Here is a 115,343-nt window from a genome sequence, read left to right on the forward strand (position 1 = left end):
AACCACATCTTTGTGGTGGCGCGTGGACTCTTTCCTCAAGCCGTTCGCGAACCGTTGCACAAAAGCCCCGTCGATGCCGTAGTCGCGCATCCATTCGAAATGCCGCAGCACGGTAGTCCGGTTGTATGAGCTGAAAACGTAAGCGGTTTCACCGTCCGCATGTTTGAAGCCGGTGGGAAAGCGTTCCGATGCAGTGGCTTCCGACATGTCCGGCCAGAGATCCACGGTGACATTCCCCGGTGCGAAGGGTTTTGACGTATTGCGCGCCCAGTGCGTCCAGCCGAGACCCGCACCATCATCGGGACAGTTGAACCAACCCTGGTAGCCTGTCATGACCTTGCCCCGGAGGGTGGTGGTATCCACACCCCGTATGTTCTCCCCGCGAAATGGAACCAGGGGATCCCTGTTTTTCCCTTCCACAGGCTCAGGGGGCGTCGCGGCTGCTGCCTGCTGCGTATCGTGCTGCTCGGGTTGGGTCGGCTCCTTTGTAAGCCCGGCAACCAGAGCGACGGACAAAAGACACACTACCAGGATTGTTATGTGGTTTCTCTGCATTGTAATCGTTGTGCTTGCCCCTAAGGGAGCCTGAGGGCCGGGATCCAAACGCTGCGCGTCCTTAATTGCCAAACCTCCCCATTGTTTTCCACCTGCCCGCGAACGGGAAGTCCCCAAAGCGATGACATAGGAGAAGCAGGGTCGTGGCTCTGATCCGAATGGCACTCGGATTCCCCAGGCAGGGACGGTCTTTGTCGTTTGCCATCTCCGCTTCGCTCCGGTTCCAAGCCGTTCATATCTCGCAGCGGTTCCCACAGGCAGGGACGGTCTTTGCCGTTGGCCATCTCCGCTTCGCTCCGGTTCCGAGCCGTCCAGATCTCGCAGCGCTCTTCACGGAAAAGAACCGATGGGATCACCAGGCCCTGAGATATGGACGTTTTGGAAAAACGTCCCTGCCTGGGCGCGTTCAACAGGCAGGGACGGTCTCTCCGAGTCGTCCATATCTCGCAGCGCTCTTCACGGAAAAGAACCGATGGGATGGATCAGGCCGTCAGATATGGACGTTTTGGAAAAACGTCCCTGCCTGGGCGCGTTCAAACGGCATTCCCTGGGTCAGCCTCCCTTGTCGTCGATTTGGGGACTAGGTATGCCAGGCGGCTCCTGATATCTATTGTTCAATTCCCCACCATCGGATGCAACCGATGCCAACCCGTCCGGGAAGGAAACCCAAGACACATGAAGTTGCCACGCAAAGCAGGAGGAGACCGCATCGCTGCGGAAAAGGGCTTCACCCTTGTCGAGTTGCTGATCGTCATCGCGATCATTGCTGTCCTTGCCGTCCTTTCATTCTTGGGTGCGTCGAAATTCAAGTCCAAGGCAAGAGGAGTCACCTGCGCATCGAATCTCCGGCAGATCGGAACGGCGATGCTTGCATATGCGGCGGATAACAACGGCCAGTTGCCACCGCTCGAGGACAGGACCGGCTCCGGCGATAGCCTCAAGGGAATCTGGCCGGTCATTGTCTCGGACAACGGCTATCTGGAAAAAGTGACCAACAAGAATGGACAAGTCGGCACCGGTGCCGGCGTGTGGGCGTGCCCGGATTGCACGATTGTCCAGAGAAATTACAACGGTTACGGCGCGGCCGAGGGAACCGTCCTGAAAGTCAAGAAAGGCTCGGTGCCCGGCTCCAGTTCCCCCCGCATCGCCAGCATCCCCAACCCATCCAGAACTTGGCTGGTAGGGGATGCCGCCAACCAAGCCAACAACCTCAAAAGCGGCTGGTATGCGATCTGGGCAAATCCCGCCCAGTGGAGTAACTCACATACCCCGGCCGCAAGACACGGAGGCAAGGTAAATGTCGTCATGGTGGACGGCCACCTAGAGAGCCTTACGATGACCGAGCTGCGCGCAAAGGACTACACGATGCGCAACTGACCTTCGGGTCGGTTCACCGCCTATCGCAGCAGGAATCGCCTCCTTCCGAACCGCAGTTCCCAGCGTCCCGCTTCCAACCGCAAGCCCATGGGACTGCTCTGTTTCCTATTAAAAGGATTACTGATGACGGGGAGTTACACAGGGTTCATTCCCAATCCGGGCGCAGAAACGTGCCATCTTCAAAGGCTCGGATTTGCTGGCCGCAGACTGCGAAATTTCCAGGGCTGAACCCGGCAAGAGCTAGTGTCGCAGATCGTCCCCAAAGTGATGACACGGATCACGGCTCCGTGACCTCGGCGCGGATGAACTGCCTCTCTACATCGCCAGCCTCACCCCCGCCCGCCGCGAAAAATCCGCCGCTTGAATCATGTCAAGGAGGCAGAGTTTCCTTCGCTTACAGCAAAGCAATAAATCCTGCGCTCTGTTTAGAGCGCCCAACTCCCCAAAAGTAAAAGAACTTTTGAGAAATAGTTAATGCCCTCGGTTGAATTTGAAAAGCCGTTGGCCCCATGGAATCTTCACATCGGCTGATGCGATAGCTTGCTAGATCAGTTCGAAATTACCCTCAGTCGTAGGAAGTTCTTTTCCGGCGTTCCTGGCGAAAACGCGTAGGATATGGTTCCTGAATCGTTCACGTATGAATCGCCTGTAACCTCAGACCAGTCATCCGTTTCGCCGAGGTCGGTGGACTCCTGAATTGCGTAGGTTAGCCCGCTGGTGCCTGCGGCTTTGGTGAAGCTGAGGCTGCTAGCAGTGAAGGTGCCGATTGTCGGGTTACTGACCGTCGGGTCCTCTCCAGCGATGGCGTATTCCAGCAGGTTGCTGATGCCGTCTTTGTCGAAGTCCTGATTGGGTCCTTGCTTGACTCGGGGAACCGTCGCCCCACCGGCGAAGGGTTGGTTGATCCACGAGGAGAAGCCCGGGCTGCCGGTGATCCATTTCGCGGTGAGGGCGGCTTGTTCGGCGGCAAACTCCGCCGGTGTCAAGGTTCCGCGATAGATCTTCAACTCACCGAAGACACCGTTCATGCCTGCGCCGCCGTTTTCGGTGCCGGCGATGAACATTTGCTGGGTGCTGGCGAAGTTCGTGGCTGAGATTGCCGTGGTGACAGAATCACCGGACTCGGAATCCCAGAGCTCAATATTCCCGGTTTCAGAGTTGTAATTCACCGCAAGGACGACGGTTTCACCCGGAGCAACGACTGGATCCCTGGAGATCAACTGGGCCCCCGCAACCACCTGGGGACGACCTTCGAAGTATCTGAGAGCAAAACTGTTTTCCGTGGTGGTCGCATTGCCATGGTTGGAGAAGACGATGTCATTCGTCCCACCTCCGATCGCAATCGGCCGGACGACCGCAAAGACCGCGAATCCGCTGTATTCCTTGGCACCGTTCGTGGCGGAACTGAAGTCGAGCCAATCTTTTTGCTGTGTCGAATCAAAGACGAGGAGCTTGCTGTCTGTCGTTGCGCGCGTATCCAGACCTGCGAGACCGGACGAAGTGACGAGCACGCTCGGATACAGGATGGGAGCGCCTGCCCCAGCCGCCGTGGCGTCAAAAAGATTGGCTGTCTGGTCGGCCCAAATGGAAACTTCGTTCCCATTCACGACGGTCACGCTGCCTGCATCCGTGGCATCGTAGTGGGCGTAGAGTGCATTCCCAGGGATCGGTGTGAACGGGGTGGCACTCACTGTGGCGCTGGGATCGCTCACATCGGCACCGGAAGTTGCCGTGACATAATAGTAATAGGTCGTCCCGTTGATTAGGCTGGAGTCGAGGAAATCGCTGGAGGTCAGCGGTCCGGCAATCGCGGAGTAGCCGCCGAATTCCGTGAGGCTGCGGTAAACCGTGTAGGAATCCGCGAGTTGATCATCCCAATCCAGCGCGACCGCGCCGGGTTCCTCGGTGGCGACCAAACCGGCCGGGGTTCTTGTGCCAATCCATTTGACCTCCAAGGCCTCCTGCTCGGCGGCGAACTCCGAAGGAGTCAGCTTGCCCTGGAAAAGCTTCAACTCGCCGAACATGCCATCCATAAACTGGGTGGCATTGTTGGTGCCTCCGATAAAGAGGGCTGAAGCATTTTGGCTAGTGTTGGAGAAATCTGCTGCGGGGACCGTCCCGGTCACCGAGGTTCCAGCATTTGAATTCCAGAATTCCAGGGCCCCAGTCGCCTTGTCGTAATTCCCAGCGATCACCACGGTATCTCCAGCGACGATGCTGGCGCCGGCGTTCGCGATCGTCGTGGAAGTACTGCCATTACCTAAACCTCCCGAGTCTTGATTGCCTATAAAAAGCCTCGGTGAATTGCCTGGGCCGTCCAAACGAAGCATTAGGCTGCCGTTACTAACATTATCATTGTTGCCGAGGATCGAATTCGTGCCGGCCAGAATGGAATCGACCTTGACCACAGCGAAGAAGGCAAAACCCGAGTAGGGTAGAGCATTTGCAGCGCTCGTGAAGTCCAGCAAGTCCGGTTGCTCATTTGGAAGGAGCGTCCTAAGCGTGTTGCGGGTAGAGCCCATATCCAAGCCCGCCAATCCAGTGGGACTGAGGCTGGTGCTGGGATACAGAACATCGCCGAACTGTGTGCCGTTGCCATCTTCGGCACCATAACCATTGCCGGAAAGGTCTGCTAGATCAGTTACTTTAAAACCAGCCACCGTCACATTCGCGGCATTCGAGGCATCGTAATGCGCATAAACGGAAGAACCCTCGACCGTCGCATAAGGTGTGGCTTCGAATTCGTTACTCGTCGCCGGAGACACTCCATCGGTCGCGACGACCTGATAGAAATACTTCGTGCCATTGGTCAGGCCGGTGTCGGTGAACTCGCTGGCAAAGGTGCCGCCGGTCAAGGTCGCGATCGGCGCCCCGTAGGAGCCGGAAGTCGTGCTGCGGTAGACCTCATAGGAGGTGGCAAGGCCGGAGAGATCATCATTCCAGTCAAGAACGACCGTTTCGCTGGTGCCCACGGATGCGGTCAGATCAGGCGCTAAAATGGTTGTGGGAATGAAATCAAAGAATAGTTCCGTGAGACGCACCTGCCCGTTGCCACTCGGATTGCCCGTGTCGCCCGTATGGAAGGAGATTTTGTCGCCGGTTTCGAGCGCCTGAGTGACGAACTGCGTGACGTTGCTACCCACCGCGCCGCCGCCGTTATAGACTGCGGTGGAAACGGTCGTGCCATTTTGGAGGTATCGGACTCGTGCGCCGTCCCCATCGTTGTTCATGCGAATGGCGGAAAGATTCACTCCGTTAGCACCCGTCAAATTGGTGAAGTCGAAGGTAAAGACCAGGCCCTGACCGATAATCGTGTTGACGTTGGCGTTGATATCCGAATTGACGGCCCATTCAGTATTACCCGAGAACACCCCGTCTGCGAGGCCGCCGGTGAAGTCGGCCGGATCAAAATTGTCGGCGATCGTGCCGAGCGCCTCAAAATTGATGGTGAAGCTACCGCCGATATACGAGGGAAATGCGTCACGTTTGGGTGGATTGAGCGCTACGGTCCGCGCCCCGGCAGTCCCGGTCAAGGTGACGGTGTCGGCGGTGATATTGACCGTGATGATGCCGGCTTGGGTGTCTTCACCGCCTTGCCCGTTAAATTTGAGGCCGACATCGGTATCCGCGCCGAAAGCATGGAAACTAAGGGCTGTCGCGCCAAGAATCGCCAAAAGGCATTTGGAAAGACAGGTCGGTCTTTTCGTTCGAAGAACACTGCAGCGCGTGCGATTGGGGTCGAATAATGGATTTTTCATAAGATTTTGCGTCTATGGGTTGTTTTTGAATTTTTCAGCCACAAGTGGGAATTCAAGATTCCCATATTAGATTTTTATTAACCAAACAATGGAACTCAGGATCGGGATAGTCCCCAAAGTGATGACATCGAAGCCTAGGGTTCAATGATTTCCGCACGCATGAACTGCTTTGACTCGTCGCCTACGGGTGTGGAACTACGTAGGAGTAGATGATCCTGCTCATCGGATGCTACGATACAATGTGGAAGTCCGGTATTCCAGATGGAGAGATCGATCGAGACCGAGCCGGCGATCTGAACGGCGCGGCGGCGGTCTCTTGGCAGCCAATATTCGAGGAAGGAATCCTCTCCGACCCTGGTCAGTCGGCCTTCGGGGCGCGCCACGGATGAGGCGAGCCGCGGGTTGGTCGCGAAGGCATACTCCCAGAGGGTTGGCACCCCGTCGCCGTCGGCATCGTTGCCCCACTGGCTGAAGGACGTGCTCAGGCCGGGATCGACATCGCCGAAAATGCGGAAACGCCAGGCATCGGGGGAAAGCAGGTCGACCGGGTTCGCAGCCTGGGCATCGTTCATCGCGTTGTATCCGGCGACTTTCAGGACGATATCCTCCACCCCCGCATCCACCGGCACGGTTGCGGTGGTCGCTCCCGCAGGCAGCTCGGCGACGATCTCGCCTGGGCCGCCGTTCACATGTTTGCGGACGATGTAACCCAGTTCGTTGTCCGAGGCATCGGTCCAGTCGAGTTTCACGGAGTTGGGGGAGAGCAACTGCGTTTGGAGATTTCCCGGCGGCTGCGGGGCGGCTGTCGGCGCGGGGGAAAACTCGGTGGAGGAGCCGCTGAACTGCCGGAACGGGCGATCCGGAATGCCGCCGATGTAGTTGGCGAGGCGTTTCTTCAGGTCGTAGGTAGTGGCGGGCTCCTGGCCGTAGAGGTTCGTGTTCTCGTCCGGGTCGGTGTTCAGGTTGTAGAGCTGATCGTCGTCGAAGTAGGTCGGGTTCGTGTTGGCCACACCCGCGCCGAGGCCGCTGTTGTTGATGTAATAGGGTCGTGGAATGGTTCCTCCCGTCGGCTGCGAGTTCGCACCGAATTGCGGCCAGGTTCCGCCGTTCGCGATCTGGGTGTAAACCGATGGCGTGTAGCGCACCGCGATGTATTTCCGGTCCCTGGTGCGGACGGCGCGCGCGTATCCGATCTCGCAGAAAAGATCATCCCGGACCGCCGCGTTGCCGCCATTGAGCACGGGCACGAGGCTCACGCCGTCCACCGGGCGCGTCGGCAGGGCGGAAGCTCCGGTCAGCGCGAGCAAGGTCGGCGCAATGTCCACATGGCTGATGATCTCGCCATAATTGCGTCCCGGCGAGGCGACACCATTGGGCCAGTTCATCACGAACGGCACTTTCATCCCGAGGTCGTAGAGCGATGATTTCCCCCAGACCAGCGGGCCGTTGAGCGTTTTCTCGCCGTGGTCGGAGGTGAAAATGATCAGGGTGTCGTTGCGGATGCCGTGCTGGGTGAGCTTGTTGAGGATGGCCTTGATGGAATAATCGAGCCAGGTCTCGCGGGCGGAGATGAGATCCTTTCCGGCGCCGGTCACCTGATTCACGATCGCCTGCCGTGCCGGCATGAACGTGTAGTCTTCGTCCGGCAGGTAGCCCGCGCTGGTGTAGCCCTTGTCGGCGAGGAGGGTCTTGCTCAGGTCGTTGCGCACCGGCCCGTGGTTGATGGTGGGTGCCATGTAGAGGAAGAAGCGTTCGCCGTGGTTTTCCTCGATGAAATCCAGCGCACCTTTCGTAATCCATTCCTGGTTGTGGACGTTGAGGGCATCGTTGCGGAGTTCCGCGAGGTTCGCCTTGTAGTAGCTTTCCACGTAGTCGAAGCCGAATTCCCGCATGCGCTGGCAGAGCACGCGATGGTTGTGCTTCATCTTGCCATTGGTCGCGGCATCGGTCTTGGGGTCGGCGGCCTGCGGGTAGGTGAGCAGGCCCTTCGCCGCCCAGTTTGCGGTCGAGTTCAGGTCATCATCGGTGAAATGCCCTTTGCCGACCATGCCGGTGCGGTAACCCGCCTGCCGGAGCCACGCACCGAGGTTTTCCCCATCGGTTTCCAGCTCGGTGTCGGAAACGCCGAAGCGCCCGAGCGTGCCGAGCGGGTAGCGGGCGATGAACTGCGCGCTGGTGTTGCGCGAAGCCCAGCGCCCTGTGAGCAGCGAGTAGCGCGAGGGGCCGCAGACCGTGGATGCCGCGAAGGCTTGGGTGAAACGGACGCCGGTGGACGCAAGGGTGTCGAGGGTTGGGGTGATGCAGTCGCGCCCCTCGAAGCCGAAGTGCTGGCCGCCCGCCATGTCGTCCACGTTCACGATGATGATGTTCGGGCCGGTGGCGGCGGTCTGCGCGACGACCTCGTAGTAGAGGGAGGTCGCGGTCTGGGTGAGTTGCAGCCGGCGGTTTGCAGGGAGATCGAAATTGCGCGTCCGCACCCCCGCCGTGCTGCCGGAAAACGACCCGAAGTTCGCCAGCACGAACCTGTTTCCGACATTGAAAGAGCCGGTGAAATCCGTGCCATCGAGGATCCACTGGGATCCGCGGTCGAGCACCAGCTTGGCGCTGCCGAGTTCAAGCGGTTCGCAGCCGCCGGAATCGGGTTTCGTTTCCACGGTGGCCGCGGTGCCCACCGCGAACTCATCGGTGGAGGATGCGCCGGAATACCCGAAGGACACGCCCGATCCCGCCATCACCAGCCGCACCGCTTTCTCGATGTTCCGCCCTATGGTCATCGATTTCATGGAAAGCGCGCCGCTGCCCGACAGTGTCAGGGAGCCGTTGATGATGCGGAGCTCGGAGATGCCGCCCGCCGCGCCGTTCAGGATGACATCGAAGCCCGCGATCTCGGCATCGTTGGCGGAGGCCGGCACACCGTCCGGGTTCCAGTTCGATGCGGTGGTCCAGAGCCTGTTTCCCGAGCCGTTGTCGAAAGCTCTGGTGCCCGGAGCCGGGGGCGCTGCAACCATGTCGAAGCTGAGCCCGCTGAGGACGAAGCCCTGTCCGACCGCGCTGGCGCTCGAGGCGACCGTGAACGTGCCGTTGACGCCCTGAGACGAGACGTCCGCCGTGCCGCTGGATCCGGACAGGATGTGGACGGTGCCCGAGAGGTTGAGGTTCGCGCCCCCTGAGACGCCGACATAGCCGATACCCTGCAGGCTGAATCGCGTCCCCGGGGCGCTGAGGGTCGCGGTAATCACCTCGTTGACGCCCGAGGCATCCGCATCGATCAGCTGCGCGTTTCCGCCCTGGAGCGCGAGGCCGCCGCCGGTGTTGTTGATCCGCAGGGCACCGCTCCCGGTGGAGGAAAGCACGATGGAGAAACCCTGCCCCCACATCGCCGGATCGCTCACCGTCCCCACCGGACCGTCGAATTCGTTCACATAGGAGGCCGGATCCGGATCGGTGCAGGAGGCGTCCAGGGAGACGTTGCCCGAGGCATCCACCGCAAACGACAACGTGATGTTGCCGGTGTTCTGGATCGCACTTGCAGCCCCCGTGTAGGAATGGCTGAAGTCCACCTGCACGGCTGCCAGCGCCCCGCAGGCGCAGGCCATCCAACAGGCACCTGCCAGCAGGGTCACGGGGCGGAAGGCTTTCGATTTGGGCGATTTCATTTCAAAAGGTTTTGGTAGCAAAGGAAAGCTCCCGTCCGTTTCCGGATGGGAGCTTGGGAAGGAAGCCTTATGATAGCCCCTTGCCGCTGATGCGGATCAGGCGCGGCGGCGGCGGAGAAGGGCGAGCATACCGAGTGCGCCGAGGAGGGCTGTGGAGGGCTCGGGGACGATGGACGCAGTGCCGTTGTTCCAGAAATACGCATCGCCATCAATCGTGCCTGCGAGTGATTTCAGATCCTGATTGAATGCTCCCGCTGAACTAAACGTGCCAGCACGGTCACCATTATTGACGCTTCTTGTTCCGACTGACAGGGAATTGTTTCCATTCCAGTTTGCCTGAGGGCTGGTCACTGTGCCGCTATCAACTATGGGACTTAAACCCACTCCGAAGGAGTAAGCGCCGCCCGCTCCACTGTAAACGAGGGCGGCCACTGTTTGGACGCCTGCAGTCAAAACCCCACCACTGTGCAGGATTGCTATGCCACTCCCGTCGCCAAAAGATGTGTCAGTGGGGGTGTAAACATTGCCGCCACCGGACTTCGAGAGGAAAATCGGAGTGCCATCCAGCAAATACAAAGCTGTGCCGCTGGTTTGACCACCAATTTCCATAAGGGTCACCAAGCCGGTGAGATCGGCGGCCGTCGGCGTGAATGTGATGTTAAAGGCCATCCCATCCGCCTGTACTATTCCTGATGGTGTAACGCCAGCTGTAGCACCACCTGCACGCTTGGCATCGCCCGGGAGCAGGTTTACAATGATTGCGGAATGGGCGGCAGGGGCGCCGAGGAGGATGGCTAGCAATGCCAGTCTTGTTGGATTTTTCATATCGGGTTTGGTTCTTGGATTTGTTCGGGAGCCTTGCATGTGAGGCTTTACGCACTTGATCAAACCAAAAACGGTAAGCGCGCGATAGTCCCCAAAGTGATGACAAGGCAGGGACGGTCTCTCCGAGCCGTCCATATCTCACGGCGGTTTTTCACGGAAAGGAACCGTTGGGATCCCCCAAGCCGTGAGATATGGACGTTTTGGGAAAAACGTCCCTGCCGTTCCCGCAGGCAGGGACGGCAATCCTTGCCGTCCATATCTAGCGGCGGTTCATACGGAAAGGAACCGATGGGATCCCCAAAGCCGTCAGATATGGACGTTTTGGGAAAAACGTCCCTGCCGTTCCCGCAGGCAGGGACGGCAATCCTTGCCGTCCATATCTCGCGGCGCTTCATACGAAAAGGAACCGATGGGATCCCCCAAGCCGTCAGATATGGACGTTTTGGGAAAAACGTCCCTGCCTAGGCGCATTCCACGGGCAGGGACGGCAATCCTTGCCGTCCATATCTCGCGGCGCTTCATACGAAAAGGAACCGATGGGATCCCCCAAGCCGTCAGATATGGACGTTTTGGGAAAAACGTCCCTGCCTGGGCGCGTTCCGCAGGCAGGGACGGCAATCCTTGCCGTCCATATCTCGCGGCGCTTCACACGGAAAGCAACCGTTGGGATCCCCCAAGCCGTCAGATATGGACGTTTTTGGGAAAATGTCCCTGCCTAGGCGCATTCCACGGGCAGGGACGGCAATCCTTGCCGTCCATATCTCGCGGCGCTTCACACGGAAAGCAACCGTTGGGATCTCACGAGCCGCCAGATATGGACGTTTTGGGAAAAACGTCCCTGCCCGGGGGCGTTCCGCGGGCAGGGACGGCAATCCTTGCCGTCCATATCTCGCGGCGCTTCATACGGAGAGGGACCGATGGGATCTCACTGGCCGCCAGATATGGACGTTTTGGGAAAAACGTCCCTGCCCGGGCGCGTTCTGCAGGCAGGGACGGCAATCCTTGCCGTCCATACCTCAGCCACCCACCTTGAGCTCGATGTCCTTGTAATACGCCGTGCTGCCGGGATCGTGGCCCTGGATGGCGAAGGTGCCGCTGCCGAGCTTGCGGCCGGGCATGCCCTGCAGGGCTTTCGCGGGATCGAAGCCCTCAGGCTCCGTCCACTCGACCGTGGTCTTGCCATTCACCTTGATCGTGATCGTCTTCCCTTTCACGATGATGTGGTAGTCGAACCACTCGCCGTCGGTGTTCGGCGCTTTCTCGACGACGATGTTCTCCAGGCTCCCTGGAGGAGCCTTCTGGCCGGGCGCGAGCACGAGGACATTCACCACGCCGTAAAGGCTGCCGGTTTTCTTGGGATCCCCGTGGGTGGCGTTCACCTGGCACTCGAAGCCCTTCGAAGGCCAGCCCTTGTCCTCATACTCCGTATGGAAATACACTCCGCCATTGGCCTTCGGCAGGGTCTTCACCTTGAGCTTCAGCTCGAAATCCGTGAACGACGCCTTGCCGTCCGCGCCCATGTAAAACAGGTGGGCGCGCCCGTTGCTGACTTTCAGGGCACCGTCCTCCACTGAGAAGGAGCCCGGCGTTTCCTCGTTCGACTTCCAGCCGGTGAGGTCCTTGCCGTTGAAGATGGAGACAAAGCCGTCCTCGGCGCTTGCCACGGATGCGAGCATGGCGAAGGCCGATGCGATAAGCAGGGTTGTTTTTTTCATCACGGAGATTCAAAGAGAGCGAACCGCACATGTCCAGTGGCGAGGTGATCGCAGGCCGTCCACAAAGTGATGACAGCCAGATCTGGCCAAGGCAGGGACGGCAATCCTTGCCGTCCATATCTCGCGGCGGTTCACACGGAAAGGAACCGATGGGATCACCCAAGCCGCCAGATATGGACGTTTTGGGAAAAACGTCCCTGCCGGGACATTGCCTACCAACCCCTTGTCCCATCACCCCGCAAAACATAAGGCCATTTCTCGAATGAATCCACGAGACCGCCACGCACAGGATTTTCACGGATGTAATCCCATTTGTCGGTCATGTCGGAATCCCCCCTGACCCTGTGGTCGAAATAATCCCTCTGCCACTCGGTCCCGAACGTCTTCGCCGTGTATCGTTTCCAGCTCTTGATGAGATTCCCCATCCCAAGGCCTTTGTCGTTGTTGAAGGAGATCAGGCATGGAAATGATCCGGCATGAGCAGCGCGAGGAAGACATGCCATTTGCCGAGATCCTGGTAGAAGCTCAATGCATCGAGCAATCCCTCAGCCACCCCGGGCAGCGTGAGCTGCGGTTCGCCGCGTTTTTGGCAATTGATCGTGATGAAGAAAACCGCGTTCTCCGGTGCCCATGACGGCGGGCGGTGAAAGTCACCCCTTGCTTTCCGTTTTGAAAATTCCTCCGCCAAACCAAGGCAAATTGCGGATCAACGGTGCCAGAAGGTCAAACCAAAAGGCAGGGACGGCAATCCTTGCCGTCCATATCTCGCAGCGGTTTTCACGGAAAGGAACCGATGGGATCACCCAGGCCGCCAGATATGGACGTTTTGGGAAAAATGCCCCTGCCGTTCCCGCAGGCAGGGACGGTCTCTCCGAGCCGTCCATATCTCACGGCGCTTCACACGGAAAGGAACCGTTGGGATCACCCGGGCCGTCAGATATGGACGTTTTGGGAAAAACGTCCCTGCCCGGGCGCGTCCCACGGGCAGGGACGGCAATCCTTGCCGTCCATATCTCGCGGCGCTTCACACGGAAAGGAACCGATGGGATCACCCAGGCCGCCAGATATGGACGTTTTGGGAAAAACGTCCCTGCCCGGGCGCGTCCCACGGGCAGGGACGGCAATCCTTGCCGTCCATATCTCGCGGCGCTTCACACGGAAAGGAACCGATGGGATCTCACGGGCCGCCAGATATGGACGTTTTGGGAAAAACGTCCCTGCCTGGGCGCAATTCCATCCGCAGGATAAACCGGATATCGCAACAGTCCCCAAAGCGATGACAAAGGCGGGTTATCCTTGGCAAGGGGCGGAGAAGGGGGATTGACTCGGATCATGTGCCGTTTCAATCCGCACCAACCCAAGACCATCATGGAATCCACCGCAACCCCCGTCCCGCGCTTCTCCGCAATCCTGTTTACCCTGCTCGCCGCTACGACTGCCCTTCACGCATCCGCACCCGTTCCCACGGAAATCGTTCCCGGGAAAATCCCCGGCGCGAAGCCGCGCAACGTGGTCTTCATCCTCTCCGATGACCACCGCTACGATGCGATGAGCTTCCTCGGCCACCAGTTCGCGAAGACCCCGGTGATGGACTCCATGGCCGCGAACGGCGCCTACGTGAAAAACGCCTTGGTGACCACCTCGCTCTGCTCCCCAAGCCGCGCGTCCATCCTCACCGGGCTCTACACCTTCCGCCATCGTGTGATCGACAACAACCGCGCGATCCCCAAGGGCACGGTCTATTTCCCGCAATACATCCAGAAGGCCGGCTATGCGACCTGCTTCATCGGCAAATGGCACATGGGCGGGGAAAGCGATGAGCCGCAGCCCGGCTGGGATCATTGGGTCAGCTTCCGCGGGCAGGGAAATTATTATCCGCCATCGCCCGACTACACGCTCAACGTCGATGGCAAGCGCGTGAAACAGAAGGGCTACATCACCGGCGAGCTCACCGACTACGCCATCGACTGGCTGAAGCAGCAGAAGCCTTCCGAAAAACCCTTCTGCCTCTACCTGTCCCACAAGGCCGTCCACGCGAACTTCACCCCCGAGCCGAAGTATGAGGACAGCTTGAAGGATCTGCCCTTCAAACGCCCCGCGACCGAGGCCAGCACCCCCGGCAACCTGCTCCAGCCCCGCTGGCTGCGCGACCAGCGGAACTCCTGGCACGGCGTCGATTTCCCCTACCACAGCGAGCTGAACATCGAGGGCTACTACAAGCGCTACTGCGAGGCGCTCCGCTCCGTGGACGACAGCATCGGCCGCGTGATGCAGCAGCTCAAGGACATGGGCGTCTATGACGACACCCTGGTGATCTATATGGGCGACAACGGTTTCATGTTCGGCGAGCACGGCCTCATCGACAAGCGCGTGGCCTACGAGGCCTCGATGCGCGTGCCAATGCTCGTCCAGTGCCCTTCCCTCATCAAGGGCGGCACGGTGGTGGACGAAATGGTCGCCAACATCGACGTCGCGCCGACCATCATGGAGGCGATGGGGCTGGAAAAACCCGCGCACATGGACGGCGAGAGTTTCCTGCCGCTGGCCGAGGGCAAGGAAACCAAATGGCGCGACGATTTCCTCTACGTCTATTACTGGGAGAAAAATTTCCCGCAGACCCCCACCACCTTCGCAATCCGCAGCGACCGCTTCAAATACATCACCTACTACGGCCTCTGGGATGCCGATGAATTCTACTATCTCCAGAGCGACCCCGACGAAAGCAAGAACCTCCTCTACGACCCCGCCTTCAAGGCGCAGGCAAAGCAGATGGAGAACAGGCTCTACAAAATGATGGGCGAATTCGGCGGGATGGAAATCCCCCTGAACCAGCCCGCCGGCGGCATCAACAACATCCGCCTCCGCGAGCGCGGCGGCGAAAAGGCCTCCGATTTCCCGCCGCCCATGGTCGTCGATGAGCCGGTCAACACGGATGCGAACTGACCCGAATGGCACGGGATTAAGCCGTCTTTCGTGAAATAGGCAGGGACGACAATCCTTGTCGTCCATATCTCGCGGAGCTTCGCGCGGAAAGGAACCGATGGGATCCCACAAGCCGTCAGATATGGACGTTTTGGAAAAACGTCCCTGCCTTCTTGGCTTAATCCCGTGCCATTCCGAACTGACCCCCGATGCCGGCATCCCGGAGCCCGTGACTGCCGGAAACCGTCAAGGCCGCGGCCTCGGTACCGGCCCCATGGTTCCGCCGGGAACAAAGCGCGCCGGGTAGAGGATCTGGCGGCGATCCTGTTTTCCGTGGCTGAGATTCACCGCCCAGCGCACCGTCCGCCTCACCCAGAGCGCGCTGTCCGCCCTGAACTGCGCCGCGCTAGGCTGTTGCCAATCCAGCACCGCGTCGCCATCCGGACAGACCAGCGAAACATCGCCCGGCACCGCGATCCCCCGCGAGGACAGGAACTGCTGCACGGCCACGAAGACCTTCGCTTCCTGCACGATCAGCGCCGTCGGAGGGGTCGCTACGAAGATTTTCCGCAGGCAGGCGTGCAAACCCTCGCTGTCGCTGCTCGGCCACAGGGGAAAATGGTAATCCCCCGTCTCGATTCCATGCGCCTTGAGCACATCGAGGAACTCGGTCTCGGGATGCTCGGGCTCCGGTGTCCGCCGGTTCGGGCGGGCGATCATCACGATGCGCCGGTGCCCCAGCCGCACCAGCTCCTCGGTGCACTCCCGGAACGGCGGCCCGAAGTCCGGCCCGGTCGCCGCGATCGGCAGCCCGCGGAAACTGCCCAGGAAGCCGAACACCGGAAACGGCTGCTCGGCGAACCAATCGTAAACCTCCCGCGAGGCGGCATGCACGATCCAGGCGTCCGCCTTGGTTTGCGCCACCAAACGCTTGATGCGCCGGACATCCATCCCCAGCTCCATCAAGCCCTTCTCGGCCGGGAAGGGCTCGTGCCCCGCCTCGATCAAGCGGTGCTGGAGATCGCTGATGTATGGGCCGTAGGGGCCGTGCCGCCGCCATAGCAACATCGCGATCCGCAGTTGCGAGGCCGCCCGGCCGCCCTCCGCCGAGACGATCTTCCGGCGCCTGCCCGCTCCCTGCGCCTCCAGCACGCCCTCCTTTTCCAGCAGCGCCAGCGCGTTCTCCGCCGTCTGGTTGCTCACCTCCAGCTCCCGCGCCAGCTCATGCCTGCCCGGCATCCATTTCGCCCACCTCCCCTGCGCGATCTGCTCCCGCAAATAAACGGCGGCCTGTTCGGTGATGGTGAGGAATCGCGGTCCCGGCATGGCGCAAACTTGCCTGAAAGGTGGGCAGGTTGTCGAGTGGGAAAAAAATTGCCTCCCATCGGATGATCCATTCTGATCCTTTACGGACAAAACAATCCGGCACAACACCGTTTCGGATTCCGTCCTCACTTTGGGGACTATCCGAGTGCCTTGAAATGTGCTGAGATGATAGGCTCCAAAAGGAAGCAAACAAACCATGAAACAAACCATGAAAAACACCAGATATATCCCCGTTCTCGCCGCGCTCGCGCTCGGCATCACCTCCAGCCACGCCGCGATCACTCTTGTCAATACGGGATTCGCCGCTACCAATGGTAGTGGTCAAAGCGGCACTCTGACGAGGGATGTGGCCACTTATACCTATAGCTACGACGCTGGCGCAAGTTTCGACATGCTGGTGGTGACCGTCAGTCGTGAAGGGGGAGGGGGACTCAGTGTGACTTATGCCAATGTCGGCATGAATTCGGCGACCCCGACAGCTGGCAGCACCGGCGTCAGCATCTACTACCTCAACACCACCGCGTCCAGCGGGGACATCGTGTTGAATTTCGGTGGCGGATCCAATGGCGTCGGCATCGGCATCGCAGCGATCAAGAGTGACAATGGTGACCCGATTGCTGTCTTTGACGCCGATTTCGGCACCGGCACCAGCATCAGCATCGACACTGCGGATGACAGCTTCACGATGTGGGCGATCGACACCAACCTCGGCCCTTTCGACGATCTCCCCGCAGTCCAAATCAACAAGAACACGGATGTCGGATCCAACGGCTATGCCGCCGCTTATAAATTGGTTACTACGGGTTCCGTTGGAGACACTTACTCTTATAACTTCACCGGCACTACAGGAACTCAGGCAGCCCGGGGAATCGCGGCAGCCAACTTCGTGGTCGTCCCCGAGCCCTCCGCCGCCCTGCTCGGCGCTCTGGGAGCACTCTGCCTGCTCCGCCGTCGCCGTTGATTCTTCGGCGGTTTCCACGCATCCGTCTTCCATGCCCCGTTCCGCCCGCCGGAACGGGGCATTTCCTTGAACCCGATACAATGAAACTTCCCCTCTTCCTTTTCACCGCCCTGCTATCGGCATTCGTCGCCGTGCCCTTCGCATCCTCCGCGCCGCGCCCGAACGTCCTGCTCATCATGGTGGACGACCTGAATTACGAACTCGGCTGCTACGGCAGCAAGAGCGCGAAGTCGCCGCACATCGATTCCTTCGCGGCGAGCGCGACGCGGTTCACGCGGGCCTATTGCCAGGCTCCGCTCTGCAACCCCTCCCGCACCAGCATGCTCACCGGACTGCGGCCGGAAAGCATCGGGGTGATCGACAACAACACGCATTTCCGCTGGAAGCGCCCGGACATCCGGACCCTGCCGCAGAAATTCCAGGCGGCGGGCTGGCGCGCGGAGGCATACGGGAAAATTTTCCACGGCGGCAGCACGCCCATCGAAGACGGCGCCTCGTGGGATGCCGGCCCGGGCACCGGCAAGCCCCTGCCCGTTCAGCCCGCGCAAACCGGGAAGCCCGACCGGAATGTGGAACCGAAGCCCGATGCGAAGACCGCCCGCCAAAAGAACAACCCCTGGGACAACTGGGGGGCCATCCCCGGAGGCGACACCGCGGCGGGAGACGGCAAATTCTCCCGCTCCGCCGCCGCCGCGATGAAGCGGATGAAGGACGCGCCGTTTTTCCTCGCCGTCGGTTTCAAGAAACCCCACGCGCCGCTGATGGCGCCGGAGGCCTACTTCGCCATGCACACCCCGCAGGCCGCGCATTTGCCGAAGAGTTTCCGCTACCCCGACGAGCCGCCGATCACCTACCTGCCCGCCGTCGCGCTGAGGCCGAACTTCGACCTCTTCGGCCCGCAGCGCACGGTCACCGGCACCCGCGACGAGGCGCTCTCCGCCCGCGCCGCCTACGCCGCCTGCGTTTCCTACATCGACGCGCAGGTCGGCATCGTGCTCGACACCCTCGACGAACTGGGACTCCGCGACAACACCATCGTGATCTTCGTCAGCGACCACGGCTTCCACCTCGGCGAGCACGGCCTGTGGTCCAAGATGACCCTGCTGGAGGAAAGCCTGCGCGCGCCGATGATGATCCGCGCCCCGGGGATCGCGCCCGGAGTCTGCGGGCGCGTGGTCGAGCTGTTGGATATTTATCCTACAACACTCGATCTCGCCGGCCTGCCCGCCGCCGATCATGCCGAAGGCCGCAGCCTCGCACCGTTGATGCGCCAGCCGGACCGTGAGTGGCCGCACCCCGCCTACGCCCAGCTGCCCCGCCAGCCGAATCTCCCCGGCGGAGCCCGGATGACCGAGGAAATGGGTGGCCGGAGCGTCCATCTGGATCGCTGGCACTACGTGCGGTGGAACGGCGGGGAGGAGGCGCTCTTCGACCTCACGGGCGACCCTTTCGAGATGGAGAACCTCGTCGGCAAACCCGAACACGACGCCACCCTTGCCGACATGAGGAAACGGATGGAGGCGTATCCGGCGAAGCCCTGAATCCGCATCGGCGGGAGTCCCCAGGGTCTCCCCGGCACGGGTTCCAACCTGTATGAAAAGCAGGCAAGTCGAGCGAAGGGAATCCCCTTGCCACGCGGCATTTCCAACAGGTCTATGGCGCGGTGCCGCGTCACGGAAACACCCGGACCCGCAGGGAGCTACCGGCGTGTCGTCGCAATGGTGACTAGCAAGCGATCATTAAAACCTGTAATTACCATGTATCCGCATCATCAGGTCTTGCATGATCGCGCCAAACCCAAGTTCCGCATGAACCCGAAATCCGAGTCCCATCCATCATCCGCCGGTCACCGCCGCATGGCCCGGCGTGGTTTTGCGCTTGTGGCGACCCTCACGATGATGGTGTTGCTGGTGCTGCTGGCGGTCGGTCTGCTGAGCCTTTCGGCGGTCTCGCTGCGCGCATCGTCTCAAAACTCCGCCATGGCCGCGGCGCAGGCAAACGCCCGGATGGCCCTGATGCTGGCGATCGGCCAGTTGCAGTCCGAGCTTGGGCCGGACTCGAGGATTTCCGCACCGCACGATCTGGCGGGTGGGGACTCCGGCGGGCGGCCGCACTGGACCGCGGTTTACGATGCCTGGAAGGCTCCGGATCCTGCGAGCAATGTGGCAGATTCGCCCGGAGATCGGAAAGTCGTCTTCCGCAAATGGCTGGTCTCCGGCGAAGCGGGGACAACCGCTGACGAGATCCTGCTGGTGGGACCGGGCACGCTCGGCTCGCCTTCGGCGGCGGTTGACCAAGTGCGTGTGCCATCCCAAAAACTGGATGCAGGCAGCCGCAGCGGGCGGATCGCATGGTGGACATCCGATGAAGGGATGAAGGCCAGGATCAACGCGGGGCCGGACGACAGCCCGTTGGTGCAGGACGTTTCCAACCCGCTGTTCCATGTGCAGTCCCCGCCGCATCCCGACCATCGGGTGTTCGCCGCGCTCGGGAATTTCGAATGGAAGGACGGCCAGAGGGAAATGGCGCTTTCCCAAGGGCAGGTCAATCTCGCCGCCGGGTTGGGGAAAGCCGGTCTGGGCTCTTCTTTCCATGATCTCACCGTCCACAGCGAAGGCGTGCTGGCCGATGTGAGGACGGGACGGCTGAAACGGGATCTCACGCAGCTCCTGAGCCGCCCGCTTTCCGAGCTGGAGGACAAGCCGCTTTACCTCGCCGACGGGCGCATCAACCGCTTCGATATCACCCCGGCTGGAGTGGTGGCCAACAGGTCGTTTGTGGGGCCATGGAGCTCCTCGCGTTACAAGGCGGCCGAATGGGGCATCAATCTCGAGGAACTCGCCCTCTTCCACAACATCCACCGCGAGATCGACTGGTCCGGAGGGGTGCCGACGCTTGCCACCAAGGATAGCGCGGACGGTCTCGCCATGGACCGCTTCTACATGTATGGCAAGCCCGCGATCGAAGCGATACAGTTCATCCTGTGCCTGCAGGCGGTCCAGACCGGCGGCACTGCGGCCGACCCCATCTACAAGATGCAGATGATGTGCGACGGGATGGTCGTCCTCGCCAACCCCAACGATGTGCGACTGCGCTTCCCGCCGGGTCTCGTGAAATTCCTGGACCTGATCACCCTGCCCTACGATGTGAAACTGAAGATCACGAAGGCGAACGGCTCCATCCTCGAAAGGAAGACGATCCCCCCGAAAAACAAGCTTTTCGTCGGCTACATCGAGGGCGGCTTCGGCGGAATGCCGGCCGATGGCTTCGATCTCGAACCCGGGGAAGCCGCCGCCTTCGGATCGACCACGGCAAGCGGATACGACCTGAACATCCGCCGTGGATTCGTCCCCAGCGGCGGGGTCAGCATGTCGTGGAACCTGAATGTCACCGGGCTGAAAAAGGCCGACATGGTGGACTTCGAGCTATTGAAAACCACGGCCGCGAGGAACAACTCCAACAGCAACATGTATTACCAGGCGTGGCATGGCAATCCGGGGGGCAGGCGGATCTTCGAATCCGCAAACCTGACCAAGGATAGCGGCGCGCCGGATGGCGACCTGATGAATGCTTTCCTCCCGGAGAAAATCCTTCCGCCCCAGGTTCGGCCGGTCAGCGACTTCATCGACAAGCCGCAGCCGATCATGGTGATGAGCGTCATCAAGAATGTGGAACAAAGCTCCAGCGCGAACAATCCCGACGCCTTGCCCTCGCGGCCCTTCCTGCTCGATGAACCCGCTACCGGGGGAGGTGCGATCTGGCGGAATGCGATTCCCCACGACTTGCATGCCTCCCAGCTGCTGTTCACGGCGGAGCCGCTCAACTACCAGTTCCGCTCCCTCGCCGCCGGTGCGGGAGGGCGCAACGTGTATCACGGCGGCGGACGCCAGCCTTCGGTCGGTGGTGAGTTCCGGGTGATCAAGCGCCGGATCCCGCTTGCCCCGCCGCTCTCGCTCGGGGCCTTCGAGAACGCCATCGCCGGCAGTTTCGGCGCCCACTTCGGGGAGGTCAGCAGTGCCTGGGGCACGATCGGCCCGGGTGTCGATCCGGACAATACGGCACTCGCCAGCACCCTCGGGGCCGGCTTTCCGGTCATCTCCAAGGCGATCGGGAATTCCTTCACAAATCCCTTCCTCGCGCCCGGTCAGGTTTACCGCCCGGGCAGCGGCAGCGGCACCGTGGGACGGGTGGCCACCGACCCGTCATGGATGGTGAATACGGCGCTCTGGGATTCCTGGTTCCTCTCCGGAATCGTGGACGGTAGCGGCACCGCCGCCGCCAATCCCATGAAAGACCTCCGCACCCCCCGCGCCCAGTTCCGCGATCTCGCGGAGGGAACCGGGACGCTCAGGAACACACGTTTCCGCTTCCATCCCCACAAGTCTCCGGAAATGGCGCTCGACGAGCTGTTCACCGGGGAGGGGTTCAAGGGCGCGGCGCTCAACACCCTCGGGAAATACCTCCTGATCGACGGAGCCTTCAACGTGAACTCCACCTCCGCCGAGGCATGGACCGCGATGTTCCGCAGCGTGGCCGGCCAGGAGCTGCTCGGCTCGACCAAGACTTTCACCAACCCCTTCTGCACCCTCGGCTACACGGCCAGTGAAGCAACCTCCGGCCCGCAAGGCGACTGGAGCGGCCTCCGCGACCTTACCGACGCTCAGATCACGGATTTGGCCAAGGCGACCGTGGAGGAAGTGAAAGCGCGCGGCCCTTTCCTCAGCATGGCGGATTTCGTGAACCGGCGGCCGAACTCCGGCGATTCCGGCCAGCAGGTTCTCGGCGCGCTTCAGGCGGCCATCGACAAGAGCGGCCTCAACGACCGCTTCACGGCGGGCAACCGGAAGGTCACACAAGCCGATCTGGATCCCCTGGATGGCAATGGAAGCGTGGCTAACGAGCCCGCGCCCGCCCGCGCGATCGGAGCCGCCGGTCACCTCCGCCAGGCAAACATCCTCACCGCCCTCGGTTCCCAGACCAGCGTGAGATCGGATACCTTCGTGGTCCGTGCCTACGGCGACAGCCGCGACAAGGCCGGCAACATCCAGGCGACCGCTTACTGCGAGGCGGTCGTCCAGCGCGTGCCGGAATTCCTTGATCCAAGCGATCCGCCCGAGGTCACTCCGGTTTCCCCTGTCAACCAACTCTTCGGGCGAGCCTTCCGGATGGTTTCCTTCCGCTGGCTCGCGCCTTCCGAGATATAAACCGCTTGTCCGATGCATTCGCTTCACCACCACCCTTCCTTTCTGCTCGCCGCTGTTTTCTGCTCGGCCATGGCATTCGCCCCGTGCTTGGTCGCGGAACCCGCATCCACCGCCACACCCGGCGGCACCAGGGATTCCGCCCCGAAAGTCCGCCTGGTCTTCCTGTCGACCCTCGCGCAGGACGAAGTGTTGGTTCTCGCATCCCCCGGCGAGGATGGGAAATGGACGGAGCACGGGGAATTGAAAGCGAGGCCGTCGTTCATCACCGATTGGCTTGAAGTGCCCGCCGGTGAGACCCACCTCACCCGCCGGACACCCGAAGGTCTGGTTTCCAAAGGGAAATTCAACGTTCCTCCGCGTGCCCGCTCCGTTCTCGCGGTCATTGTGGCCGATCCGGCTGCTGAAAACTATCGCTCAAAGGTAATCGATCCTGCGAAGCAGGGGTTCGCGCGCGGCTCGACCCTTGTCATGAATCTCAGCAAAAACAGCGCGTTGGTGGTTCTCGGCGGAACCCGGCTTACCGTGGAACCGGCAGCCACGAAGGTTTCCAAGGCGACCCCGGAAGCCAACGGCATGTACCGGATGCTTGCAGGCTACAAGGATAAGGACGATAAATTGGTCGTATGCTACGACCGCTACGTCTCAAGCGATTCCAAAGCACGCGAGTTCCTGTTTCTTCTTCCCGATGAGAATACGGGCCTGAGGGTTCTCTCGCTTCCCGAATTCGGAGACGTTGACTGACCCGTATTGAACATGATCCGAATCCCCACCATCCCTATCTTGATCTCCCGGCATCGGTTCCTCGCCGTGGCACTCCTGATCGGCGCGGTGGATCTGGTCCAAGCCGACACCCTTTCGGTGGATGAGCGTTTCGCCGGGCATGGGAAACTCGTCGCGGAAACACATGCCGAGTCACTCCAACTGCGCGAAAAGAACCTGCGGAAAACCATCGCTCGCGGCACCGTGTGGCCGTCCGGCGTCTGGGGGGATAACCTTTGGTGCCTCAGCGCCCTTTACCTCAACGAGAAAACCGATGAGGCGAATGCGCGCCTGCTCAAACAGGCGAATGATTTCATCGCATCGAAGCCGGACCCCGCGCTCACCACATCGCCGGAGCATCCCGGCAAACTGCCATGGTCTTTCTTCTCCATCACCGACTACGTGAGGATCCTGTATCTTTTCCACGCAAACAGCACACAATTCCCCGGTCGCCTGGATCCGCAGACCGAGGCGGCGATGAAGGAATCCCTCTGGCTCTGGGTCCGTGGAGCGAGCCGCCTTTCCGAGGTGGGTGCGGACGACCAATTCCTGCTCCTGGGCACGGAAAACCACGATCTCAACCGACGGCCGCCGTATTATCTCATCACCGCATTCCTGAAAGAGGATCCCGCCTATCGCGACAGGAAGCTCGATGACGGGCACAGCGTCGCCGAGCATGCCGCCGCCTACACCCGGTTCTTCCGCGAATGGCCGCGCAGCCGCGCGAAGACCGGCCTCTGGATCGAGATCGGCTCCACCACCTATCAGAAATATTCGTGGCCCGCGCTTTTCAACCTGCACGAGCTTTCGCCCGATCCGGTCATCCGGCACCGCTTCGGGCTGCTGCTCGACCTCGCTTTCATCGAGGAGGCGCAGATCTCGGTGCGGGGACGGCGCGGCGGCGGGCAGAGCCGCGCCGAGGGTGTTCCCAACGGCTTCAGCGGCTACAAGAACCTGCTCTTCGCCCGCGCGGGCCAGCCGGCCGGCTCCAGCCACTCGCGGGTGATCGAGACCAGCCGCTACCAGCTCCCGGCTGCAGCCATCCTGCTGGATAAGCGTGCGTTTCCGGCGGTCAGGCCTTTCGTAATCCGCAACCGCGTTCTCGGCCGGTCGGAGACCCGTGGGGCGGACGGCGAAGCCCAGCGCATCGCCCCCGACTCGGCGCTGGTCAATTACGCCTGGCGCTCTCCGCACTACCTGCTCGGGAGCACCTTGCAAAACCCTTCCCTTGAATATGCCGGCATATCGAGACAGAAACGCTGGTGCGGCCTGCTCATCGACGACCCCTCCGCGGATCGCGTCGGCTCGATCGGGGTGGTCATCGGGAAAACCCGGGGCGGGCGCCCGCAACATTCCTTCTGGAGCGTGCAGCACGAGAACGTGATGATCCTCCAGCGAATCGCCAACGTAAAGGAAGGCGGATCCTACAGCACCGGGGAAATCAGCATGGACTTCGATGCGCCGGGACTCGAGATCATCGACGAGGACGGCTGGATTTTTGCCAGCACCGGCAAGGCCTTCGCCGCCGTGAAATTCCTCGATGGCGGCCACCGCTGGGACAAGGCCCGCAGGGTCGCCTCCCCGGCGGATTTCACCGGGCTGAACGACACCGGGCGCATCCTGCTCCATGCGGGTGACGTCACCACCCATGGTTCGTTCGACCGCTTTCGCGAAAGCCTGCGCGCATGCGAACTCGTGGTCAGCGCCGACAAGGTGGACTACCGTTTCGGAGAGGCCAAACAGCGCCTCGAAATGTTCCGCTACGATGTGAAAGCCCGGGACTCCTTCAGTTTGCCACGCATCAACGGCTCGCCCATCGATCTCCATCCCAAGGCCGTCTACGAGAGCCCCTTTCTCAAAGGAGCCTCAAACAGCGATCGTATCGCCGTAACCGTCGGCCCGGTCCGGCAGGTGCTCGATTTTTCGTCCGCCCCATGATCCGCCCCTGACTCCTTTCCCATGAAGATTCTAACACTTTTCGCGTCCGCCCTCTGGCTTCCCGTGTGCGCAGCGCCCGCGCCGCCGAACATCATCCTCATGATGAGCGACGACCATGGCTGGGAGGAAACCGGTTACAACGGACATCCTCACGTCAAGACCCCGGTGCTCGACGAGATGGCGGCCACGGGGCTGAAGTTCGATCGCTTTTACGCCGCGCATCCGAGCTGCTCGCCGACCCGCGCGAGCTTCCTCACCGGCCGGCACCCGAACCGCATGGGCACCTTCGCGCCGGGTTGGTCGCTGCGGCCGGAGGAAATCACCATCGCCCACCTGCTGTCCAAGGCCGGCTACCACTGCATGCACCTCGGGAAATGGCATGTCGGCGCGGTGAAAGAGGGCTCCCCGCTGAATCCTGGCGCGATGGGATTCGACGAATGGCTGTCCCATGACAACTTCTTCGAACTGGATCCACCGCTCTCGCGCAACGGCGGCCCGCCCCAGGTCTTCAAGGGCGAAAGCTCGGAAGTGCTCGTCAATGAGGCGATCGCGGGCATCGAACGCGCCCGCGATGCCGGCAAGCCGCTCCTGCAGGTCATCTGGTTCGGCTCCCCCCACGAACCCTACAGCGGCCTCCCGCAGGATCTCGCGCTCTATGACGACCTGCCCGCGAAATATACGAAAATGGTGAGCCTCACCTCGAACGAGACCGGCACCCGAACCCGGCGTCCGCAAGGCGAGGTTCTGCGGGAGCGCTACGCGGAAATCACCGCGATGGATCGCGCCATCGGCATGCTCCGCAAGCACCTCAAGGAAACCGGTCTGCGGGAAAACACCCTGCTGCTCTACTGTGGTGACAACGGCACCTCCGCCGAGAGCGCGCTCGGTTTTCCCCACCGCGGAGCGAAGGGGCAAATCTACGAAGGCGGCACGCTGGTGCCCGGCCTGATCGAATGGCCCGTCCGCATCCCGAAGCCCCGCTCCACCTCCTTCCGCGCCACCACCAGCGACCTGCTGCCGACCCTTGCCGCCATCACCGGACAAGCGCTGCCGGATCGGCCGCTCGACGGCACCGACCTCATGCCCGTGATCAATGGCACCCTCGACGCGCGTGCTACCCCCATGGCATTCTGGGACTTCGACACCCGCCGATTCATGGCCACGAATCCGCAACCCTACATCGATCCCGCCCTGCAGGCGGGCACCACGCCGCTGGTCAAGCTCAGCGGCGGCAAGGCCACCCGTGATTTCCTCAACTTCCGTTATCCCGCCGTCAACGAGGCCGATATCCTCGGCCCACGGTCCATCATCGAAGGCGATCACAAACTCGTCGTCCGCGAAACGAAGGGCGAAACCGGCATCGAGTTGTTCGACCTGAAAGCCGATCCGGGCGAGAAGCTCAACCTCACCAAGCAACAACCCGAGCTCACCCGCAAGCTCCAGGCCGACCTCCGCCAATGGCAGGAATCGGTTCTCAAAAGCCTTGACGGGGCAGACTACCACGTTTCGAAATGAAATCCTTTTTCCGCACCGCCGCCATCCTCCTGGCATCCTGCCTGACCACGCCCCTCATGGCGGAGCCTGCGCAGGACAAGGCTGCGTTTGAGAAAGCAGCCGCAGCAGACTGGAAGGAGGTTTTTTCCGACCCCTGCACCGGCGATTGGCGGAAGCAATGGTTTCTCGACGGCGAGGTCGGCACCGTGGTCACCGGGCCGGAGGGCATGGCTCTTACCGCCGGCCCGGAGTTTGGAAATGATGCACACCATATGGTGCTGTGGACGAAGCAAAGCTTCGAAGGGGATCTGAAGATCGGCTACGAATACACCCGCACCGACAACGAGACGCGCTGCGTCAACATCCTCTACATCCAGGCCACGGGCAGCGGAAAAGAGCCGTATGCCCGTGACATCTCGCAATGGAACGAACTCCGCAAGGTGCCCGCAATGGCGACCTACTTCGACCACATGCACACGGTTCATCTCAGCTACGCCGCGTTTCCGAACTCCGGGGAAAACCGCGTTTCCTACATCCGCGCCCGCCGCTACCTGCCCGAGGGCAAAGGGCTCAAGGGCACCGAATTGGCACCTGACTACGAGCCCGAAGGTTTTTTCGCCCAGGACGTGCCCCACCACATCACGGTGATCAAAAGAGGGCGCGAACTTTTCATGCGTGTCGAGAATCCGGAGCGCGTCGGCCACTTCCATTTCAGCAACCCGCACCTCCCGGCGGTGAACGAAGGCCGCGTCGGCTTGCGCCACATGTTCACCCGCTCCGCGCGCTACCGGAATTTCCGGATCAGCAAGCTCCAGGACAGCCCCCCCGCTGGAGAACCCGCCACACCCGTGCCGTAACTAGCCTTTAGCTGAAATGAAATCACGCGCTCATCTTTCCGCACAGGTCGTCTCCCGTCATCCGGTTTCGGCGATCTTTCTGATCGTTGCGCTTTCCGGTGTTTGCCGCGGCGAGGAGCGGGTGGTCAGCTACAACCGGGACGTCCGGCCCATCCTTTCGGAGAATTGCTTTTTCTGCCACGGCTTCGACAAGAACAAGCGCGAGGCCGAACTTCGTCTGGACATCGAGGCGGAAGCGAAGGAGTCCGCGATCGTGGCGGGAAACTCTGCGGCCTCGGAGCTTTTCAAGCGCATCACTTCGGGTGACCCGGATGAGGTCATGCCTCCTGCGGATTCCGTCTACAAACTGAAGCCGGACCAGGTGGAAACGCTGCGGCTTTGGATCGAGCAGGGCGCGGAATACGAGGAGCACTGGGTCTATAAAAAGCTCGAACGTCCACCGGTGCCGCAGGAGGGCGCGGCCACCCCCATCGATTCCTTCCTGCGCCAGACGTGGAAGGAACACGGCGTTTCCCCGGTCGCGGAAGCGGAACCGCGCGTCCTGATCCGGCGGCTGAGCTTCGACCTCCGCGGCCTGCCGCCCACGTCGGAGGAGGTTGCCGATTTCGAGCATGACCCTTCGCCCGCGAAGTTTCAGGAACTTGTCAGGAAATGGACGGAATCGACCGAATACGCCGAACACCAAGGTCTCCGATGGCTGGATCTGGTGCGCTGGGCTGACTCCTCGGGCATGGTCAGCGACGAGCCGATCGCGACCGGGCGTTACCGGAAGTACGTGATCGAGGCGTTCCGCGACAACATGCCTTTCGACCGCTTCACCCGCGAGCAACTCGCCGGCGACCTGCTGCCGAACCCGACCGACGACACGCTCACCGCCTCCGCCTACAACCGCTTGGTGAAGACCAACAGCGAGGCGGGCGTGATCGAGGAAGAGGCGCTGCACGCTCTGAAGGGCGAGCACGTGCGCGCCCTCGGAACCGTCTGGCTCGGCGCGACCACCGGTTGTGCAGAATGCCACGATCACAAATACGATCCGATCTCCGCGAAAGACTACTACTCGCTCGCTGCGTTCTTCGATGACCTCATCGAGGCGGGGGTTTACCAGCCGGGGGATCGCCGTGTGCCGGTCCATTACCTTCACGGGGATCCTGAGTCTGTTAGAGAAGACGCGGAGCTCAGCGCGCAAGCGGAGTCGGTTCGGAAGGAGCTTTACGAAAGCGAACACGATCCCGCCGAACTGGCGGAGTGGGAAAAAGCGATCATCGCAGCGAGCGATGCGGCGGAGAAATCGAAGAAGGAAGCGCCGGTGGACTTCGAATGCGTGCCCGCCGTCATACCTCCTGCGAAGGTCGTCGAAGGGGAGTTTTCCCAAACGGCCGGGGGACGCAAAGTCACCGCCGCGCAAGGCACCATCGACCGCCATCTCGTCGGCGAGTTCATCACCGGCCCGCTGCCGAAGGAGGTGCTCGGGCTTTACACGAACGTCACTCTCGATCCCGCAGATACGCCCGAGTTGATCGCTTTCCAGACGGTCAACGGAGCCTACGGGCGCATGGGCTGGCACCGGGACTATCATGTCACTTACTACTGGGGGCAGGAGGATCATCCGTTTCTGAAAGCCGACTATCCGTGGCTGGAGCCCACCAAGCTCATCCGCATGGGCCCGCTGCCTGAAGCCGGAAAATGCGTGCGGCTCGATGTCCCTGCCGCGAGGTTCCCCAAGACGGAATATTTCCCGGTCGGCATGGGCTGGATCCAGATCGGCGGCACTGCCACCTGGGGCGCGAGCGGCTACCGCACCGATCCCCATCGCGCCTTCCTGAACAACCTCCAGACACCCATGATCCGCTACTGGTGGGAGCTGCCGCTCAACCGCGACGACCGCAACAAGTTCCCCAACCTCGTGGATCTCTCGGCACGGCTCGGCAAAGCCGAACGCAGGCCCATCCATGAGAAATCCATCCGCATCGCTTTCGCCGAAACGAAGCGCCCGGATCTCGTCGCGGAACTGGACGCGATCAATCGCGAGCTTTCCATGCTACGCCGCGATGCCGATACCACCCTGGTCAGCAAAACCGGCCCGCGCAAAATCACCCGCCTCCGTAACCGGGGCGATTTCATGGACAACTCCGGCCCGGTGCTCGAACCCGCTTTCCCATCCCACTTTGTGAATGGCGGGCCGAAAAAAGGACTCACCCGCCTTGATCTCGCGAACTGGCTCACCTCGCCGGAAAACCCGATGACCGCGCGCGTTTTCGTCAACCGCCTCTGGCACCAGTTCTACGGGCGCGGCATCAGCGAGACACTGGTGGATTCCGGAAACCAGGGCGACTGGCCGTCCCACCCCGACCTGCTCGACTGGCTGGCCGCCGAGTTCATCGGGAGCGGATGGGACGTCCGCCACATGGTCCGGCTGATGGTTTCCACCGATGCCTACCGGCTTTCCTCCGTCCCGGATCCGAAGACGGCGGAGATCGATCCGAAGAACCGCCTCATCACCCGCCAGTTGCCGCATCGCCTCGACGCGGAGGAAATCCGCGACACCGCGCTCGCCGCCGCCGGGGTGTTGAGGAAAACGGAGGCCATCCCGGTGCAATCGTTTTTCCCCTATCAGCCGGATGCCTACTGGGAGCAGTCCAACAAAATCATGCTCGGCAGCCGCTACCAGATTTGGGAAACGGCACACGGGGAAGACCAGCACCAGCGCAGCCTCTACACCTACTGGAAACGCCAGAACCCGCACCCGTCCATGCTCGCGTTCGACGCGCCGACCCGGCAGGAATGCACCGCCCAGCGCCCGGTCACGAACTCGCCCGGACAGGCGCTGGCACTGCTCAACGATCCCATCTACATCGAGGCCTCCCGCCTGCTCGCCCGCCGCGTGATGGCTTCCGCGCCGGACGAGAAGACCCGTTTCGCGAATCTCTTCCGCTACGCCCTGCAACGGGAACCCTCGCCGGACGAAACCGAAGTCATCACTCCCTACCTCTCGAAATGGAAAACCCATTTCGAAACCAACGCCGAGGAAGCGCAAGCCCTGCTGGCGATCGGCCAGGATCAGGATGGAAAAGCCCTTCCCGCCGATGAGCATGCCGCCTGGACGAACATGGCGAGGCTCGTTCTCAACCTCCACGAATTCCTGACACGCTCCTGAAAACCCCGTCTTCCCATCCGCCATGATCACCCGCCGCCATTTCCTCAACCGCATGTCCACCGGACTCGCAGGCACCGCCCTCGGCCAGCTCCTTGCGAACGAGTCGCCAATTCCCCCACTGCCGCAATACACGCCGAAAGCGAAGCGTGTCATCTTCCTCTACATGGCCGGCGGCCCCAGCCAGTTCGACACCTTCGACGACAAGCCCGAGCTGCGCACGCGGAACGGCCAGCCGCTGCCCGCGGAACTCACCAAGGGCGTGAAACTCGCCTTTCTCCAGAACGAGGCTCTCAAATGCTACGGCAGCAAAGTGAACTTCACCCGTTGCGGGACATCCGGGCAGAACATTTCCGATCTCCTCCCGAACATCCAGAAAATCGCGGACGACATCTGCATCGTCCGCACCCAGCAGACCGATCAGGTGAACCACGATCCGGCGCACATGTTCATGAACACCGGCACCGCCATCACCGGCCGCCCGAGCATGGGTTCATGGATCTCGTATGGCCTCGGAAGCATCGCGGACAACCTGCCGAATTTCGTCGTCATGCGCTCGGGGCCGGAGGATCAGCCGGTGCCGCAGGTCGCATGGAACAGCGGCTTCCTGCCCGGGAAACATTCCGGAGTGGAATTTTACTCATCGGGCGATCCGCTCAACTACCTGCGCTCACCCGCAGGCATCAACTCCACCCTCCAGAGGGAAACCATCGACGGCATTTCCTCGCTCAACTCGATCTACGGCGAGCGTGCCGCCGACCCGGAGATCCGCACCCGCATCGCCCAATACGAACTCGCCTTCAAGATGCAGACCAGCGTCCCTGAGGTCGCGGATTTTTCCGGCGAGAGCGCGGAGACGCGCGAGCTTTACGGCACCGGCGACAAGCCGGACGGCAGCTTCGCCTCGAACTGCCTCATGGCGCGGCGCATGGCCGAGCGCGGCGTGCGTTTCATCCAGCTCTACCACACCGGCTGGGATCACCACAGCAGCATCGAAAAGAAGATCAGGCAACAGACCAAGGAAGTCGATCGTGGCTCCGCCGCCCTCGTCATGGATCTCAAGCGGCGGGGGCTATTGGAAGACACGCTGGTCATCTGGGGCGGGGAGTTCGGGCGCACGCCGATGAGCCAGGGCGGAAGCGGACGCGACCACCACACCAAGAGCGGCGCGATGTTCCTCGCCGGTGGCGGCATCCAGGGCGGCACCACCTATGGCGAAACGGATGCCTTCGGCTTCGCGGCCATTCAGGATCCCTTCCACGTCCACGATTTCCACGCCACCATGCTCCACCTGCTCGGCATCGATCACCTCAAGCTCACCTACAAGTACGCCGGCCGCAATTTCCGCCTCACCGATGTCTTCGGAAACGTGGTGAAAAAAGTCCTCGCCTGAAACGCCATGCACCGCCGCCCTAACCATCGCTTTGCGATTCGGAATTCCTATGCCTCTTCAGGCGTTGGTTGGGAAAAGCCGGACGTGTGGATAATCCAAAATCTTGCGATCAACGGTAACGAGGGGTGCATCCAGGATGCGGGATGTCGCGACAATGATTTGGTCAGCGGGGTCGCGGTGGAATGTGCCCGGAAGCTGCGTGGACTCCACGCAAATGCTCGGGGAAAGCTCGATGAGCCTTATGCCGGGATAGGAAAGTGCCTGCTGGATCCAATCGGAAACAGGACACGGCAGAGTAAGTCGACCGCTCTCGACCAACTTGGCGACCTCCCAGCATGAAATCGAGCTCACACCGATTTCCTCCTGCTCGGCCTCATCAAGCAACGTGCGAGTCGATGCGGCCAGCGCAGGATCGCCATGAACCCACCAAACCCAGATATGGGTATCCAGGACAATCACCCCGCAGCCTCCCAGTCAGTGTCCGCCACGGGTTCCGTAGGGGCGAGAAAAGTGACCGGTTTGCCGCGCAGCGGATAACGGGAGCCGTTGGATGGAGCGGTAGCGAAGGGAAGGACAATCACCTCGACGGACTCGCCGCGACGGAAAGGAATGCCGCGCAACGTAATCACGCCATCCTCGGACAATGTGGTTTCGGCACGATGAGCTTGCATGAGGATAACCTAAAGTGTCACCGATCCCAGGGCAAGCATGCAAAATGCCGGGATGCCGTAAAGAGTCGTCAATTGAACGGCCGGAAAGATAACCATGAAGTGATCCCATGATGCACCGCCGCCGCTTCCTCGCCACCGCCGCGCTCGCCGCTGCGCCGAACATCCTGACCGCCGCGAAAACCGCGGAGTCGCCCGTCATCGTCGGCCACGGCAGCCACCGCTACCGCGTGGAGAAAAACTGGTCGAAGGCGGATCATGCGAAAGTCCCCTTGGAGAACTGCCATGAAATGATCCAGGCCTCCGACGGGCGACTGTTCCTCGTGACCGACCATCCGAAGAACAACGTCCTCATCTACAACACCGATGGCGCCTTGCTCGACCATTGGACCTTGGACTCAAAGACCGCCCACGGCCTCACCCTTCAGCGCGAGGGCGGTGTCGATTTCCTCCACATCACGATGACCGAAGGCAGGGTCGTGAAAACCACCTTGGACGGCGAGGTTCTGCTGGAGCTCGATCCGCCCCACAAGACCGGCGCATACACGGCGGATCTGCCCTATCACCCCACCGAGACTGCCATCGGCCCGAATGGCGATATCTACGTGATCGACGGCTACGGCTCGCAGTTCATCCTCCGCCACTCGGCCGGGGGAAAGTTTCTCGGGAAATTCGGAGGCAGGAGCTCGATGCCGGAAAAGCCCGGGAAATTCATGCAGGCGCACGGCATCGCGCTCGACACCCGCGGCCCGGAACCGCTGCTCGTCTGCACCGCCCGCATCCGCAACGAACTCGCCTGGTTCTCCCTCGATGGGAAACACCAGCGCACGGAATACTATCCTGGCGCCTATCTCAGCCGCCCCGTCATCCACGGCGAAAACCTCTACTCCGCCGTGTGCTTCGGCTTCCGTGAAAACGATTACCGCATGTGGACGGGACGCGGGTTCATCCTCATCCTCGATAAGGACAACAAAGCCATCTCCTGCCCCGGCGGCGCAACTCCGCTTTATGAAAACGGAACACTCAAGGCTCTCATGAAAGAAGGCGACCTCGTCAACAACGGCCATGATGTCTGCATCGATCACAACAAAGACCTCTACCTCTGCCAGTGGAACTCCGGCAGGATCCCTCCCTACAAACTCCACCTCCTGCCAAGCTGACATTGACTTTCCCTACCATGAAAAAATCCGACATTTCCCCAAACCGTTTGCAAGCCCGCCCCAAGTTCTGGCCATTTGCCATACTCGGCCTGTGCATGGCGGCGCTATCCTCCCACGTTGCCTTCGGTTCGATCCGAATGGAGCCGGTGTTCATGATCCTCGGCCAGAGCGCCGGAACCGCCGCGGTTCTCGCGATCGACAAAGGCGTGGCCGTCCAGCAGGTGGGCTACGGGGAGCTGAAAAGCATGCTATTGGAGGGCGGGCAGAGACTGTAGCTTACCCGAGACCCATCACTGAATTTATATTTCTAACATCTGCCAATTTGAACGGATGCTTACCCAACGCCTTTTCCTCCTCCCTCTCTTACTCGGAACGTTCGCATTGCGAGCCGCAGCCGCCCCGGTGACCGCCCACGATGCGGATATAGACCGAGTGAGGGCAGAGATCAGGACCGCGCCCACGTCGGCCGAAACCTACCGCGAGCGCTCGCTCCTGATGTTCCTCTGGCTGGCCTCACTGCAGCAACAGGGCGCGGACACGCATCCGTTTTTCGACATCGATAAAAAATACTACGAACTGGAGAACGCGGTGCTCAACCGGCAGGGCGCGGCGCGTGAAGAGGCACTGCGCGAGATGAGCCGGATCATCGACGCGGGCTTCGCCAAGCTGGAGGAAATCCAGGCCAAGCTGAACCGGAACGGCACGATCTACCAACCCTTTACCGCCGACCCCGCGACGGCCCCAACCGGCGGCGACATGGAGGCGGATTGGCCGATGTTCCAGGGCAACAAGCACAACACCGGCCACACCAACGCGCCCGGCCCGAAGACGGGGGAGCTGGCTTGGAAATTTCCGGTGGGTCTCGGTTGGTATGCGCGGCCGACTGTCGAGGGCGACCGGGTCTATGTCGCTTCCCCCGGCATGCACACCACGAGTCTCTGCCTCGACATGGAGACCGGAAATGAGATCTGGAAGTCCACCCAGATGCATCCGCTTTTCGGCATCTACAAATACCCGGCGATCATGTCCACGCCGGTGATCGCGGGCGACAGGATCATCCTGCGCGAGGTCAACAGCCACGGCGGCAACGAAGGCCAGGCGCGCAACCTCGTTTACCTCGACAAGAACACCGGCAAGACCCTTTCGCGGAAATTCGCCGGGCACATCGACTACCGCACGCAGCTGGCACCGGTGGCCAGCAACGGGAAATACACGGTCTATCCCTTCGGCGTCCACGACATCTACGGCTACCCCGCCGTTTGCCAGAATTTCAACCGCCTGATCTGCGCGGACGCGGACAACGAACGCAGGCTATGGGACTTCAACGTCGGCGATATCGATGCCCTCGCCGAGCCGGTGATGACCGAGGATCGCGTGCTGCAAGGCACCAGCGAAGGCTACCTGTATTCGCTGAAACTGGCCGGCACCAACAGGCATGACCTGGTCGCCTGGAAATTCCACGCGGAGGGTGCGGTAAATACGGCGGTCACAGTAGCAGGCGGAAACGTCTTTTTCGGATCGAACGGCGGCGTGCTCTACGCGCTCAAGGAATCCGACGGATCGCTCGTCTGGGAAACACGCGTGGAGGCACCCGAAAAAGGCGCGCGCAAGCAATTCACTGTCCCGCTTTTCCTCGACGGGAAAATCTACGTCGGCGGAGCGAACAAGCATCTCTATTGCCTCGACGCCAAATCCGGAGAGATCGAATGGAAGACCAAGTTGTCCGATTGGATCCGCTCGAAACCGGCGATGACTTCCACGGGACTGCTGGTCGCCAGCGTCGATGGAAAGATCGCATGCCTGAACAAGACGGATGGAAAGATCCAGTGGAGCAAAACCATCTCCACCCATCAGGTCTACTCCGACCTCGTGAGCGCCGGGGACTCCGTGCTGGTCAGCGACAGCGACCTGTGGCTGCGCCGGATCGGTGCCTCGGGCGAAGTCCTCTGGAAACGCAGCCTGCTGAACGCTTACGAAAACGAAAAGGGCGAGCGCATCTTCACCGATGTGCTTTCCGGCGGCACCTACTACCAATCCAAGCCGACCGCCGCGGACGGCATCGTCTATTTCGGAAACGCGGCCGGATTCCTTTTCGCTGTCGATGCGGACACGGGTGAGGAGATCTGGAAGTTCGAAATGGGCGGTGCCATCTCGGTGGGTCCCGCCATCGGTGAGGGCAAGGTTTTCGCCGGACAGCAGGGCGGCGAGCGGTTCTTCTACTGCGTCGATGCGAAAACGGGAGAACTCGTCTGGAAGCAGACGCTTCCCGGTGGCTGGGTCTGGGGATCGGCGGCCTACGACGACGGCATGGTCTATGTCCCCACCGTCAACGGATACGCCGTCTGCCTCGATGCGAAAACCGGCCACATCGTCTGGATGTACCCGACCGCCAAGTCCATCCCAGCGGAACCCGCCATCGACGGCGACCTGGTCTTCTTCGGATCATGGAGCGGTTCGCTCTATGCGTTCGAGAAGAAGACCGGCGAGATCGTCTGGAAGGTCAACGGCATCGAACTGGATTCCGGGACCCTGATCGCCTACGAGGGGAAAATCTACGTGCCGCACCACGCGAACGTGTTCATGAGCTTCGACGCGAAGACCGGAGCCATCCTGAGCGAAGGGAACAAGAACCCGCAGCATGCCGGGAATTTCTCCAACTTCAACGCGACGCCCGCCTTCTTCGAGAACCGCGCCTACTACACCGCGCGCGTCGGCCAAGGCCTCCGCGGAGTCCCCACCGCCTCACGGATCTATTGCGTGGACACCGAAAACGCCGAGGTGCTCTGGACCTTCCCCGACGGCGGCGGCCTCTCCGCACCCGCCATCGCCAACGGCCGCGTTTACATCGGCTCCGGGAACACCCCTTTCTTCTACTGCCTCGACGCCCTCACCGGAAAACCACTCTGGATCCACAAGTTCAACCAGCGCGTCGAGGAATCCACCCTCTGCATCTATCGCGACAAGGTCTTCGTCCTCGCCGGGGATGGTTATGTCCACGCGATCAAATGAATCAGGCCTCAAAACCCCATGAATCACTAACATGAATATCCCTCGTCCCTTCCCAAACTTCACGAAAACTCTCAATCCAATGCCGTCCCCAGCCGCAAGATATATCGGCATACTGCTCCTGGCCTGCGGGCTTTTTCTGTCCGCCGCAACCGTCTGCCGCGCCCAGACCAGCGCCGATGTCATCGTCTATGGCTCGACTCCCGGCGGCTACTGCGCGGCGATCGGCGCGGCGCGCGAGGGCGCCTCGGTGATCCTGCTCGAACCCACCACCCACGTCGGCGGAATGAACACCGGCGGCCTCTGCTTCAGCGACTCCGACCAGATGTATCGCGAGCAGCTGATGGGGCTTTTCCACGAGTGGCACCTGCGCATCCAGAAGGACTACGAGAGCCGTGGCGTCACCCTGCCCTATGATGTGAACGTGAAAAACCAGGCCACCTGGTCCTACGAGGCCCTTGTCGCGCAGCGAGTGACCGATGCCATGCTCGCCGAGGCCGGGGTGAAGGTGCTCACCGGGCGCTACCTGAAATCGGTCACCAGGAACGGCCCGTGCATCACCGGCATCGTCACCGGCAACGGCACCTTCACCGGGCGGGTTTTCATCGACGGCAGCTACGAGGGCGACCTGATGGCCGCCGCAGGCGTGAGTTGGCGCATCGACCGCGAGAGCCGCGCCGAATTCGGGGAATCCTACGCCGGACGCCAGTATCCCAAGGCGCGCATGGACATCAACGGTTTCGACGACGAGGGCAAGCCCTTGCCGCTGATCACCGCCGTCGGGAAAGGCCCCGACGAGATCGGCGACGATGAACTGATGGTTTACAGCTACCGCATTCCCATGACCAAGGACGCGGCCAACAAGGTCGCCATGCCCGCACCGAAGAATTACGATCCCGCCCGTTTCGAGTTGATCCGCCGCTTCGTGAAACGCCATGGCGAGGGAAAGGTGAGCTTCAGCTACCTGCCGGTGCCCAACAACAAGATCGACGCCAACAACGCGATCGGCTCGCAGTTTTCCATCGGGCTGATCGGCGGGGCGAAGGACTGGGCCGAGGCGGACGAGGCCGGGCGTGCGGCGATCCTCGAGGCGCACAAGCAATACACGCTGGAGATGATTCATTTCATGAAAACGGATCCGGTCTTCAGCCAGAAACGGCGCGACGACATCGCCGGTTGGGGACTCTGCGCGGACGAGTTCGCGGACTACGGCCACTTCCCGCCCCAGCTCTACGTGCGCGCGAGCCGCCGCATGAAGGGCCTGCATGTGATGACCCAGGCGGACATCCTCGACAACCCCACGAAGCCGGATCCGATCATGGTCGCCTCTTTCCCGCTCGACTCGCACGACTGCCGCCGGGTGGCGATCAAGGGCGGCGGCGTGATCAACGAGGGCACCATTTTCCCGGTGCGCCAGATGCCGGAGCGGATCGGCTACCCGCATCATGTGCCTTATCGCGCCATCCTCCCGCAGCCCGCCGAATGCGACAACCTGCTGGTTCCCGTGGCGCTGTCCTGCACCCACGTGGCGATGTCCTCGCTGCGCATCGAGGCGACCTGGATGCTCATCGGCCAGAGCGCGGGCATCGCGGCGGCGCTGGCGGCCGACCAGGACGTGGCGGTGCAGGATCTGCCTTATGCGAAGCTCAAGCCCCGCCTTGAGGCGCAGGGACAGGTGCTGACACTGCCCAAGGGCTTCAAGCCGTTCAAGTCGGCGAAAGGCGCCGAACCCGACAAAAGCGGCGTGAAGAAAACCCCGCCCGTTCCCACCGGCAAGCCGCCCAAGGTGGATTGATGCCGAAAAAACGGCACCGACATGTTTCGCATCTTTGACAAATCGACCCAGAAAGGCGGCATCAACATCCGCACTCGGGTGGAATCAATCCCAATTGGAAATCCCGCAGCAATTGTCGCCCGGGCAGGCGCACTTTCCATCATCATGACCTCTAAATCTCAATTGCTCAATTTCCTCACAACCCCTCCGGGATCCCATCTGTCTGCGGCCCGCGTATCCAGCCCAGCGCTACCAACCGGGAGATACCGCGCGGGATCAACTCTCCGTATTCTCATTCCCCTATTGATGCTCGGCGCGTCCGGGTGGGCATCGGCGGGAGAACCCATTTCCGGCGAGACAAGCCAGTCGCTCGACGGCGTCTGGCGCTTCACCACCGATGTCTCGAATCCTCCGGAGTCGTGGGTTGATATGGCCGTCCCGGGAAACTGGGACTCCATGCCTCAGTTTTCGACCTACGTCGGTGTCGGTTGGTATCGGCGGATCTTCACGCCGGATCCGGCCTTGCAGGGGAAATCGGTGCGGCTTCATTTCGGCGCGGTCTATCACGAGGCGGAGGTTTTTCTGAACGGCGCAAGCATCGGCACCCACGTCGGCGGCTACACCCCGTTCGAGTTCGATGTGACGGACAAGCTGGTTTTCGGAAAGCCCAATGAGATCACCGTCAGCGCGGACAACACCTACAAGCGCGGTGCCTGGTGGCCGTGGGGCGGCATCAGCCGCAGTGTGAAACTGACCGGCAACAACCCGGTCCGCCTTGTCTTCCAGCACATTCACGGCGACCCGGATCTCGCGGCCGGCACGGCGGTTGTTTCCGTCAAATACCGCCTCCAGAACACCGCGGCCACCCCGGCGGATGTCACCGTCACTTCCCGGCTCGCCTCCTGGGACAAGGAACTCGTGAACGCCACCCACACGCTGAAGGCCGGGGAAACCAAGGACGTCTCCGCAAAGTTCAACCTGCCCAAGGAGCAGGTGCGGCTCTGGCACTTCGACCACCCGGAATTCTATCATCTCGAAACCACCCTGACGGTATCCGGAAATGTGCAGCACGCGGTCAGCGACCGCTTCGGCATCCGCAAGATCGAGATCAGTGCCACCGAATTCCGCCTCAACGGCGAGCCGGTTCGGCTCGTCGGCTTCAACCGCGTCGCCGACGATGCGGGCAAATACGGCAACACCGAACCCGACGCGCTGGTGAATGGCGATGTCGATCTCATGAAGCGGGCCGGCGCGAACATGCAGCGCATCAACTGCGTGCCGCAGGCGACGAATCTCCTCAACCGGATGGACGAAAAAGGGATGATGATCGTCGTCGGCATCCCGGTCTGGGGCGACGATCCGCAGACCACCGTGGTGGACAACCCGCTGACCAAGCAATGGCTCCGGGAAATGATTGAGCGCGACTACAATCACCCCTGCATCATCGGCTGGGAGGTATCTAACGAATCCTATCAGTATCTCGGCTACCACGAGAACATGATGGACTACGTCCGCAAGGAACTCGACCCGCACCGTCTTGTCACCTTCACCTCCTGGAACAGCTACCGCACCGACATCGCGGGAACGGAGAAACAACCGGTCGAGCAGGCCGACCTGCCCATGATCAACATGTATCGAACCTTCCCGGAAAAGTTCGCCACCCAGGCCGCCCGCTGGCCTAACAAGCCCTTCTTCCTTTCCGAGTGCGGCATCCGGCAACTTGTGGGAGGCGCCAACGCGGATTTCGATCCGGCCTTCATTCCCGGATGGGAATCCTTCGCGCGGGGTCAGTTCCCCAATCTTCTTGGCGCCAGCCTGTGGTGTTTCAATGACTACCGCAGCAACTTCCGCAACACCCCGCCCACCGGCTTCCGCTCGTGGGGCGTGGTAGATCAGCACCGGAAGATCAAACCGGCCTATTACACCATCCGGAAAATGCACAGTCCGGTGGAAATTCTCAAGGTCGATGGCGTCACCGCCACGGTGAAGACGCGCCCGCTCGGCCACCTTCCCAGCTACACGCTCAAGGGCTACAAGCTGGTGTGGGAGAAGGGCTCACAAAAGGGGGAAATCCCCCTGCCCACCCTCAAGCCGGGGGATCCCGCCTGGACCGTTGATCTTCCTGTGCCGGGCGTCACCCTCAAATTGGTGACCCCGCTGGGATACGACATCGACGATACCATCGATCGTTCCTAAATGCTTTGCTTGGATTTCGACATGATACCTGCCCGCGTCACCGAAGCTCTGTCCCGGCTGTATGCAGGGCCGAACCCGCCTCACACGCCATGATCGAAAGCATCAACCATCGCGTCGACCATCGGATGAAACCGGTATCGGCGGCGGCCGCCGGTTTTTCCGTCACCTGGGCGCGGAGATTTCCATCCACCGGGCATACGATCACAAATGGCGGGTAGCCGGCCACGCGCGCAGCAGTCCAAGTAAACACGAATGGCGCCGAATCACCTCGGCACCGGCCCGATGGTGCCCCCGTTCACGAATTCCGAGTGACTCACGACACTGCGGCGGTCGTCCTTGCCGCGGGCGATGTTGTCGGCCCAGCGGCACGCTCGCCGGATCCACGGTTCGCTGTCCCACCGGATATGGGCGACGCTCGGCACCCGCCACTCGAAGGTGGGATCCGGGTCATCGCAGACCAGCGAGACGTCATGCGGCACCCGGATTCCCCGCGCGCCAAGGAACTGCTGCACCACGCTGAACAAGGTCGTTTCCTGGACCACCAGGGCGGTAGGCGGATTCACGCGGAACAATCCCTCCAGGCACTTCTGGAAACCCTCCCGGGTATTCTCCCAGCGGGGAAAATGGTAATCGCCCACCTCGATGCCCGCCTCGCCCAGCGTTCGCAGAAAAACCCGCTCGTGATCCACAGGCACAGGCTCCCGCCGAGACAGGCGTGCGAGAAGGACGATCCTCTTGTGGCCTTGCGCCACCAAGGTGCGCACCACCTCGGCATAGGCATCAAGTTTCTGCGGCCCTCCGCCGGCGATCGGCAGGTTCTTCATGGATCCGAAAAGCCCGAACACCGGGCGAGGGCCGGCTGCGAACCACTCGATCACCTTGCGGGGAGCCGCCACCACCAGCCAGACATCCGCGTGGGTTCTCTCCACGAAGGCCGCCACCCTCCCGACATCCATACCCAGATCGGTGAGGTTTTTCCGCGCGAAAAACGGCGCATGTCCGCCGGCCGTAAGCCGGTGATGGATTTCCGCGATGTATTCCGCCTGACGGTCGAACGCATCGCCCAGCAGCATGCCGATGCGCAGCGAACGCTTGGCAATCCCATGTGCCGCCAGAATGCGGCGCGGCTTGCGCTCCCCTTGGTTCCCGAGCACCCCCTCCCGCACCAGCAGGGCAAGTGCCGCCTGCACCGTCTTGGGATTCACGCCCAGTTCCTTCGCCAGCGCGGTCTCCCCGGGCATCTCCTCCCGCCAAACGCCGCTCTCCAGCCCGGCCCGCAAGTGCTCCGCCACCTGCTCGGCGGCGGATCTCAGATGAAATGGTTGCATGTAGTTCATTGCACCCCAAAGTAATGCAGCGGTCGAGGATGTTTTTCTTCCAGATAGCCTCGTTGCTGCCTGAATACGAGGAACTCCATCCAATGGCGATTTTCAGAACAACAAGTCCAACAGAACGAAAACCGCTATCTTAGCCCCTCCAGAAAACGTATCCAATGAATCGCTCGGTCAAGATTCTTCTTTCCGCCCGCAAATCCCAGGTTCATGACCACCGCCTTGGTTCACCAGGGATGTAAGTAATGGCAATTTCAAACCGTATTCCGTCCCTGTTTCGCTGGGGAATCGATTCATCAAAATGGGAGAACAACCACACGCAATCATGAGATTACCAGGCAGATGGATTCTGATTGTGTGGCTGGTTGCCATGTTTTTTCTTCCGTCGCCGTTGCCAGCTCAGGAGGAACTTCCGGTCATGGAGATGGAGGAAAACCTCTCGCGCGAGGGAAGCATCCCGGTCAGAATTGTCGGTGGCCGTCTGGTGGCCGCGGTGGAGTTGTCCACCGTTCACAGCCGGATTCCGGTGAACCTCTTCATCGACTATGAGAGCCCCAGCGGGCTTCAACTGCATGATAGTGCGGCCAAGGCTCTCAGGACTGAGGACGAATTCGGACAGACCATCCCCATCACCATCCATTTCCCGGATTTTGACATCACGGTGGATCGGCGTGAGAAGGGGCCGGAGGATGAGTATGGGGAGTTCACCCGCCTCCATTCCGAGGAACTCAATGAAGACGCCTTGGTCGGCTCGATCGGTTCGAGAATTCTCAGCAAGTATCGCGTCACTTTTGATCTGCACGAAGGACGCATGGAACTCGCACTCCCTGGCGGGGAGGAGGCCGACGGCGAAGAAGCCGCTGCGGATGACGAAGAACCCGGCGATGAGAAACTGAAAGTGGGCATCACGGTCACCGACGGCGTCGTCTGGCTGCCCATTCAACTGGCCAGCGGCAGGATCCATGCCATGGCCGTGTCCACCACGAGCTACGACAGCCTCATCGATCGGGAATGGTGCGATATCCAAGGCTTTCCCGCCGGTGAGATCGATCCGCTGAAGCTGGGCGAACTCAACCTCGCAAAGTGTGTCGCCTTCCGCCCGCAGGAGGTGATCTACACGGATCCGCCTGAGTCGATCGGGGTGCTGGGTCTCAATTTGCTCAAGCACCTGCACCTGACCATCGACCCAAGCACCAAAACGGCAGTCTGCTTTATCTCTTCTCCACCGATCTTTCCGGTGGCGGATCGCGAATACTTCGAGGCCGAGGCCTCCGGCGATGCCGACCGGCTTGAGGCTTGGTTGGAGAAATATCCCAAGGAACGGCTTAGCGCCGAAGGGGCGGAGAAACTCCTCAACGACCGACTCGTTGAAAAGGCCACCCCCGGGCAAATCGAATCGGCGATACGCCGCCTGAGGGTCACCTGGCCGGATGACATGATCAGCACCAAGGCGCTTGATCTGGTGAAGGAGCTTTTGAAAACCGGCTATCCCGAGCAAGCGGTGCTCGCCGGCGAACTCGGTATCGAGGGCGGCCGCACCGACCGCTACCCGGATTCCGTTCACCAACTGCACGCCACGCTGGGAGAACTCTTTCTTGGGCAGGATGAAAACAAGCGTGCCTGGCGCCATCTTCTCTCCGCCGCCTTCGGGGTTCCGGACGATGGACGGGTCAATCTGAACCTGGGTCGTTTTTATGAGAAAGAGAAACGCTACAACCGTGCTCTTTCGCGATACGTTCAGGCGGTCACCAAGGTCGAGACCGGTGAGCAGGCGCTGGAAGGTCTCGCCCGCGTCCAGCGGTTGATGGGGGATACCACGCCACTCTCCGTGGATACCATCGCCCCGCTCATCGCCGGCAAGACCTACAACTACGCCGCCGCCACCCGCTATCGCCCCACACCCGAGGAAGAAACAAACCGCGTCGCCCTGGTCGAGTTTTTCACCAACGCCAACTACAAGAAGCCCGGCAAAGAGGAAGGCGCCATCGGCGGTGCGCTGGGCAACGAGGGAGTGATGACCTACTTCCCGCGGGAGAAGGTCGCCATGCTGACCTACCACTTGCTGAATCCACAGCTGCCACCCGATTCGCTCTCCAACAAGTTCGCGGAGGAGACCGCCAGATTCTATCAAGCCTCCCTTGCCATGCAACTCGTCAACGGCAACCGGTTATTCCCCGGAGAAGGTCGCCCGGAAGATGCGGAGAAGATCTTTCTTGAAGGCCGCAAGCTCATCCGCCCGAGCCTCGCCGAGAAAAGCCGCTACAAGCTTGAACTCACCGGCTCGGTTCGGGATGGCGACCTAACCGGTTCCTTGAAAGTGACCGACCTCTCGCCCACCGACGGCTCGCCAACGGCTCCCACCATCCAGATCGTATTGGCCGAGCGGCGGGTGCTCTATCCGAGCCTGAGCAAGGTCATCATCCAGAACATGGTCGCGCGCGCCGCCTTGACGGAGCAGATGAAAGGAATCGAATTCAAACCCTCCGACGGTCAGATGGTCATTCCCTTCTCTCGCTCCTTGGAAGAAATCGTTTTGGAGAACACCGGGTATCTTAAATCGCGTGCCGGAGGCGCACAGCTCTTCGCCGCCAAGATGGATCCCCGCCAACTGACCATCGTCGCCTACGTCAGGGATGGCGCTTCCAAGAAAATCCTGCAGGCCATCCAGATCGATCCCACCGTGCCGGAAGAGCCCGCCGCCGAATGAACACGAATTTTCCAGAGACCGATGCGAAGTCCTCGCTGGAAAAGCTGTCGTGGACAGGTTGCTCATGGCTGTGGAAATGCCGCCTGCGCGATGGCTTTCGAGCCCGGATCCCACGGGCCGCGACTCTTCTCATAGTGATCCCCGTTCTGGCCATCGTCATCATCATGTTCGGCTGGATCCTCGGAAAACCATGGAAGCCGTCCATGGGTCTCATGGCTTTCCTTTGTCCCCTGCCACCTCTTCTCTACCTCGGGTATCACGCCATTCGACTGTGTCGGAAACGCCCGGAGCGACGCGAAGGGCTGGCAGTGTTTGATGAAGCGCTGGACCTGAAAGACCGCCTGCAGACGGCCGATGAATTTCTCGCGGCACCCAAGCGAACTCCGTTCATGGAGGCCGCGATTGCCGATGCCGGATCTGCCATGGAAGAGGCGAGCCGAACCTCGCTGGAATGGAACTGGGGCAAGCCACTGAGTGAACTGAAACGCCTCGCCGCAATGTTCGGCCTCGCATTGGTTCTGCTCCTGATAGGGGGTTTCCTTCCCACCATCCTGCGGAGCGGAAGTGAACCACAACCACCGGGAGGCGGAATCGCGGACGCTACCGCTCACCTACCAGCACCACTCGAAAACACGCCGACCGATCCGGAACAGTCACCGATCAAGACCTCCGAACCCAAGCCGGAGAATCCGGAAAAACTGGCGCGCAAGGCTACGAAAGGAGCACCCGCTCTCACCCAGATCAGCGAGGAGCCGTCCGGTCAACTGGACGGGCGCGATAAGATTTCCGTCGGCACCTCGGAAGGTGGCCAGACCTCACAAGCCGCATCCTCCGGGCGCGCCAGCCAATCGAGCGGCATGCCCGGAAGCCAGGCGCCGTCCAGCGAGCCGGAAGAGCAACAACTCGCGAAAAAGAAGGAACCGAAACCCCAGAAGGACAAGGAGTCGGACGCGGATGACAAGAAGGCCGAGGATGAATCGGGAGCCACCGCGGGTCGCGGCAGCTCCGGCGGATCGAGCCGCAACCCGGCATCCTCCGACTGGGCCAGCAAGGACCGCACCGAAACCGCGGACAATGAAGAGTTCGATCAGCAGGAGGAAGTGGATGACGAAGACTCGGAATCCGAGGCTCGCGGAGGCTTGCAACCGAATCTCCGCGACCGCCGCCCACCGGTGAACCGGGACCTGGGCATCGGCTTCGGCAATCAAGCCAGCCCGGATGCGAACGGACGGAGCGGACCGGGCGAGCGCAAGAAATCCCGTGGCGTGGCCGGGCTCGTTCTGGGAGTCCCCATCCCCGATCACGTCAAGGGCCAGTCGAATCCCGGCCGGGTCAAGGTCAACCAGGAGCGGGTCCAGCCCCAGGGCGAACAGATGCCCGGAGACACCGCCAAGGATCGCGGCCGGCGCAGCTCACCGGCAGGTCACCTTTCCGAGCGCACCCTCGATACCCCGATGCGTCAGATCGTCCGCGACTACTTTCTCAAAAACCGAGCCTCGGAGACTTCCCCCTCTAACAACGAACCATCAATTACAGAACCATGAGCGAAAACACATCCAGCAGCGCGGCCAAGGAGGCCGAGGAGTTCCGAACCGCCTTCAAAAGGGTCAAGACCGAGGTCGGTCGAATGATGGTCGGCCAGAAAGACGTCATCGACGGCGTGCTCACCGCCCTCATGGCCGGCGGCCACGTCCTGCTTGAAGGCGTTCCGGGCTTGGGAAAAACCATGTTGGTCCGCTCCCTTGGCGAAGCGCTCGACCTGAAGTTTTCGCGCATCCAGTTCACCCCGGACATGATGCCCGCCGACATCCAAGGCACCTCGGTTCTCGTGGAGAAATCCGGAGGCGGTCAGGAAGTCCAGTTCCGCGAGGGACCGCTGGTTTCCAGTCTCGTCCTCGCCGACGAGATCAACCGCGCCACACCCAAGACCCAGAGCGCCCTGCTAGAGGCGATGCAGGAGAAGCAACTGACCGTCGGCAACCGCACCATCAAATTGCAGGAGCCCTATTGCGTCATGGCCACCCAGAATCCGGTCGAGCAGGAAGGCACCTACCCCTTGCCCGAAGCGCAGCTCGACCGGTTCCTTTTCAAACTGGTCGTCGGCTACCCGACCGAAGGGGAATACCACGACATCCTCAATCGCACGACCAGCAGCGATGACGTTGTCGTGAAGAAAGTCTCCACCGGCGAGGAGATCAACCGCTTGCGCGGTGTCGTCCGTGGCGTTCCCGTGCCCGAGCACGTGCAAGGCTATGCGATCCGGCTGGTCATGGCGACACAGCCCGGCAGCCAGTATGCGCCGCCCATGGTCAACGAGTTTGTCTCGCTCGGCTCCAGCCCGCGCGGCGCGCAAAGCCTCCTTCTCGCCGGTAAAGTCCGCGCCCTTCTCGGAGAGCGCTTCGCGGTGAGCTGCGACGACGTCCGCGACATTGCCATGGCGGCCTTGCGTCACCGCGTCATGGTGAATTTCCACGGCATCTCCGAAGGCATCACCGCCGACCGGATCATCGAGGAAGTCCTCTCCACAGTGAAACAGCCCAACGCCCCGGCGCTGGCTTGAGCGAACAGATCATGCCCCCGCTGAACAAAGAGGAAATATTCGATCCGGCTTTTCTCGCATCGCTGTCGCACCTGCGCGTCGTGGCACGACGGGTTCCTCGGGACGGGCGCTTTGCCGAGCAACGATCCCACGACCTGGGGCACGGCACGGACTTCCGGGATTTCCGCCCTTACGCGGCAGGGGATGACTTTCGATCCATCGACTGGAATATCTATCAACGCCTGGGCCGGGTCTTCCTCCGCCTCTACGAAGAGCTCGAGGATCTCCCGCTCTACCTGATGCCGGACATCTCGCGGAGCCTTTTTCTGGAGTCCCCTCCGCGCGCGCTTGCCAGCCTTCGCACGACCCTTGCCCTTGCCTCGATCAGCCTCAACCATCACGACTCGACCGGCCTGTTTCCGTTCAGCGACGATTGCAAAGTCCTGGCCCGGCCGCAGACCGGACGGGGCAAGGTGATGCATTTCGCGGACCGGCTCGCCCAACTGGAACCGGGCGGAGCCACCGACATCCGCGCTGCCATCAAGCGCTTCAACAGCTTCGGCTTGCGGCGCGGGCTTCTGGTGGTGGTCTCGGACTTTTTTGATCCGGGTGGCATCGGGGCGGTGGTCTCGGCACTCAAACAGGTGCGGCACAATCTCCTCCTCGTGCAATTGCATCGCCGGAGCGACGCCCAGCCCGATCTGCGCGGTGATGTGCGTTTGATCGACTGCGAGTCACGGGAAGCCGAGGATCTGTCGATCACGCCGGCCCTCATCAAGCGTTACCGCGAGGTCTACGATCAGTTCCAAGCCGATCTCGCCGGCTTCGCCAAGAGCCGGAACGCGGGACTGCTCCGCATTGATGTGGATGAGGAAATCGTGCCTCAGCTGGCTGGGATTTTCGAAGGAGGAAGGTACGTCGTATGAATTTTGCGAACCTGGATCCTTTGTCGTTTCTCGCGGGTCTGGCCGTCATTGCCGGTCTTCTGTTTGTCCTGCAACGCCTGCGTGTCCGCTTCCGCGAACGGGAAGTGGTCACCACCTTGTTCTGGAAACAGGCACTGGAAGAAACCCGGGCGCGCATGATGACACGCCGGTTTCGCCATCCATGGTCCTACCTGCTGGCGCTGGTGATCGGTGGGCTGATCTGGCTGGCCTTCGCGCAGCCGAGCTGGAAACGGGAAGCCGATGAGAACCATGTGTTTCTCTTGGACGCATCCGCCGGGATGAGTGAGGGAAGCCGTTTTGAAGAGGCCAAGGCCTTGCTGATCGAAGAGGTGGGGCGTGTGTCAGATGATCGGCGGCGGGTCTATCTCTGCGGTGCGGAAGCCCGTTTGATTCTGGATCACGGTGAGGAAGCAAGCCTGCTAGAAACGCGTCTCGCCAAACACCAACCCGAGGCCAGTCCATCGGGTTTGGAAATCGAACTGCTGGCGATCGCCGCGGAAAACATGGGGTCTGGGAAATTGCGGATTCTGGTCGTTGGCGACGCCCCTGTCCGCGAAAGCATCCTCGATCAACTTCCCGAGTCCGTTACCGCCGAACGCCTTCGGTCGGGTGATTTCAAGCCACCCGGAAGCAATGTCGGCATCACCGCCCTTGGCGTCGCCGAAGCGGCAAGTGGTTCCTTTGAGCGGGTGGATGCCTTGATCGAGATCGTCGGCACTGAAAATCCCAGCCTCTCCGTTTCCCTCGGAGGTCAGCCCTTCCAAGCGACGCCCACCAAGGAGGCCGGTGCCTATTATCTGCGTGATCTCCCGGCCCGAGGCGAGATCCTGGAAGTGAGCTTGGCATCGGACGACGCCATGACGCTCGACAACAAAGCCCGCCTCAGGTTGCCCGACCGGCAACGCATCAAGGTGTCCGTGGACGGGAATCTCGACGACCGTTTCCGTGACGTGATCGATGCCGACCCGGCTCTCGTTTCAGATGCGGCAGGTGCGCAGGTCGTGGTTGGCGGGGCGGCGGATGGATCGCTGCCAGCCATCGAGCTGGTCACGGGCAAGGACATCGCCATCATTCATGAAGCCGACCTTGACGCCAACGGACTCGAAGAACTCAAAGCCCGGTTTGCGGGAACTGGTCTGGATCGGGTCGGTTGGAAACTGGGTTCTGACTCCGCACCCATCGCCGGGTTCACGCTGTCGCCCCGCTTTGTTCCGGGACCGCAGCGCCGGGTCCAGATCGGAGTCGAACTGATCGGCGAAAACTCCGATTTCATGGACACCAGCGCTTTCCCTCTTTTCATGTCGACCGCGATCCACTGGCTGGCGGACGTCGGGTCAATCGAGCCCTTCGCGATCGCCGGCCAACGCTCGGTGCATCGGGGGCAGTTCTCCCTCGCGGGCAGCGACTACGCTCCACCCCGGGCCGGTCTCTACACGAGCCGAAATGGGGAAGAGATCGAAGTCTCGCTCGCCGCCATCGGGTCGCCCCAAGCCGATGCCCTTTCCCAAATCACCCGGTCAACCGCCTCCAGCCGCTGGCCCAACCTCTTCGCCTGGTGCGTCCTGATCGCCCTCCTGATGATCGTCGGTGAGTGGTGGCTCTTTCAGAAAAGTTACATCCCATGACCCTTGTTTTTGTCGAATCCTCATGGCTCTGGCTTCTGCTGCTGGTGCCTTTGTTCTGGTTCCTGCCTCGGCGGGCAACCAACCGATGGCATGCCGCGATCCGCTCCGCCGTCGCCATCTTGCTCATCCTTGCGCTGGCACGCCCTGCTGTTCCCACTGATCTCGATGATTCCTATCAGGTGCTGATCTGGGATCGCTCGGAAAGCGTCGATGCGACGACCACCGCAGCCGCCGAATCATGGGCGAAAAGTCTCCCTGACTCGTCCCGCATGCGGGTCGTGACTCTCGGTGGGGACGAGAAAACGGTGCCGCAGATTTTCGAAGGAGAAACGGTTCGGCTAGAAGGTTCATCGGTGGGCCGCGCCCTGAATACCGGTGCTCGCTTGATTCCGGAAGGAGCCAGAGGTGCGGTCACCGTCATCAGCGACGGCATGGCGACCGACCTTCATTGGGGTCATGCCGTTCGCCAGCTCGTCGAGCGTGGGATCCCTGTCCACGCCGTCGCGGTCGCAAATACCAAAAACGACATTTATCCTTCCGCCATTGATTCCCAATCGCCGCTCCGGATGGGACAAACGGGCATCGTCTCGGTGGATGTCGTAGGAACCGCGGAGGAAGTGGTCGTGACGCTGACGGCCGGGGAGGAAGTCCTCGCCCGGAGCACTCCGTTCGCCGCCACCGGCAGCTCCATGGTCGAGCTGGAATTCGAACCCTCCCGGGCGGGTCTGTTAGATGTCTCCGCCAGAGTGGAGGTGCGTTCCGGAACGGATTCCAATCCGGACAACAATCAGTTCGCTTCCACCCTCGCGGTGCAGGAGCCGATCCGGGCGCTCTACCTTTCCGAGCGTCTGGCCGACAGCCGGGAAAAGATAAGCACCCTCGTGGGACCCGGCGTGGAATTTTCAGAGCCCTCCCAAGACATGGTCGATTCGCTGGCAAAAGATCCCGGCGGTATCGCCGCCTACGATCTCGTGGTGATCGACGACCGCCCGGCGGACAGCATTCCACTTCCTCTGCAGGAGGCCATCGTGAAGGCCGTGCAGGAAGACGGAGTGGGATTGTTCTATGCGGGAGGGAAGGGTGCCTACGGGACCGGCGGCTACTTTGACACCCCTGTGGCCTCGATCCTTCCTGTGGAAATGATCCAGAAGGAAGAGAAGCGCGATCCCAGCACCACGCTCGTGGTCATCATCGACACCTCCGGATCGATGACCGGCGAACGGGTCCAGCTGGCCAAGGAATGCGCCCGCCTCGCGATCCGCAGGCTCCTGCCGCATGACAAGGTCGGCATCGTCGAATTCTACGGCACCAAGCAATGGGCCGCCCCGATCCAGTCGGCGGCCAATGCCATCGAAATCCAGCGCGCGATCAACCGTATGGATGCAGGTGGCGGAACCGTGATCCTGCCCGCCATCGAGGAGGCATTCTACGCGATGCAAAACGTCCAGACGCGTTACAAGCATGTCCTTATCCTGACCGACGGCGGCGTGGAAAGCGGCGACTTCGAAAGCCTGATGCGGCGCATGGCGGCGAAAGGAATCAACGTTTCCACCGTCCTCGTAGGAGGCGCGTCGCATAGCGAATTCCTCGTCAACATCGCCAATTGGGGCAAGGGACATTTCTATTCCGCCTCGGACCGTTTCAATATCCCGGAGGTTCTTTTCAAACAACCCTCCACCTCGAAGATCCCTCCGTATCGGCCGGGGTCTCATTTTGTCAGCATGGGCGGCCCGAGCGGATGGTGGGGAGAGATCCCCCGACCCGAAAAACCGCAGCTCTCCGGATACGTGGAGACCCAACTGCGCCCCGGCGCCCAGGTTGCCGTGGAGACGGAAACCGAGTGCCATCCCATCCTTGCCAGTTGGCGCCACGGCCTCGGACGGGTGAGCGCTTTGACCACCGAACCCGTCGGCGAAGGCACCGCCCCGTGGCGCGAATGGGACGGCTACGGAGCCTGGCTGATGCGGGTCTTGTCCCGCACCTCCCGCGAACATCCCCAGCCCTTTGCCTATACCATCGAACGCTCGCCGACCGAAGCCCGCATCATCGCGCGACGCCTGACACCTGAACTCAACCTCCCCGTGGTGGAGCAAATCAATGAAGATGGTTTGGCCGAACGTGTTGTTCTGCAGCAACGTTCGCCGGATTGTTTCACTGCGACGATTTCAGCGAGCGCGGAGGAAACCCTTCATTTTCGTGGTGGTGCGGAAGGCTGGCCCGGAAGCCTTGCTCATCTGGTGTCGCCCGCTTCGCAGGCAGTGGCTCCGGAAGGGAATGTCGATCCGGCAAGAGCACTCGATCTCGCCCTTCTCGCCACCACCACAGGTGGGAAGAGCCTCTCGCTTGAATCGGTTTCCCGACTTGATCCGAATGTGGGTGGTGCCGGAACCGCATCCGACCTTCTCCGCCTGTGGCCGTGGTGCCTTCTTTTTGCCTTGTTGACCTACCTTGGCGATATCCTCTATCGCCGTTGGCCTGCCGCCGGTTCAGCAGGAACAAGAAGCTTCGGCTTGTTCTGGATCATCATCGGGCTGGGAATCGCATCAAACCCGCAAGCCCGTGCCGATATTTCTCCAAAACTCGAAGCGGAGCTGCAGCGCACCTTGCAGGGGGAGGCTTTCCAGGTTGACGATGAGGCGCTCTATCAGTCAGCCCTCATCGAGGACGAGGCTTTGGAGCCGCTAATTACTCGGCTTGAAAGTCTCATCCAGGCGAACGAAAAATCCTTCGAAACCATCTGGCTGACCGCCTCGCTCCAATGGCGATATGGTAAGCTCGACGAAGCCCTCGAACTGTTTGGCAAGGCCGCCGGGTTGCGAGCCGAGCCGCTGGTCTTTTTCCGAATCGCGCAAATTCTCGATTCCCAGGGCAAGACCGCGGAAGCCGCAACGCAGTATCAAAAAGCGCTGGATGCCAAACCTGACGAAACATTGGGCAAGCGGATTCAACTGCGCCTGGCCCTCTTGAAATCCACCGAATCCGGGATCGAAGCGGGGGGAGAGGATCTGCCCGCCTTTGCAAAGACCCAGGATCAGGCTTTCCGGAATCGCGCCGGGGTCGTGCTTGCTCTGACGGGGAAGCCAAAGGAAGCGCTCGAACTCTACAAGGCGGCGGAAGAGGGCGATGAGGCCTTCAAACAACTCATACGTATCGCCGAGTGGTCGATGGCCGCCAATGACATGGCCAAGGCACAGGATTCGGCGTGGGAAGCCCTGCGTTCCGCCAAGCTCACGCGCGACCGCCGCTACGCATTGACCTTGCTCGCCGAGGCGTATCGGAATGATGGAAAAATCGACCGGTTGATCGCGCGTTTCGCGGCCACTCCGGACCTGTCGGAAGAGGCACGCATGAGCTGGATCGAACTCCTGCGCGAGCAAGGGAACTCGGATCAGGCATTGGCTCTTTTTGAATCGGCCAAGGAAAAGGCCGGTGATGGATTCACCGCCGACATGCGCCGCGAGTTGCTCGACATCTGCCGCGAGGCAGGACGGAACGATTTACTCGTCCAGAATTTTGAGGAAATGATCAGCAAGGAACCCCGCCTCCTCGAATGGCGGATCGGATTATCCCGCTTCTACCTCGAACGCGGCGAACGTGACAAGGGCATCGCGGTTTGGGACGACTACCGCAAGGTGGCGGAGCGGCGCGACTGGTTGGCTGCGGCCGATGCCACCATGGCCTTGGGGCTCGATCAACTGGCCACGTCGTTTGCCGAGCAGTTGGTTGAAGACGGCGAAGGCAGGGAGCCGCTTGCGGCGCTCCAATTCATCTTCGACCAACACAAGGCCCGGGGACGGGAGGACGAGATGAAGGTCGTGCTGACGCGCATGGACAAACTCGCCGCCCCTGATGCCTCGGACCGGGTTCGCCTGGCGGAGTCGTGGGAACAGCTCGGCCGGCAGGACAAGGCCGTCGAGGTTTTGGAGAACCTCCGCAAGGCCCGCGATCCCGAGGACTTTTCATCCGACCTGGAAACGCGGCTGGCCTGGCTCTACTCGGAGACGGGCGAGGAGGAGAAGGCCTTTGATGCGTGGAAACGCGTCTGGCTGCGGATCGATTCCCCGGGGCGCCGCCGCTACATCGAGGATCGGCTGATGGCCACCGCCTCCCGGCTGGGCAAGCTCGCCGACATCGCCATCGAGTTGGAAGAGAAACTCGCCGATGGCACCGCCGACAAGCGTGACAGCGCCCTCCTTGTGCGGCTCTACACCAAGGTCGGCGATCCGGTTTCCGCCTCGGAAATCATCCACGACTTCATGAAGCTGTCGGGTGGCACCGAGATCAAGATGCTCGAGGAGCAGGCACGCGTTTATGTGATCTGCAACGATTACTATCACTTCGAGAAGACGCTGCGCAAACTGATGGAACTCGATCCCGAAGGCGCTTCGGAATACCTCACCCAGCTTGCGATGAGCGCGCTCGAGCGGGGCCGCAACGATGAGGCGCAGGCCATCCTGTTAGAAATGCGGGGCCTGGAGACCAATCCGGCGAGCGCCGAATTTGAAGCGGGGGTTCTCAAGATCGCCGGCATGCACGAGGAGGCCAACGCCGCCTACTTGCGCGGAATCGGCCAGCACCCGGACCGCATCGACGCCTATCTCCTTTTGGGGGAATCCCTGCAGAAACTCGGCAAAGGAAAACAGGCCATGGGGATTTTCCAATACCTCGTCGAGAATGCCGAAAAGGACGACCTGTTCACCATCGCGGTCGACGGGTTGCTGAACATGAACAACCCCCGCTCGGGGGCCCGGATGACTCCTCAAACCCTGCGCTGGACGAGGCGGGCGATTCTCGAGCGACTCGCCGGAAAGGAGGACAAGCTCTACCTTTACCAGTTGCTCAGCGACATCTCGGAGGAATTGAAGGATCAGGACATGATGATCCTTGCCCAGTCCGAAACCCTCCCGATCGCGGGCGAACGCCGGACCCCGCAATTGCGTGAGCTCATGGAGTTGGCGCGGCTCGGAACCAAGAACAAGGACGACGTGCTTCGGTTCGGACGTCGCCTGGTCGGGATGGGAGAAATCATCCCGCCGCAAGTCTATCTCGACCTCGGCTCCATCTTCCTGGAAAGCGGTGATATCCGCAGCGCCGTCAAGACCTTCGACAATGCCGATGACGGTCTCGACCAAGGTGGCTACCGGCGCAAGGTGGCTTCCACCTTCGAGGAGAAGCGCTACATGCTCAGTGCACTGCGGAGCTACGAAAAGCTGCTTCTCACCGCCCCTGACGACGTGGCGACACTGACCAAGGTCGGTGAAATCAGGGAGTCCCTGGGCCGTGATGAAGAGGCCGCGCTCGCCTACCGCCGCGCGCTCGACGTGGTCATGGCCGCGCAGCCTCTCTTCAGCTTCAAGGAGGAAAGCGCCACCCGCTCTTCGGACCAGAACTACTACTTTCGCCGTAACAGCGACGACTTCGATAAATATTCCGTGCGGATTCTCACCGGATTGCTGGCGACTTCCGATCCCGGCGGGAAGGAATACCTGGCGATCTTTGACGATTTGCTCTCCGAACTGCGGGCAGATGTGGCGAGGGTGGAGAAGGAACGCGGCGCCGGTTCGGAGATCCTCAACCTGCCCAACGCACCTCGCATCATGAGGCGGAGTGAGTTGATGAGGAGGCTGGCGCTCGCGGCCGGGCAAATCGAAAGGGCCGAATCTCTCGAGAAAGTCCTTCTCAAGGCCTTCCCGGGCGACAAAGGCCTGCTTCCCAGCATCGCGGCATCCTGGTCAAGTTGGGGCTACGAAAACGGAGCCCGCGACCTGGTCGATGCCAATCCAAGCAACCCCGGTGGCAAAGAAGCCGGGCAGATTGTCGCATCCGGATCCGGGAGTCTTTCCCGGCAGATCTTTCAGATGTCCATCCACGGTGATCAGGCCGGAGCCCGTGCCTTCCTGCGGGATATCGAAACCATCCTCGGCAAGAAATGGTCATGGGACAATTACAATGCCCTGTTCGGTGTCGCGCGCGCAACCGGCGATTCGGCGGCCATGGAGCGGTTGGTCCGTCTCGCCATCAACCAGGCACCGAAGACGCAGCGACTCAGCCTGAGTTTCTCCCTGTTTCCACGAGCCTTTCCCTACCTCGGGCAGGACCAGCGCGACCGCCTGATCGCCTATCTCGGGGATACTTTGAAAGGCCAGGGCAATGAAGCCACAGCAAACCTCCGGCCGTACAGCTTCGCACAATTCCGTATGGTGACCGGTGGCGATCTCAAATTACCCATCGACCTCCTTCGTCCCGAAACGGAGAACATCCTGGGCCAAGGGTGGCGCTATTTTTTCTATCTCGGCCCTATCTTCTCATTCCTCGAAAAGGACGACTATCAGACACTTCTTCGCGAAACCTATGGCAAGGTGAAGGCCGAAGATCGCCTCGGACTGCTCCTCGGTCTCGCCTTCCAGTATCCGGTTGAAATGGATGCCGCGACCGAAACCCTCTTCAGCGGATTGATCGGGGAAGCGGTGCTGGACGCCACCGGTGACTCGCTGAATGTTTACCGAACCGCCATACGCAGCAGCTACTATCGTGGGCAACCCGTTCTGAACAACCTCGGCTTCCAAGCACGTCTTCTGGGTGATTTCGCCAAACGGGCAAAGGAGAAGGACGAGCAGTTCGGCTTCACCCTTGAAGAGGTGCGGGTGTGGCTGCAGGGCGACGACGACGAACAGGGTGCGGCGGCAACTGCCAGGCTGATCCCACTGGCCTGGCAGGACGACAAGAGGTTTGCCGAGGTCCTGGCTCTGCTCGCCAATGCACCGGCCGCCTATGTGAGTGCCTCGCTCGCCAGCTTCGAGAGCATCGAGAAGACCGAAGGAAGCAGCGTCCTGCTCGAGGAAAGACGGCTGCTGCTGCTGGACCGAATCGGCGGCTCCGACCGGGTTTTCGAGAGCCTCGACGCGGCCATCCGCAAGTTTCCCAAGGAAACCGGATTCCGTCAGGAGCTGCGTGAAAAGCTGCTGGCACAAGGCCGCTACTACGAAGCGATCGGTGTCCTGAAGGAACTCATGGAACTGGAGCCGGACAAGCAGTCTTATCGTGATGAACTGCGGCAGGCATGGACCGAACTGGCGCACCCCATCAATGCCTTTTCCGTGGCTGGCGCATCATCCTCGCCGAAACCGGTTGCCCGTGAAACTACCGCGCGCCCTCCAACTTCTTTCCCCAGCAAGCCGACCGTAAAGGCGCTTCCGCCGAAAGCGGGAAACCAGGAAACACCTCTTCCCCTGCCATCCACCGATACGATCAAGGCGCTTTACGAGTCAGGGGAGTTCGACAAGGCACAACTCGAAGTCCGCCGCTTGTGGCGCCGCTTTTCGGCCATGGATCAGGCCAGCATGAGTCCGGTGTTCCGGTTGCCCGGCCCGGCCCACAGTCGCTACTTTGATTGGTCGGCTCCAACCGCGCCTCGAAGGAATCAGCCGGCTGACCCCAAAACCCCTGCGCCTGAGCCGGGTGGACTCAAGGCCTTCCTTTTGATGACACCGACTGGCCCGCCCCCTGCCATCCCGCCGGTGATGCGGTCGGACGAAACGCTGTTCAGTGCCATCGGCTCGGAAAAGTTCCTGGCGAAGGAAATGGCGACATGGCTAGGCACCTTTCAGCCGGAGGATTACCAAGGGCCGCATTTCGAAGAGCTTCTCCAGGCGGTCGTGAAAGGTGATATCGCCGGTCAAGGTGCCGAGCCCTTCGTGCGAAAGGCTCTGGCTCATTATCAAAGCGGAGAAGCGAGCACCCTCGACGAACTCGCTCTTCTAACCGCCTTGGAGAATCATCCTGAAGTGGGCGGAGAGGAAGCCGATCGTTTCCTTGCCGACCAGTTGACCTCAGTGGCGCCGGAAGATCTCTGGCAGCAAGTCCGTCTCGCCCGCTGCCTGGCGAAACGCGGTGAAGTGCAAAAAGCGCTCTCCCTTTACCGCTGGTGTGGAGCCAATGTCGTTACGGGGACTTCCTACTACCGGCCTTCGGTAAACGCCAACCTTCTGATCGAGGAGATACGCAGGAACCTCACCGGAACCGCCCGCATCGAGGCCATCGGATCCGTTCTTTCGGTCGCCGCCGACGATGCCCGCTCGATCAACGCCCGAAACAGCAGCCTCAACTTTGCGCTCTCCATCTGGTCGGAGGAACTCGCCGCCCATGAGGTTTACCAACGCTGCCCGGACATGTGCCGGAAAGTCATCGCGACCTTCGGATCAACTTCCGATTCCAAGACCCCGGCCGTGGATAGGGCCACCCTTTTCCTCGCTGCTGCCGGCGAAACCGAGGAGGCTCTGAAAGGGTTGCCGCTTCTCTTGGATAACCCCATGGCATCGGGGAAATTCACGCCGATCGGCCAGCGCAGGCATGACCAGCTCCTGCACTACTGGCTGCCACAAGACATGGGATCATGGACCCATGCCGACCGTTGGCTTGCGGGAGTCGCCGACCAGGCGATCCGATGGGAGTCCGGAAAAAAACTTCCGACGGCGGAAATCGTCAAACTCCTGTCTCTCGTGGCGGTGCGCCAGCATCAGAACCACTTCGAGGACGCGGCGCGGAAAACCCTCGCCGCCATCGGGCGCCTGTCGCTTACGGACATGACTGCAGCGAATTGGTTCATCGATGCGGCGGAGATCACCGGCAGTGACGAACTCGCCATCGAAACGGCAACCCGCTTGCTGAATGAGAAGCGCCTGCCCATCTCGCGGGTTGCGCCGCTGATGAGGGCGGTTGCCGCGAAACAGGGAGTTTCCGCCGCCCTCGAACTCGCCGAATCCGCCTTGGCATTCACCTGGGAGCGCGGGTTTCTCGAAACCATGGCAAAGGTCTCTGCGGATGCAGGGGATAAGGAAAAGGCACGGCTCTGGAACGAGCGGATCCAGCAAGCATGGAGTGCGGATTCCATCCAAAAAATGCAGCTTGCCAGCGAGAATGACGATCAGGTTGTTTCGCCCGCCGGTGATCCGTTTGACCGGTTGGCGGAGGCGACCACGGAGACGCTGCGGGCCAATCCGCTGCTCAAAGCCTTCGACCACGAAATCTTCGTCGCCCGCCCGTTTGTGGTGGTCATGACCCGCTCTCCGGAAGAGACGCCCGAAGCCCACGATGCGCGAAAGCGCCGCATCGAAGACCTGGCCCGCGGCATCTGGCGCAACTGGCGGCCCATCCGGGCGGATTGGGAACTCCGCTCGACCCGCGACGACACCCCGGAGAATCCCGAACCGTTTGTCTGGCTCGCCTTTCACGACAGCAAGGCCTACGGGCAATACATGGAGAAGGCCAGGAGCGGAAAGAAGACGCTGGGTTCCAAGGCTTTCTACAGCACCAAGACGCAGTTCGTATCCTTCTACGAAGATCCGACCCGCGACCCATCGATCATCACCATTCACGAGACGTTCCATCAGTTGATGGATCGTTACTCGGAGATTCCTTCGACGAAATATCGGAACTACTGCTTCACGGAAGGGCTTCCGGAATACTTCGCCGGCCATCGCGGCGATGGCGAAACGCTGGTGCTCGGGGAGTTGAACCGCCCGCGCCGGGCCAGCGAAATCCGCAGGATTCACACCCACTTCGACGATGGGAAGAACATCTCCTACCCACAGCAGGACCGCCACCTGCAGATCACCCCGGACGACTGGATTTTCTACGATGTCCCCATGCTCCTGACGCTGCGCGACCCGATGTGGTTCAAGGGCATCTCGGCCGCCCTCAGGGAACAGTTCAGGCGCTCGGACTACGCCGAAAAGGACTTCTGCAAGGACTTCATCCGCGATGGCGAAACGCAATTCCACTCGGCCTTCTACGCCTACGCGTGGGCATTCACCTATTGGCTCAACGAGAACTATCCCGAGCAATACCGCCGCTATGCGATGACCGTCCTGAACACCGATCAGGGCGGCGACGCCGAGTCGTTTCTCGCGGCGTTCAACATCCAGCCGGCTCAACCGCTTCCGGACATCGAGAGCCTCGTCGGCCCGAACAACCGCGACGTAGCAGCCAACCAGAAGGCGGCCGTGGCCTGCATCGACGCGCGCATCAATATCCTGCGCCAGACGCCGGCCATACAGGAAATGCACCACCGCTGGGTGGAGTGGATGCACATCACATTTCCCAAGCTCCCGGAGCCCGGTGATCCCACGCCGGAGGAAGCCTATCAGCAGCTTCGCTCAGCCGCCGAGGCCAAGGAAAACCTCAAAGCCCTGGAACTCGGCGAAGCCTTCCTCCGATCCCATCCCGATTCCCCCCAGATCGCAAACGCACTCCACCTCGCCGCCATGGCGGGGATGGCGAGTTCGAGCTACGAACGGGCCGCGTCATTGCTGCGGCAGATCCTCGATGACCACCCGGACTTCGATGCCATCGATGAGGTGCGTTTCAAACTCACCGAATGCCTCTCGGGAATGCGCGCCCTCGAAGAGTGCATCGCCCAGTGCCGCGAGAACCTCAAGGTCGCACCGGATAGCCCCGGTGCCGACTACTGGCGTTTTCTCATCCCGCACAGCCAGTTCCGCCTCTGGCGCTTCAAGGAAGCGGAAACAGGACTCAAAGCCTTCCTCAAGGATCATCCCAACTCCACCTATGCCGTGAACGCCAGAAAGTATCTGGGCATGATCAACCCGCCATGGACGGTGGACGCCAACGGCATCGCGCCCTACTCCGGGAAGTATGAGGGCGACTACCGCTTCGAGGCCGCCGTGGCGGCGCTCCCCGCCCACATCCGCCAGGGCCGTGAGATGATCCGCGAATGCCTCGGCTTGGACGTCGATCTCACGGGCAAGATCAACTTCACCTTCCGCGACACGGAGCCCGGCAATAACAGCGGCCTCATGGCGGAGGTCTTCACCATCTGCCGCGACTACCAGCCGGTGACCGTGATGCAGTTCTACTCCGAGCACGTCGTCAGCGACCCGGAGGACTACCGGATGACCGCGATTCACGAGATGAAGCACGCCGGGTTCAAGAACGTGATGGATCAGTCCTACGACGATCTGCCCGAATGGATCATCGAGGGGCTGGCCCAGTGGGCGGCCGATCAGTTAGAGTGGCGCCTCGGTTCGGAGCTGAATAGCGAGACCTTCGCGGGGAAGAACCCGCTCGACGCATTGAACGGAGTCGCCAATCCCGACCACGACCTGGGGGACTACCTCGAGGACGTCCTCGCCTTCGAGTGGATGGAACAGCACCGGCCGGGCAGCGTGAAGGCCTTCGCCGCCGGCCTGGCCGCGGGCGGAGGCTGGAAGGAACTCCTTTCCACCACCACCGGCCTCGACCCGGACGAGGCGCTCCGCCAGATAGACCGCCACTGCCGTGAGCGGGTCAGCGCCGCACTCGGAGACGCCGGGGCGGAGGCCCTGGCGTTGCGCGACACCCAGATCGCCAAGGGCAAGATCAGTGCCGAGGCCATGAACACCTGGCTGCGTGAGGAGGGCACCCGCCGCTTCGCGGAGTGGCTCGCCGCCAACCCGGGACATGTGCTCGAACCGGTGATGCGTTTCTATCACGGCCGCGGATTGATCCTCGCTGGCCGCCACGCCGAAGGCCGCAGGATTCTCCGCGACCTCATCGAATCGCCCTCGGCCGGTTCGCTCTGCGACGATGCCCTCTTCTGGGAAGGATACGCCTTCCAGCAGGAAAAGCGCATGGACGACGGAGCCCGCGTTTTCCGTATCCTCCTGCGCGACCATCCCGGGTCCACCAACGCCGCCAAGGTGCGCGGCGCCTTCGAGCCCGCCGGCCCGGAACTCAAGCCACAAGAAGCCGATCAGACCCGGCAAACCACCGACTCGAATTTCCGTGCCGTGGTCGAGGATCCCGCCTTCGCGCCTGGCGAGGGGCCCATGGTCGGGATCGATGCCGCGCATCACAATTTCCACACCGCCGAAGGGCGCTACCGTCCTTTCGCCGACGTCTTGCGAGCCGATGGTTATCGGGTTGAATCGATCAAAGTGCCGTTCACCGCAGAGGCCTTGAAGCCCTTTCGTATCGTGGTCATCGCCAATGCGCTGCATGAGCGGAACGTGAGCGACTGGGCGCTGCCCACGCCTTCCGCATTTACCCCGGCGGAGATCGAGGCGGTGCGGAATTGGGTGAAGCAGGGCGGATCCTTGCTGCTGCTTGCCGATCACATGCCTTTCCCCGGCGCTGCCGGAGACTTGGCCAAAGCCTTCGATTTCCGCTTTTCCAATGGTTTCGCCTTTGATTCGGAGAAGTCCAATCCGCTCGTTTTCGCCAAGGCAACCGGCACCTTGCGGGAGCATGCGATCCTGAAAGGAAGAAATGCCAAGGAACAGGTGGAAAAGGTCGCCACCTTCACCGGACAGGCCTTTGAAATCGGCAAAGACGCCACACCGCTTCTGGTTTTTCCGGAGGGTTCCTATTCCTTGAATCCCTCAATCGCCTGGAAATTCGATAACGAGACTCCGCGGCAGGCGATCGACGCTTGGTGCCAGGGAGCCGTGCTGGAATTTGGAAAGGGGAAGGTGGCCGTGTTCGGCGAGGCCGCCATGTTCACCGCCCAGGAGATCGGGGAGAAAAAAGAGGCCATGGGACTGAACTCCCCCGCCGCCCCGGACAACCAGCAGTTTCTCCTCAACCTGACCCATTGGCTTTCCGGCCTGATCGCCCAGTGATCCTATGAAAATCGCAACCTTGGGTTCCGGCATCTTTACACGAACTCGCTTAGCGGTCGAAGTGGCGAACGATCGAATCCCATTCCGTCTACTACCTCTCGTTCATGCATGCGGCCGGAATGCCAGCGCCCAAGACCTTTGGTCAGCCCGCTTCCAAGCTAAAGCACCTCGACATCAGAGGCCCGCTTTCGGAGTTGATGGCCTGAGGATCACGAGTCCATCCCCGCGATCCACGGTGACCGCGCTTTTATCCTTTGCTCGGACGGATTTCTGTATTCATTCCAATGACCATAAGCCCCATGAACCTCCTTCAACGAACCTTCGCCGCAGCCTTATCGTTTGCCGCCTTCGCGGCATCGGCTCATGCCGAGAGCAAGACCCCGCCGGCAGGCCCCCCGTGGACCAAGGATTTCCTCGAAGCGCATCGGATGGCATTCGAAAGGAAAAAGCCGATCTTCATCTATTCTACCAAGACGCACTGTCCGCACTGCATCGTAATGGAAAAGGGATTACTCTCGGATCCCAAGCTCGCGGAGTTTTATGATGATGTGATCTGGATGTATCTCTTCCAGGACTTCAGCGGCAGCGAAGCGGACCGCGCCGCCCAACGTGTGGCGCTTCGCTTCGGCATCAGTGCCTACCCGCAGCACTTCCTGGTCGATCCCTACTCGCTCGAAGTCATCGCAGACACCGACCGGTCGCTCGCCAGTTTCTCGGCCGCCGTCAAGAGCGCGAAAGTTGGTGAAGCAGGCGCGTTGACCCACGAATTGCTGCGCAAGGCGGATGCCCGGGCCGTGGAAGTGGAGACGAACCTGACCGACGGGCGCGCCATCGCCGCCCTCGGGGATCCGGATGTTGTGGTGCGTCTTCTGGCCTTGCGGCACCTGAAGGACTCGAAGCCTGAGGCCATCGCCGCCAAGGCGGCAGAACTGCTTGCGATTCCGAATGACCACATCCGTTTTCTGGTTTGCGAGGTACTCGCGGAAAGCGGCGGGGCGGAACACGAGGAAAGCCTCCTGCCACTCGTCCGCGATCCGGTGGGGAGCAAGAACCCGAACGTGATGCGGATGAAGGCGGTTCAGGCCTTGGGAAAACTGGGCGCGGGCCACGCTGTCGAAGCCATCCGCCCGCATGCCGTTACGGGCAAGTGGTTCAATGGGCTGACCAGCGTTTCCGTGGATGCCCTGGCGGCGATTGCGGGCCGATCACCGAACCAGCGTGCCGCCGTGAAAGAGGCTCTGATCGCCGCCTACCCGGTGCCCCCGCCACCCGGTGATGAACGCCAGGACAGGGCGTGCCGAGACCTCGCGGAGCGGATTCACAGGGCTCTGTCGGATCTGACTGGAAAATCCGTGCCTTTCCCCGAGACCTACAACGCGCCCGCCCGGACCCTGTTGCAGAAGGCTTGGTGATGCTCCCAGACTCGTGGTGTGGCGCACCCGCGTGGACGGCATCTTCCACGAATCCATCCCCGCGATCCACGGTGACCGCGCGCTCATCCTTTGCTCGGACGGCTACCTGTATGCGTTTGAGTGAGCATGCCCCTCACCTTCAAAGTCTTTCCAAACCCGAGAATTGCTTCTTAATCCAACCCATGTATCGCCTCCTGCTCGTTTCATCAGCCCTTCTCATCTCCGCCTCCGCCGGGGTCGAGCGCCGCACCCTGAACAACGGCAATCTCATCCTTGAGGATATTCCCGAAATCCCTGCCCGGCTCGCGGACGACATGAACCAATACCAGAACGTCCGCTCCGCCGGTCACCTCGACTGGTCGCTGGACGGCAAGAGCATGTTCATCGCCACACGCTTCGGCGAAGTCAGCCAGATCCACCGTGTGGACGCACCCGGTGGAGCCCGCCACCAGCTCACGTTTTTCAAGGAGCCGGTAAGCAGCACCTCCCGGCGCCCCAAGCACCACCAGCTCATTTTCTCAATGGATACAGGCGGAAGCGAGTTCACCCAGCTCTACCTGTTTGATCCAAGCAACGGCACCAGCCGTATCCTCACCGACGGAAAATCCAGAAACGGGGGTGCGAGCTGGGATCGTGAAGGCCGCTTCCTCGCCTACCAAAGCACGAAGCGCAACGGTGCGTCCAACGACATCTGGATGATGCAGCCGGACGAACCGGGCACCGACCGAATCCTTCTGGAATCCCCCGACGGCACGTTCTGGGGGCCGTCAGGATTTTCGGAAAAGAAACCGCTCCTCATCGTGCAGAACTACATCAGCGCGGTGAAGTCCCGCCTTCATCTGCTCGATACCGAAACGAGGAAGCTCACCCTCTTTGCCGGCGACAGTGACTCGCCCGGCCGCAACCTCGGCGCTTCCTTCGACCCCACCGAAGAGGGCCTGTTTTTCCTCACCGATCTCGGCGGCGAATTTCTCCAGCTCGCCCATCGCAAGCTCGCGGACGGAAGCGAAACATCCATCATCACCAAGGACATCCCATGGGACGTGACCTCCTATGCGCTGAGCGAGGATCGCAAGCGTGCCGCCTTCGTCACCAACGAGGACGGCCTGAGCCGCCTCTACCTGCTCGACCCCGTGACATTCCGATACAAGTGCCTTGAGAACCTCCAGGTCGGCCTGCTCGGCGGGATCAATTTCAGCCCCGACGGCAAACGCCTCGCGATGACGATGAACAGCGCCAAGACGCCGTCCGATGCCTTCGTGCTGACACTCGGGTCCGGCCCGCTCGATGCGGGCACGCTCATACGCTGGACATACTCCGAAGTCGGCGGCCTCGACACCGAGACATTCAGCGAGCCGGAACTCATCCGCTACCCTACTTTCGATCAGGTTGACGGCAAGCCGCGCACGATCCCCGCCTTCGTTTACAAACCGAAAAGCGACGGCCCGCACCCTGTGGTCATCTCGATCCACGGCGGGCCGGAGGCCCAGTCGAGGCCAGGGTTCAGCGGCGGCACCCAGCTATGGATCGACCAGCTCGGCACGGCGGTGATCTTTCCCAATGTCCGCGGCTCCGCCGGCTACGGAAAGGAGTTCCTCAACCTCGACAACGGCTTCAAGCGCGAGGATTCCGTGAAAGACATCGGGGCGCTGCTCGACTGGATCGCCACCCAGCCCGACCTTGACGAAAACCGCGTCGCGGTGATCGGCGGCAGCTACGGCGGATACATGGCCCTCGCCTGCGCCGTCCATTACAGCGACCGGCTCAAGGCCTCCATCGATGTGGTCGGGATCTCGAATTTCCTGACCTATCTCAAGAACACCGAAGGCTACCGGCGCGACCTCCGTCGCGTCGAATACGGTGACGAACGCGATCCTGCGATGCGGGCCCATCTCGAAAAGATCAGCCCCCTCACCAACGTCGATAAGATCAAAATCCCGCTCTTCGTCGTGCAGGGTGAGAACGATCCCCGCGTCCCCGTCACGGAGGCAGAGCAGGTCGTCAAGGCCGTGCGCGCCCAAGGGCAGAAGGTCTGGTATATGAACGCCCTCAACGAAGGGCACGGATACAGGAAAAAGGAAAACGCCGACATCTTCACCCAGGCCGTCGTCCTCTTCCTGAAACAGAACCTATGATTTCTTCCGCAGCCCGGTAAGGCCGGATGGAGATGCGCCAGCCGGGGCAAGCGACGGCCTTGGGTTGGCTCTTCCCTACATCCCGGTTGTCAGGGCTGGCGAGTTTCAAAAGTAGTTCCGGCATCGGATCGAGGACACCTCGGAAAACCGCCCCATCATTTGGTGGTAAGTTTCATGAATGATGATGATGGCGGGGTCGTGCTTCGGATCATCGCAGAAACTCACGTGGCGCGCGCCAGCACATCGATGCGGGCCTTCCGCTCGCCGGTCTTGCCGGGATCCGCGCCCGCTTCATGGGGTCATCAGGATCACGAACGGCTTGGCGACTGAGAACTCGAAATCCATTCCTTCGAACAGAGCCCGGCAAACGGCCGATGATTCCGGAGAAATGGATTCTCGTTTTTTCTTTCATGACGAGATCGGAGCTATTTCTGTTTCTGATACCATTGCTTGTTTCCCGCGAACCGGCCTTCGGGGTGGAACTTGTAGATCACGCGGAGATCCCTCTGCATGTAGTAGGTCTCCTTGGTTTTTCCGAAATCCACGAGGATCGTGTTTCCGGAAATTTTGTAGGTGAAAGGGCGGCTGGTGTTCTTCGGATCGGTTCGTGTGCCCGCTCCGCCCGCCTGGAATGCCAGCGTGTCGGTCTCGCCCTTCCATTGCCCTGCTATGGCGGCCGGCTTGATTTCATCCACCGGGAAAAAGGGGCTCAGGATCCTGTCAAGCTTGGCGGGCAGGGCATCGACCTTCGATTTTTCGAGCTTGAGATTCTCCGCATACAGCCCGGCGATTTTCAGTGTGGTCGCCTTGTATTCCGCGGGATAGCGGGGGTTGAAATACCCGTGGTTCATCTCCGGAAAGATGACGGCCTCGGCTTGCCCGCCTTGCCCGCGGAGCTTTTCCGCGAAGCGGATGCTCTGGGAGGAATGGGTCAGGATGTCCTTGCCGCCGTGGAAGAGCAGGGTCGCGGGCGGGTTTTTCCGGATGTGATGGAACGCGGAGGACGCGAGCTTCTGCTCCGGTGACGAGAGGCCGAAGAGAGAGCACGCCTTTTCATCCGGGAAGAGGGACTCCTTGTTGTTGGTGAAATCATAGACCCCGAAAAGCCCGACATAGGCCGCGCACGAGGGCATTTCCTGGGCGAGCATGGCGGACAATGGGGTTCCCGCCGAGCCGCCGGTGAAGGCGATGAGCGAGGTATCCGCCTTGTAGGTGGCAGCCCGTGCCTCGAACCATTGGATCGACGCGCGCAGGTCTTCCATGGCGAGCTTGAATGTCCCCTTCTGCACCTTGCAGCGGTAGGCGAGGCCGACATAGACGATGCCCAGTTCGTCGCTGAGGAACTTCGCTTCGGGCGGGACGCTTGCGGGAGGAACCACCGTTTCCGTGCCGCCGTTCCAGCCTCCGCCGTGCACGTTGTAAACGACGGGGAAGGGCCCCTTGCCTGACGAAGGGGTGATGATGAGGATGGGGATCTCGATGCCATTGACGCTCATCACAATGTCCCGGGTTTCCTGCGCGGCGCCGAGCGGCATCAGCAGGCAGGCGAGCAGGGCAAATGTCAGTTTCATGGATGATCGTTCGTTGGGTTCACCGGCAAGGCTGCCGGGCTTTCCCCGGTTGGGCGGGCCGTCGGCGAGAAGGATTTTTTCACGGGATGGGATCGTGATTACTCCTCGGCATTGATGAAGGGGACGGGCGGTCGCGGGCCATCGGGGCGGATGGTTTTGAAAACGGCTTGCAGCGTCGCCTTGGCGGCGGCGGCTTGGGGATCGGATGGGTCGGCGGGTTTCTCAAAAGGGAGGGCGCGGGCGTCGATCAATTTGCCGTTGTCGCGGAAGAGGCGGAAGCTGCCATCGAAGAGGGTTTCGCCGCCGAGTCTCCGGCTGAGCGCGTTGTGCGTCCATGGGCGGGGGATGCCGCTTTTGCCGTGGATCTGCGGCACGAGGCTGCGGCCATCGATGGCGATGGACGAGGGGATTTCCGTGCCGGTGAGTTCGCAGAAGGTGGGGAAAAGATCGACGACATCGACGAGGTCGTCGCAGACCTTGCCGGAGGGTAAGGAAGACGGCCCCCACACGAGGAGGGGGACGTGGCTGCCGCCGTCGTTGAGCTGGTTTTTGCCGCCGTTGACCTTGCCGGCGGTGGTGTGGCGGGTGTGTTCGCCCTCGCCCGGTTGCCCGGCTTTCGGGTTCTGGAAATCGGGTTCCCAGGTGCCGTTGTCGCCCATGAAAAAGACGTAGGTGTTGTCCCGGATGCCGAGGGCATCGACCTCGTCCAGAAGGCGCCCCACCAGCTTGTCCATGTAGTGGATGAAGTGCGGGAGGCTGGGCTTGCGCTTGAGTTTGCGATCGTCGGGGGTTTCCACGATGGGCCAGTGGGGGAGCAGCTCGTTGTGGACGATGAGGAACGGTTTTCCTTCCGCCTTGGCCGTGCGCATCTGAGCAATGACATAATCCGCGAGGACGTCCGGGCCGAAGCGGTCGGCGATGTCCTCTCGGATTTTGCCGTCCTGGTTGAAGGTCGGATTCCAGTGGCGGTCGGTTTTCTCACCGTCGCGCCAGATTTGCCAGGCGCACCAGGAGTCGAAACCGGCGTCGCGGATGTGGTTCGGGTGCCGCTGGAGGGTGGCGAGCTGCCATTTTCCGGTGAGGCTGGTCTCGTAGCCATTGGCGCGGATCTGTTGGGCGAAAGTCGGCATTTTCCGAAAATCCACCGCCTTGTCCGTGCCCAGGTGAACCGATAACACCGTGTCGTGCCCGTGCCGGTTGACATACAGCCCGGTGTGGAGGCTGACGCGCGAAGGCGTACAGACGGGGCTGGTGTAGGCGCGGCTGAAACGGAGGCCTTGTCCGGCCATGCGGTTGAGGTTGGGCGTTTCAAAATCCTGCCCGCCGTAGCAGTTGAGAGCCTCGTAACCGATGTCGTCGGCGAAGATCAGGAGGATATTCGGCGCTGCCGAGAGAGGAGTTGGTGTCAGGCAGAAGATGGCCGTGCACCAACCCGCCAGTTTCAGGTTCGATAGGGTTTTCATGAAAGAGTAGCCGCTGTTTATGGGTTGGAGAGATCGCCGGCAAGGCTGCCGGGTTTGCCCCAGTCCGGCGGGCGGTCCACGAAGGCCGGCACATGATAGCCGACCTCCTTGGCGAGGCGGTCATGCTCGGCGAGCAGCTTCGCCTTGAGGGGTGCGGCGGCGGGATCGTTGATGAGGTTGCGGGTTTCGTAGGGATCCGCCTTGAGATCGAAGAGTTCCGTCCACTGCCTGAACCCGCGGTATTTGATCAGCTTGGCGTCCTTGGTGCGCACGGCGGTGATGTCCGGCACGCGGGTGCCCTTCTGGTTTTCGGTGAAATATTCATAGAACCAGCTTTTCCTCCATGCGGGATCCTCCCCGGTGAGCAAAGGGCGCCAGCTGCGGCCCTGCATTTCCGGATGTGGGGAAACGCCTGCGAAATCCAGGAGCGATTTCGCCAGATCAAGGTTGAGCACCATTTCGTCAACGGTGCGTCCACGAGCTTTTTCGCCCAGGGCCGGGTAGCGAACGATGAACGGGACGCGGAGGCTTTCCTCGTAGGCGCTGCGCTTGTCGCCGGTGGCGTGCGCGCCGAGGTAGAAGCCGTTGTCGGAGGTGAAGACGACGATCGTGTCCGATGCGGAACCGGACTCATCGAGCGCCTTGAGCAAGCGGCCGATGCAGTCGTCCATCGCGGTGACGCAGCGGAAATAATTGAGGTTTGTGGGCTCTTTTTTCGGAACGGGTTTCGCCGCGCGCACAGGGTTCGGAGCGTAGATCGGCGGGGTGTTGACGTTCGGCACAGTCCGGGACAATTCGCCTGTGTAGAGATCCTTTGCGCGATCCGGCGGCTCCCATGGCTGGTGGGGGGTTTTGAAACCGAGGATGAGCGACCATGGCTTGGCGGAGGCTTTCTGCTTTTCGATGAAATCGATCGCATAGTCCGTCGCCACGTCGTCCACCCAGCCCTTGGTGGGCGTGTTCTTGCCATCGACGATGTAAGGGCAGTCCTGGTAGCGCCCATGGCCCACGTAGGTGGCGGCATAGTCGAATCCCGGGCGCTCGCGCTGACTGCCCATGTGCCACTTGCCGACGTAGGCGGTGGTGTATCCGGCGCTCCGAAGCAGCGTGGCGTGGGTGATGTTTTTGACCGGAAAGGGGCGGAAGTTCGAGGCGATGCCGTTGCCTGCGTCATGGTTGTAGCGTCCGGTCAGGTTCACCGCGCGGCTCGGGGAGCAGAGCGAGTTGTTCACGAAGGCATTGCGGAAACGAACGCCCTCGGCGGCGAGGCGGTCGAGGTTCGGGGTCTTGAGCCAAGGGAATCTCCCTTTTTCGCCCAGTTCCTTTTGCACCACCGAGAGAGCCTCGTAGGATTGGTCGTCCGTGTAGATGAAGAGGATGTTGGGTCTGGCTTGGCCCTGGGCTTCGGCTGCGCGCAGGGCGCATGGCAGCGCCGTGAGGATGATGGCAAAGAGGGTGGTGAACGGTGTGTGCATGGCCATGGTCTAGTTCGCGTTTTGAAATCCTGTTGCGAGCAGTTTGCGCAACTCCCCGGAGGTTTCCGCATACCCGGGCTTTCCGCCCAGGTTGTGGTATTCTCCCGTGTCTGCGTTGTGGTCGTAAAGCTCAATGCCGTCCTTTCCATCCTTGCCCCACTCCGTGTAGCGCCAGCGCTGGGTGCGGACGCTGCGCCCGACCGTTTTGCCTCGGTTCACCTGGGTGTAGGCCGCCTTTTTCCCCGGCAGCTTCGGGTCTTCCAGCACCGCGCGGAAGCTTTCGCCGGAAAGGGGATGCGGAGCCTTCAGGCCGGCGCAGTCGATGAGGGTCGGATAGATGTCAACGAACTCGATGAGCGCATGGGTAGGCTGCCCCATGCCCTTTGCGCCGGGCACCCATGCCATCATCGGAGCGCCGGCGCACCTTTCGTAAACGGTCACCTTGTTCCACCACTCGTGCTCGCCGAGGTGATAGCCGTGGTCGCCGATGAGGACGACGATCGTATCATCCCATAGCTTGAGGCGATCCATCGCGTCGAAGACTTTCCCAAGCTGCGCGTCGGTGAAGCTGACGCATGCCTGGTAGGCGCGCTTGAATTCGCGGCGCTCCCTGTCGGTGAACGATGCGAAGTCGGTGTGGTTCGGGATCGCATACCTGACCTGCTCGGAGCGGTCGTCGGGCTCCACCGCGAGCTTGGTTTCACCCTCCGGATAGAGATCGAAGTATTTTTTCGGCGCGATGAACGGGTCATGCGGCTTGTGGAATCCGAGTCCAAGGAAGAACGGCTTGTCGTGGTGTTCCTCAAGGATGCGGACGGCGGCCTTCGCGTTCAGCCCGTCCGCCTGATCCTCATCCCCGCCTGCCGCAGCCAGCCATGTGCACCATGGGATTTTTCCGTGGGTCAGGTTTCGCCCTTCACCCGTGCGTCCCAGCTTGGTGGCATCTTTCGTGCCGTCGTAGAAATGCTGCCACGAAAGCGGATCCTCGAAGAGCACCTGCTTGCCGTCCCTTGGTTCCGCGAGGTGGAAGATCTTGCCGATTCCCGCAGTGAAATATCCGTTCTGGCGGAACAGCTGCGGCAGGCTGACCAAATCCGCCATGGCCTTCCGGAAAGGAAGGGTGTTCGTCACGATGCCGGTCTCATCGGGCCGCTTGCCCGAAAGGAAAGACGACCGGCTCGGATTGCAGACGGGATACTGCGCATAGCCATTGTGGAACAGGACGCCCTTCTTCGCCAATCTGTCGATGTTCGGTGAGATGACCTCTTCAACGCCGTAACAGCCGAGCTCGGTGCGCAGGTCATCGACCACGATGAAAATGACGTTTCTCGGCTTCGCAGCCTCGGCACCGGAAATCGGCATTGAGCAGAGCGCCGATACGAGCGCAGACGTCACGAGATATTTCATTCTAACGATTGTTGTCATGCGGGGAACCCCCCTTCCGACCACGCTTTGGCCTGACATTATAGCAAACGTATTGCTCCATCTAGTCCACAATACGACGACAAAACTAAACCTGCAGGATCGGTTGCCCTCATCGGCCAATCAGGAAACCAAATGCTGCTACAACATGCAGTGAGGAAAACGGTCGGGACGGCCAGATTGACTCCACTCCGTTCCGTCTAAGCTATTTCAAAAAATCCTCCTCCGGATTTTTATAAGAGAAATTGCTCCGCTACGCGCGGCGGAGGCGTTCGATCGTTTCGCAGCGCGAAAGAGTTCTCACTGCCTGTCCCCGCCGAATAAAAAAACCACCCGACAAGGGGTGGTTTCTTAAAAATGGTCGGGACGGCCAGATTCGAACTGACGACATCCTGCTCCCAAAAGAGACCGTTTATCAACGATTGCTGGCACTGATTAGACCATTCGTTGTCATGGACACCATGTTCGGACCATTCCTGACTTTTAGGGTTGATTCGGTGACAATTTTACGTGCCGGTCACTCCCGGCTTTATCATGCCGATCGCAAGTTTGTGGGCTTCCCTGACGGTGCGCACCAATCGCCTTTGTGCGTCGCTGGCCTTGCCTTCCAGATACGTTCTCGTCATGTCGCGCAAGCGCCCTGAAGTGAGGGTTTTGCCGCCGTGGATCAGATTTCAATTTCGGATTCCCGACTCGGCCAGCGTCTTGGAAACGATGCGAAAACCGGCCTCGCTGGCGCGGTTACCCGTGCGCAAGGCCTCGACTTCCGCCGGAGTCTTGATCTGCCGCTCGGGGAAAGGCCCGTTGTCATCGGGATATCGAGAGTCATACCGGCTTCACGCAAGCCGATCATCGGATCACCAGAGGCTAGTCTCGGTTACCGGTGACTGTCACGGCGTGTTCCGCGCCAACCGGCATGGTCTGATCGTAGAGCACATTTTCTCGAGTGTCGGTGACAACCAACCGGATCGCATGGCCGCTGCGGCTGACATCCAGCGTATGGATGCCGCCGTAGCCGTGCAGGCGCCCGATTCTCATCGATGCCCACCCGTCGGGGAGCCGTGGTGTCGCTGCGAATGAGCGGAATCCGGTCGGCCTGAGCCCGAACATCCCTTCGATGAAAATCCTTGCGTAGAGACAGCTCTCGCCGGATAGGTGGGACATTCCGTGTTCGGGGAAAGCCTCGACCGCGTAAGGGACGTGACTGCCAAGCAGCCGTTGCCGGGTAAAGCTATCCAAGTATTGAATCCCCCGCTCGGTGTCTCCGGCGATGAACGTGGCGCGCAGGGCGAATAGGGTGGATCGATCCCAAAAGGTCTTGTCCTTGGCATCGGTGCGCAGCCCGTCGGAAGTCCACAACTCAGGGGAATAGACGGCATCGAGGGTGCCCTTTGCGCGATCCGTGATGCCGTAGGCCAGCGGCAGGCAGATCCAAGCCCGGAGGTTTTCCAAGCCCTCGTGGTAGCGGTAGGTTTCGAATCCGGAAACTGTCGCCCCGAAATGTTTCTCTATCGCCGCCCGCAGTTCCTCCGCCCGCTTCTGATAGATTTTGGCGCGTTCATCGGGCAATCCGAGCTCGCGGGAAAGATGGGTGGCGGAAACAAGGGCATCATAGGCTAGCGATGAGGTCGCAAGGTTGGTCTTGCCGGCTGAGAAACGGTTCTCCAGTTCATCGGAGTCCGAGGCGATCACTCCGTCCGCTGTTTTTTTCCGATCGCAGTATTCGAGGCACCATTCAATGAGCGGCCAGACTTCGTTTGCGATCTCCCTGTCGCCGCAGGTGAGGGCGAAACGCGTCGCTCCCTGCGCGACCATTGCGGCATCTCCGCGATCGCCGGCACCATTCCAGATCCCACGCCCTTCCGCTATGATGGACGAGGGAAGCGGATTGAAATCCGGGTTCATGTGTTTTGCAAACCAGGCAAAGGTCACGCGGGCGGATTCGATCCCGGCCGGATCGCCCAGATAGGGATGAAAGGGAGCCATATACTCCGCATTGTCGTTGCACCACATCGAGGCTAGATAGCTGTTACGGCCGCCGGGGCCTTGCATCAGTCCGCCACGGGTGGCGTTGATCGATTCGACGGTCCGCAGCTTTGCCATGGCGAACATCCTGTTGAGCGCCGGATCCGGAGTGGTGAGCTTCATGGCGGAGTCCAACCTGTCGGCCAAGGCTTTGCGGGCTGCCCATTCCGCGCCGATGTCGGGAAACAACGCCGCGTCGGCAGGCACTGCGCCGACCGCGCCTTCGCGCCCGGAAAATACCAGTCCCGCAGGCATGGTCGAACCCGGAGCGATGGAAAACTCCCCGGCTCCGATCCATTCGGTGCGCATCAGGTGGGGAGCCCATTTCCCATCGGCCGCAGGGATTTCCACTTCCTCGACTGTCCGTGGGATCGAGATGACCAGAGGCGAATCCCCGGTGTTCCTGAATTCCCAGCGTTCCAGAATTGCGGCCGACGCGGTCGATGCGAAAACCGTGCGCCGGATCTCAAGCGTCCCGGCAAGTGTCGTGATCGTCAGTCCTTCGCGGATGGAAACACGGACCAGCTTTTGATCCGGAAGGGGCTTGCCATCCAATGACGGCAGCGGGTCGTCCCCCGAATGGAAGGCATGTTTCACGCTGCCGTGCGTATCGTCCTTTTTCTGGCGCAACAATGGAAAGCGGACAATCCGGTTCAGCTCAGGAGCTCCGGTCGCGGAGACCTTCCACTCGATGATGGCATCCACCGTCCGCCCTCCCATCTCGATATGATCTGAATATTCGTCCTTTCCGGCCAACAGCGTCACGGCATCGGCGGAGATTCCGCTTTCCGCCCCGAGTGTCCAATGCTCTTCAGCGGTGAGGCTGGGTGCCGCAGCGAGGAGGATGGGGAACGCGATCGTGAGGATTCTGGGGATATTCGGAGTCATGACAGTGGGGAGATTGGAATCAATCGACATCCGTCCGGAAGGGCGAGGCGGGAAGGCCTTCTCTATTGAAGAGGTTGACGTCGGGGACGTTCGCCCAACCATAGCGGACGGCTTGCGGATCGGCCACGCCATCGGCGGATACGACTATCGTGGAACCTTCGATTTCCGCCCTGGCGGGCACGAATTCCTTGTCCTTCCCGGCAATGGTGAATCCTTTGAGCGGCCCGTCTTTTGCCATCAATCCACCGCCAACGTGCTGGAAGCTGAGAATGATTTTTCCGATTTCCACCTTCATCGAATCGTAGAGCGGACCCGAGTATTCGATGGCCTCGCCGTAGGCTAGGGCGCGGGCGGCGATAGCGAGGCGCTGGCCGACGGGTTCCTTTTGCTTGGGGTGGATGTCATCGGCGTCGCCGAAATCCGTGGTGACCGTCATCGCGGTGTTCTTGACTTTGCCAAGGGAGAGGAACTGCGCCTCGCGGATCTCGGGCGGCATCCCACCCCAGGGTGCGACCTGGACGTAGAGGAAGGGAAAATCGCCTTGCTTCCAACGCGTCCGCCAGTCGGCGATCATCGCGGGGAAAAGTGTTAGATATTCCTTCGCGCGGCCGGAGTTCGACTCTCCCTGATACCAGAGGACACCCTTGATGCCGTAGGGGACAAGCGGGGCGATCATACCGTTGAAGAGGACTGCGGGATCGGTGGGCTGGCCTTCGGGCGGCACGGGAGCCTTGGGCGGACGCGGGGGTCTGGGCCGGCGGGGCGCGGGCTGGCCGGCCTCCTTGGCTTTTGCCACAGCCTCATTCCATGCCTTGAGCTTTTCCTTTTGCACCTTGGCTTTGGTCTCGTTCCATTCAGCCAACCGTGTCTCATGCTCGGCGAGTTTCGCGGGATATGTGGCGGTTTCGGCTTCGTAGTTTTCCCGCCTGCGGATGACGGCATCGACGTATTCCTGCATTACGGGATCCGTTTTCAGCCCTTCGAGGCTGGTCCATGCCTGCGCGGGTGTGGCGCCTAAGGCGGAATGGATCAAGCCGATCGGCACGCCGAGCTTGCGGTGGATGTCACGGGCGAAGAAGTAGCCGACTCCGGAGAATTCGTTGACGGTTTCGGGCGAGCAAGCGATCCAAGCTCCTTTCGCTTCCGCAAGCGGGGTTAAGGAAACGGTGACTGGCACCTTGAAGGAGCGGATTTCCGGGTAGTTCGCTTTCGGAGCCTCCTCCGCAGCGTTGTGCACCCTTGAGAAAAGCAGGTTCATGTTCGATTGCCCGGAGCAGAGCCAGACCTCGCCGACGAGCAGGTTGTTCACGGTGACGGTGTTGTCGCCGGTAAGGGTCATGGTGAAGGGGCCGCCTTCCTTGAGGGGGTCGAGATGCACACTCCACTTGCCATTGGCGGCGGTGGTGGTCGCCTTCTGCCCCTGGAACTCGACCGTGACCTTCTCGCCATCGCGGGCGGTGCCCCAGACCGGGATCGCCTGTCCACGTTGCAACACCGCACCGTCGGAGAACAGTGTGTTAGGCTTTACCTCGGCGCACAGCGAGCTGGTTAAAGCCGCAGCTATGGCGAGGACGGAGAAGTTAGGGTGCATGTCTTGACTACTTGGGCTGACCCAGGGTTTTGAGACGTTCGAGAATTTCCACGGCGCGTTTCGCTTCTTCGGTGCGGCGGTATTCAAGGCGCGCCTTCGCATCGTCTTTTCTCTCTTTATCAATCTCACGCGAGATGGGTTTCACGGCCGGGTCCTCTTCTTCGGGCAAGTCCCAGTCATCGGTGCGGAAGCTCGCCAGCGGGATATCCTGATCCCCGTTGCACTTGAGGTTGCCGATCGGGCAGTTCCCCCAGGCGTAGCGGACGGCGACGGGCTTTTCCACCAGCGGGCTCCAGACCTGGATCGTCCGGTTGGCTTGCTGGCGGGCGTCTTTCTTTTCCCAGGCCTGAAAGCGGGCATGGGCCATGTAGAACTTGCCGTCCTCGCCGGCGATCGAGAAACCGCGCGGAATTTTCTCCCCGTCGTCCGGCAGCACCCTCCCGTCGAAGGTAAGAACCATCATGTCGTCCTTGGGCTCCGCCGAAACCAGATTCACCGATTTCCAATCGAATCCTTTGACCTCGTAAACCTCACTGAGCGCCCAGCGTGCCGCACGCCAGCCGTGCTCGCGTTTCTTGTTCGGATGCAGGCCGGGTGCCTGCACGTCATATCCCGGGATGAACACCGCGGGCCCCGTGCCCGCGGCCTCGGCAAGCCCAAGCCGCTGTGATTCGCGGATGTAGGGCCCGGTATCGATCGATCTCTCCTCGAAATTTTCCCCGTTCTGCATCTGCCCGCCATCGGCGCAAAAACCGATGATCCCGACGGCCAGATTCGGATCGTTGAAGTCCTCGCGCCAGCCCTCGACCATGAGTTCCATCAGCTTGCGGTAGCGTTTGGGCCGGCAGTTGTCCCCTATCGTGTTGTTGTAACCCTGGTGGAACAACACGCCCTTGATGTTGTAGCCCTTGAAGACGCCGAAATAGCCGTTGTGCACGCTGGCCATGTCACTCGGGCTTTTCCCCGGCACGTTCCATGAGCGCAGGTTCTTCGGATCGGGTCTTTCCGGCTCGGGTTGTTTCAATCTCTTGGCGCGTGCCTTTTCGGCCTCCCAGATGCGGTCCGCTTCGGCCTCGGGGTCGAAGGCGGCCATCCGGGCTTTCACGTGGTCCGCGTATCGCTTGGTCAGCGGATCCTCATCGAACTTGTGGAGCGGCACCATGCTTTCGATCGAAGCCCCTCCCCGCGCGACCTTGATCAGGCCGATCGGGATGCCGACCGAGCGCTGGACGTTCGAGCCGAACACGTAGCCGATGCCGGAAAACTCGGCCGCCGTCTCCGGGCTGGAGACCACCCAACCGCCGGTGGTCACCGCATCGGGTAGGATGTCATCCTGGAGTGACGCCTGTTCGTTGGTGGAGATCGAAAATAGCCGCAGGTTGGGAATGTTCGCCTGGGCGGCCAGGGTCCGGCCATTGGTGCTTTGCAGGGGGAAAGCCATGTTGCTCTGCCCGTGCATCACCCACACGTCGCCAACGACGATGTTCGACAGCTCCACCTTCTCGGTGCCGGAGTTGACGGTCAGGGTCTGCGGTTCGGCGCTGGCTTCCCGTTCGGGCAGGGTCACCTCCCAGCGCCCTTTGCCGGCGTAGGCCTCGCTTTGTCCGAAGACATTCACGGGTGCCGCTTTCGCCACGACGGCGGTGGCGGTGTCCGTGCCGAGTTTCACGGAAACCTCGTCACCGGGTTTTCCCCAGCCCCAGATCTTGATCGGTTTGCCGCGCTGCAGGACCATGTCGCTGGAGAAGATATTGTGAAGCTTGAGGATCTTTGCTTGGGCTGCCACTTGTGCGGAAGCAAGCGGAGTGAGGAGCACCATGCAGAGCATGGCAGCGAGCGAGCGGATGGTTGTTTTCATGAGGTCAAATGGGGTGAGTTTATTTTCCTGCGGCAATCGCCTCCTGCATGGAAATCAGTTTACGCGGTGGATTCGGATCGCCCTCAACGGCTTTCACCATCGCTTGATACAGGTTCCCCGCACGCTTGAAATTCGTATCTTTCAGGCCTGCTTGATACTTTTCCAAAGCCCCCTTCGCCGCGGAACCGTAGGCGGAGAGCGCCACCCAGGTGGCGCGGTGGCAGAACATGGCTTTCGATTTGGGGCGGAACTCGGGGATCCTCAGCGCGTAGTCGAGACCCTCCCTGATGTTCAGGCTCGCCAGCAGAGCGATGGCCGGACCGACGTCCTGCTGGGGCGCGCTGTAGCTTGTCCAGTCGGGATCCTTGCCTTCGATCACGTGGATGACACTGTCCGCCACGAGGTGGAAGTCTTCCAGCGGCATCCCCACCAGCATATCCATGCCGTATCCCCTCGGATGTTGGTCCCGGTCACCCGCCAACCTGAGCGCGACCCGGTAAAGCAGCTCTTTGTCAGTCACCAGATCCGACTGAAAAGGATGCGCGCAAAGGGTGTTGAGGAGCTTTCCAAAGTTCACCTCTTCGGTGGTGTCAGCCAACTTGAGAAGATCCATGTAGTATTTCTGTGCGGGCGCTCCCATGTAGGCGATCGACTGGGCCGCGGCTTCCCGGAGTTCTTCGGATTCCTTCGAATCTGTCAGGACTGCACCGATCGCAGGAAGCAGCGGCAGTTTGACTTCGGGCTTGATCCACCAACCGAACTGGCTGATGGCCGTCATTTTCTGCTGATCCGTGCCGGTCTTGAGCCATTCCACGTAAGAGGGCGTCAGTTCCTCCCTGTGGGAGCCCAGTGCCCCTATCGCCATGCGCCTGATCTGGGGCATGGGATGGCTGTTGGAAATCTCCAGAATCTCCTTCGGGCTCTTGTCCTTCAGATCGGTCTTGCTGACCATGATCGTTTCCATGACCTCATCGCCCTTCGCCCAAATGGAGGGGTCCATCTCACGGCCGGTGACGATGAGCGCCTTGCGCCCGAGGCAGTGGTTCAGAAGCGCCACGCCATCGATGTTTCCCGCCTTGTCATCGCCGGACCATGTGCCGTCACCATGGCGACGCATGTTGTAGAACCAGAGGGTTCGCTTGAAATGCTCGCTGGTCACTTCGGGACCCGAGCGGGCGGCTCCGATCGACGTCCACAATGGGTTGAAGAAGGCGCTTGCATGCCCTTGCTCCAGCTCATCGTAACTGGTGGCCGAGCAGATGGAATAGAACCTGGTCCCGGCTTTGTCGCCCAGCAGTTCGAGACAAACGGCCGCGGATCCGCTCATGCCGTTGTTGTTGAATCCGGCACTGTTGGAACTTCCCATACCATAGGGAAACGTCCCCTTGCCCACGTATATCTGGATATGGCTGTTTGTTGTCCGAATGGCCGCATCGAGCTTCGGATCGTTGACGCCCGCCTTCCTGGCCATGAGCATTCCCATCATGCAACTGAGCGTGGTCTGGTTCATCGGGCCGTAGCCGGGAATCCTGTTGAAATTGTTAGGGTCAGCCACACGGTGTCCGTAAACCCCGCGGCTATCCTGTCCCTTGGCGAGGCTCAAGGCCAGGGAGCGCAAGGCGGGCATGACGGACTCGTCCTTGGTCAGCATGTAATACTCCGCCAAAACGATGGCCCTGTAACCCCAATACCATGTGCAGTATTGGTGGGGAGACAGAAGTTCGCCATCGCCTTTCGCCCAGTCCTTGTTGCGTATCGATTCAAAGGCGGCCTCCATGTATTTCTTCTCGCCGGTCGCCATCAGGGCGAGTTCCTCGATGGCGAGCCGGTCTCCATGACCTTCCATCAGGCGCTCGGCCGTCATGGTGATGATCCTGTCGGTCTTGGCGCATGAGAACGGCGCGGTCTTGCTGTAGCTCCCCAGAACCGGCAGCGTGATGGTGACGGTTTTGTTGCCTTTGAGCATGAGGGTCATTTTCCCGCCGGCTTCTTCCGTTTCCGCAAGGTCAATGGCTGCCGCCATGTCACGGCTGGCGTCCTTGAAAGCGGTGTTTCCCACGCCGACAATCACTTCCCCTTTCTTGAGAAAACCTTCGGCGGGTGATTGCTCCTGAACACCTGCAACCTGGATCTGATTCTTCGAAACGGAACCGATGATCCCCGTGGGACCAACGATGGTGCCTGCCACTTCATTTTTGTCCGCCGCAAAGGAAAGGGCACCCGTGAGGAGCAGGATGCTGATGATGTTTCTCATACGTTCCTCAGTTGACCGGCGTGAGCGTGAAATCCCTGATCGCGATGCCTTTGCGCATGTCCTCGGGGCGGGCGAAGGTCAGGGTGTTGGAACCCGCTTTCAGATCCACGATGACGGGTGCGCTGGTTTCCCACAGACCCGCTTTGAAGGGGATCTCCATCTCCACCGGTTCCGCGCCGTTGGCGGAAACGAGCAGGCTCATGTCCCAACGGGAACTGGCCATTCTCGAAGTGAGGTCATATTTGCCAGCCTTCGGGGCTTCGAAGTTGTATTCCAGCAACTGCGAGCCGCCATAACGCGAATAGATCAGCTGCATGCCGCCGAGCTTGCTTTCCGCGAAGGAGACGGCGTTGTGCTGACCCCATGCGGCTCGCGCCACGTTGTCCGCAGGGATTTTGGTCGCGACGGCGGGGATGGTGATCACGCCTGAGGTGCCCACGCTCACCGCGCGTTCCGCTGCCGGGGCTTCCGTGACGGGGCTCGGGACTTTGTAGGGATTGATCCGGTTCGGCCTTTTGCCATCCGCAATGCGATCCTGCTCAATGATGGCAGCCGCATGCCAGATTTCGGGCACCACTTTGGGATCACGCATTCCGTAAACCTTGGGTTCGCCCATGACATCGCCGATCCATTGGGCGCGCTTCACCTTCATGAATTCGGTTTCGTTTTCGCGGGCTTGGGTGGTGGCCACGAAATGCATGTCCGCACCGTAGGGGGGGACGCGGGCACGGTTGCCGAAATCACCGCCGAGGTAGGTGAGCCAGCCATCCGGTGTCCACTGGACCAGCGTCGCGTGGCCGGGTTCGGGGCGAGCCAAGGTCGGGATACCGAAAGACTTGAGCGCAAAGCGCCCGAAGAAAGCGCGGCGTCCGCAAATCCCGCCATTGGCAAGGACGTTCTGCATGAACATCAGCTCGGGACGGTCTTCTTTGACAAACGAACTGGTATACTGGATTTCGGAATCGACGGATTGGCTGTAACGCAGGTCGTTGTAATCCCGCTGAATGAGATCCGGGCGATAGCTGCGCATCATTTCTCGGCACCAGGCATGGGCTTCGTCCGGATCCTCGCCGTCGACCACGGCGGTCAGCTCCCAAGTGGTGAGATCCTTGAATGCGGGATCGAGTTCGCCTGCGAGAAACGCTTTTTCGAAGCTCAGGTAACGCTTCAAGGGATCGATGGTTTCCGTGTAATTCTTGGGAGAATCACCATTCCGCATAAACATCGGCACGGCATGCTCCAGGCTTGTCGCAACCGCCAGTCTCTGCAGCACGCCTTCCTTGGCCTTCGGGCTGGCTTGCAGGATGGACTGGTAGATTTTCACCGCTTCGCCGTATTTGCCCCATTTGGCTCCGTCGGCGACGAGCATCTGCAGCATCAGCGGGGTGTCGGACAAAAGCTGATCTAGCAATTTTTTGTTCGTCGGGCTTTCCTGGGCGAACTGGGCGAGGAAACGCGGATGCCCCTCCGAAAGGACAACGAATTGGGCGAGCTTGGTGTCCAGCCTGTCGCTGGCGAGGATTCCGCCGAAGCCGAGGGAATCGAGGGCTTTGCGTGTCTCCACCTTCGCGCTCATGCCCGCTTGTTCCGCCGCTTCGACCTTTTTCATCAGCTCCGCCTGGACGGCAGCCGCGTTTTCGAAGGTTTTTTTGGCTTTCTCGACATCCGAAGGGAGCTTCTCCAACTGCTTTTTGGCGCTCTCCAACTGCTTCTGTTGATCCGCAACGAGCTTGGCTTTGGCGGGATCGCTGTCCGGCAATGCGACCAGCTCCTGCAGTTTCCTCTCGGCGGCCGTCACGCGGGAAGGAGCACTGCGCAGTTGCTCGACAAGGGCGTTGTATTTGTCCTCGCTCTGGCGCGAGATGCGCAGCGATTTGTCAACCGCAGCGAGCTCTTTCTGGGAGCCGAGCTCCGCTTTCAGCAATTCAATCAGGGCGGCCTGCTTCGCATCATCCACCGTAGGGATTTCCCTTTGGATCTCCTCGCGCAGCGAGTTGAGCATCGCGGTGTATTCCGCCTCGAGCTTGATGCCTTCCGGAGTGAGATCCACAAGGGTTTCCTTCATGTTGCCGTCTTTGCGCAGCTTGATTTGCGGTGCCTCGGGTGATGCCGCCACGGCGAATACCGAGAGAAGGGCGAAGCCGCAAAGGGCTGCGAGGATGGACGAATGATGCTTCATGGGCTGGTTTTCTGAAATGTGTTGAGACAGCGACTGTCGTCTGCGCCGAACCACTGGCTGACGATACCATGGTTCGAGTGCATTTCTCGCGGATGAAATCCGAAATCTTCCTTGGCAACCGTATCTCAAAAAGTTACAGTTATTGCGGGATTTCGCATCCTTGGATTCCCGGGGATGGAACGTATCAAGGCGCGCCCGGGATCATCCCCAGGCGCTGGGTGCCCCGCACCGCCTCTAGGCTCTCAGGAACTGCCGGATGGCCCCGACCTGATCCAGCTTTTTGCGCGACATGTCCAAGTCAAGGTCGCCGTAGTGTTGGATCGGGTTTCCATGTGCGTTGAGAAGCGTGGTGTACCAGTTGCCGATGGTCTTGTGGCCTTCGGTCGCGTGGTAAGGCAGGCGGGTGTAGCGGCCGAGGATGTCCAGGGCGCACTTGTCCCCGGCGACGATGACAAACGGAGCCTCCCAGCCCAGGCCGTGGTGGGTTTCGCCACCTTCGGGGAAATACATGATCATGGTGTGGTCGAACATCGTGCCGTTTCCCTCGGGGATGGCTTTGAGTTTATCGGCAATGGTCTTGACCTGGTTGATGTGGGAATGGTGGATCTTTTCCCGGATTTGCGGTGCGGTAACGCCGGAGTAGCCGCCATTGTGGCCGACCTCATGGATGGAGATGCGATCGGTCTCGTTGCCGGGCAGCCCGATGATCGGCGTGTTGAGCATGTCGATCGTGTACGTCACGACGTTGGTGAGCCCGCTGGCAAGCGCGGCCACCAGGACATCGGTCATGGCCTCTTGCTTTTGCATGTTGTTGGCCAGCGGCCCGCCGTTTGCGTGGATCGGGTCGATCTTGGGGAGGAATTGCTTGATGGTGCCGGACATGGTCGCGAGCCGCTCGTTGCGGGCTTGGATCTCTTCGATCGAGGAGATGTGGCTGGAGAGTTTTTCCTTCTCATAGCCATGCAGCAACTTGGTTTTCAGGTTTTCTTCGTTCTCCAGGAAGGCGAGCATCTTATTCCCGGAACCCGCCGACTTCGGATCGACCGCCGACCGGAACAGTTCATTGTAGGCGGTCATCGGATCGGTGTAGCAGTAGTTGCGCTGATGCGGGCCGGGCGCCGAGTATCCGGGTTGGATGCCGGTTTCGAAATTGGCGTCATTGCCACGCAGCGCGAGTTCGACGTGGCCGAAGGGCGACGGGAAGAGCTTTGCGAGCTCGAAGTCGATGGTCGCGCGCTTGATGCCGCTGAGCGAGTTCCCGCCGGACTTGTAGGCGCCCATCACGGAAGACCAGGAGTAGTGGCCGTTTTCGCTCATCCTTGTGGAGAAGCCCTGGATGAGCGCCATGTTCGACTTGTAGCCTTCGAGCGGGCGCATCCATTCCTGCAATTCGTGATCGCGCAGATCGGTTTCGAACGGCTGTTTCTTTTTCTCGAGGTTCGCCTGGTCTGCGGTGAAAGTGGGCAAAGCGAGATCATTGGGTCGTTGTCCGTTGGCCTTGCGGATGAAGACAAAGCGCCGGGGCACGCCGCCCAGCAGGCTGGGCGTCACGCCTTTCACCCCGTCCTGGACGGTGTTGGCGAGCAGCGAGCTGAAGGTGGGGGCGAGGGCGAAGCCGCCCACGCCGAAGGCGGATGTTCTGAGGAAGGATCTGCGGGTGGTGTCCATGGTGTTATTCGGTTACTGTTGGTTGCTTGCGGTAGATGAATGAGTCCGAGGTCAGCAAGGAGACGATCAGTTCGTCGAAGCTGCCGCCGGATTTAAGATAGGTCTGGTCGGAATCGATCAGGGTTTTCGAGTCGCTGAGGGTTTCGTTGCGACCCATGAAGTAGCGGAAGGCGTGGCGGATGATGGATTGGCGCGCGCGGTCGGACTTCGCGAGGCGATCGATCAGGTCGAGGGCGTCCTTCACCTCTCCGTCCAGCGAGCTGTCGCCCGTGCCCTTTAGGTAGCCTTTGGCGTCGATGGGCAGGGTCTTGTAGATGTTGCGGTTATCGAAGTCCGGATCAACGTTTTTCTCCGGCCTCTCCTCGATGAGATTTTCGGGATATTCGAGGGCTTCCACCGTCCGGAACCTGCCGAAGTCGTCATACATTTCAAAGGGCAGCCCCAAGGGGTTGATCTTTTCGTGACAGCGCATGCAGTAGTTGTTGTTGGTCTTGGCGTCGACGCGTTGGCGCATGGTTCTTTGCGGATCCTCGGGAATGACGGCATCGACCGTGATCGGCACGTCGGGGATGGTACCGGCCAGAAGCTTTTCCTGCACCCAGATGCCGCGGTGGATGGGATCGGTCTGGAAGTTGCCGGCGAAGGAGATCAGCCAGGCGGGATGGGTGAGGATCCCCTTCCGATTCTCGACCTTCGCGGGCTGCTCGGTCGGGTAGTCCCAATCGGCCATGTCGATGTTGAACAATCGCGCGACCTCGGGACCCATGAATTGCCCGCCGTACGGATTCACCGCGCCGGTGAAATTGTGCGCATCGAACGAAGGATAGGGAGCGGCGGCCGTCTGGCCCTTGCCGAGACGGAGATCGAAGCTTTCCATCTCCTTTTTGAACATCCTCAGGGGATCCATCCGGCCATGACGGAGATCAGGTTTTTTCGGATCCATGCCGCGCATGTTGACTTCGGCGAGGAATTCCCGGTGTTTTTTCAGGTCTTCGATCGTGAAGTTCCGCCAGTCCAGATCCTTGAAGTGATTGTAGATTTTCGCGACGCGTTCGGACCACTTCTTCATTTCCTCGTTGTCACCCGAGTGGTAAACATAGAACTCATCGCCAGTGAGGAGCTTCTCGATGACCTTTTGGTCGGATTCCAGGATGTGCGCGACGAGAAGATCCGCCTCCTGGACGATTCGCTGCTGCATGGCCTGGTAATTACCCCCGAAGCGTTTGTTGTCCTTGAAGATGCCCTGCATCTTGTCGTAGCCGAAGAACTCGCGGAAGAAGCGAAGCTCGCGGATCGGGAGGTTGGTGAAGCTCGGAGTGCTGGTGGTGTCGATGTTCTTATCGATGATGTAGAACTGGTTGCGTTTCGCGAGCATGCGGCGGACTTCGCGCTCGTAATCGGCTCGGGTGTTGAGCCGGCCTTCCGCCGCGGCCTTGGCAAGCTCCTCATCCGGGCTGGCGTCGGTGAGCGCATAGGCAAGGGCGTAGCTGGCATCGTAGGGTGAGAGCATGCGGCGGCCGTGTGCGTCGGGTTCACCCGTTCCGAACTCGGAGCGAAAGACGAAGTCCGAACTCAGGATGACCATCTGGATCATGCTGGTGATCAGGTCTTGTCGGGTCATCGAGCCCGAGTAGCTCTTCGCGATTTCGCGGTAACGCGTGGTTTCATCCGTCGCGGGCTCACGCTCGTGGATCAGCATGACGATTTCACGGATCAAGGCATCGAGCTGTGAATCGCTCGGCGCACCGGCGGCGATGCGCTCGTTCTCGAAGTCCGCGGCCCAGGCCGACAGCGACTTGTCGATCACATCCTGGTAGCGGTCGCCCGGCTTGCGATGCTTGCGGATCGTCGCGGCGATGGCCTGCATTTCCTCTTCGGCCAGCGGCTTGTATTCGACCGTCCGATTACCCTGGAGAAATTGAGCATGGCTAAATGTATTTTCGTGGAATGCGTCCCAGTAATTGATCAGGAAGGTGAGACGGACCTGAATCTTGGACTCGGAATGGCCGTGGTTGAACCATTCCCGCTCGCAGGCTTCCATGAGCTGTTCCTTGGATTGGCCCGGCTTTTTGAGGCGCAGGAATGAATGGTAAATCAAGCGCACCTCTTCCTTGCCGGGATTTGCCGCGTGGTAGGGCGCCTTTTGCCCCCCGGTGCGTGGATCGAACGGAGGCGGCACATCGACCCGGACAAACTTGGGCAGCAGGCGCTGGTGATCGGCGCCGTATAAATCCATTAGCACACGCTCGATGTGCTGGTTCAAAAACTTCTCCCGGCTCTCCAGGGTTTTCCGGTTCGCGACTTCGCGGGCGATCATTTCGTGCGCGGTGGGGAGATATTCCTTATCGTTTTCGATGATCCCGAGCATGTAGGCGCTGGCGTCCTTCGCGTTGGTCATCATGGTCAGCAGGGTGCCGCCGCTGAGCGTTTCGTCGGCGTAGTAGCGGACCCCCGCTTTGGTGGACATCAGGAACGGGTTGGTCAGCATGATCTCGCGGCGATTGCTGTCGCCCTGCACAGGGACGTTCTTGCCGTTGATCCTGCGGGAGGGCTTCAGCTGGAGGATGCGGTTGAACTTCTCGTTGAAGATATGCTCGCTGATCAGCCAGCGGCGGTCGTAGGTGTAGCCGGGTTTGTCGGCGTGCTTGCCGGAAAACAGCTCCTTGTGATCCGTGTAGTTGCCGGCTTTGGGGCGGCGCATCTTTTCCTCAAGCTTCTTGGAGGCGTCGCCGGTGAGCTGCGACTTGAACCATTCGAGCAGGATCCCCCGCTCCGCGTCGGTCGGTTGCTTCTCGGCGTCTTCCGGGGGCATTTCCTCGAAATGGACCGCATCCTGGGCGCTGAGGAACAAAGCCTGGAGATCGACGCTATCAACCGTCTCCAAGACGTCGAAACGGGTGTCACCCTCCTCCTTGTCCGGGCCGTGGCAGGAAAAGCAGTAGGTTTCGAGCACGTTCATGGCCTTGGACTCGAGGGTCTGCTGGCCTGGCGCGGCGTTGGCGGCTGTCACCTCGTTTCCATCAGCCGGGCGGGCGGAGACGAGAACACACCCGGTCAGCAAAACGCCGGTACGCATGTTCTTCAGGAAGTTGTGGAGGTCTTTCATTTCGGGTTTGCAGATTCAGGATCGGATTGAGCTTCAAATACAACGGCTCCCACGAAATCTCTCGGAAAAATTTCGAAATCCATCGGACTAACTGTATCTAATAAAGGAGTAGTTATGGGAACCTTGGAACCGGAACCCATCCAGCAAAAAAGCCCGCCAAAGGGTTCCTTCGGCGGGCTTTTGGATAAGTCGGGCATCTAGCGCCTGCGGCGGAGCAGGGCGAGAAAGCCGAGACCGCCGAGGAGGGCGGCGGAGGGCTCGGGGATGACCGCCAAATTCAGATCACCGGTGCTTTGGGTGAACGTCCAAACCTCATTGCCTGCGTTGGTGGTGGTTGTCCAGACCCCCAGGTTGTTGGTGAACGATTGGGTTCCATAGAGACCCGTGAGGGACACCGCCGAGAAGTCGCCTGATGTGGCGCCCGTCACGTCAAACAAGTTGAAGGTGGTGCTGGATAGGATCGCCCCGATATCGAAGACCAATGCACCTCCCAGACCCAGGGTGGTTCCGACATTCACACCGTCGTAATCGGTGCCGCGGGTTACGCCATCGATCTCGAAGGTGGTGGTGGATGTGCTGGCTAGTGCCAGCGAATTGGAGAAGGAAAGCACACCGGGGCTGGTGCCGGGGCGCAGGTTGCCGTTGATGGTGGTGGCACCGCCCACCGTGCCGCTACCGCCGAGCGTTCCTGCGGCCGCGACGGACACGAGACCTGTGGCGGTGGATGAATTGCCGTTGATGATGAGGCTGCCCGCGTTGACGTTGGTCGCTCCGGTGTAGCTGTTGTTGCCGGAGAGGGTGATGGTGCCGTTGCCTGTCTTGGTGAGGGCGGTGGTACTGCCAGTTGTGCCGTTCTCAATCACGCCCTGGAAGTTGCCGCCGCCAGCGTTACCGCTGCCGATGGTCAGGGTGCGGGTACCGGATGTGTGCGTGCTGGTGATCACACCGCCCGTGCCGGTGAGGTTGCCGACAGTCAGGCTCTGATTGCTCATGTCCAAAGTGCCGCCGGTGTTGACGGTGAGCTGGTTGTTAACGTTTCCAAGAGCCGTAGCGCTGCCCATGGCGAGAATGCCATTTTTGACGGTGGTGCTGCCAGTGTAAGTGTTATCTCCCGTTCCTGACGAGAGGGTAACGCGTCCGGTCCCATCCTTGACGATGTCGCCCGTGCCGGTGATCGATCCATGGTTCAGCAAACTGCCGTTGGTAGGGGTATTGCTAGAGTTATAGGTCAGCTGATGGCCATTGAGATTCGTGCCTCCTAGAATTCTTTTTGCTGTGGTGTTGTTGCCACCGTGGCTCCAGATCTGATCGCCGCCCAGTTTGATCGGGGCGTTCCAAGTGAGGCCGGCGAGACTACCCAAGCTGAGGCCGCTGTTGATGGTGATTTCCGACCCATTAATAGTGCGGGTGCCTGAAGTGTAGCTGAGCGTGAGCGCACCGACCGTGACGGGCACGTCGACCGTGAGGGTTCCGCTGCCGGCTATGACCGCATTGTCACCGTTGGCATTGTTCCATGCGACGTAGGGGACGGCACCCGCGTCCCAGTTTTTTGTGGTGGTATTCCAGGTGCCGGCGCCGCCTGCGCTGGAGCCGTTGCCGTTGCCGGCGATGTCGGTTGTGCCTCCGTCAAAGTAGAGGGTGGATTGTGCGGAAGCGGAGGATATCGCGAGCAGCGAGCTGCCGGCGAGTGCGAGGAAGTGGCGGAGCGTGGTTTTCGGTTTCATGGGATTGAATGATTCGGGTTGGTTGATGGCCGGTGGGGAGGATTACGGATGCGAAGTTGGCCGCGATTCGATTTTTTCGGAATTGGGGGATTGATTTGCCGGCATTTCAGCCGCATCCGGTCGCCGGATGGGGCATGGCAGGCCGACGGATCGAAGAAAACTACGGAGGCTGCGCGGCGTGAAGAAAAATTTATCTGAGTAAGTGTATCCCGGAAAGTAACAGTTTCAGCCGGAAAGCGGCCTGGCGTTTTCGGGTGCCCATTTGTTGGCGTCGCGCTCGCGCTTGACCTTCTAGGCGGCTTTCCTGCTTTCGATAGGTTCTTCGGGGAGGCGGTCGAGAGGCCAGTGGGGTCGGGGTGATGGGATGCCGTGAAAACTTTCTCCGCCCGCGCCACGAGATCCGGGCGGTCTGCGGAGAGATCCTTGGATTCGAGGGTCTGCTGGGCTCGCGCGGCCTTGGCGGCGATCAGATCGTTTCCAGCCGCCGGGCGCGCGGAGACGAGAACACACCCGGCAAGCAAAACGCCCGGGCTGATATCCTTCGGCAGGTTGTGAAGGTTTTTCCGTTTGTCTGCGCAGATTCCGAATCGGATTCAGTTTCCCATACAACGGCACCCGCGAAATTTCTCGGAAAAACTTCGGGATCCATCGGAGTGACTATATCTCCAAAGGGATCGTTATGGGAAACTTGGAACCGGAACCCAGTCCGCGAAAAAGCCCGCCGAAGGAAACCTCCGGGGGCTTCTGGATAAGCAGTATTTCCAGCGCCTACGGCGGAGCGAGCCGAGGAGGGCGGCGGAGGGCTCGGGAATCGGCGCTACATCCGCGAAAGTCGCTCCAAAGCGGATTTCGTCATCGATCCGGGTGCCGGTAGGGTTGCGTTGCGCGAAAGTGATGGTGTCCAACTGTTCTTGGAGGATAACCGAGCTTATCGTGGCGCCTCCCGCGGTGGTTGCGGCGTCGGAGGCTGGGATCGCGGGTATTCCACCCGCATGCCCATGAGCAGCGAAGCGGGCAATCCCGGAAAGTCCGTTTCTTTCTCCCATCATGAGCTTGCGGGTTACAAAATCGCGTTCCCAGCGATTAACTTGAGGGGTACGCCGTGGCTCTCCTACTTTCCTTTCTGTGCCGCCTTTTCCAGGGGCACGATCGGCACCGAAAGCTGGTCGAGCCTTTCGAGAAACGCTTCTCCCATGGCGGATTCCTTGAGCTGGCGTTCGCGCACCCGGGCAGTGGCGTCGGCCGACGCTTTCTTCCAATCGAAGTCCGGCTTCTCGTCAGGGATCTCGCTCTCAGGGTAGTCCCAGTCGTCGGTGCGGAAGCTCGGGAAGGGCTGGTCCTGTTCGCCGGCGACGTAAAGGTTGCCCACCGGAGCCACGCCCCAGCCGTAGCGGACGGCGACCGGTTTCTCGACCATCGGGCTCCAGACCTGGATCGACCGGTGACCATGGGTCCAGTAGGTTCCCTTCCCATATTCCGCATAGCGGGCGTGAGCCATGTAGAAGATCCCGTCCTCACCGGCGATCGAGAAACCCCGCGGGATTTTACTTCCGTCCTTGGTTTGGACCCGCATGTCGAAGCCCAGGACCATCACATCCCCGTGGGCTTCCGCCGACACGAGCTTGATCGGTTCCAGCCAGCGGGCGCCCTGCACGCCATACACTTTGCTGAGCGCCCATTTGGCCGCACGCCAGCCGTGATCACGTTTCCTTCCCGGATGCAGGCCGGGAGCCTGCACATCATAGCCGGGGATGAAAATCGTGTTCTCCGGGTCGCCGACATCGGCGAGGCCCAGCCGCTGGGATTCACGGATGAACGGGGCGATGGCAATGGACTGAACCTCGAAGTTCTCGGGCCCCTGCGCCGCGCTGCCGTCCGCACAGAAACCGATCACGGCCACCGGGAGCTGCGGGTCATTGAAGTCCTCGCGGATCCCCTCGACCATGAGCTTCAACAGCACGCGGTAGCGCTTGGGGCGGGCATTGTCCCCGAGCGTGTTGTTGAAGCCTTGGTGAAAGGCGAGGCCCTTGATGTTGAGGCCCTTGAAGACCCCGAGGAAGCCGTTGTGCACGCTGGCCATGTCGCTGGGGCTTTTGCCGGGCACATTCCATGATCTCAGATTTTTCGGGTCGGGCCGTTCCGGCTCGGGTTTGTTATTCTTCTTGGCACGGCCTTTTTCAATTCCCCAGATCCGGTCGGCCTCGGCCTCGGGGTCGAATGCCGCCATCCGCGCCCGGACATGATCCGCGTAGCGCTTGGTCAGCGGATGCTCGTCGAACTTGTGGGCGGGCACCATGCTTTCGATCGAGGCGCCGCCGCGGGCCGTCTTGATCAGGCCGATCGGGATTCCGAGGGTGCGCTGCACATTCAACCCGAAGACATACCCGATGGCGGCAAACTCTCGCGCCGTCTCCGGGGAGGAGACATCCCAACTGCCGCTGACCGTGTCGATCGCCTCGGGCCGGATGTCGTCCTGCAGGGTGGCCTGCTCGTTGGTCGTGATCGAGAAGAGGCGCAAAAGTGGCAAATCCGCCTGGGGAAGCAGGTCCGCGGCGTCGGTCTTGGCGGCGGGAAAGGCCATGTTGCTCTGGCCGTGCATGACCCAAACGTCGCCGAGAAGGATGTTGTCGAGCGTGATGGTTTCCCCACCGTGGGTCGCAGTAAGGGTGATCGGCTCGGTGCTGGCCTCGCGTGGCGGGAAGCTGACTTCCCATTTGCCGAGCCCCTTGTAGGCTTCCTCGTAGCCGAACACCTCGACCGGCGCGGCGGCCGCCGTGGTGGGTTCTGCGGACTCCTTGCCCAAGGCCACCGTCACTTTTGCCCCGGGCTTCGCCCAGCCCCAGACCTTGATCGGCTTGTCCCGCTGGAGAACCATGCCGCTGCCGAAGATGTTGTGTAGCTTGAAGGGCTGCGACTGGCGGTCCGATTGCGCGGGGCAGAGAGTGGCGAGGGACGCCATGAGGAGCAAGGCGGCGAGGGAGTGGATTCTTGATTGCATGCTTCTTGTAGCTTGGGTTTCGGTTTGGAAGGGCTTGGTTTGTCCGCAGCGGTGGCAGCTCGGTATCTTACATCGCCGGATGGAAAAAACTCTCGGATGAAAATCGGATTTCTCACGCAGCAACTGTATCTGAAAAGATGGCGCTTTGGATCATACCCGGTGCACACAGGTGCCATAACCGTCCGTTACCCACAAATCACAAAAATGTGGCGCTGCGATCACAAGGATCACAGCGCCACATTGGGATAAGGTTACCTTTCGCGCCGAGGCCGAGATCAGCGCCTGCGGCGAAGCAAGGCGAGGAGGCCGAAGGAGCCGAGAAGAGCGGTGCTTGGCTCGGGGATCGGGATGACGTCGCCCTGGAGCCTGAAGCCTTGGAAGATGCTCGTCTTGTTGTTTTGGCTGCTGTTGTCACCCACCGCGATCCTGAATGTGTAGGACGCTGAATTTGCCAGCGATGTCAGGCCAATCACTTGCGTCGCGGGAACACCCATGGTTCCACTGCTCACGTTGAGAGTGTAGCTGCCGGATCCCGCGCTGGAGAAGTTGGTTCCATCCGTCGAGGCAAATACAACATAGGAAAGCGTGTAGTTGGTGCCACCGGAGCTGGCCGCTGACAAATCAAAGGATAGTTCGCTTGGATCGATCAGGTTTCCACCTGAGCCCGAGACGTTGAACTGGAAGTAGTCGCCATCGAAGGCCGGTGATGCAGCAACGGTGCCTGCGGTGGGGTTAATCCATTGGGAGCCAGCGGCGCTCCCCGCGTTCGGCCCGGCTGGCGTGGTGAACCCCTGCGCGGCTGTGGCGGTGGTGGATACCAGTCCGTTCTGGCTCAGGGCGGATGCGGTGTAGCCCGAAGGAGTGGTCAGGTTCGTGAAGGCAGCCGCATTGGCAGCAGTCCCGTCAGCGTAGGATGCGAGCAGGGTGGCTGCATCGGCGGTTCCCGTGGCAAGGGCAAGGGCAAGGATGGGAGCCGCCACGAGAACGGCCAAGGGCCTTGAACAGGTTTTCAAGTGGTCTGTGTATTTCGATTTCATTGTTTTTGGGGGTCGGGGGTTGTGTCCTGTGTGTTTAGGCTTCATGGCTTGGTTGTCTTGTTTGGATTCTAGGCGTCCGCTGGCCGGAGGAAGGTCAGAAATTGCCGACGGATCGAAGAAAATCACGAGGGCCGCGCGGCGTGAAGAAAAATGTATCCGAGCAAGTGTATCTCGGAAAGTGACAGTTTTGGGTCAGGGGCAGGGGGCAGGAACGACTGCGGTGTTGATGTCTCCGTGATTGACAGCATTGCTTTCGATGCTAGCAATTGTTTCATGAGCACGACGCTGACGATTCGGAACCTTGATGAAGCGGTGAAGCAGAAGCTGCGCATGCGTGCGGCGCGGAACCAAAGTTCGATGGAGGCGGAAGCCCGGGCGATTCTGGCGCGGATGGTCAACGAGGAGGAGACGCCGAGGCCGCCGCAGACTGTCGGGGAAATGAGAGAGCGGCTGGCGGCGGTGCGGGGCACATGGAAAAACCGGGCGAACGGGCGCGATACGGACGGGATCATGAAAGAGCTGCGTGGGGATGACTGATTGCGATCTCATTTTGGTCGATACGAACGTCATCCTCGACGTTTTGGAAGACGATCCCCGCTGGGCCGCGTGGTCGGCGGACCAAATGAGCCGGGTGGTGGGCCGGATGGCGATCAACCCGCTGATCTACACAGAACTGGGCTATGAGGCGGGTGAGATCGAGGATGTTGAGCGGATTCTCGTCACTCTCGGCCTGATCTACCTGGAGATGCCGAGAGAGGCGCTCTTTCTGGCCTCGAAAGCCTACCGGACTTATCGCCTTCGCGGTGGCATCAAGACTGCTCCTCCGGCGGACTTTTTTATCGGAGCGCATGCCGCCGTGCTCGGCATCCCCATCCTCACGCGCGATGTGAGCCGATACCAAAGCTACTTTCCCGATGTCGAATTGATCGCGCCATGACCCGCAGACCGGGGGCGGCAGGGCATTTGCATGTGGAACCAAACCGCTTGGATAAGATCGAATTTCTCTCGCGCCAACTGTGCCTGGGAAGGTGACAGTTTTTAACCACGGATTTCACGGATTATCACGGATGAAGATCTGGATAATCGACTGGAAAACGGTTGTAGCGGAGGAAAGGAGCTTATCGAGATCGAAAGAATCGCCATCCGCCCGCTCTTATCCGTGCTCATCCGTGAAATCCGTGGTCAATATATTCGGCACGGATGCTTGAGCATGAATGACGGCTTCTGTATCGGTATCCCATGCTCACCAACGACGAACAACTCACTGAAATCATCATCGGCGCGGCCATGAATGTGCTCAACAAGCTCAAGCCCGGCCTGGATGAAAAGCTCTACGAGCGAGCCCTCGTCATCGAACTCGCAAAGCAAGGCCTTGTCTGCGATCAGCAAAAGCAACACCCCGTCCATTACGACGGGCATCTCATCGGCACCCTCATCCCCGATCTCATTGTCAACGACACCGTCATCGTTGATCCCAAGGTGGTCAATTCCTTCAACGATAACCACATCGCCCAAATGCTTGGCTAACTCAACATCACCGGCCTGAAAACTGCCCTTCTCCTCAATTTCAAACTTGCCAGCCTTCAGATCAAACGCGTCTCCAACTGAAACCTCCTATCCTCTTCATCCGTGTCCATCCGCGCCATTCGTGGTTTAAAACTCTTAAAAACTGTCAGCCTCTCCCTAGTGTTGGAACCCTGCCTGGTGGTGGGTTGACGGGAGATTGACAACCCCAGCATGTAAGAGTAAACTTTCTTACGTAAGAAAAACAACGATGGACAAAGTATTCTCAACCCGGCTCGACGAATCCGTGGCGGCGCGCATCAGCGGCTTGGCCCGGCGGCTTAAAACGAGCAAGAAGCGGGTCATCGAGGAGGCGGTGATGCTGCTGGAGTCCACCCTCGGTGAGAGCCGATCCGGAGGGTTTCTGGATCAGTCGTTCGGAGCCTGGCAGCGCGACGAAAGCGCGCAGGAAACGGTCGAGGCCGCACGTGCGGCCTTCCGGGAATCCTTCGAAAGGCGCCGCCGATGAAGGCGTTGATCGATGCGGATATCCTGATTTGGCACTTGCGTGGGGAGCGCAAGGCGGCGGACTACCTACGCGGGCTGGCGGAAGACCCCGACATCGAGCTGTGGACCGGCGCGATGCAGCGCGCGGAGGTGCTGTTCTTCATGCGGACGCACGAGGAGGAGGCCACGATGACGCTGCTCTCCCGGATCCGGACGGCAGCGGTTGACCAGGCCGTAGTCGATGAGGCCGGGCGGATTTTCCGGAAATGGAATCCGAGCCACGGGATCGATCCGAACGATGCAATCCTCGCCGCCACCGCCCTGACGGGAGGCGGCCAGATCCATACGCTGAACAGCAAGCACTACCCGATGAAGGACGTGGTGGTGATCAAGGCGTGGTGACCGCTCCCGCATATCACGCCATGAACTCGCGTATGTAGCCGGTCTGCGGGAGCTTCTTGCGCGCCATTTCCAGGTCGAGGTCGCCGTAATGCTCGATGGGGTTGCCGTGGGCGTTGAGAAGGGTGGTGTACCAGTTGCCGAGGGTTTTGTGGCCCGGGTTGCCGAGGTAGGGCAGGCGGATGTAGCGGCCGGCGATGTCCAGGGCGCAGTTGCGGCCGGACATGATGATGAAGGGGGATTCCGTGCCGATGCCGTGGTGGGTTTCGCCGTTTTCGGGGAAATACATGACCATGGTGTTGTCGAACATCGTGCCGTTGCCCTCGGGGGTGGCCTTGAGTTTCTCGACGATCGTTTTCACCTGGTTCATGTGGCTGATGCGGATCTGCTCGCGGGTCATCCAGGCGGGCACTCCGCCGAATGCTTCGTCGTGACCCAGCGGGTGGATGCCGACGCGGTCGGTCTCGTTCCCCGGCAGGCCGGTGATGGGGGTGCCGAGGTCGTCGATGGTGTAGGTGACGACATTGGTCAGGCCGGCCTTCATGGCGGCGATAAGAACGTCGGTCATGGCCGCCTGTTTCTCGGGTGTGCTGGCGTTTTCGCCGCCGTTGGCATGGACGGGGTCGAGTGTGGGCAGGAACTTGGCGAGGGTTCCGGAAATGCCGATGAGCTTCTTGTTACGCTCGCGGATCTTGTCGATGGATTCCACCTGCGCCTCCTGGCGTTTCACCTCGTGGCCCTTGAACCCGCTCTCCTTCAGGCCTTCCTTGCCCTGGAGGAAGGCGAGCATGTCGTTGTCGGAATTGACGGCGTCCGGGTTGAGGACGGATTTGAAAAGCTCGCTGCGTGCGGTGTCGGGATCCGCGTAGCAGTAGTTGCGGGTCTGCGGCGCGGGGGCGGAGAAGCCCGAGACGATGCCGGTGCGCCCACCGGCGAAGGAAAGCTCGACGTGGCCGAAGGGGGACGGGAAAAGTTTCGCGAGCTCGAAATCGACCGTCGTCCGCTTGATCGCGCTGAGGGTGTTGTTGTTCGATTTGAAACAACCCATCACGGAGGAGTAGGAGTAGTGGACGTTCTCGCTCATCTTCGCGGAGAGGCCCTGGAGAATGGTCATGTTCTCCTTGTGGTTGTCGAGGCCGCGCAGCCACTTGGGCAGCTCGTGCTTGTCCAGATCGGCCACCAAGGGCTGCTTCTGCTCGTCGAGCGCCTTGTCCTTGGCGGAGAAGTTGAGGAGCGCGCTTTCAAGCGGGCGGAGGCCGCTGGATTTCCGGATGAAGATGAAGCGCTTGGGGTATCCAGTCGCAGCGCTCGCAGGAGCCGCAAACAACTGGTTGAAGGATGGCGCGAGCGACATGGCACCGGCACCGAGCGCGGAGGTTTTGAGGAAATTTCTTCTGCTGAACATAGGTCTAGTTTTCTGTTGGTTTGCGGTAGATGAAGGAGTCGGAGGTCAGGAGCGAAACGATCACGGCATCGAAGCTGCCCCCGTTGTTTACGTAAGCATGTTCGGCATCGATCAGGGTTTTCGAATCGGAAAGGAATTCGTTGCGACCCATGAAGTAGCGGAAAGCGTGGCGGATGAAGGACTGGCGGACCCTGGGGGATTTCTCCAGGCGTCCGGCCAGATCGACCGCATCCTTGAGTTCCCCGTCGAGAGATTCACTGCCGGCGCCGTCAAGGTAGCCGGTCGCATCGACAGGCAGCGTCTTGAAGATGTCGCGGATGTCCATCATGTGATCCCCGTCCGGCAATTTGTCCGGGCGCTTTTCAAGCAGATGCTCGGGATACTCGAGAAATTCCTCGATACGGTAGCGGCCGAAGTCGTCGTACATTTCAAAGGTGTTTCCCAAGGGGTTCATCTTCTCGTGGCAGTGCCAGCAGCTCTTGGTCTCGGTGGCCATGGCCAGGCGCTGGCGCAAGGTCTTGTTGTGGTCTTCCGGAATCCGGGCATCGACGGTGATGGGCACATCGGGGATGGTGTCGGCCAGCAGCTTCTCGCGCACGAACTTGCCGCGGTGGACCGGGTCGGTTTCCGTGTTGAAGGCGTGCGCCACCAGCCAGGCCGGATGGGTCAGCATGCCTTTGCGGTTCTCAATCTTCATCGGCTGCTCGGGCGACCAATGCCAATCGCCTTTGGGAATGCCCCAGAAGCGGGCCACGTTGCCGCCCCACATGAAATCGGTGCCGTAGCCGCGATACATGTCGAAGGGCGCGGCGTGTTCCTGCCCGTTGTCCAGGCGGTCCGTGATCGAGGCCATGGACTTTTTGAAGAGCGTGAGCCCATCGCCCTGGCGGTTGCCCTTACTCAGGTCTTTCGGATTGAAACTCCGCGTCGGATACTGGGTGAGGAACTCCTTGTGCTCCTCGAGATCCTTATAGGTGAAGTTCTTCCAATCCTTGTCCTTGAAATAGGCGTAGATTTTCTTGATGTGCTCCGAGCGCTCCCTCAGGCGGTCGCTGTCACCATTGTGGTAGATGTAGAACTTCTCGGTGCCGACCAATTCCTCGAACACGTTCCGGTCCTGCTTGAGGATATGCTCGACCAGACGGTCCGCTTCGCTCACCAGGCGGTTGGTGGACTCGCTCAGACGGTCGCTGCCGAAGCGCTTCTCGTCCTTGAAAATTTCCAATGCTCCCTGATAGCCGAAAAACTCACGCACGAAGCGCAGTTTGCGGATCGGCAGGCTGGTGTAGTTCTCGTCCCAGTTCCTGTCCTCGAGGATGGGGTCGATGACGTAGTTGATGTCGCGGCGGGCGAGAATGCGCTTCACTTCACGCTCGTAGTCCGCGCGGGTGCCGAGGCGGCCCTCTTGGGCGGCTTTCACCAGTTCCACGTCAGGACTTTGATCGGTCAGGGCGTAAGCGATGGCGTAGCTGGCATCGCGCGGTGACATCATGCGGCGCCCGTGTTCATCCGGTTCTCCGGCCCCGAACTCGTTGCGGTATGCGAACTCGGTGGTGAGCAGGAAGGTCTGGATCAGTTTCTGCACCGCCTTGCGGCGGCCGAGTTTGCCCATGTAGCTGCTGGTGAGCTGCACATACTCCGCAATCTCCTGGGAGGTCGGCTCGCGTTCGAGGATCAACACGGAAAGCTGCTGCACCAGTTGTGACAGCAATTCCCCGGAGGGTGGACCGGCATCGATGCGCTCCTGCCCGAACTCCTGCTCCCAGCCGGCCACACACTTCTCGATCAAGCCGGAATAGAAATCCCCTTTCTTGCGATGCTTCAGGATGGCGGCATGGATGACCTCCATTTCCTCTTCGGCGAGCGGCTTGTATTCGACGGGCTTGCTGTTCTTGGTCCGCTCCGCCGCCAATTCACGGAACTCGGGGACATACTCCCTCAAGATGCCCATCCGACCCTGGATCGTGCGTTCGTAGTCGCCGCGGTAGAACCAGATGCGCTCGCAATACTCGCGAAACTGATCGTCACTCATCCGGGAGAGTTCGGGATCCGCAAGCGTCCCGAAGACGAGGCTGGAACCCCCAAGGCCGTTCAAGACATTGGCGGATATCCCTGGGGGGGCTTTTTTGTATACCTCCCCTTCCTTGAGTTCGGGAAGCGGTTCGAGCTTCACCGGCACGAACTCGGGAAGCATGGCCTCATGCTTGTCGCCATGCACCTCGGTGCAGATTCGCTCGATGTGTTCTTCGAGAAACTTCACCCGGGCGGCCAGGGTCTTGTTGTGCTGATCTTCCATCGCCAGCACTTCGACCAACGCAGGCAGGTATCGGCCACCGCGCCTGGGCGCATGCACATCCGTGATGTATTCCGCCACGTTCTGCGAGTTGGTGAGCATGCTGGAAAGATGACCGCCGGTCAGATCCTCGTTGGCGTAGTAACGGATCGCGGCCTTTTTGGGCAGGAGGAAGGGATTGGCCAAAGACACCTCCCGGTTCCTGTAGTTGCCCACCACCGGAATTTTCGAACCGTCAGGTTTCCTCAGGCTCGCGTTGTTCTCAAGAATGCGCTGGAACTTGGCGTTAAAGATGAACTCGCTGATGAGCCAGCGGCGGTCGGTGGTGAAGGCGGGGACATCCTTGTATTCCCCGGAGAAGAGCTTTTCGTGATCGATGTAGTTGCCGTATTCGGGCTTCTGCAGTTTCCCCTCCAGCGTGGATGCCTCATACTTGGCCAGTTCGCCCGAGATGAAAGCCAGGAGTTCTTTCCGGTCTTCCTCCGAAGGCTGATCCTCCTTCTTCGGCGGCATGTGCTTGAAATAGACCTGCTCCTGGATCCGGTTGAGCAGATCCAGGCGTTTCGGGTTCTCCATTCCCGCGAGGTCATCGAGGCGGATTTCCCCCTTCTGCGTTCCGTAGTCGTGGCATTTCCAGCAATGGTCCTCGAGCAGGTACTCGATCTTTTCCGGAACCTGGAAGGCAGATTCAGGATTGCCCTTTTCGTCCGAGGCTGCCGCCGGATGAACGGCGCAGGCGCAGAGGATGGCGCAGAATACCGATAGGGATCCGCTTCTTGGGGAATGGTTGCTGGGAAATGTCATTTGCAATCCGGATGGCGGGAGTGGTGCTTTGAGCCCTTCGGGGCTTGGATCATTTACTGTCGGAGACGCGCAAAACTAGCAGATGGCTTGCACATGCCCGGAAAAATCCGCTTTAGCAACTGTCTCCCATAAAGGGCTAGTTTTTGGCAATCCGTCCCTTTTTGCGAATGGTTTACCTTTCTTCAGGGAATATAGTCGCGGATCGTGTGCATGCGGAGGCGCTCGTTGTGGGGATCGTGGTAGAAGAAGACCATGCTGCGCGCCTTGTCGTTGGCGGGCCAGGTGCTGGAGAAGAAGGGGCGTGCTTCCTCTTCCTTGCGGAAGAAGAATTCGGTGAAGAACTGGTTCGCTCCCGTGCTTTCGCGCTTTTTCGTTTCCTTCGGGGCGATGATGGTGCGTTGTCCCGGTTTCAGGGCGAACTTGGTGCCGCCGAGATCCCCGGCTATGTCCACCTTCGAGGCGTTCATGAAAAAGAACTGGCCGCCGCCGAAGCTGCGGGTGTTGTTGTCCATGGGGATGACCCTCATGCCGTCGGAGTTCTCCTTTCCATTGCGGATGAGGAGGATGAGCTGGTCGGGCGAGGCGAGGGACGGGGCCGAGCCGTAGCTGGTGAAAGAGGGCGGCTTGTCCGCCTCTCCGGCGGGTTCCATTTTGCCCACCGCCCATGCCGAAAGCCGCTTGACCTTGTAGGGCTGGGACAGGGCGTTGGTGGGGATTTTCACCTCCATGGTCTCACCTTCGCCAAGCAGGAGTTCGACGGGCTGCGGGCTCGCGTTTTTGGGAAAGGAGAGGAAACGCAGGGTCACCTCGGGCTCCTGCGCGATGAGGGGCGAGGCGAAGGCGAGCAGGACAAGCGCGGGGACGGGAAATTTCATGGGTTCAGATTTCCGAGGAGTTGAGCCAGCGGAAGGAGACGATCTGGAAGGAGCGCCCGAAGCGCAGGTTGGCGGCGGATTTCAGGTCGGAGGATTTGACATGGTTCCCGTCGGCCTCGTCCACATAATCCGGGGTGCGCTGGACGACGGCCTCGCACCAGGCGCGGGCCATGACGTTGCCTGCGGCGTCCAGGGAGTCGCCGTAGGTGCGGATCACGAAGGTGTCGCCGCGCGGGGTCAGCTGCTCCGCGAACTGGCGGAGGACATCCGCCTGATCGACATAGGCGGAGCTGCCGTAGGCGGCCGGGCCTTTGGCCGCGTCCTTGAACGCGAAGTCGATGCCGCCCACCTCGCTGTCGAGCTTGCGGCTGGCGTCACGGAAGTTCCTGTTGATCGTGACTTCGGGGCCGGCGTTGTCGGAGCCGTCGTAGTCGAGGGCGGCTTGGAGCGCGCCCTTGAGGGCGGTGCCGTCGGTGTTGTTGGCATCGAGCCTGCGGTTGACGAATTCCGAAAGCGATAGAAACGGACCACGCTTTTTCACCTCGCACACCATGGCCTGGGCGAGGGCGTCGATTTCCGCATCGGTGATGCCGCGCAGGCCTTTCCACTGGGCGGGATCGCGCGGATCCTCGGTATCCGCCGTGACGGCAACTTCGCCGTTGGGCAGCGTGCCCATGCCGACGGGCGCGTTCTCGCCGGTGTCCGCTTCCATGGGGGTCTTGCCGCCGTCCAGGTAGGCGACGGGTTTGCCCTTGAGGCTGGAGAAGAAAACCTTCCATGCGTCCACCGAGGTGGAGTTGATGTTGAATCCGCCCTCGACCATGAGGTGGGCGGCGATCTTGTCGGCAAGGCCGTCGGTGAAGACGTCCTTTTCCGCAAAGAGCGAGTTCAGGGCGGCGGCGTCCGGCCCGTTGGAATAAGGCACGATGCGCCGGTTGGGCAAAGGCCTGGCACCGGAGAAAAAGTCCGAGGCCACCTGTTTCGCATCGCGGCCTGAGCCACCGAAAATTTCCACCGTGTCGGGTTGCGGGGTGATGGAAGAGAAGAAGAACTCATCCCAGAGTGCCTTGTTGGCGAGGTAGGAATGATCGGCGAAGGTCACCTCGCGCTCCCCATCGTCCTGGCTATAGAAACGTTTCCACGCGGGATTGAACGCCACACCGGCGGCGAGGTTGGGATTCGCGTAGGAGTTGCCGATCGCCTGGAGAACGTGCGGGTAAAGCCCGCCCTGGCCGGTGGCGGTGACACGCTGGAATCCGAGGGTGGCTTTGGCATCATCAATACGCCCCAAGGTTCCACCGGAACTTTCCATCTGCTGACCCGACATTCCGGTGAATCCATGTCCGGCGGGAGCTTCATTGGCCAGGGTGAAGCCGCCGATGCGGGCATGGCTGAGGGCGGCGATCGAGATGGGTGGCGTGACCGGGATTTCCTGTTGTACGACGTGAGTCGTTCCGGATTCCGCCGTGTAGCCGCCGCCGTGAAACCCATTGCCGCTCTGCGACTCCTGAACCATCGCTTCGAGGATCGAATTCATTTCGTCGATCCACCAGTTCCAGCCGTGATTGTAGGGCGCGGTCGGGTCGGACTGGTCGATGAAACCGAGTTGCAGCGGACTGGAGTGGAGGAAAGGACGGCTCGGGAATTTCCTGCCTGCGAAGATCCCCCCGTTGGCAAGTTCGCTGGTTTCACAGCCCGCCATGAGCCCGAATTGGATCAGCGGCACGCTTTCCCCCGCAGCGGTCGCGGCCGCGATCACGCTGGCCCTGATCGGCTCCATGGCAGTTCCCAACTCGATGGTGGCGGCTCCCTGTTCGAAGATCTCGCCATTGAAGGCAATCGGCCTTTCGGGCGATCCGTAGCGTGAATTCAATCCCATGTTCCGCAGGTTGAGGAAGCCGTGGCCGCCTTGGCCACCCCCGGAAGAGAAAAGGCGTTGGGACAGATGAAAGCTGAAGGCGGATCCGACCGGTGAGGTACCTGTGCTTGCCACTCTCGCTTTATTGTCTGTGTTTTGGGCTGATTCACTGTAGATGGTGAACTCGAACTCATCCGAGCCATTCATCGTGTAGTTCAGGCGCCTGAGGTAGGGGTTCCCGTTAGGAGCAAGCTCCACCAGGACGTTGGTATTGTAGGCATCTTTTTTCAATCGCCAAGACCCGGGATACCCGCCATGAGCGGAAAACCGGAGTGGCAGGACACTGGTGGAATCCCAGCCCCGTTTGGCATCCACCAGATTTTTTTCCGAGTTCAGGTTTTGCGGAGCATGATATTCGCTTTTCCCGAGAAAGAGAAAGTAGTCTCCGGTGACGGGGGCGGAGAAGACCTGCACCTCGCCCGGTTGGAGGACGATGGGTTCGTTTCTGGCAAAATTCAGGCGCAACATGTCCGCGCGCCTCTCACCCAAACCGGTCACCATGCGTGAAAAAGTCAAGGCCGTGTTCGCCTGGTAGACCGTGCCGTCGGAGCGTTTTTTGCGCACGACGATCGCGAGCGGCGGCGGCTTCACGACAATCTGTTGAGCCAGCGTTTGGCCTCCTTCCATGACGATCGGCACGTTGAAAGGATTCCAAAGGGTGACGGCGGGAATCACCGCGAAACGCATCTTATGGGTATCCGTCGGAGGGATATGCATGTTTTGAGGGTCGCCAGCGTGCACCGCATCGCGATCCGCTTGCGTGATCGGGACGGCCTGGACCGAGATCGCGAACTGGATCTTGATGGGCACCGGATTGCGGTAGAGCGTGGTGTATTCCCGCTGATACCCCGTGGTGTATGTGGTGTAGGTGCCCTGATCCGGCGTGCTGACCTGGATGCTATCGGAAAGCGGGGATGAGTCGTATTTGATGCCCGCCTTCTTGCTCTGATCGTAGAGCTGATAGAACGCGGCGAGATCCTGGATCGGCACGCATTCCTGCGGGGTGTCCGGCAAGGTGGGGTATTTCGAAGGATCGTTCGCCCATGCGTCCTTGGTGTTGAACCTGTAGAGCATGAAGTCATCCGTGCGCTCGGCGGGATCGATGGCGCGTTCGAGCAGGGTGCTGAGGTCGCGTTTCAGCCCGCCCTCGCGGACATCGGCCAGGACGGCGCGGGAAAAGGGGGTGACGGAATGGAAGTTTTTCTGGGAGGCGCGGTAGGTGCCGCCGTCGTTGATTTCCGTGACGCCAGGGACGAGATCGAGCGTGTCGAGGGAAGGTAAGCCCTTGAGCTTCGACTGCTGTGTGGGGTCGAGGTTGGTGAGTCCGGGTATGCTGTTGGTGCCGGTGGAGGCGGGGGCTTGGGCGCGGAAGATCCTGTCTGCGGAGGCAAGGGTTTCGCCCTGATAGGAGTCGTTCATGACGCGCGCCTTCTGGCTTTCGTCGCCCACCCACCATGCGTAGCGGCCGCGGCGCAGGCCTCGGGGAACGGACGGCTTGATACCGATGAGGCGCGCGCTGACAAAATCCGTGGCAGGTGCGGATTCCCCGAGGGAGCCCTTGCCGACGAGTCGGATCGCCGTTTCATCTTGGTCGGGCATGGGTTGTCCGGCGAGGGCAAGTGAGGCAGGCGTCGCGGGGTCAATGGCTTCGTCGGGATTCAGCGAGAGCAGCCAGCGGCGGAAGTGCTTGTCCTTGTTCCCATAGTCGGGGTGCATGGACTCGGCGGGCTGGTTTCCGAGGGTCTGGTGATGGCTTTCGGCGCTGGGGTAGCCGGGATTCACAGGTGCGGCGGAAGTTGGGCCTGCGATCCAGGAATCCCAGACACCGGTCCAGTGGGGATGGGGGACGGAAGTTTCCGCCAAGATGGCTCCGCTGGCGGAGATGCGCTGATCGGGGCCGAGTTCCTTCTGTAGCTCGCCGATTGCGACCATCAGTGCGAGGCGCGCGTTGGAGCGAGCTTCCATCAGGGCGACGTTCTGAGAGCTGCTGCGGAGCGTGACGGCCGATAGGCTCAGCAGTCCGAGTGCGAGCACAGTCAGCAAGACGAGCAGGGTTAGGGTGACCACGAGGGCGAACCCTCGGGCTTGGGGAGCGGTGCGAATCGGTGGGTTCATGGGACAGCGCATTGCTGCAGGTTTGGATGATGAGAGGGCTGTATGCGAAGGCTGTCATTACTCTGTAAACGAGTCAGTCCGCCTGTCGAACAACAATCATCTTGACAACTGTATCTGATAAAGTATCAGTTTCGGCATGGAACCCTTCAAGGCGCTAACCGCATCGGAGCAGCTTGCCGCGCATTTGCGCACGAGCATATCGAAGGGCGAGTTGTCGGGCAATATGCCGGGGATCAGGAGTCTGGCCGACAGTCTCGGAGTGAGTTCAAACACCGTCACCGCCGCCGTCGAGCAGTTGGAACACGAAGGCTTCCTCCTGCCCCAGGGTCACGGCAAGAGATCCCGGATCGTCCTGCCTGACGGGGCTCCCACCCCCCGGTTCCGGATCACCCTCCTGCCATACGAGCGTGCCGACATCCAGCTCGACTATGTGGTGGAAATCCGGCGACGCCTGAGGGAAGAGGGCTATGAAGTGACCATCGCGAAGCACAGTCTGATGGAGCTGGGTATGAAGACGAACCGGATCGCAAGATTGGTGAAACAGACCAGAACCGACGCATGGGTGGTCTTCTCGGCCCCACAGGAAGTGCTCGAATGGTTCGTGGCGGAATCGGTGCCGACCTTTGCCCTCTTCGGACGTTTCCGGAGGCTGCCGCTGGCGGGAACCGGTCTCTCCAAGATCCCGGCCTTCCGTGCCACAATCCGTCGGCTGGTGGAGTTGGGGCACCGGCGCATCGTTCTCCTTCAGCCAAGGAGCAATAGGAAGCCGTTTCCCGCGCTTCTTTTGCGAGAAGCTCTCGAGGAAATGGAACTCCACGGGATCAGAACCGGCGCGTACAACATTCCGGACTGGGAACAAACCCCGGCCGGACTGAGGAAGTGCCTTGATTCCCTTTTCGCCACGACCGCCCCGACTGCCCTCATCTTCGACCGGCCCAACGAGCTGATTGGTGCCCAGATCTATCTTGCCCACAGGAACATCCTCGCACCCCGGGACGTTTCCCTTGTCTGCGACGACGATCCGGCCTTCGAATGGTGCGAGCCGTCCATCAGCTGCATCCGGTGGCAAAACCGGCTATGGGCGCCCCGCGTCGTCCGCTGGGTCAACAAAATCGCCAACGGCAAGGATGACCGGCGCCAGATTTACACAAAAGCGGAATTCGTGGAGAGGGGTTCGGTTGGCCCGGCACCCGGCGGGAAATGAATGACCTGAACGTGTCGTCGATCCCCGCGCTGTTTACAAGCGTGAGGACGACCTTAGGATAGCGGGTTTCTCGCTTCATGTTCGTTGTCACCTGAAAAAGGAAATCCACCCCCGCATGGATTCACCATGCCATAGGCAGGGATAATGCGTGCGATGACAAAATCCTTGCAGCAAGTCCATGACACTGTTAGCGAAAATAGAGAGACAAGTCAGTTATCAACCCATGCGGGGAGGGTGGTCGGGACGGCCAGATTCGAACTGACGACATCCTGCTCCCAAAAGAGACAGTTTATCAACGATTGCTGGCACTGATTAGACCATCCGTCGTCATGGACACCATGTTCGGACCATTCTTGACTTTTAGGGTTGATTCGGTGACACGTTAGGAGTGCCTCGACCCGCCAGATTCAGATACACCAAGACCGACCGGGGATGGCTTGTGAACGTCACCGCGAAACACTCTGCCACGGGCAAGCGGCAAGCGGGTGCAACGGCAGAGACGGGGCGGATTCATAGGTCGCGGTCCAAGCGGGCAACTGGCACCGGGTCGGCAGTGGCGTGAGGTCCAAAGGAGAGCGCCTCATCGTCGGTTCGTGATGGGCCGGGCGGTAAATGCAAAGCGCATCACCTGTTCTTCGGCTTTGCGGCAGGAACCGGCGGGGTGTAGGAGCGCAACAGAGCCTTCAGCTCTTTCACAACTTCGGGGTGATCGCGATAGACGTTAGCCTCCTGGCAAGGATCTGCCGCAAGGTCAAAGAGTTGGCCGGGCGGAGCATCCCGCTTGATGCGTCCGTCCCGAATGTCGCTGTTCTTGCGTTAGGTGAACTAAATGGCGGCGGGTCCACCAAGCCCGTGGAACCCTATCTTCGAATCACCGAAACCTCCAGCACCCCGGGCATCGATATACATCCATTTCCCATTGCGGATGCCCAGATGGCTCGGTTGTCGCGCCTCAAGCAGGAGGTGGTCGCGCAGCGATTTCGTCGGATCACCGGTCAGTGCGCTGAGTACGTTCACACTGTCCCGCCCCTGGCGGGCACGCAGCTCGGTTCCCATAAGCACTGCGAAGGTGGCGATCATGTCGACGTTGCCGATGGTCTGCTGTTCAGTGTCGATGACAAGGCCGGTCTTGAGAAAATCCGGCGGGTAATGATCCTTGCGAACCGGATACTCGCCAGTCAGCAAGGCATAGCGAGAGGGCGTGCACACCACGGACGCGGAATGGGCATCGGTGAACTTGCGGCCCTCGCTTACCAGACGGTCGATTTGGGGAGTCTTCACCTTGTTTGCCCCATAGCAACCCACGTCGCCTTAGCCGAGGTCATCGGCGAAGATCAGCACAATGTTGGGCTTCACGGCTTGCTCCGCATGGATCGGGAGAAACGACAGGAACATGGCGCACAAGAGCCTGCCCGGAGGCGGGACAAGGGTCCGGAGTTTGTGATATGAATATGGCATAAGTAGTCGATTGCTTTGGGTCATTCGTCAGTCGCGGTCGCTGGCTTCTCGTCGGCATCGAGGGGACGCCGGCCCTCGAACGGGCCCCACTCCATCCGTTTCCGGTACTCTTTTTCCTTCTGATAGACCTTCGGGTCGTAGTCGGGATTCGGCTTGGGGATCCGCGCTCCGACCTTTTTGAAGTAGTCCATCATTTCGGAGAACATCCTGCTGTGAACGTCCCGTTGGTCCGCCGCGAGGTTGTGAACCTCGCCCGGGTCGTCGCCGATGTCGAACAACATGGCGGTTTCCGGCCGCTCGTAGAAATGCATCACCTTTTTCGTCCCGGAGATCATGGCCGAGTGGGGCATCGTCGTGCGGTAGTGGGGGTAGTGGAAGTAGAGGTTGCGGTTGAGGAAACCTTCGTCCGGCTCCCTGCCCGCCATGTAGGGCGCGAGGCTCAAGCCGTCGATGTCCTTGAGCTTGCCGGGGTCGCCTCCGGCCCATTCGCAGAAGGTCGGGAGGAAATCGTAGTTGACCACGTTGCCATGAAACACCGAACCCGCCTTGATCCCCGGGCCGCGGGCGATCATTGGCACCCGGATCCCACCGTCCCAGACCCACCACTTGTGCGCATGGAGCGGCTGGGTGAGGCCCGGGAGGAAGGAATGGCGGTATCCGTTGTCGGCTGCCACGACGACGTAGGTGTTGTCCTCGATGCCGAGATCCTTAATCCGGTTCAGTACCGCGCCTATGCGGCCGTCGAGATCCTCACCCATCCCGAGCCAGATGGCGGGGTCGTCCTTGCGCTTCACCGTGTCGGCCGTCACGCCCTTCTCCTCGTAGTAGGCCTGCACGGCGGGATGGCGGGTGTACTTCTCACGGGTGGCGGGCAGGCATTCCCGCCCCTCGTGCATCGCGTAGTGGGAGATCTGCAGATAAAATGGCACGCCCGCCTTGACCTGATCCTCGATGAATCCGATCGCCTTCCGCGTGACGCTGAACATCAGCTTCGGATCGGTCAGATCATCGGGCAGCCGCGCCGCGCCCGCGCCCAGGGTGTTCCCGGGAGTGTTGCTGGTGTCCCCGTCGTGAAGGGCATAACCCTCGGCTCCCGGATCACCGCGCATGTGCCACTTCCCGATATGCGCGCTGACGTAGCCGAGCGGTTTGAGCACCTCGGGGATGGTCGCTGTGCCGGGGTCGATCGTCATGTCCGACACGCAGGGCACCACCGGGAAGCCCTTGAACGACTTCGCGTCGTAATAGTCCTGGCCTTTATCGTTCATGAACACCGTGTAGCCGCTGCGCGGCGAGGACTGGCCGGTTTGCACGCAGACCCGTCCGGGCGAGCACTGGGGCGACCCGTAGGCGTTGCGGAATTTCATCCCTTCACGCGCGAGCTTCTCCACGTTCGGCATCCGCAGGATCGGCATCCGCGAATTGGGCATGCCGTCGTCCATCTGAACCGGCGTGCCGTTCCACGCCCAGTCATCGATGTAGAGCAGGACGATGTTGGGTTTCTGCGGAGTGCCTTCGCATCGGGCGTTCGTCCCACCGGCCGCACACAAGGCGAGGCCAACCATCCACCCCACGGTGCGATTCCATCTGATACGGGTTTCTTGCCCGGCATTGTCGCCGGATCCCTGATTCGATAAACAAGCTCTCATTTCAATTATCACTCTGTTTCCCGGATTTCTTACCGGATTTACGCTTGGTAGCGGTCGGGCTGGATGTCCCGGGTTCGGTTTTCCAGTGAAAGTTCTTCCCTTCGATGATCAATTCCCGCTTGCGATTCAGCTGCCGCTCGTGGGGCGCGAAAGTTGCGGGTGCGGCACGCTTGAGCTTGCCGATCAGGTCCCGATACGCGTCGGGCTTCCCGTGCAACAGGTTGTTCCACTCGTTGGGATCCTTCCGGAGATCGTAGAGTTCCTCTTGCTCGTTGGGATAGTGGATGTATCGCCAGTCGCGGTTGATGACGGCATAGCCACCGGGCTCCATGTAGGGCAGGAACACGTCGCGATCTTCCGCAGTGGCCGGATCCTTCAACGTACCCGCCAGCGATTCCCCCTCCAGCCGCTGGGGAGGCGTTGGCAGACCGCAGACATCAACGAGCGTGGGATAGAGATCGATCAGGCTCACGGTCACGTCACTGACAGCGCCTTTTGCCACGCCCGGGCCCGCCCAGATGAAGGGCACATTCGAGGTCCGCTCCCAGAGGGTGTGCTTGCCCCAGTCGCCCTTCTCGCCGTGGTGGTATCCGTGATCACTCCAGAAGACCACCACGGTGTTGTCGGCGTGCGGACTTTTTTCCAACGCATCGAGGATCCTACCGACCAACGCGTCGGCATAACTCATGCAGGCGAGGTAACCGAGGACGGCGTCGTCCACCGCATCGATGGCCACCAGCCGGTCGTGGTGGGCTTTCTTGCGGTTGGTCTTCTGGCGCCGGATGGTCTCGGGAAGGTCGTCGAGATCGTCATCCTTGATCGGCGGCAGCGGGACCTCCCTTCCTTCGTAGAGCTTGAAGTATTTCTCGGGGCAGTAGTTCGGGAAATGCGGCGTGTAGAAACCAACCGCCAGGAAGAACGGCTGGTCGTGCTTCTCGCCGAGCTTGGACACCGCCCAATTCGCACGAATTGTGTCGGCGAGTTCCTCCTCCCGCTCGTCCGGCACCGATCCCCATTCGAGAAACAGACCTCCACCAAGATCCTTCCCCTTGTTGTAGGTCCGGTTGTAGATGCTCGCGGGGAAGGGCTCGGGAAAGGGCACTTCCTCGCTCCAGTTGTCGAGGCTCCACGCTCGGCGATACTGGTCGGGCTTTCGCAGGAAGAACTCGGTCCAGCCGCGGACATCGATGTGGCCCTCCGGATGATGGAAGAGCTTGCCGGCACCGAAGGTCGCATAGCCGCCTTCCTGCAGGCTGACCTGGAGCGGTCGCAGCTCGGGACGATTCACGAAATAGTGGGCGGTCTGATAGCAGCCGGTGGAAGACGCAAATTGCCCGGAAAACAGGGCCGCCCGGGACGGCGCGCAGAAGACTCCGGCGGTGTGGGCGTTGGTGAAATTCACCCCCCTTTCCGCCAGCCGGTCGATGTTCGGAGTGATGGCCGATGGGGTCGTCCCATGGCAGCCGATCCAGTCGTTCATGTCATCGACCGCGATCATCACGATGTTCGGACGCGACTCTGCCGCGCCCGCGAAACCATGGCCGAGAACGAGCAGCAGGCTTCCAATCCGCAGGGCTCTCGAGCCGATGCTCCGTTGCCTCGCGGAGAATCGTTCAGTCTTTGATTGTTCGGTGTTCATGATGGGATGGGTGATGGGTCAGTTGGCCGGGTTCGGGGCACTTTCCTGATTTCTCGTCTTCGGATCCGTCCGGCGGTAGAGTTCCGGGTTGGCGGGAATGTCGCCTCGCAACAGGCGTCCGCCTTGCCCGGCGAGCCAAAGGTAGTGATCGCCCGGAACGTCCCCGAGTTCCACGAAACGCGCGGGCGGATTTCCCTGCGGCGGATCGGCGGAGAGCTTGAAAATCGCCGTGGCCTCGTCGACCTCGTCGAACATCGCCACGTAGAGCATCTCCGCACCGGCTTCCACCGAGCCGTGGATCATTTCCCAGAAAAACCTCCCTCCCTGGCGCGGGATCTGATCCAGCTCGGCATCCCCAGCCTTCAGATTGTACCAGCTGAATCCCGGATAGACGCAGGGCACGTAGTCGAGGCCCCGTTCCTTGCACCAAGCCAGGTCGTCCCGGACCTGCGAACCGAATTTCTCACGCTCCCTGCTCTCAAGCGTCCTGTACCGCCCAACCATCCACGGCAGGATCACGTCTGCCTTTTCCATCAACTCGTGGAGGTAGGGATCAGGTCGGGCATCGGCCCGCAGGGTCCGGAAATGGGTGGGCACCCCGAGCAAAATACTACACCCACCGTACTCAGGGTCGTTTCGGAGGAAATCGATCAGCTTGTCGACCCCGATGCGCCGGATGTCGTAGTCGCGCCCGGCAAAGCCGAGGCCCCAGATCGCGACCAGCGGTTTTCCCCGATGGTAGAGATAACTTTGATCCCGTCCCCGGGAAGTCGCCTTCAGCTCATCGACGATCTCCTTCCAGTCCTCGATCACGGACGCGCAATCCTGACCGTTCGCGGCGATGCCGGAAAGATCGTACATCACCGCCACGGCTCGCTGGTGCTTCGCGGCGGCATCCAGCGCATGCCCGAGGATCACCCTGCCTTCGCGACGCCGCTCCGCCGTTGTGGTGACTCGGAAAAATCGCTGCATGAACGCCCCGTCGATCCCATGTTCCTTCATCCAGCGGAAGTGGGTATCGACCGTGCTTGCGTCCCAGGAACTGAAGACCCGCGCCTGACCTCCATCCGCGAGCTTGAAGGGCGTTTTGTAGGTCTTCGGATATTCGGACACATCGGGCCAGAGGTCGATGCTGACATGGTCGGGGTCGAAACGTCCTCGCTTGCCCCAGTGGGTCCAGCGGCTCCCGGAGCCGTCGTCGGGTGTCCTGAACCAGCCTTGGTATCCGGTCATGACCCGTCCCTCATAGGACATGAAGCGCGACGAGGGCGAGTGCTTCGTGCCCGCCGATCCCGCCAATGACGCGAGAAGGAAGGCAACTGCAGTCATATGGCACCGCCGTGCAAAACCGTTGATGTCCACCCACCTTTGCTGCGGGTGCGGTATGAAACCAAATTTTTGAAAGTTGCTCAAGAGACGCATTAAAGCTCGCGTGAGTTTCGGCTTCTAGTCCCCATTTCGGGGACTTCGATGAAATCGCTTCGCAAAATACGATGGGGCACCCTAGATTCGGTTGCCTTGAACTTGTTTCGCTCCCACGCAGCAGGACGCCTACCGTTCGCAGACCTTGATCCTCCACGTGCCACGACCCACAACCACGATCACCCCTCGTTTCCCATTGTTCGCCGCACTATTGCGCACAGCGGTGTTCGCTGCGTGCACCGTTGCGGCCACGGGAGAAACTGCATCAACCGCCATCGAGGTATTCGCCGACGAGACCCGGCTGGAGCATGACAACGGAATCGCGCTTGCTCCACTGAACGCATCCTCCCTCCAATTTCAGGTCGTCCCCGCCAGCCTGCGGGTGCGCTACCGCCTCGAGGGCGCGGACAAAGCGTGGCAGGAGCGAAGCGGAACCATGATGTTCGTCGTCCGGTTCATCGACAAAGAAGGGAACCGGATTCTTCACCATGACTTCGCTGCCCAGCACGCGACTCCCGGGTGGAGTGGATCGGACACCCCGTTTTCCTTTGTTTCACGGAAGGAAACGATCCGGGTGCCCGACAACGCCGAATATCTCTCGGTGGCCGTCTCCTCCTCCGGACCGTTGAGCGCGGTCGGGGTCATCGCGATCCGCGGAATCTCGATCCGCTCTCTCCCCACCGCCGACGGACCGGAGCGATGGCTGATGCGTGACGCGCTCGGGCCGGACTCCCGCCCGATCCGCTGGAACAAAGCCGGAAGCCGGCCCACCATGGGTTCGCTCACATATCCGGACGACAATGACGACTCACCGCCGACTCTCGTCATCGTGGACGACGACCTCGAGGCCCACGCCGACATCGCGAGCGGGCACTACGAACTCCCGGCGCTTCGACCCGGCGAACAACTTGAGATCGAATGGCAGGAAGCCTACTCGGTCGGACTCGGGGGGGCCTTCGAACTCGACTACGAGCGGCTTCCCGCCGCCGCCTACCGTTTCCTTGTCGAGGAACTCACGGTCGACGGCATCCCCACCGGACGGGCCTCGGTGCTCGCAGTGGATGTTCCCGGTGTGTTCTGGGAGAAATGGTGGTTCTGGCTGGGTTGCCTCGCGGCGGCCGGCAGCCTCGTCGGGCTCTGGATCCGGACTCTCGTGCGACGAAGAATCAGGCGCCAGCTCCGGCACGCCCGGCTGCTCTCCGACGAGCGGCTCCGCATCGCCCGCGATCTGCACGACGACCTCGGCACCCGCCTTTCGCACATTTCCCTGATCGGGGCCAACGCGGAGGCCATAACCGCCGATTCCGAATCACAGGCGGCCTTCCGCCAAATCCGGGAACTCACCGGCGAACTGGTCAGCGCCCTTTCGGAATCGGTATGGATGCTCAACCCAAGAAATTGCGACCTCGAGTCTTTGATCAACTTCCTGTGCCGCCTTGTCAGCGAACTCTGTCGGCTCGCGGGCATCCGCTGCCGGATCGACGACACCGACCTCGAGCACAACCAACCGATCAGCCACGAGTTCCGCCACAACTTCTCGCTCGCGGTCAAGGAAACGGTCAACAACGCGCTGAGGCACGCGGAAGCGTCCGAGATTCTCATCAGGATCCGGATCGACCGAGGCAACTTCAGCGTATCAATCAGCGACGACGGCGTGGGAATCCGGGAGGGTGCGGTCAGCGCGCCCGGAGACACGGGAGGAAGCGGGCTCGAGAGCGTTCGCCAGCGCATGCAATCGATCGGGGGCCGGTGCGACATCTTGAACCTCGATCCATGCGGCCTACGAGTCTTGTTGACAGCGCCCATCCTCATGCGAGAAGGGTAGATCAGCATGGCTTTCCATCGAAAAACCGTAGTCGTCGTGGAGGACGACCTCCGCCTGCAAGAACAGCTGGTGAAAATCCTCGAGCGTCCGGATGACATCGAATGTCTCTACGCGCTCTCGTCCGCAGAAATTCTTCCCGCATTCCCTGCGAACCGCCCGACGTGGTCCTGATGGACATCAAACTTCCCGGTCGGTCGGGTATCGACTGCATCCGCGAACTGAAAAAATCGAAACCCGAAATGGAGGTGGTGATGCTCACCGCCTACGACGAGGAGGACAACATCTTCAGAGCCCTGAAGGAGGGCGCGAGCGGCTATCTGCTTAAGACCAGCAGCCCCGACGACATCTTCAACGCCATCCGCGACGTATTCTCGGGCGGCGCGCCCTTCTCGAGCCACATCGCCCGGAAAGTCGCCCGGCATTTCCGACAGGATCGCGAAATCGAGGATGAGAACCAGAAACTCTCAGCGCGCGAACACGAGGTTCTCGGCCTTCTCGCCTCCGGTTACATTTACAAGGAGGTGGCGGATGAGCTGCAGATCACGATCGAAACGGTCCGCACCTACGTGAAGCGGATCTGCCAGAAACTTCATGTTCGGAGCAAGGTCGAGGCGATCATCAAGTACCGTGCCTGACAGGCCGCGGCCCTCCTCACGCGCGGTCGGGAAAATCCGTCTTCCGAGACGCAATGTCCCCGCTTTGGGGACTTGTGGGTATTTATGGCGTTTGTTGTCCTGAGGAGGTTGAAAACCTCGCAAATCTCCCTGCCGGAGAAGCGGCTCATCGAAGAACTGATGCACGACGTCTTGGGATGGAGTTGAGACCAAGGCAAATAACTCTGGAATAGCTGAAACCGCGAACGTCTTCCCCACCCTCCATCATGCACACCCCAAGAATGATTCCCCGACTGCCAGGAATGCTGGCGCTGCTCTGCCTCACCCTCGCCCCGCTCCACGCCGAACCATGGCTCGATCTGTTCGACGGTAAGACTCTGGAAGGTTGGACGGAACGCAACAAAAGCGGTTCCTTCCAGGTGGAGGACGGCGCCATCGTCGGAACC

Annotated in this window: 62 protein-coding genes and 3 pseudogenes (2 of these 65 cut by a window edge); 33 read left to right on the forward strand and 32 right to left on the reverse strand. The window is 60.8% G+C overall.

Features of this window, described 5'->3' with window-relative positions:
• Positions 1-516: the start of a xylosidase/arabinosidase gene (locus tag HZ994_06665; protein ID QTN32023.1), read on the reverse strand. The gene continues 825 nt to the left of window position 1, outside the view; the window shows 516 of its 1,341 coding nt (coding positions 1-516); the start codon lies at positions 514-516; the stop codon falls past the left edge of the window.
• A 714-nt stretch (positions 517-1,230) separates the two neighbouring features.
• Between HZ994_06665 and HZ994_06670 the strand changes: the two genes are divergently transcribed.
• A complete protein-coding gene (locus HZ994_06670; GenBank protein QTN32024.1) occupies positions 1,231-1,932 on the forward strand; it encodes a DUF1559 domain-containing protein in 702 nt (233 codons plus the stop codon).
• Positions 1,933-2,480: 548 nt separating this feature from the next.
• Here HZ994_06670 and HZ994_06675 read toward each other — a convergent pair.
• The 4 genes from HZ994_06675 to HZ994_06690 form a co-directional block, all read right to left on the reverse strand.
• On the reverse strand, positions 2,481-5,690 hold the full coding sequence (locus HZ994_06675; protein ID QTN32025.1) for a hypothetical protein: 3,210 nt from the start codon (positions 5,688-5,690) through the stop codon (positions 2,481-2,483).
• Between the two features lie 134 nt (positions 5,691-5,824).
• Positions 5,825-9,346, reverse strand: a complete 3,522-nt coding sequence (locus tag HZ994_06680) for a sulfatase-like hydrolase/transferase (protein QTN32026.1) — start codon at positions 9,344-9,346, stop codon at positions 5,825-5,827.
• A 96-nt stretch (positions 9,347-9,442) separates the two neighbouring features.
• Positions 9,443-10,171: a PEP-CTERM sorting domain-containing protein gene (locus HZ994_06685; protein ID QTN32027.1), complete on the reverse strand. Its 729-nt coding sequence runs from the start codon at positions 10,169-10,171 to the stop codon at positions 9,443-9,445.
• Between the two features lie 1,016 nt (positions 10,172-11,187).
• Positions 11,188-11,886, reverse strand: coding sequence for a DUF1080 domain-containing protein (locus HZ994_06690; protein ID QTN32028.1), 699 nt, complete (start codon positions 11,884-11,886; stop codon positions 11,188-11,190).
• 1,332 nt (positions 11,887-13,218) lie between these two features.
• Here HZ994_06690 and HZ994_06695 point away from each other — a divergent pair.
• Positions 13,219-14,829, forward strand: coding sequence for a sulfatase (locus HZ994_06695; protein QTN32029.1), 1,611 nt, complete (start codon positions 13,219-13,221; stop codon positions 14,827-14,829).
• Between the two features lie 225 nt (positions 14,830-15,054).
• On the opposite strand, the gene HZ994_06700 is transcribed toward HZ994_06695, so the two are convergent.
• Positions 15,055-16,134: a substrate-binding domain-containing protein gene (locus HZ994_06700; GenBank protein QTN32030.1), complete on the reverse strand. Its 1,080-nt coding sequence runs from the start codon at positions 16,132-16,134 to the stop codon at positions 15,055-15,057.
• A 208-nt stretch (positions 16,135-16,342) separates the two neighbouring features.
• Between HZ994_06700 and HZ994_06705 the strand changes: the two genes are divergently transcribed.
• The 9 genes from HZ994_06705 (at position 16,343) to HZ994_06745 (ending at position 31,891) form a co-directional block, all read left to right on the forward strand.
• Positions 16,343-17,095 carry a hypothetical protein gene (locus HZ994_06705; protein ID QTN32031.1) on the forward strand — a complete coding sequence of 251 codons (753 nt, stop codon included), beginning with the start codon at positions 16,343-16,345 and terminating at the stop codon, positions 17,093-17,095.
• Positions 17,096-17,175: 80 nt separating this feature from the next.
• On the forward strand, positions 17,176-18,636 hold the full coding sequence (locus HZ994_06710; GenBank protein ID QTN32032.1) for a sulfatase: 1,461 nt from the start codon (positions 17,176-17,178) through the stop codon (positions 18,634-18,636).
• Positions 18,637-18,903: 267 nt separating this feature from the next.
• Positions 18,904-22,299 (forward strand): hypothetical protein, encoded by a 3,396-nt coding sequence (locus tag HZ994_06715; protein ID QTN32033.1) that lies wholly within the window; start codon positions 18,904-18,906, stop codon positions 22,297-22,299.
• Between the two features lie 69 nt (positions 22,300-22,368).
• The gene (locus HZ994_06720) at positions 22,369-23,040 is read left to right on the forward strand and encodes a hypothetical protein (protein QTN32034.1); all 672 of its coding nucleotides are present in this window, start codon (positions 22,369-22,371) and stop codon (positions 23,038-23,040) included.
• Positions 23,041-23,052: 12 nt separating this feature from the next.
• Positions 23,053-24,996 carry a hypothetical protein gene (locus HZ994_06725; protein QTN32035.1) on the forward strand — a complete coding sequence of 648 codons (1,944 nt, stop codon included), beginning with the start codon at positions 23,053-23,055 and terminating at the stop codon, positions 24,994-24,996.
• A gap of 21 nt (positions 24,997-25,017) precedes the next feature.
• Positions 25,018-26,511, forward strand: a complete 1,494-nt coding sequence (locus tag HZ994_06730; protein QTN32036.1) for a sulfatase-like hydrolase/transferase — start codon at positions 25,018-25,020, stop codon at positions 26,509-26,511.
• Entirely contained in the window at positions 26,508-27,347 is an 840-nt protein-coding gene (locus tag HZ994_06735; GenBank protein QTN32037.1) for a DUF1961 family protein, read from the forward strand. Before HZ994_06730 ends, HZ994_06735 begins: the two co-directional genes overlap by 4 nt.
• 16 nt (positions 27,348-27,363) lie before the next feature.
• Complete coding sequence (locus tag HZ994_06740) at positions 27,364-30,501, forward strand: DUF1553 domain-containing protein (protein ID QTN32038.1); 3,138 nt, start codon at positions 27,364-27,366, stop codon at positions 30,499-30,501.
• 22 nt (positions 30,502-30,523) lie between these two features.
• Positions 30,524-31,891: a DUF1501 domain-containing protein gene (locus HZ994_06745; GenBank protein QTN32039.1), complete on the forward strand. Its 1,368-nt coding sequence runs from the start codon at positions 30,524-30,526 to the stop codon at positions 31,889-31,891.
• A 57-nt stretch (positions 31,892-31,948) separates the two neighbouring features.
• On the opposite strand, the gene HZ994_06750 is transcribed toward HZ994_06745, so the two are convergent.
• Both HZ994_06750 and HZ994_06755 read right to left on the reverse strand, forming a co-directional pair.
• Positions 31,949-32,350, reverse strand: coding sequence for a type II toxin-antitoxin system VapC family toxin (locus tag HZ994_06750; protein QTN32040.1), 402 nt, complete (start codon positions 32,348-32,350; stop codon positions 31,949-31,951).
• Complete coding sequence (locus HZ994_06755; GenBank protein QTN32041.1) at positions 32,347-32,562, reverse strand: hypothetical protein; 216 nt, start codon at positions 32,560-32,562, stop codon at positions 32,347-32,349. The genes HZ994_06750 and HZ994_06755 overlap by 4 nt, the downstream gene beginning before the upstream one ends.
• A 107-nt stretch (positions 32,563-32,669) precedes the next feature.
• Here HZ994_06755 and HZ994_06760 point away from each other — a divergent pair, with 107 nt between their 5' ends.
• The 5 genes from HZ994_06760 to HZ994_06780 all read left to right on the forward strand — a co-directional run bounded on the left by HZ994_06760 (position 32,670) and on the right by HZ994_06780 (position 40,695).
• Positions 32,670-33,719: a 6-bladed beta-propeller gene (locus HZ994_06760; protein QTN32042.1), complete on the forward strand. Its 1,050-nt coding sequence runs from the start codon at positions 32,670-32,672 to the stop codon at positions 33,717-33,719.
• A 17-nt stretch (positions 33,720-33,736) separates the two neighbouring features.
• Entirely contained in the window at positions 33,737-33,994 is a 258-nt protein-coding gene (locus tag HZ994_06765; protein ID QTN32043.1) for an FAD-dependent oxidoreductase, read from the forward strand.
• Positions 33,995-34,049: 55 nt separating this feature from the next.
• On the forward strand, positions 34,050-36,728 hold the full coding sequence (locus tag HZ994_06770) for a PQQ-binding-like beta-propeller repeat protein (protein QTN32044.1): 2,679 nt from the start codon (positions 34,050-34,052) through the stop codon (positions 36,726-36,728).
• Between the two features lie 79 nt (positions 36,729-36,807).
• On the forward strand, positions 36,808-38,520 hold the full coding sequence (locus HZ994_06775) for an FAD-dependent oxidoreductase (GenBank protein ID QTN32045.1): 1,713 nt from the start codon (positions 36,808-36,810) through the stop codon (positions 38,518-38,520).
• A 285-nt stretch (positions 38,521-38,805) separates the two neighbouring features.
• Positions 38,806-40,695, forward strand: coding sequence for a hypothetical protein (locus tag HZ994_06780; GenBank protein ID QTN32046.1), 1,890 nt, complete (start codon positions 38,806-38,808; stop codon positions 40,693-40,695).
• A gap of 263 nt (positions 40,696-40,958) precedes the next feature.
• Here HZ994_06780 and HZ994_06785 read toward each other — a convergent pair whose 3' ends face one another.
• Positions 40,959-42,032 carry a substrate-binding domain-containing protein gene (locus HZ994_06785; protein QTN32047.1) on the reverse strand — a complete coding sequence of 358 codons (1,074 nt, stop codon included), beginning with the start codon at positions 42,030-42,032 and terminating at the stop codon, positions 40,959-40,961.
• Between the two features lie 364 nt (positions 42,033-42,396).
• Here HZ994_06785 and HZ994_06790 point away from each other — a divergent pair, with 364 nt between their 5' ends.
• From HZ994_06790 to HZ994_06825, 8 genes are all read left to right on the forward strand, one after another.
• On the forward strand, positions 42,397-44,733 hold the full coding sequence (locus HZ994_06790; protein QTN32048.1) for a tetratricopeptide repeat protein: 2,337 nt from the start codon (positions 42,397-42,399) through the stop codon (positions 44,731-44,733).
• On the forward strand, positions 44,730-46,277 hold the full coding sequence (locus HZ994_06795) for a hypothetical protein (GenBank protein ID QTN32049.1): 1,548 nt from the start codon (positions 44,730-44,732) through the stop codon (positions 46,275-46,277). Before HZ994_06790 ends, HZ994_06795 begins: the two co-directional genes overlap by 4 nt.
• Positions 46,274-47,293 (forward strand): MoxR family ATPase, encoded by a 1,020-nt coding sequence (locus tag HZ994_06800; protein QTN32050.1) that lies wholly within the window; start codon positions 46,274-46,276, stop codon positions 47,291-47,293. The genes HZ994_06795 and HZ994_06800 overlap by 4 nt, the downstream gene beginning before the upstream one ends.
• On the forward strand, positions 47,290-48,198 hold the full coding sequence (locus HZ994_06805) for a DUF58 domain-containing protein (protein ID QTN32051.1): 909 nt from the start codon (positions 47,290-47,292) through the stop codon (positions 48,196-48,198). Before HZ994_06800 ends, HZ994_06805 begins: the two co-directional genes overlap by 4 nt.
• Complete coding sequence (locus HZ994_06810) at positions 48,195-49,844, forward strand: BatA domain-containing protein (GenBank protein QTN32052.1); 1,650 nt, start codon at positions 48,195-48,197, stop codon at positions 49,842-49,844. Before HZ994_06805 ends, HZ994_06810 begins: the two co-directional genes overlap by 4 nt.
• Positions 49,841-62,461: a VWA domain-containing protein gene (locus tag HZ994_06815; GenBank protein QTN32053.1), complete on the forward strand. Its 12,621-nt coding sequence runs from the start codon at positions 49,841-49,843 to the stop codon at positions 62,459-62,461. Before HZ994_06810 ends, HZ994_06815 begins: the two co-directional genes overlap by 4 nt.
• A 299-nt stretch (positions 62,462-62,760) precedes the next feature.
• Complete coding sequence (locus tag HZ994_06820) at positions 62,761-63,873, forward strand: thioredoxin family protein (protein QTN32054.1); 1,113 nt, start codon at positions 62,761-62,763, stop codon at positions 63,871-63,873.
• 182 nt (positions 63,874-64,055) lie between these two features.
• The gene (locus tag HZ994_06825) at positions 64,056-66,008 is read left to right on the forward strand and encodes a S9 family peptidase (protein QTN32055.1); all 1,953 of its coding nucleotides are present in this window, start codon (positions 64,056-64,058) and stop codon (positions 66,006-66,008) included.
• Positions 66,009-66,433: 425 nt separating this feature from the next.
• Here the strand turns inward: HZ994_06825 and HZ994_06830 are convergent, their stop codons facing one another.
• The 15 genes from HZ994_06830 to HZ994_06900 all read right to left on the reverse strand — a co-directional run bounded on the left by HZ994_06830 (position 66,434) and on the right by HZ994_06900 (position 93,267).
• Entirely contained in the window at positions 66,434-67,579 is a 1,146-nt protein-coding gene (locus HZ994_06830; protein QTN32056.1) for an alpha/beta hydrolase fold domain-containing protein, read from the reverse strand.
• 98 nt (positions 67,580-67,677) lie between these two features.
• Positions 67,678-69,042 (reverse strand): sulfatase-like hydrolase/transferase, encoded by a 1,365-nt coding sequence (locus tag HZ994_06835; GenBank protein ID QTN32057.1) that lies wholly within the window; start codon positions 69,040-69,042, stop codon positions 67,678-67,680.
• Between the two features lie 17 nt (positions 69,043-69,059).
• Positions 69,060-70,523 (reverse strand): sulfatase, encoded by a 1,464-nt coding sequence (locus tag HZ994_06840; GenBank protein ID QTN32058.1) that lies wholly within the window; start codon positions 70,521-70,523, stop codon positions 69,060-69,062.
• Positions 70,524-70,526: 3 nt separating this feature from the next.
• Complete coding sequence (locus HZ994_06845; GenBank protein ID QTN32059.1) at positions 70,527-71,942, reverse strand: sulfatase; 1,416 nt, start codon at positions 71,940-71,942, stop codon at positions 70,527-70,529.
• Between the two features lie 503 nt (positions 71,943-72,445).
• Positions 72,446-72,565, reverse strand: a complete 120-nt coding sequence (locus tag HZ994_06850; protein ID QTN32060.1) for a M24 family metallopeptidase — start codon at positions 72,563-72,565, stop codon at positions 72,446-72,448.
• 241 nt (positions 72,566-72,806) lie between these two features.
• Entirely contained in the window at positions 72,807-74,852 is a 2,046-nt protein-coding gene (locus HZ994_06855; GenBank protein QTN32061.1) for a hypothetical protein, read from the reverse strand.
• A gap of 19 nt (positions 74,853-74,871) precedes the next feature.
• Positions 74,872-76,443: a sialate O-acetylesterase gene (locus HZ994_06860; protein QTN32062.1), complete on the reverse strand. Its 1,572-nt coding sequence runs from the start codon at positions 76,441-76,443 to the stop codon at positions 74,872-74,874.
• Positions 76,444-76,450: 7 nt separating this feature from the next.
• Entirely contained in the window at positions 76,451-78,301 is a 1,851-nt protein-coding gene (locus HZ994_06865) for a hypothetical protein (protein QTN32063.1), read from the reverse strand.
• Positions 78,302-78,320: 19 nt separating this feature from the next.
• On the reverse strand, positions 78,321-80,555 hold the full coding sequence (locus tag HZ994_06870) for a hypothetical protein (GenBank protein QTN32064.1): 2,235 nt from the start codon (positions 80,553-80,555) through the stop codon (positions 78,321-78,323).
• Between the two features lie 7 nt (positions 80,556-80,562).
• Positions 80,563-82,734, reverse strand: coding sequence for a hypothetical protein (locus HZ994_06875; GenBank protein ID QTN32065.1), 2,172 nt, complete (start codon positions 82,732-82,734; stop codon positions 80,563-80,565).
• A 234-nt stretch (positions 82,735-82,968) separates the two neighbouring features.
• Positions 82,969-84,402: a DUF1552 domain-containing protein gene (locus HZ994_06880; protein QTN32066.1), complete on the reverse strand. Its 1,434-nt coding sequence runs from the start codon at positions 84,400-84,402 to the stop codon at positions 82,969-82,971.
• A 4-nt stretch (positions 84,403-84,406) separates the two neighbouring features.
• The gene (locus tag HZ994_06885) at positions 84,407-87,508 is read right to left on the reverse strand and encodes a DUF1588 domain-containing protein (protein QTN32067.1); all 3,102 of its coding nucleotides are present in this window, start codon (positions 87,506-87,508) and stop codon (positions 84,407-84,409) included.
• A gap of 197 nt (positions 87,509-87,705) precedes the next feature.
• Positions 87,706-89,232 carry an autotransporter-associated beta strand repeat-containing protein gene (locus HZ994_06890; protein ID QTN32068.1) on the reverse strand — a complete coding sequence of 509 codons (1,527 nt, stop codon included), beginning with the start codon at positions 89,230-89,232 and terminating at the stop codon, positions 87,706-87,708.
• A 1,111-nt stretch (positions 89,233-90,343) separates the two neighbouring features.
• Positions 90,344-92,230 carry a hypothetical protein gene (locus HZ994_06895; GenBank protein ID QTN32069.1) on the reverse strand — a complete coding sequence of 629 codons (1,887 nt, stop codon included), beginning with the start codon at positions 92,228-92,230 and terminating at the stop codon, positions 90,344-90,346.
• Positions 92,231-92,505: 275 nt separating this feature from the next.
• Complete coding sequence (locus HZ994_06900) at positions 92,506-93,267, reverse strand: PEP-CTERM sorting domain-containing protein (GenBank protein ID QTN32070.1); 762 nt, start codon at positions 93,265-93,267, stop codon at positions 92,506-92,508.
• 273 nt (positions 93,268-93,540) lie between these two features.
• Here HZ994_06900 and HZ994_06905 point away from each other — a divergent pair, with 273 nt between their 5' ends.
• From HZ994_06905 to HZ994_06925, 5 genes and pseudogenes are all read left to right on the forward strand, one after another.
• The gene (locus HZ994_06905; GenBank protein QTN32071.1) at positions 93,541-93,804 is read left to right on the forward strand and encodes a plasmid stabilization protein; all 264 of its coding nucleotides are present in this window, start codon (positions 93,541-93,543) and stop codon (positions 93,802-93,804) included.
• Positions 93,797-94,204, forward strand: coding sequence for a PIN domain-containing protein (locus HZ994_06910; protein ID QTN32072.1), 408 nt, complete (start codon positions 93,797-93,799; stop codon positions 94,202-94,204). The genes HZ994_06905 and HZ994_06910 overlap by 8 nt, the downstream gene beginning before the upstream one ends.
• Before the next feature lie 302 nt (positions 94,205-94,506).
• A pseudogene (locus tag HZ994_06915) lies at positions 94,507-94,875 on the forward strand (GxxExxY protein).
• Between the two features lie 166 nt (positions 94,876-95,041).
• A complete protein-coding gene (locus HZ994_06920; GenBank protein ID QTN32073.1) occupies positions 95,042-95,299 on the forward strand; it encodes a hypothetical protein in 258 nt (85 codons plus the stop codon).
• Entirely contained in the window at positions 95,296-95,679 is a 384-nt protein-coding gene (locus HZ994_06925) for a PIN domain-containing protein (protein ID QTN32074.1), read from the forward strand. The genes HZ994_06920 and HZ994_06925 overlap by 4 nt, the downstream gene beginning before the upstream one ends.
• Before the next feature lie 13 nt (positions 95,680-95,692).
• Here HZ994_06925 and HZ994_06930 read toward each other — a convergent pair whose 3' ends face one another.
• From HZ994_06930 to HZ994_06945, 4 genes are all read right to left on the reverse strand, one after another.
• On the reverse strand, positions 95,693-97,081 hold the full coding sequence (locus HZ994_06930) for a DUF1552 domain-containing protein (protein ID QTN34336.1): 1,389 nt from the start codon (positions 97,079-97,081) through the stop codon (positions 95,693-95,695).
• 4 nt (positions 97,082-97,085) lie between these two features.
• Positions 97,086-100,178 carry a DUF1588 domain-containing protein gene (locus tag HZ994_06935; GenBank protein ID QTN32075.1) on the reverse strand — a complete coding sequence of 1,031 codons (3,093 nt, stop codon included), beginning with the start codon at positions 100,176-100,178 and terminating at the stop codon, positions 97,086-97,088.
• Between the two features lie 182 nt (positions 100,179-100,360).
• On the reverse strand, positions 100,361-101,053 hold the full coding sequence (locus HZ994_06940) for a hypothetical protein (protein QTN32076.1): 693 nt from the start codon (positions 101,051-101,053) through the stop codon (positions 100,361-100,363).
• Positions 101,054-101,057: 4 nt separating this feature from the next.
• The gene (locus tag HZ994_06945) at positions 101,058-105,086 is read right to left on the reverse strand and encodes a hypothetical protein (GenBank protein QTN32077.1); all 4,029 of its coding nucleotides are present in this window, start codon (positions 105,084-105,086) and stop codon (positions 101,058-101,060) included.
• A 136-nt stretch (positions 105,087-105,222) separates the two neighbouring features.
• Between HZ994_06945 and HZ994_06950 the strand changes: the two genes are divergently transcribed.
• On the forward strand, positions 105,223-106,290 hold the full coding sequence (locus HZ994_06950; protein ID QTN32078.1) for a substrate-binding domain-containing protein: 1,068 nt from the start codon (positions 105,223-105,225) through the stop codon (positions 106,288-106,290).
• Between the two features lie 624 nt (positions 106,291-106,914).
• Here HZ994_06950 and HZ994_06955 read toward each other — a convergent pair.
• From HZ994_06955 to HZ994_06970, 4 genes and pseudogenes are all read right to left on the reverse strand, one after another.
• A pseudogene (locus tag HZ994_06955) lies at positions 106,915-107,685 on the reverse strand (sulfatase-like hydrolase/transferase).
• Positions 107,686-107,768: 83 nt separating this feature from the next.
• Positions 107,769-109,313: a sulfatase-like hydrolase/transferase gene (locus HZ994_06960; protein QTN32079.1), complete on the reverse strand. Its 1,545-nt coding sequence runs from the start codon at positions 109,311-109,313 to the stop codon at positions 107,769-107,771.
• An 85-nt stretch (positions 109,314-109,398) separates the two neighbouring features.
• Positions 109,399-111,036, reverse strand: a complete 1,638-nt coding sequence (locus tag HZ994_06965; protein QTN32080.1) for a sulfatase — start codon at positions 111,034-111,036, stop codon at positions 109,399-109,401.
• 18 nt (positions 111,037-111,054) lie between these two features.
• On the reverse strand, positions 111,055-112,365 hold the full coding sequence (locus HZ994_06970) for a xylosidase (protein ID QTN32081.1): 1,311 nt from the start codon (positions 112,363-112,365) through the stop codon (positions 111,055-111,057).
• 250 nt (positions 112,366-112,615) lie between these two features.
• Here HZ994_06970 and HZ994_06975 point away from each other — a divergent pair, with 250 nt between their 5' ends.
• From HZ994_06975 to HZ994_06985, 3 genes and pseudogenes are all read left to right on the forward strand, one after another.
• Positions 112,616-114,283, forward strand: a complete 1,668-nt coding sequence (locus HZ994_06975) for a hypothetical protein (GenBank protein ID QTN32082.1) — start codon at positions 112,616-112,618, stop codon at positions 114,281-114,283.
• Positions 114,284-114,289: 6 nt separating this feature from the next.
• A pseudogene (locus HZ994_06980) lies at positions 114,290-114,918 on the forward strand (response regulator transcription factor).
• A gap of 245 nt (positions 114,919-115,163) precedes the next feature.
• Positions 115,164-115,343 carry the 5' portion of a DUF1080 domain-containing protein gene (locus tag HZ994_06985; protein QTN32083.1) on the forward strand. The gene runs 3,576 nt beyond the window's last position, so the window shows 180 of its 3,756 coding nt (coding positions 1-180); its start codon is at positions 115,164-115,166; the stop codon falls past the right edge of the window.

Source organism: Akkermansiaceae bacterium (assembly GCA_017798145.1).
Lineage (GTDB): Bacteria > Verrucomicrobiota > Verrucomicrobiia > Verrucomicrobiales > Akkermansiaceae > Luteolibacter.

Coding starts and splice junctions, on each gene's coding strand:
- HZ994_06670 (QTN32024.1), top strand. CDS start 1,231: ATGAAGTTGCCACGCAAAGCAGGAGGAGACCGCATCGCTGCGGAAAAG.
- HZ994_06675 (QTN32025.1), bottom strand. CDS start 5,690: ATGAAAAATCCATTATTCGACCCCAATCGCACGCGCTGCAGTGTTCTT.
- HZ994_06680 (QTN32026.1), bottom strand. CDS start 9,346: ATGAAATCGCCCAAATCGAAAGCCTTCCGCCCCGTGACCCTGCTGGCA.
- HZ994_06685 (QTN32027.1), bottom strand. CDS start 10,171: ATGAAAAATCCAACAAGACTGGCATTGCTAGCCATCCTCCTCGGCGCC.
- HZ994_06690 (QTN32028.1), bottom strand. CDS start 11,886: ATGAAAAAAACAACCCTGCTTATCGCATCGGCCTTCGCCATGCTCGCA.
- HZ994_06695 (QTN32029.1), top strand. CDS start 13,219: ATGTGCCGTTTCAATCCGCACCAACCCAAGACCATCATGGAATCCACC.
- HZ994_06700 (QTN32030.1), bottom strand. CDS start 16,134: ATGCCGGGACCGCGATTCCTCACCATCACCGAACAGGCCGCCGTTTAT.
- HZ994_06705 (QTN32031.1), top strand. CDS start 16,343: ATGAAAAACACCAGATATATCCCCGTTCTCGCCGCGCTCGCGCTCGGC.
- HZ994_06710 (QTN32032.1), top strand. CDS start 17,176: ATGAAACTTCCCCTCTTCCTTTTCACCGCCCTGCTATCGGCATTCGTC.
- HZ994_06715 (QTN32033.1), top strand. CDS start 18,904: ATGAACCCGAAATCCGAGTCCCATCCATCATCCGCCGGTCACCGCCGC.
- HZ994_06720 (QTN32034.1), top strand. CDS start 22,369: ATGGCATTCGCCCCGTGCTTGGTCGCGGAACCCGCATCCACCGCCACA.
- HZ994_06725 (QTN32035.1), top strand. CDS start 23,053: ATGATCCGAATCCCCACCATCCCTATCTTGATCTCCCGGCATCGGTTC.
- HZ994_06730 (QTN32036.1), top strand. CDS start 25,018: ATGAAGATTCTAACACTTTTCGCGTCCGCCCTCTGGCTTCCCGTGTGC.
- HZ994_06735 (QTN32037.1), top strand. CDS start 26,508: ATGAAATCCTTTTTCCGCACCGCCGCCATCCTCCTGGCATCCTGCCTG.
- HZ994_06740 (QTN32038.1), top strand. CDS start 27,364: ATGAAATCACGCGCTCATCTTTCCGCACAGGTCGTCTCCCGTCATCCG.
- HZ994_06745 (QTN32039.1), top strand. CDS start 30,524: ATGATCACCCGCCGCCATTTCCTCAACCGCATGTCCACCGGACTCGCA.
- HZ994_06755 (QTN32041.1), bottom strand. CDS start 32,562: ATGCAAGCTCATCGTGCCGAAACCACATTGTCCGAGGATGGCGTGATT.
- HZ994_06760 (QTN32042.1), top strand. CDS start 32,670: ATGATGCACCGCCGCCGCTTCCTCGCCACCGCCGCGCTCGCCGCTGCG.
- HZ994_06765 (QTN32043.1), top strand. CDS start 33,737: ATGAAAAAATCCGACATTTCCCCAAACCGTTTGCAAGCCCGCCCCAAG.
- HZ994_06770 (QTN32044.1), top strand. CDS start 34,050: ATGCTTACCCAACGCCTTTTCCTCCTCCCTCTCTTACTCGGAACGTTC.
- HZ994_06775 (QTN32045.1), top strand. CDS start 36,808: ATGCCGTCCCCAGCCGCAAGATATATCGGCATACTGCTCCTGGCCTGC.
- HZ994_06780 (QTN32046.1), top strand. CDS start 38,806: ATGCTCGGCGCGTCCGGGTGGGCATCGGCGGGAGAACCCATTTCCGGC.
- HZ994_06785 (QTN32047.1), bottom strand. CDS start 42,032: ATGAACTACATGCAACCATTTCATCTGAGATCCGCCGCCGAGCAGGTG.
- HZ994_06790 (QTN32048.1), top strand. CDS start 42,397: ATGTTTTTTCTTCCGTCGCCGTTGCCAGCTCAGGAGGAACTTCCGGTC.
- HZ994_06795 (QTN32049.1), top strand. CDS start 44,730: ATGAACACGAATTTTCCAGAGACCGATGCGAAGTCCTCGCTGGAAAAG.
- HZ994_06800 (QTN32050.1), top strand. CDS start 46,274: ATGAGCGAAAACACATCCAGCAGCGCGGCCAAGGAGGCCGAGGAGTTC.
- HZ994_06810 (QTN32052.1), top strand. CDS start 48,195: ATGAATTTTGCGAACCTGGATCCTTTGTCGTTTCTCGCGGGTCTGGCC.
- HZ994_06815 (QTN32053.1), top strand. CDS start 49,841: ATGACCCTTGTTTTTGTCGAATCCTCATGGCTCTGGCTTCTGCTGCTG.
- HZ994_06820 (QTN32054.1), top strand. CDS start 62,761: ATGAACCTCCTTCAACGAACCTTCGCCGCAGCCTTATCGTTTGCCGCC.
- HZ994_06825 (QTN32055.1), top strand. CDS start 64,056: ATGTATCGCCTCCTGCTCGTTTCATCAGCCCTTCTCATCTCCGCCTCC.
- HZ994_06830 (QTN32056.1), bottom strand. CDS start 67,579: ATGAAACTGACATTTGCCCTGCTCGCCTGCCTGCTGATGCCGCTCGGC.
- HZ994_06835 (QTN32057.1), bottom strand. CDS start 69,042: ATGAAAACCCTATCGAACCTGAAACTGGCGGGTTGGTGCACGGCCATC.
- HZ994_06840 (QTN32058.1), bottom strand. CDS start 70,523: ATGGCCATGCACACACCGTTCACCACCCTCTTTGCCATCATCCTCACG.
- HZ994_06845 (QTN32059.1), bottom strand. CDS start 71,942: ATGACAACAATCGTTAGAATGAAATATCTCGTGACGTCTGCGCTCGTA.
- HZ994_06850 (QTN32060.1), bottom strand. CDS start 72,565: ATGACGAGAACGTATCTGGAAGGCAAGGCCAGCGACGCACAAAGGCGA.
- HZ994_06855 (QTN32061.1), bottom strand. CDS start 74,852: ATGACTCCGAATATCCCCAGAATCCTCACGATCGCGTTCCCCATCCTC.
- HZ994_06860 (QTN32062.1), bottom strand. CDS start 76,443: ATGCACCCTAACTTCTCCGTCCTCGCCATAGCTGCGGCTTTAACCAGC.
- HZ994_06865 (QTN32063.1), bottom strand. CDS start 78,301: ATGAAAACAACCATCCGCTCGCTCGCTGCCATGCTCTGCATGGTGCTC.
- HZ994_06870 (QTN32064.1), bottom strand. CDS start 80,555: ATGAGAAACATCATCAGCATCCTGCTCCTCACGGGTGCCCTTTCCTTT.
- HZ994_06875 (QTN32065.1), bottom strand. CDS start 82,734: ATGAAGCATCATTCGTCCATCCTCGCAGCCCTTTGCGGCTTCGCCCTT.
- HZ994_06880 (QTN32066.1), bottom strand. CDS start 84,402: ATGGACACCACCCGCAGATCCTTCCTCAGAACATCCGCCTTCGGCGTG.
- HZ994_06885 (QTN32067.1), bottom strand. CDS start 87,508: ATGAAAGACCTCCACAACTTCCTGAAGAACATGCGTACCGGCGTTTTG.
- HZ994_06890 (QTN32068.1), bottom strand. CDS start 89,232: ATGAAACCGAAAACCACGCTCCGCCACTTCCTCGCACTCGCCGGCAGC.
- HZ994_06895 (QTN32069.1), bottom strand. CDS start 92,230: ATGCAATCAAGAATCCACTCCCTCGCCGCCTTGCTCCTCATGGCGTCC.
- HZ994_06900 (QTN32070.1), bottom strand. CDS start 93,267: ATGAAATCGAAATACACAGACCACTTGAAAACCTGTTCAAGGCCCTTG.
- HZ994_06905 (QTN32071.1), top strand. CDS start 93,541: ATGAGCACGACGCTGACGATTCGGAACCTTGATGAAGCGGTGAAGCAG.
- HZ994_06910 (QTN32072.1), top strand. CDS start 93,797: ATGACTGATTGCGATCTCATTTTGGTCGATACGAACGTCATCCTCGAC.
- HZ994_06920 (QTN32073.1), top strand. CDS start 95,042: ATGGACAAAGTATTCTCAACCCGGCTCGACGAATCCGTGGCGGCGCGC.
- HZ994_06925 (QTN32074.1), top strand. CDS start 95,296: ATGAAGGCGTTGATCGATGCGGATATCCTGATTTGGCACTTGCGTGGG.
- HZ994_06930 (QTN34336.1), bottom strand. CDS start 97,081: ATGTTCAGCAGAAGAAATTTCCTCAAAACCTCCGCGCTCGGTGCCGGT.
- HZ994_06935 (QTN32075.1), bottom strand. CDS start 100,178: ATGACATTTCCCAGCAACCATTCCCCAAGAAGCGGATCCCTATCGGTA.
- HZ994_06940 (QTN32076.1), bottom strand. CDS start 101,053: ATGAAATTTCCCGTCCCCGCGCTTGTCCTGCTCGCCTTCGCCTCGCCC.
- HZ994_06945 (QTN32077.1), bottom strand. CDS start 105,086: ATGAACCCACCGATTCGCACCGCTCCCCAAGCCCGAGGGTTCGCCCTC.
- HZ994_06950 (QTN32078.1), top strand. CDS start 105,223: ATGGAACCCTTCAAGGCGCTAACCGCATCGGAGCAGCTTGCCGCGCAT.
- HZ994_06960 (QTN32079.1), bottom strand. CDS start 109,313: ATGGTTGGCCTCGCCTTGTGTGCGGCCGGTGGGACGAACGCCCGATGC.
- HZ994_06965 (QTN32080.1), bottom strand. CDS start 111,036: ATGAACACCGAACAATCAAAGACTGAACGATTCTCCGCGAGGCAACGG.
- HZ994_06970 (QTN32081.1), bottom strand. CDS start 112,365: ATGACTGCAGTTGCCTTCCTTCTCGCGTCATTGGCGGGATCGGCGGGC.